This is a genomic window from Pseudomonas sp. SJZ080 (genome assembly GCF_007828295.1).
GTDB lineage: Bacteria > Pseudomonadota > Gammaproteobacteria > Pseudomonadales > Pseudomonadaceae > Aquipseudomonas > Aquipseudomonas migulae_A.
On the sequence record NZ_VIUK01000026.1, the window covers coordinates 1 to 89,977 of the forward strand.

84 protein-coding genes and 3 pseudogenes are annotated in these 89,977 nt (G+C 59.3%); 45 read left to right on the forward strand and 42 right to left on the reverse strand.

The genetic code is table 11. The features are described from left to right. Positions 1 to 98: 98 nt before the first annotated feature. Together FBY04_RS26280 and nhaA are read right to left on the reverse strand one after the other, a co-directional pair. Positions 99 to 1,025: pseudogene (locus FBY04_RS26280) on the reverse strand (S-type pyocin domain-containing protein); the annotation flags it as partial. A 121-nt stretch (positions 1,026 to 1,146) separates the two neighbouring features. After that, complete coding sequence (gene nhaA, locus FBY04_RS26285; protein WP_084321771.1) at positions 1,147 to 2,334, reverse strand: Na+/H+ antiporter NhaA; 1,188 nt, start codon at positions 2,332 to 2,334, stop codon at positions 1,147 to 1,149. Positions 2,335 to 2,572: 238 nt separating this feature from the next. On the opposite strand from nhaA, the gene FBY04_RS26290 reads away from it, so the two are divergent. Then, a complete protein-coding gene (locus FBY04_RS26290) occupies positions 2,573 to 3,667 on the forward strand; it encodes a PLP-dependent cysteine synthase family protein (protein WP_145318017.1) in 1,095 nt (364 codons plus the stop codon). Between the two features lie 123 nt (positions 3,668 to 3,790). Here the strand turns inward: FBY04_RS26290 and FBY04_RS26295 are convergent, their stop codons facing one another. The 3 genes from FBY04_RS26295 to FBY04_RS26305 all read right to left on the reverse strand — a co-directional run bounded on the left by FBY04_RS26295 (position 3,791) and on the right by FBY04_RS26305 (position 6,920). Next, a complete protein-coding gene (locus tag FBY04_RS26295; protein WP_084321769.1) occupies positions 3,791 to 5,404 on the reverse strand; it encodes an NAD(P)/FAD-dependent oxidoreductase in 1,614 nt (537 codons plus the stop codon). A 95-nt stretch (positions 5,405 to 5,499) separates the two neighbouring features. Then, a complete protein-coding gene (locus FBY04_RS26300; protein WP_145318020.1) occupies positions 5,500 to 6,153 on the reverse strand; it encodes a COG3650 family protein in 654 nt (217 codons plus the stop codon). A gap of 167 nt (positions 6,154 to 6,320) precedes the next feature. Then, positions 6,321 to 6,920: a short chain dehydrogenase gene (locus FBY04_RS26305; protein WP_145318023.1), complete on the reverse strand. Its 600-nt coding sequence runs from the start codon at positions 6,918 to 6,920 to the stop codon at positions 6,321 to 6,323. 105 nt (positions 6,921 to 7,025) lie between these two features. Between FBY04_RS26305 and FBY04_RS26310 the strand changes: the two genes are divergently transcribed. Further along, complete coding sequence (locus FBY04_RS26310; protein ID WP_084321766.1) at positions 7,026 to 7,934, forward strand: LysR family transcriptional regulator; 909 nt, start codon at positions 7,026 to 7,028, stop codon at positions 7,932 to 7,934. Between the two features lie 185 nt (positions 7,935 to 8,119). Here the strand turns inward: FBY04_RS26310 and FBY04_RS26315 are convergent, their stop codons facing one another. The 5 genes from FBY04_RS26315 to FBY04_RS26335 form a co-directional block, all read right to left on the reverse strand. Continuing rightward, positions 8,120 to 8,821 carry an ABC transporter ATP-binding protein gene (locus tag FBY04_RS26315; protein ID WP_008034381.1) on the reverse strand — a complete coding sequence of 234 codons (702 nt, stop codon included), beginning with the start codon at positions 8,819 to 8,821 and terminating at the stop codon, positions 8,120 to 8,122. After that, complete coding sequence (gene livG / locus FBY04_RS26320; protein ID WP_048393925.1) at positions 8,822 to 9,589, reverse strand: high-affinity branched-chain amino acid ABC transporter ATP-binding protein LivG; 768 nt, start codon at positions 9,587 to 9,589, stop codon at positions 8,822 to 8,824. Then, entirely contained in the window at positions 9,586 to 10,842 is a 1,257-nt protein-coding gene (locus FBY04_RS26325; RefSeq protein ID WP_008034379.1) for a high-affinity branched-chain amino acid ABC transporter permease LivM, read from the reverse strand. Before FBY04_RS26325 ends, livG begins: the two co-directional genes overlap by 4 nt. Further along, complete coding sequence (gene livH, locus FBY04_RS26330) at positions 10,839 to 11,762, reverse strand: high-affinity branched-chain amino acid ABC transporter permease LivH (protein WP_084321765.1); 924 nt, start codon at positions 11,760 to 11,762, stop codon at positions 10,839 to 10,841. Before livH ends, FBY04_RS26325 begins: the two co-directional genes overlap by 4 nt. A 232-nt stretch (positions 11,763 to 11,994) precedes the next feature. Further along, complete coding sequence (locus tag FBY04_RS26335; RefSeq protein WP_084321764.1) at positions 11,995 to 13,122, reverse strand: branched-chain amino acid ABC transporter substrate-binding protein; 1,128 nt, start codon at positions 13,120 to 13,122, stop codon at positions 11,995 to 11,997. A 339-nt stretch (positions 13,123 to 13,461) separates the two neighbouring features. On the opposite strand from FBY04_RS26335, the gene FBY04_RS26340 reads away from it, so the two are divergent. Then, the gene (locus FBY04_RS26340) at positions 13,462 to 13,767 is read left to right on the forward strand and encodes a DUF2288 domain-containing protein (RefSeq protein ID WP_084321763.1); all 306 of its coding nucleotides are present in this window, start codon (positions 13,462 to 13,464) and stop codon (positions 13,765 to 13,767) included. Positions 13,768 to 14,007: 240 nt separating this feature from the next. Here the strand turns inward: FBY04_RS26340 and FBY04_RS26345 are convergent, their stop codons facing one another. Beyond that, positions 14,008 to 16,209 (reverse strand): hypothetical protein, encoded by a 2,202-nt coding sequence (locus FBY04_RS26345; protein ID WP_084321762.1) that lies wholly within the window; start codon positions 16,207 to 16,209, stop codon positions 14,008 to 14,010. Between the two features lie 196 nt (positions 16,210 to 16,405). On the opposite strand from FBY04_RS26345, the gene FBY04_RS26350 reads away from it, so the two are divergent. After that, positions 16,406 to 17,302: an NAD(P)-dependent oxidoreductase gene (locus tag FBY04_RS26350; protein WP_145318026.1), complete on the forward strand. Its 897-nt coding sequence runs from the start codon at positions 16,406 to 16,408 to the stop codon at positions 17,300 to 17,302. Here FBY04_RS26350 and FBY04_RS26355 read toward each other — a convergent pair. Both FBY04_RS26355 and FBY04_RS26360 read right to left on the reverse strand, forming a co-directional pair. Further along, positions 17,193 to 19,475 (reverse strand): bifunctional diguanylate cyclase/phosphodiesterase, encoded by a 2,283-nt coding sequence (locus FBY04_RS26355; RefSeq protein ID WP_084321802.1) that lies wholly within the window; start codon positions 19,473 to 19,475, stop codon positions 17,193 to 17,195. The genes FBY04_RS26350 and FBY04_RS26355 overlap by 110 nt on opposite strands. A gap of 150 nt (positions 19,476 to 19,625) precedes the next feature. Next, complete coding sequence (locus FBY04_RS26360) at positions 19,626 to 19,991, reverse strand: YkgJ family cysteine cluster protein (RefSeq protein ID WP_084321760.1); 366 nt, start codon at positions 19,989 to 19,991, stop codon at positions 19,626 to 19,628. 299 nt (positions 19,992 to 20,290) lie between these two features. On the opposite strand from FBY04_RS26360, the gene FBY04_RS26370 reads away from it, so the two are divergent. Then, positions 20,291 to 21,640, forward strand: a complete 1,350-nt coding sequence (locus tag FBY04_RS26370) for an MFS transporter (RefSeq protein ID WP_084321759.1) — start codon at positions 20,291 to 20,293, stop codon at positions 21,638 to 21,640. A 195-nt stretch (positions 21,641 to 21,835) separates the two neighbouring features. Here the strand turns inward: FBY04_RS26370 and rapA are convergent, their stop codons facing one another. Continuing rightward, the gene (rapA, locus tag FBY04_RS26375; protein WP_145318029.1) at positions 21,836 to 24,682 is read right to left on the reverse strand and encodes an RNA polymerase-associated protein RapA; all 2,847 of its coding nucleotides are present in this window, start codon (positions 24,680 to 24,682) and stop codon (positions 21,836 to 21,838) included. A 252-nt stretch (positions 24,683 to 24,934) separates the two neighbouring features. On the opposite strand from rapA, the gene FBY04_RS26380 reads away from it, so the two are divergent. Beyond that, complete coding sequence (locus FBY04_RS26380) at positions 24,935 to 25,276, forward strand: aspartate-semialdehyde dehydrogenase (protein WP_145318032.1); 342 nt, start codon at positions 24,935 to 24,937, stop codon at positions 25,274 to 25,276. A gap of 41 nt (positions 25,277 to 25,317) precedes the next feature. On the opposite strand, the gene FBY04_RS26385 is transcribed toward FBY04_RS26380, so the two are convergent. The 3 genes from FBY04_RS26385 to FBY04_RS26395 all read right to left on the reverse strand — a co-directional run bounded on the left by FBY04_RS26385 (position 25,318) and on the right by FBY04_RS26395 (position 27,933). Continuing rightward, positions 25,318 to 26,505: an aminotransferase class V-fold PLP-dependent enzyme gene (locus tag FBY04_RS26385; RefSeq protein ID WP_145318035.1), complete on the reverse strand. Its 1,188-nt coding sequence runs from the start codon at positions 26,503 to 26,505 to the stop codon at positions 25,318 to 25,320. Continuing rightward, positions 26,502 to 26,972: a RidA family protein gene (locus FBY04_RS26390; protein ID WP_145318038.1), complete on the reverse strand. Its 471-nt coding sequence runs from the start codon at positions 26,970 to 26,972 to the stop codon at positions 26,502 to 26,504. The genes FBY04_RS26385 and FBY04_RS26390 overlap by 4 nt, the downstream gene beginning before the upstream one ends. 88 nt (positions 26,973 to 27,060) lie before the next feature. Next, positions 27,061 to 27,933: a LysR substrate-binding domain-containing protein gene (locus tag FBY04_RS26395; RefSeq protein ID WP_145318041.1), complete on the reverse strand. Its 873-nt coding sequence runs from the start codon at positions 27,931 to 27,933 to the stop codon at positions 27,061 to 27,063. Between the two features lie 184 nt (positions 27,934 to 28,117). Here FBY04_RS26395 and FBY04_RS32470 point away from each other — a divergent pair, with 184 nt between their 5' ends. Beyond that, positions 28,118 to 28,279, forward strand: coding sequence for a hypothetical protein (locus tag FBY04_RS32470; RefSeq protein WP_008016476.1), 162 nt, complete (start codon positions 28,118 to 28,120; stop codon positions 28,277 to 28,279). 142 nt (positions 28,280 to 28,421) lie between these two features. After that, complete coding sequence (gene ccoM, locus FBY04_RS33050; protein WP_007906619.1) at positions 28,422 to 28,538, forward strand: cytochrome c oxidase subunit CcoM; 117 nt, start codon at positions 28,422 to 28,424, stop codon at positions 28,536 to 28,538. Between the two features lie 228 nt (positions 28,539 to 28,766). On the opposite strand, the gene FBY04_RS26400 is transcribed toward ccoM, so the two are convergent. Both FBY04_RS26400 and FBY04_RS26405 read right to left on the reverse strand, forming a co-directional pair. Then, positions 28,767 to 30,242, reverse strand: coding sequence for an inorganic phosphate transporter (locus tag FBY04_RS26400; protein ID WP_084321753.1), 1,476 nt, complete (start codon positions 30,240 to 30,242; stop codon positions 28,767 to 28,769). A 377-nt stretch (positions 30,243 to 30,619) separates the two neighbouring features. Further along, positions 30,620 to 30,820 carry a hypothetical protein gene (locus tag FBY04_RS26405; RefSeq protein WP_084321752.1) on the reverse strand — a complete coding sequence of 67 codons (201 nt, stop codon included), beginning with the start codon at positions 30,818 to 30,820 and terminating at the stop codon, positions 30,620 to 30,622. 672 nt (positions 30,821 to 31,492) lie between these two features. Here FBY04_RS26405 and pcaR point away from each other — a divergent pair. From pcaR to pcaC, 11 genes are all read left to right on the forward strand, one after another. Beyond that, positions 31,493 to 32,335: a pca regulon transcriptional regulator PcaR gene (gene pcaR / locus FBY04_RS26410; RefSeq protein ID WP_084321751.1), complete on the forward strand. Its 843-nt coding sequence runs from the start codon at positions 31,493 to 31,495 to the stop codon at positions 32,333 to 32,335. Positions 32,336 to 32,462: 127 nt separating this feature from the next. After that, the gene (locus FBY04_RS26415; protein ID WP_084321750.1) at positions 32,463 to 33,809 is read left to right on the forward strand and encodes an MFS transporter; all 1,347 of its coding nucleotides are present in this window, start codon (positions 32,463 to 32,465) and stop codon (positions 33,807 to 33,809) included. Between the two features lie 263 nt (positions 33,810 to 34,072). After that, positions 34,073 to 34,930, forward strand: coding sequence for a CoA transferase subunit A (locus FBY04_RS26420; RefSeq protein ID WP_084321749.1), 858 nt, complete (start codon positions 34,073 to 34,075; stop codon positions 34,928 to 34,930). Then, a complete protein-coding gene (locus FBY04_RS26425; protein WP_084321748.1) occupies positions 34,930 to 35,709 on the forward strand; it encodes a CoA-transferase subunit beta in 780 nt (259 codons plus the stop codon). The genes FBY04_RS26420 and FBY04_RS26425 overlap by 1 nt, the downstream gene beginning before the upstream one ends. Then, on the forward strand, positions 35,706 to 36,911 hold the full coding sequence (pcaF, locus tag FBY04_RS26430) for a 3-oxoadipyl-CoA thiolase (RefSeq protein WP_174602678.1): 1,206 nt from the start codon (positions 35,706 to 35,708) through the stop codon (positions 36,909 to 36,911). The genes FBY04_RS26425 and pcaF overlap by 4 nt, the downstream gene beginning before the upstream one ends. A 36-nt stretch (positions 36,912 to 36,947) precedes the next feature. Then, entirely contained in the window at positions 36,948 to 37,652 is a 705-nt protein-coding gene (gene pcaH / locus FBY04_RS26435) for a protocatechuate 3,4-dioxygenase subunit beta (protein WP_084321746.1), read from the forward strand. A gap of 1 nt (position 37,653) precedes the next feature. Further along, a complete protein-coding gene (pcaG, locus tag FBY04_RS26440) occupies positions 37,654 to 38,220 on the forward strand; it encodes a protocatechuate 3,4-dioxygenase subunit alpha (RefSeq protein ID WP_145318044.1) in 567 nt (188 codons plus the stop codon). Positions 38,221 to 38,408: 188 nt separating this feature from the next. Then, a complete protein-coding gene (locus FBY04_RS26445; protein WP_084321744.1) occupies positions 38,409 to 39,713 on the forward strand; it encodes an MFS family transporter in 1,305 nt (434 codons plus the stop codon). Between the two features lie 45 nt (positions 39,714 to 39,758). After that, a complete protein-coding gene (locus FBY04_RS26450; RefSeq protein WP_145318047.1) occupies positions 39,759 to 41,123 on the forward strand; it encodes a 3-carboxy-cis,cis-muconate cycloisomerase in 1,365 nt (454 codons plus the stop codon). Positions 41,124 to 41,134: 11 nt separating this feature from the next. Next, positions 41,135 to 41,926: a 3-oxoadipate enol-lactonase gene (pcaD, locus tag FBY04_RS26455; protein ID WP_145318050.1), complete on the forward strand. Its 792-nt coding sequence runs from the start codon at positions 41,135 to 41,137 to the stop codon at positions 41,924 to 41,926. Between the two features lie 10 nt (positions 41,927 to 41,936). Next, positions 41,937 to 42,329, forward strand: a complete 393-nt coding sequence (pcaC, locus tag FBY04_RS26460; protein WP_084321741.1) for a 4-carboxymuconolactone decarboxylase — start codon at positions 41,937 to 41,939, stop codon at positions 42,327 to 42,329. A 117-nt stretch (positions 42,330 to 42,446) separates the two neighbouring features. On the opposite strand, the gene FBY04_RS26465 is transcribed toward pcaC, so the two are convergent. From FBY04_RS26465 to emhA, 4 genes are all read right to left on the reverse strand, one after another. Next, entirely contained in the window at positions 42,447 to 43,706 is a 1,260-nt protein-coding gene (locus FBY04_RS26465) for an OprD family porin (RefSeq protein WP_145318053.1), read from the reverse strand. A 433-nt stretch (positions 43,707 to 44,139) separates the two neighbouring features. Further along, complete coding sequence (gene emhC, locus FBY04_RS26470; protein ID WP_084321739.1) at positions 44,140 to 45,600, reverse strand: efflux RND transporter outer membrane subunit EmhC; 1,461 nt, start codon at positions 45,598 to 45,600, stop codon at positions 44,140 to 44,142. Beyond that, positions 45,600 to 48,761, reverse strand: a complete 3,162-nt coding sequence (emhB, locus tag FBY04_RS26475; RefSeq protein ID WP_084321738.1) for an efflux RND transporter permease subunit EmhB — start codon at positions 48,759 to 48,761, stop codon at positions 45,600 to 45,602. The genes emhC and emhB overlap by 1 nt, the downstream gene beginning before the upstream one ends. A 3-nt stretch (positions 48,762 to 48,764) precedes the next feature. After that, a complete protein-coding gene (gene emhA / locus FBY04_RS26480; protein ID WP_084321737.1) occupies positions 48,765 to 49,922 on the reverse strand; it encodes an efflux RND transporter periplasmic adaptor subunit EmhA in 1,158 nt (385 codons plus the stop codon). A 265-nt stretch (positions 49,923 to 50,187) separates the two neighbouring features. On the opposite strand from emhA, the gene emhR reads away from it, so the two are divergent. Further along, entirely contained in the window at positions 50,188 to 50,820 is a 633-nt protein-coding gene (gene emhR / locus FBY04_RS26485; protein ID WP_084321736.1) for an efflux system transcriptional repressor EmhR, read from the forward strand. A gap of 191 nt (positions 50,821 to 51,011) precedes the next feature. Here the strand turns inward: emhR and FBY04_RS26490 are convergent, their stop codons facing one another. Then, on the reverse strand, positions 51,012 to 51,659 hold the full coding sequence (locus FBY04_RS26490) for a hypothetical protein (RefSeq protein ID WP_145318056.1): 648 nt from the start codon (positions 51,657 to 51,659) through the stop codon (positions 51,012 to 51,014). 214 nt (positions 51,660 to 51,873) lie between these two features. Between FBY04_RS26490 and FBY04_RS32475 the strand changes: the two genes are divergently transcribed. Then, on the forward strand, positions 51,874 to 52,020 hold the full coding sequence (locus FBY04_RS32475) for a hypothetical protein (RefSeq protein WP_178118331.1): 147 nt from the start codon (positions 51,874 to 51,876) through the stop codon (positions 52,018 to 52,020). A gap of 283 nt (positions 52,021 to 52,303) precedes the next feature. On the opposite strand, the gene FBY04_RS26500 is transcribed toward FBY04_RS32475, so the two are convergent. The 3 genes from FBY04_RS26500 to FBY04_RS26510 are packed head-to-tail and all read right to left on the reverse strand — an operon-like array spanning position 52,304 to position 54,873. Beyond that, positions 52,304 to 53,353 (reverse strand): alkene reductase, encoded by a 1,050-nt coding sequence (locus FBY04_RS26500; RefSeq protein WP_084321733.1) that lies wholly within the window; start codon positions 53,351 to 53,353, stop codon positions 52,304 to 52,306. A 29-nt stretch (positions 53,354 to 53,382) separates the two neighbouring features. Further along, positions 53,383 to 54,549 (reverse strand): MFS transporter, encoded by a 1,167-nt coding sequence (locus FBY04_RS26505; protein WP_084321732.1) that lies wholly within the window; start codon positions 54,547 to 54,549, stop codon positions 53,383 to 53,385. Positions 54,550 to 54,552: 3 nt separating this feature from the next. Next, positions 54,553 to 54,873, reverse strand: a complete 321-nt coding sequence (locus FBY04_RS26510; protein WP_084321731.1) for a helix-turn-helix transcriptional regulator — start codon at positions 54,871 to 54,873, stop codon at positions 54,553 to 54,555. Positions 54,874 to 55,045: 172 nt separating this feature from the next. Between FBY04_RS26510 and FBY04_RS26515 the strand changes: the two genes are divergently transcribed. Beyond that, complete coding sequence (locus tag FBY04_RS26515; RefSeq protein WP_145318059.1) at positions 55,046 to 55,624, forward strand: ACP phosphodiesterase; 579 nt, start codon at positions 55,046 to 55,048, stop codon at positions 55,622 to 55,624. 106 nt (positions 55,625 to 55,730) lie between these two features. Here the strand turns inward: FBY04_RS26515 and FBY04_RS26520 are convergent, their stop codons facing one another. Continuing rightward, positions 55,731 to 56,522: a 1-acyl-sn-glycerol-3-phosphate acyltransferase gene (locus FBY04_RS26520; RefSeq protein WP_084321730.1), complete on the reverse strand. Its 792-nt coding sequence runs from the start codon at positions 56,520 to 56,522 to the stop codon at positions 55,731 to 55,733. Further along, positions 56,522 to 57,277, reverse strand: a complete 756-nt coding sequence (gene olsB, locus FBY04_RS26525) for an L-ornithine N(alpha)-acyltransferase (RefSeq protein WP_084321729.1) — start codon at positions 57,275 to 57,277, stop codon at positions 56,522 to 56,524. Before olsB ends, FBY04_RS26520 begins: the two co-directional genes overlap by 1 nt. Positions 57,278 to 57,432: 155 nt before the next feature. Between olsB and FBY04_RS26530 the strand changes: the two genes are divergently transcribed. The 5 genes from FBY04_RS26530 (at position 57,433) to FBY04_RS26550 (ending at position 61,886) form a co-directional block, all read left to right on the forward strand. After that, a complete protein-coding gene (locus tag FBY04_RS26530; RefSeq protein WP_145318062.1) occupies positions 57,433 to 58,320 on the forward strand; it encodes an acyl-CoA dehydrogenase family protein in 888 nt (295 codons plus the stop codon). A 157-nt stretch (positions 58,321 to 58,477) separates the two neighbouring features. Then, complete coding sequence (locus FBY04_RS26535; protein WP_145318065.1) at positions 58,478 to 59,572, forward strand: serine hydrolase; 1,095 nt, start codon at positions 58,478 to 58,480, stop codon at positions 59,570 to 59,572. After that, positions 59,569 to 59,898: an amidase gene (locus tag FBY04_RS26540; protein WP_145318068.1), complete on the forward strand. Its 330-nt coding sequence runs from the start codon at positions 59,569 to 59,571 to the stop codon at positions 59,896 to 59,898. The genes FBY04_RS26535 and FBY04_RS26540 overlap by 4 nt, the downstream gene beginning before the upstream one ends. 238 nt (positions 59,899 to 60,136) lie before the next feature. Beyond that, positions 60,137 to 60,727 carry a YceI family protein gene (locus FBY04_RS26545; RefSeq protein ID WP_084321725.1) on the forward strand — a complete coding sequence of 197 codons (591 nt, stop codon included), beginning with the start codon at positions 60,137 to 60,139 and terminating at the stop codon, positions 60,725 to 60,727. 1 nt (position 60,728) lies between these two features. After that, the gene (locus tag FBY04_RS26550; RefSeq protein WP_084321724.1) at positions 60,729 to 61,886 is read left to right on the forward strand and encodes a phosphatidylserine/phosphatidylglycerophosphate/cardiolipin synthase family protein; all 1,158 of its coding nucleotides are present in this window, start codon (positions 60,729 to 60,731) and stop codon (positions 61,884 to 61,886) included. A 417-nt stretch (positions 61,887 to 62,303) separates the two neighbouring features. Here FBY04_RS26550 and bglX read toward each other — a convergent pair whose 3' ends face one another. Then, complete coding sequence (bglX, locus tag FBY04_RS26555; protein WP_145318071.1) at positions 62,304 to 64,595, reverse strand: beta-glucosidase BglX; 2,292 nt, start codon at positions 64,593 to 64,595, stop codon at positions 62,304 to 62,306. A 236-nt stretch (positions 64,596 to 64,831) separates the two neighbouring features. On the opposite strand from bglX, the gene FBY04_RS26560 reads away from it, so the two are divergent. The 4 genes from FBY04_RS26560 (at position 64,832) to FBY04_RS26575 (ending at position 68,437) form a co-directional block, all read left to right on the forward strand. Beyond that, positions 64,832 to 65,440, forward strand: coding sequence for a LemA family protein (locus tag FBY04_RS26560; protein WP_084323751.1), 609 nt, complete (start codon positions 64,832 to 64,834; stop codon positions 65,438 to 65,440). 51 nt (positions 65,441 to 65,491) lie between these two features. Next, on the forward strand, positions 65,492 to 66,232 hold the full coding sequence (locus FBY04_RS26565) for a YgcG family protein (RefSeq protein ID WP_145318074.1): 741 nt from the start codon (positions 65,492 to 65,494) through the stop codon (positions 66,230 to 66,232). Between the two features lie 43 nt (positions 66,233 to 66,275). Next, entirely contained in the window at positions 66,276 to 66,893 is a 618-nt protein-coding gene (locus FBY04_RS26570) for a TPM domain-containing protein (RefSeq protein WP_084323753.1), read from the forward strand. Positions 66,894 to 67,222: 329 nt separating this feature from the next. Further along, the gene (locus FBY04_RS26575) at positions 67,223 to 68,437 is read left to right on the forward strand and encodes an SAM-dependent methyltransferase (protein WP_145318076.1); all 1,215 of its coding nucleotides are present in this window, start codon (positions 67,223 to 67,225) and stop codon (positions 68,435 to 68,437) included. A gap of 120 nt (positions 68,438 to 68,557) precedes the next feature. Here FBY04_RS26575 and FBY04_RS26580 read toward each other — a convergent pair whose 3' ends face one another. Continuing rightward, positions 68,558 to 69,448 carry a DMT family transporter gene (locus FBY04_RS26580; RefSeq protein ID WP_145318079.1) on the reverse strand — a complete coding sequence of 297 codons (891 nt, stop codon included), beginning with the start codon at positions 69,446 to 69,448 and terminating at the stop codon, positions 68,558 to 68,560. 325 nt (positions 69,449 to 69,773) lie between these two features. On the opposite strand from FBY04_RS26580, the gene FBY04_RS26585 reads away from it, so the two are divergent. From FBY04_RS26585 to FBY04_RS26595, 3 genes are all read left to right on the forward strand, one after another. Further along, complete coding sequence (locus FBY04_RS26585; protein ID WP_145318082.1) at positions 69,774 to 70,355, forward strand: DJ-1/PfpI family protein; 582 nt, start codon at positions 69,774 to 69,776, stop codon at positions 70,353 to 70,355. A gap of 14 nt (positions 70,356 to 70,369) precedes the next feature. Next, complete coding sequence (locus FBY04_RS26590; protein WP_084323757.1) at positions 70,370 to 70,675, forward strand: ribbon-helix-helix domain-containing protein; 306 nt, start codon at positions 70,370 to 70,372, stop codon at positions 70,673 to 70,675. 165 nt (positions 70,676 to 70,840) lie between these two features. Beyond that, positions 70,841 to 71,185 carry a YegP family protein gene (locus FBY04_RS26595; RefSeq protein ID WP_084323758.1) on the forward strand — a complete coding sequence of 115 codons (345 nt, stop codon included), beginning with the start codon at positions 70,841 to 70,843 and terminating at the stop codon, positions 71,183 to 71,185. A gap of 127 nt (positions 71,186 to 71,312) precedes the next feature. On the opposite strand, the gene FBY04_RS26600 is transcribed toward FBY04_RS26595, so the two are convergent. Both FBY04_RS26600 and FBY04_RS26605 read right to left on the reverse strand, forming a co-directional pair. Beyond that, the gene (locus tag FBY04_RS26600; protein ID WP_145318084.1) at positions 71,313 to 72,200 is read right to left on the reverse strand and encodes a dihydrodipicolinate synthase family protein; all 888 of its coding nucleotides are present in this window, start codon (positions 72,198 to 72,200) and stop codon (positions 71,313 to 71,315) included. Positions 72,201 to 72,229: 29 nt separating this feature from the next. Beyond that, positions 72,230 to 73,012, reverse strand: coding sequence for an aldolase (locus FBY04_RS26605; RefSeq protein WP_145318087.1), 783 nt, complete (start codon positions 73,010 to 73,012; stop codon positions 72,230 to 72,232). 109 nt (positions 73,013 to 73,121) lie between these two features. Between FBY04_RS26605 and FBY04_RS26610 the strand changes: the two genes are divergently transcribed. Then, the gene (locus FBY04_RS26610; protein ID WP_145318091.1) at positions 73,122 to 73,664 is read left to right on the forward strand and encodes a helix-turn-helix domain-containing protein; all 543 of its coding nucleotides are present in this window, start codon (positions 73,122 to 73,124) and stop codon (positions 73,662 to 73,664) included. 59 nt (positions 73,665 to 73,723) lie between these two features. Here the strand turns inward: FBY04_RS26610 and FBY04_RS26615 are convergent, their stop codons facing one another. After that, on the reverse strand, positions 73,724 to 74,743 hold the full coding sequence (locus FBY04_RS26615; RefSeq protein ID WP_145318094.1) for a DUF4917 family protein: 1,020 nt from the start codon (positions 74,741 to 74,743) through the stop codon (positions 73,724 to 73,726). Positions 74,744 to 74,901: 158 nt separating this feature from the next. Between FBY04_RS26615 and yiaY the strand changes: the two genes are divergently transcribed. Then, positions 74,902 to 76,050: an L-threonine dehydrogenase gene (gene yiaY, locus FBY04_RS26620; RefSeq protein ID WP_145318097.1), complete on the forward strand. Its 1,149-nt coding sequence runs from the start codon at positions 74,902 to 74,904 to the stop codon at positions 76,048 to 76,050. Here the strand turns inward: yiaY and FBY04_RS26625 are convergent. Beyond that, positions 76,047 to 77,213, reverse strand: a complete 1,167-nt coding sequence (locus FBY04_RS26625; RefSeq protein ID WP_145318100.1) for a multidrug effflux MFS transporter — start codon at positions 77,211 to 77,213, stop codon at positions 76,047 to 76,049. The genes yiaY and FBY04_RS26625 overlap by 4 nt on opposite strands. 449 nt (positions 77,214 to 77,662) lie before the next feature. Between FBY04_RS26625 and FBY04_RS26630 the strand changes: the two genes are divergently transcribed. From FBY04_RS26630 to FBY04_RS26655, 6 genes are all read left to right on the forward strand, one after another. Continuing rightward, positions 77,663 to 78,397: a hypothetical protein gene (locus tag FBY04_RS26630; RefSeq protein WP_145318103.1), complete on the forward strand. Its 735-nt coding sequence runs from the start codon at positions 77,663 to 77,665 to the stop codon at positions 78,395 to 78,397. Positions 78,398 to 78,402: 5 nt separating this feature from the next. Continuing rightward, positions 78,403 to 78,867: a fosfomycin resistance glutathione transferase gene (fos, locus tag FBY04_RS26635; protein ID WP_145318106.1), complete on the forward strand. Its 465-nt coding sequence runs from the start codon at positions 78,403 to 78,405 to the stop codon at positions 78,865 to 78,867. A gap of 17 nt (positions 78,868 to 78,884) precedes the next feature. Next, the gene (locus FBY04_RS26640; RefSeq protein ID WP_145318109.1) at positions 78,885 to 79,523 is read left to right on the forward strand and encodes a LysE family translocator; all 639 of its coding nucleotides are present in this window, start codon (positions 78,885 to 78,887) and stop codon (positions 79,521 to 79,523) included. An 87-nt stretch (positions 79,524 to 79,610) separates the two neighbouring features. Next, the gene (locus tag FBY04_RS26645) at positions 79,611 to 80,960 is read left to right on the forward strand and encodes a diguanylate cyclase domain-containing protein (RefSeq protein ID WP_084322626.1); all 1,350 of its coding nucleotides are present in this window, start codon (positions 79,611 to 79,613) and stop codon (positions 80,958 to 80,960) included. A 116-nt stretch (positions 80,961 to 81,076) separates the two neighbouring features. Then, the gene (locus tag FBY04_RS26650) at positions 81,077 to 81,235 is read left to right on the forward strand and encodes a KGG domain-containing protein (protein WP_084322627.1); all 159 of its coding nucleotides are present in this window, start codon (positions 81,077 to 81,079) and stop codon (positions 81,233 to 81,235) included. Between the two features lie 71 nt (positions 81,236 to 81,306). Further along, positions 81,307 to 81,810 (forward strand): DUF4142 domain-containing protein, encoded by a 504-nt coding sequence (locus FBY04_RS26655; RefSeq protein WP_145318112.1) that lies wholly within the window; start codon positions 81,307 to 81,309, stop codon positions 81,808 to 81,810. A gap of 80 nt (positions 81,811 to 81,890) precedes the next feature. Here the strand turns inward: FBY04_RS26655 and FBY04_RS26660 are convergent, their stop codons facing one another. Beyond that, entirely contained in the window at positions 81,891 to 82,301 is a 411-nt protein-coding gene (locus tag FBY04_RS26660; protein WP_084322629.1) for a low affinity iron permease family protein, read from the reverse strand. Positions 82,302 to 82,534: 233 nt separating this feature from the next. Between FBY04_RS26660 and FBY04_RS26665 the strand changes: the two genes are divergently transcribed. Continuing rightward, the gene (locus FBY04_RS26665; RefSeq protein ID WP_084322630.1) at positions 82,535 to 83,620 is read left to right on the forward strand and encodes a type I restriction endonuclease; all 1,086 of its coding nucleotides are present in this window, start codon (positions 82,535 to 82,537) and stop codon (positions 83,618 to 83,620) included. Between the two features lie 54 nt (positions 83,621 to 83,674). On the opposite strand, the gene FBY04_RS26670 is transcribed toward FBY04_RS26665, so the two are convergent. Together FBY04_RS26670 and FBY04_RS26675 are read right to left on the reverse strand one after the other, a co-directional pair. Beyond that, positions 83,675 to 84,214 carry an AidA/PixA family protein gene (locus FBY04_RS26670; protein ID WP_145318127.1) on the reverse strand — a complete coding sequence of 180 codons (540 nt, stop codon included), beginning with the start codon at positions 84,212 to 84,214 and terminating at the stop codon, positions 83,675 to 83,677. Between the two features lie 125 nt (positions 84,215 to 84,339). Then, positions 84,340 to 84,843, reverse strand: a complete 504-nt coding sequence (locus tag FBY04_RS26675) for an inclusion body family protein (protein WP_017336890.1) — start codon at positions 84,841 to 84,843, stop codon at positions 84,340 to 84,342. Positions 84,844 to 85,235: 392 nt separating this feature from the next. On the opposite strand from FBY04_RS26675, the gene tam reads away from it, so the two are divergent. Beyond that, positions 85,236 to 86,006: a trans-aconitate 2-methyltransferase gene (tam, locus tag FBY04_RS26680; protein ID WP_084322632.1), complete on the forward strand. Its 771-nt coding sequence runs from the start codon at positions 85,236 to 85,238 to the stop codon at positions 86,004 to 86,006. Between the two features lie 433 nt (positions 86,007 to 86,439). On the opposite strand, the gene FBY04_RS26690 is transcribed toward tam, so the two are convergent. Beyond that, complete coding sequence (locus FBY04_RS26690; protein WP_017336893.1) at positions 86,440 to 86,709, reverse strand: hypothetical protein; 270 nt, start codon at positions 86,707 to 86,709, stop codon at positions 86,440 to 86,442. A gap of 403 nt (positions 86,710 to 87,112) precedes the next feature. Here FBY04_RS26690 and FBY04_RS26695 point away from each other — a divergent pair, with 403 nt between their 5' ends. Then, on the forward strand, positions 87,113 to 87,850 hold the full coding sequence (locus tag FBY04_RS26695) for a zeta toxin family protein (protein WP_145318118.1): 738 nt from the start codon (positions 87,113 to 87,115) through the stop codon (positions 87,848 to 87,850). Positions 87,851 to 88,184: 334 nt separating this feature from the next. On the opposite strand, the pseudogene FBY04_RS26705 reads toward FBY04_RS26695, so the two are convergent. The 3 genes and pseudogenes from FBY04_RS26705 to FBY04_RS26715 all read right to left on the reverse strand — a co-directional run. After that, positions 88,185 to 88,397 (reverse strand): annotated as a pseudogene (locus FBY04_RS26705) (type II toxin-antitoxin system HigA family antitoxin); the annotation flags it as partial. A 230-nt stretch (positions 88,398 to 88,627) separates the two neighbouring features. Further along, positions 88,628 to 88,939, reverse strand: coding sequence for a hypothetical protein (locus tag FBY04_RS26710; protein ID WP_145318124.1), 312 nt, complete (start codon positions 88,937 to 88,939; stop codon positions 88,628 to 88,630). 551 nt (positions 88,940 to 89,490) lie between these two features. Next, positions 89,491 to 89,977: pseudogene (locus tag FBY04_RS26715) on the reverse strand (IS3 family transposase); the annotation flags it as partial.

Consider the following 89,977-nt stretch of genomic DNA (forward strand, 5'->3'; position numbering starts at 1 on the left):
ACTCTTATCGTTGCTATTAGTCATAAACATAACCGTTTGCCTATCCCTTATCGTAAGGGGGAAACGGTGTCCTGTCTTTCATGGGGCTCGTTCATTCCTGAAACACTCACCACAATATAAACCGGCAACACACCCGAGTCCGCCGGAAACACAAGAATGAAATCCTTGTAATCAGGCGGATACACCGGGTTAACGATAATGCTGTCAGCCGCCTTGGTCGGCGGGTAAACCCAGATGTGCGGCGCTTGTGGTGCGGCTTCCAAGGCGGGGATGCCGAGGGTGTTTGAACCGTCCTCGGCCGGTGTCCAGATCAGTTCGATGCCGTCTCCAAGATCAGCCACTTGCTGACTGCCGCGCAAAGTGAATTGCACGACATCGACCATCTCCCAGTCACGGTTTTTACCGGTGTAGAAACCATATCCCTTGAGACTGCCGTCAGCCTGTTGCTCGACCCGCAGGCGAACGCGAGTGCGGGCCTGTTTGAGGGATCGCAGTTGATCTTCGGTGTAGAGCGAGCTATCGCCAAGGCTCGACGGTATGATCAGGGCCAGCAAGCCTGCCAAGGTGGCAGTAGCGGTGCTGGCGGCGACGGCGGGCAGTGCGGCGAACGCTGAGCCGGCTAGCGCAAGGCTGCCGAAACCAGCCGGAATCGCAGTGCTACTGATTTTCTTGAGCGGCACGACACCGCTTTCATCGGCCTCGCGAGCGCCGAGCAGAACCAGCTCGCCGTAATCTTCCAGGCTGTCAGTCGGAACAACGCCGGAGGGATTCGTGTAATCGATGATTGCATCGGGCAGCTTGCAGGACTTGGCGAACACACATCCAGCGCGGACAACGTCGTCCTTTTTCGCAGCGACTTGCAGGCTGTCTTCGAAGATCTGCTGTCTGGCGAGCATGGCGTCGTAAGCGTTTTGCCTGGCATCGCGCTCGGCCAGTTCGGTGGCCGTCATGTAGCGGTGGGTGACGTGATGCCCGTCGCCTGATGGTGGGTTTTGAACCCGGGGAATGTCCTTTTTGCCAGCCACTGATTGTCCTTTCGCTCGTCCATCGGCAACCCCCGAAAGAGGGGCTGCGCGACGTTAACGAACGAGGCTAATTGTGGCTGTAGGACGAATCCTGGATGACGCTAAGAGTGTTCTCTATCGATCAGGATTGCAGCGCGGCGTTCTTGCGACTCGCCGCCGCCGTCACCGCATAACCGATCAACGCCGCCAATATCGAACCGGTCAGAATCCCCATCCGGTCCATCCCGGCGTACTCACTGGCGCCCGGCACAAACGCCAGGGAGCCGACAAACAGGCTCATGGTGAAGCCGATCCCGCAGAGTATCGCGACGCCCAGCACCTGGCCCCAATTGGCGCCTTGGGGCAGGGCGGCGATGCCGATTTTCACCGCCAGCCAGGTCAGGCCGAACACGCCGAGGGTCTTGCCCAGCAGCAGGCCGACGGCGATGCCCATTGGCACGTGGTGGGTGAAGCTTTCGACGGTCACGCCGCTCAGGGACAGGCCGGCGTTGGCGAAGGCGAACAGCGGCAGGATGCCGTAGGCCACCCACGGGTGCAGGGCATGTTCCAGGGTCAGCAGCGGCGAAGGCTCGGCGTTTTTCGTGCGCAGCGGGATGCAGAAAGCCAGGGTTACGCCGGCCAGCGTTGCATGGACACCACTCTTGAGCACGCACACCCAGAGGATCAGACCGATGATCATGTACGGTCCAAGCTTGACCACGCCAAGCCGGTTCATCGCGATCAGCGCCACGATGCAGGCCGCCGCGAGCGCCAGGGACAGGGTCGACAGGGTGCCGGAATAGAAGATTGCGATGACGATGATGGCGCCCAAGTCGTCGATGATCGCCAGGGTCATCAGGAACAGCTTCAGCGACACCGGCACACGCTTGCCCAGCAGGGCAAGGACACCGAGGGCGAAGGCGATGTCGGTGGCCATCGGTATGGCCCAGCCAGCCAGGGCTGCCGGGTTATCGCGGTTCAGGAACCAGTAGAGCAGCGCCGGCACGACCATGCCGCCAATCGCGGCCGCGCCCGGCAGTACGATCTGCGACGGTTTCGACAGCTGACCATCGAGGACTTCGCGCTTCACTTCCAGGCCGATCAGCAGGAAGAACAGCGCCATCAGCCCGTCGTTGATCCACAGCAGCAGCGGCTTGGCGATTTTAAGTGCGCCGATCTGGGCGACCACGGGGGTGTCCAGCAGACCGTTGTAGAGCCACGACAACGATGAGTTGTTAATGATCAGGGCCAGGGCTGCAGCGGCGATCAACAACAGACCGCTGGCAGCTTCCAACTGAAAGAAACGCGTGAAAGTGCTACGCAGAGGCAAGGTCGCTCTCCATCGAATTATCAAAAAGGTGGCACACCCTAACCCGTACCGTTGGTTGTTAAAACAAAAGTTATATTCTTTTTTGTTATATGCCGTTACAGCCGAAAGGTGGGCACGGACCTGAGCCTAGCAGTTGCCGGACGTATTGAAGCTCAGCTGTATCTGTGCGCGATGTCGGATTTTTCCTAAGCTTCAGGGCTGAGCCTTGCGACAAGGCCGACTCAACGAGAAAACCACCATGAGCGACAATCGACAGTGGGCCCGCGAAGCCATCCGCATCATCGAAGCCGACTTCCAGCGCAGCGCCGACACCCACCTCATCCCGCTACCCCTGCCGGGTTTGCTGGGCATCGAGTTGTATTTCAAAGATGAGTCGAGCCATCCCACCGGCAGCCTGAAACATCGTCTGGCGCGTTCGTTGTTCCTCTACGCATTGTGTAACGGCTGGCTCAAACCCGGCGCGCCGGTGATCGAAGCGTCCAGCGGTTCGACGGCGATTTCCGAGGCGTATTTCGCCCGTTTGCTCGGCCTGCCGTTTATTGCGGTGATGCCGGCCACCACCTCAAAAGAGAAGATTGCGCAGATCGCTTTCTATGGCGGCAAGAGCCATCTGGTGGACGATCCGACGCAGATCTACGCCGAGTCCGAGCGCCTGGCGCGCGAGCACGACGGGCACTTCATCGATCAGTTCACCTACGCCGAGCGCGCCACCGACTGGCGGGCGAACAACAACATTGCCGAATCGATCTTCCATCAGATGCGCTTCGAGCAGCACCCCGAGCCGAGCTGGCTGATTTCCAGCCCCGGCACCGGCGGTACCACCGCGACCCTCGGCCGTTATGTGCGTTATCGCCAGCATTGCACCCGGGTGCTGTGTGCCGATGCCGAGCGTTCGGTGTTTTTCGATTACTACCTGACCGGCGATGCCAGCCTGCGCCTGGATCACGGTTCGCGGATCGAAGGCATCGGTCGGCCACGGGTCGAGGCATCGTTCCTGCCGAAGGTGATCGATGCGATGGTCAAGGTGCCGGACGATCTGTCACTGGCGGCCATGCATTACCTGGCGCAACGCTTGGGGCGGCGTGTGGGCGGGTCGAGCGGGACCAACCTGATCGGGGCCTTGATGGCGGCGCATCAGATGGTGGCAACGGGGGAAACGGGGTCGATCGTGGCGATTCTGTGCGATGGCGGCGAGCGCTATGAGACCAGTTATTACGATCAGGCCTGGCTCAAGGCGCAGGGGTATCAGTTGAGTGGGTTGATGGATGTCGTGGCGGCGAGTGTCGAGCGTGGGGAGCCGTTGCCGGCGACCGTGCTGCGCGCCAACATCTGACGGCCAACACGAACCTTGTAGGAGCCGGCTTGCTGGCGATGAACGGAAACGCGGTTTGCCAGACAGATCGCGTTATCGTTCATCGCCAGCAAGCCGGCTCCTACAGGGTATGTAGGTTTCGGATCAGGCTTGCAGGCCGAGGATGTCGCGAGCAACGGCTTCGGCGATGCGAATCCCGTCCACACCCGCCGACAGAATCCCGCCCGCATAACCGGCGCCTTCACCCGCCGGGAACAAGCCTTTCACGTTCAAACTCTGCATCGATTCGTTACGGGTAATCCGCAGCGGCGAGGATGTACGCGTTTCGATCCCGGTCAACACCGCGTCATGCAGCGAGTAGCCACGAATCTGCTTCTCGAACGCCGGCAAGGCTTCGCGAATGGCTTCGATGGCGAATGCCGGCAAGGCCAGCGCCAGATCACCCAGCGCAACACCTGGCTTGTAGGACGGCTCAACGCTGCCCAGCTCAGTGGACGGTTTGCCTGCGATGAAATCGCCAACCAGTTGCGCCGGCGCTTCATAGTTGCTGCCGCCCAGCACAAAGGCGTGGGATTCCAGGCGTTCCTGCAACTCGATACCGGCCAGCGGGCCGCCCGGATAATCGATTTCCGGGGTGATGCCGACGACGATCCCGGAGTTGGCGTTGCGTTCGTTACGCGAGTACTGGCTCATGCCGTTGGTCACGACGCGATTCGGCTCGGACGTCGCCGCTACCACGGTGCCGCCCGGGCACATGCAGAAGCTGTAGACCGAGCGGCCGTTCTTGGCGTGGTGCACCAGTTTGTAGTCGGCGGCACCCAGTTTCGGGTGGCCGGCGTATTTGCCCAGGCGCGCGCGGTCGATCAGAGACTGCGGGTGTTCGATACGGAAACCCACCGAGAACGGCTTGGCTTCCATGAACACGCCACGACCGTGGAGCATGCGGAAGGTGTCCCGGGCGCTGTGGCCGAGGGCCAGAATCACGTGTTTCGAATGGATCTGCTCGCCGCCGTTGAGTTCGACGCCGACCAGTTGGCCGTCCTCGATCAATACGTCGGTGACGCGCTGCTGGAAGCGTACTTCGCCGCCCAGGGCGCGAATCTGTTCACGCATGTTTTCCACAACGCCGGTGAGCCGGAACGTACCGATGTGCGGTTTGCTGACGTAGAGGATTTCTTCCGGCGCACCGGCTTTGACGAATTCATGCAGGACTTTGCGACCGATGAATTTCGGGTCTTTGATCTGGCTGTAGAGCTTGCCGTCGGAGAACGTCCCCGCGCCGCCTTCACCAAATTGCACGTTGGACTCGGGGTTGAGCACGCTTTTACGCCACAGGCCCCAGGTGTCCTTGGTGCGCTGGCGCACTTCGGTGCCGCGTTCGAGGATGATCGGCTTGAAGCCCATCTGCGCCAGCAGCAGCCCGGCGAAAATCCCGCACGGGCCGAAACCGACCACGACCGGGCGTTGCTGCAGATCGGCCGGCGCCTGGCCGACCACTTTGTAGCTGACATCCGGCGCTACGTTGACGTTGCGGTCGTCGGCGAACTTGTGCAGCAGTGCGGCCTCGTCCTTCGCAGTGAGGTCGATGGTGTAGATGAAGCACAGTTCGGAGGACTTTTTGCGCGCATCGTAGCTGCGCTTGAACAAGGTGAAATCGAGCAGGTCATCACTGGCGATGCCCAGGCGCTGCACGATGGCAGGGCGCAGGTCTTCTTCGGGATGGTCGATCGGCAGCTTGAGTTCGGTGATTCGTAACATGACAGGATCCGGTTCGCGGGGCGCACAACTGCGCCAAGGCGTTTGAAGCCCGCGATTATAAGCCTCAAAGAACGAATCCCGTGAGGCTTAAACGATCAGTCGTCGCGCGATCCGCCGAAATACCCGCAGCCACGTTGAACCTGGCCATCGATGCGCAATTCGGCGCTCATGTGCTGAACACTGCCGGTGCTGCTGTCGACGCAACGCTGCGGTGCGACCCACAGTTCGATGTGCTGGTTGTTGGCTTCGGTGCTGAGGTCGAAGCGGCCATCACCCAGTTGTTCTTCAACATAAGGCACGGCCAATGGGGGTTGACCCGCACGGTCGATGACCATGCCTTTGCCGCTGACTTTCACGTTCCACTCCGGGCCGTGACCGGCGGCACGCAGGATCAGCAGTTTGAAATTCGGATCGCCGCAGGCGGTGCCCGAGCGTTCGACGCGGTACAGCTGTTCCAGGTCGAGGCGGCTGTCGACGATCCGCCCGCGCACGTCGGCGAATAGTTTGCCCTGGGCATCGGCGAGGGTCGCGGCCTCCTGCAGGACGCTGGTGCCGCCGGTGTCGTTGACCACGAAACTGCGCTGCTCATTGCACGGCTGGAACAACAGCTTGCCGTCGGCCGCCGTCAGCTGGCCCTGCATTCGGGTCTGGCCCACGTGGGAAGCACTTTCACGCGGGCCATCCAGCAACTGACAGGCGGCGAACAGTGGAAGCAGGGCAACAAGGACTAAGGAACGGGCAACACGCATCTTTGGCTCTCCAGACAAGTGCCGCCACGTTACTCAGCCTGACCGTTCATCACAACCCCGCGATCAACCTTGTAGGAGCCGGCTTGCTGGCGATCGCCTCACCGCGGTCTTCAGGTGCATCGCGGTGAGGCGATCGCGAGCAAGCCGGCTCCTACAAATAGTGTTGTTCAGCCGACGTGAAAGGTCTGACCTGTTTGCAGGCCTTCCACGCTTTTGGCGTAGGCCAATGCCACATCGGCGGCCGGAACCGGCTTGTAACCGCGGAAGTACGGCGCGTATTTGCCCATGGCTTCAACCAGGACATTCGGGCTCACCGAGTTCACCCGCAGGCCGCGTGGCAGTTCGATCGCCGCGGCACGCACGAAGCTGTCGATGGCTCCGTTGACCAGTGCTGCCGAGGCGCCGCTGCGGATCGGGTCGTGGCTGAGTACGCCAGTGGTGAAGGTGAACGATGCGCCATCGTTGGCAAATTCGCGGCCGATCAGCAGCAGATTGACCTGGCCCATCAGCTTGTCTTTCAAGCCCAGAGCGAAACTGTCTTCGGTCATTTCATTGAGCGGTGCGAAGGTCACGTTGCCCGCGGCGCAGACCAGCGCATCGAACTTGCCGGTCTGTTCGAACAGCTTGCGGATCGAGGCGCTGTCGCTGATATCCACATGGAAATCGCCGCTGTTGCGGCCGATGCGAATGATCTCGTGACGCTCGGACAATTCCTTGTCGATCGCCGAACCGATGGTGCCGCCTGCGCCTATCAAAAGAACTTTCATGCTGTTGAACCTCGTGTGTGTTGAAAGTGGCTTCAGTCTAGAGTGGTTTTTTCTGTAGATAAGCGCGCTAATAGGCAACCTTTGGTTTTCAAATGGAAACAGTCCATGAGCGAGATGGATGATCTGGCGGCGTTTGCGGTATTGATCGAAGCGGGCAGTTTCACTTTGGCTGCGCAGCAATTGGGTTGCAGCAAAGGGCAGTTGTCCAAGCGCATCAGCCTGCTCGAGACGCGGTTTTCCGTGGTGTTGTTGCAACGCACCACGCGCCGCTTGAGCCTGACGGCGGCGGGGGCGGCGCTGTTGCCGCAAGCCCAGGCGTTAGTTGTACAAGTGGAAAGGGCGCGTCAGGCATTGGCTCGGTTGAAGGACGACATGGCCGGGCCGGTGCGTATGACGGTTCCGGTCTCGTTGGGGGAAACTTTCTTCGATGGCTTGTTGCTGGAGTTTTCCCAGCAGTACCCTGAAGTGCAGATCGAACTCGACCTCGACAACAACTATCGTGATTTGTCTCGCGACGGTTTTGATCTGGCAGTGCGTTCCGAAGTGGGCAACGACGAGCGCCTGGTCGCACGACCCCTGTTGGCCTGGCATGAGCTGACCTGCGCCAGCCCGGCTTACCTTGAGCAGCACGGCGAGCCGCTGACGCCACAGGCACTCGCCGAACATCAGTGTTTACTCAACAGTCACTACAGCGGCCGTGAAGAATGGCTTTATCACCAGCAACACGAGTTATTGCGGGTGCGTGTGTCGGGACCGTTCGCCAGCAATTATTACAGCCTATTGAAAAAAGCCGCATTGGGTGGCGCGGGTATTGCGCGGTTGCCGTCCTACCTGCTGCAAACGGAATTGGCTGACGGGCGTTTGCGCTGGCTCCTGCGCGATTATCAGACACGTCGCATGCCGATGTACCTGGTGCATCCGTATCAAGGTGGGTTGCCCAAGCGCACGCAGGTGCTGGCGGATTATTTGATTGGCTGGTTCAAGCGCAGTGGGGAGGCGCTGGACCGGTTGTAAGCCATCACACAGTCCTTGTAGGAGCCGGCTTGCTGGCGATAGCGGTACAACATTCGAATACGATGTTGACTGATCCACCGCTATCGCCAGCAAGCCGGCTCCTACAGGGGATTTTCGTTGTCTGGGGGATTGGGGCAGGCACAAAAAAACGGCCCGAAGGCCGTTTTTTTGTTTACCGCGAGGGCTCAACCACCGAGGTACGCTTCGCGTACTTTCGGGTCGGTCAGCAGCGCTTCTCCAGTGCCTTGCATCACCACCCGGCCGTTTTCCAGCACATACGCACGGTCAGCGATTTTCAGCGCCTGGTTGGCGTTCTGCTCTACCAGAAACACCGTCACACCGTCCTTGCGCAGTTGCTCGATGATGTCGAAGATCTGCTGGATGATGATCGGTGCCAGGCCCAGCGATGGCTCGTCAAGCAGCAACAGCTTGGGCTTGCTCATCAGCGCACGGCCGATGGCGAGCATTTGCTGTTCGCCGCCGGACATGGTGCCGCCGCGCTGGTTGAAGCGTTCTTTCAAGCGTGGGAAAAGTCCCAACACCTTGTCCATCTGTTCCTGGTAATCGCCCTTTTCGGTGAAGAAACCACCCATGGAGAGGTTTTCTTCCACGGTCAGGCGAGCAAACACCCGACGACCTTCCGGCACGACAGCGATGCTCTTGCGCATGATCTGCGACGAGCTCTGACCGACGAGCTCTTCGCCCATGTAGCGGATGCTGCCGCTGTGGGCTTGCGGCGAACCGCAGAGGGTCATCAGCAGGGTTGACTTGCCGGCGCCGTTGGCACCAATCAGTGTCACGATCTCGCCCTGACGGACTTCGACGTTGACGCTGTGCAGCGCCTGGATCTTGCCGTAGAAGGTGGAAACGTTTTCGAATTGCAGCATTTACGCTTCCCCCAGGTAGGCTTTGATCACTTCAGGATTGTCGCGGATCTGTTCCGGCGTACCGTCGGCCAGAGGCGTGCCCTGGTTGATCACGACGATGTGGTCGGAAATGCTCATGACCAGTTTCATGTCGTGTTCGATCAGCAGCACGGTGACGTTGTGCTCTTCACGCAACATGCTGATCAGCGCCTTGAGGTCCTCGGTTTCCTTCGGATTCAGGCCGGCAGCCGGTTCGTCGAGCATGAGGATCCGCGGGCGGGTCATCATGCAACGAGCGATTTCCAGGCGACGTTGCTGACCGTAGGCCAGGGTGCCGGCCGGACGGTTGGCGAATGCCTTGAGGTTGACCTTGTCCAGCCAGTACTCGGCGAACTCCATGGCTTCGCGTTCGCTTTTGCGGAAGCCCGGGGTCTTGAACAGGCCCGCCAGGAAGTTGGTGTTCAGGTGACGGTGCTGGGCGATCAAGAGGTTCTCGACCGCGGTCATGTCCTTGAACAGGCGCACGTTCTGGAAGGTTCGCACCACGCCTTTGAGGGCGATCTTGTGGCCGGGCAGGCCTTCGATCGGCTCGCCGTCCAGCAGGATGCTGCCACCGCTCGGTTTGTAGAAACCGGTCAGGCAGTTGAACACGGTGGTTTTGCCGGCGCCGTTGGGGCCGATCAGTGCCACGACCTGTTTCTCTTTCACGCTCAAGGCTACGCCGTTGACCGCCAGCAAGCCGCCGAAGCGCATGCTCAGATTGTCTACTTTAAGAATCTCGCGGCTCATTTGCGCAGCTCCATGTGAGGACGTTGCATGGGCAGCAGACCTTGAGGACGCCAGATCATCATCAGCACCATCAAGGCGCCGAACATCAACATGCGGTATTCACTGAACTCACGCATCATTTCCGGCAACAGGATCATCACTGTGGCGGCGAGTACGACGCCCAGTTGCGAGCCCATGCCACCCAGCACCACGATGGCGAGGATGGTCGCCGACTCGATGAAGGTGAAGGACTCCGGTGTCACCAGGCCCTGACGCGCGGCGAAGAAGCTGCCGGCGAAACCGGCGAAGCACGCACCGAGGGTGAAGGCCGATAGCTTGATGATCGTCGGGTTCAGACCCAGTGCACGGCAGGCGATCTCATCTTCACGCAACGCTTCCCAGGCGCGGCCCAGGGGCATGCGCAGCAAGCGGTTGATGACGAACAGCGCAAACAGTGCGAGGAACAACGCGACCAGGTAAAGAAAGATCACCTTGTTGATCGAGTTGTATTCCAGGCCGAAGTACTCATGGAACGTCTGCAGGCCTTCAGCCGCTTTACGCTCGAAAGTCAGGCCGAAGAACGTGGGCTTCTCGATGTTGCTGATGCCGTTTGGGCCACCAGTGATGTCGGTCAGGTTACGCAGGAACAGACGGATGATTTCACCGAAGCCCAGGGTCACGATCGCCAGATAGTCGCCGCGCAAACGCAGGACCGGGAAACCGAGCAGGAAACCGAACGTGGCCGCCATCAGGCCGGCAATCGGCAGGCAGATCCAGAAGCTCAAGCCGTAGTAATGCGACAGCAGCGCGTAGCTGTAAGCGCCGACGGCATAGAAACCGACGTAACCGAGGTCGAGCAGACCGGCCAGGCCGACCACGATGTTCAGGCCCAGGCCGAGCATCACGTAGATCAGCACCAGCGTGGCGATATCCACCGCCCCGCGGGAGCCGAAGAACGGCCAGACCAGCGCACCGACGATCAGCGCGATGATGATCCAGCGCTGGGTGGTCGGCAGGGTCAGGAAATTACTGGCCTTGGCCGGCATCACCGGCAGGTTGGGCGAGGATTTCCAGGCCGAGCTGATCTGCTGGTCGAACAGCACCCGCAGGAACATCAGCACCGAGCACACGGCGATGGTGATCAGCGTGGCAGTGCTGGTGCCATGGACTTCGAGGTTGATGCCGACAATGGTCAGCTTCAGACCGAGTACCGGGTAGGCGACAGCCCACACCAGCAAGGCGCTGAACAACGCCTGTTTAAGATTCCTAGTCATACTTTCTCAACCTCCGGACGGCCCAACAGGCCGGTTGGCCGGAACAACAACACCAGAACCAATAGGCCGAACGCCACGACGTCCTTGTACTGGTCGCCGAAGATATCGGCACCAAAGGCTTCCGCCACCCCAAGCACGATCCCGCCGAGCATGGCGCCGGGGATGCTGCCGATTCCGCCCAGTACCGCTGCGGTGAAGGCCTTGAGGCCGACCAGGAAACCGGCGTTCGGGTTGATCACGCCGTATTGCATGCTCAGCAGCACGGCCGCGATGGCCGCCAGCGCGGCACCGATGACGAAGGTCAGGGCGATGATGTTGTTGGTGTTGATACCCAGCAGGTTGGCCATCTTGATGTCTTCGGCACAGGCGCGGCAGGCGCGACCCAGGCGAGAGCGGGAGATGAACAGCGTCAGGCCGAGCATGGCGACCAGGGTCACCACGAACACCACGATTTGCATGTAGGAAATCAGCACTTCGTGTGCGCCACCTGGCCCGATGGCGAAGTTGCCGGGGATCAGGTTGGGGATGGATTTGTCCTTGGAGTCTTGCGCCAGCAGAACCGTGTTCTGCAGGAAGATCGACATGCCGATGGCGGAAATCAGCGGGATCAGACGGTTGCTGCCGCGCAGGGGGCGGTAGGCGATCCGTTCGATGCTGTAACCGTAGGCACTGGTCACGACAATGGTCGCGAGGAAAGCGGCGGTCATCAACAGCGGAACACTGTCGAGTCCCAGCATGGCCAGCCCGGCGATGGCGATGAACGCCACGTAAGAGCCGATCATGTACACCTCGCCGTGGGCGAAGTTGATCATTCCAATGATGCCGTAAACCATCGTATAGCCGATGGCGATCAGGGCATACGTGCTGCCAATGGTCAGACCATTAACCAGCTGTTGGAAGAAGTGATAGATGTCAGGCATTACAGCGCTCCTAAAAACCTGATACGCATTTCACTGGTGGAGTCATTTTCCCGCTCGAGCCCCGTGGATCTGCATCCACTTCGAACGCGAGGTTTGCCAGCGAACCGCTGATGACGGTTTTGAGATTTTCAGGTGGGGAGACTGGCGGATCACGCCAGCGCGGCCCAATACGTTCGTAAAACAAAGCCCACGGCACGCCGTGGGCTTTATTGGCAGTCAGTCAGGCAACGCCTTACTGAGGCTTGGCTTCAGTTTTTGGTTTGCCGAAGTGCCACTCGTAAACCACAAATTTGAAGTCTTTCAGGTCGCCCTTGGCGTCGAAGCTCAGGTCGCCAGTCGGGGTCTTGAACGTGCCGGCGTGGATAGCTTCAGCCACTTTGGCAGAGTCTTCGCTCTTGGCAGCCTTGATGCCGTCAGCAATCACGGTCACAGCCGAGTAGGCCGGGAACACGAACGGACCGCTCGGGTCTTCTTTCTTCGCTTTGAACGCATCAGCCAGGGCGATGTTGGCAGGATCCTGATCGAAGGATTTCGGCAGGGTTACCAGCAGGCCTTCGGAAGCTTCCTTGGCGATCTGCGAAATGGAGTCGTTACCCACGCCTTCCGGACCCATGAACTTGGCTTTCAGGCCTTTTTCCTGGGATTGACGCAGGATCAGGCCCAGCTCCGGGTGGTAGCCGCCGTAGTAGACGAAGTCGACGTTGGCTTGCTTGAGCTTGGAGACCATCGAAGAGAAGTCTTTGTCGCCGGCGTTGATGCCTTCGAACACGGCAACCTTGACGCCTTTGCCTTCCAGGGTTTTCTTCACGGCGCTGGCGATGCCTTCACCGTATTGCTGTTTGTCGTGCAGAACAGCAACGATTTTCGGTTTCACGAAGTCGGCAATGTAGTTACCGGCGGCAGGGCCCTGGGCGCTGTCCAGACCGATAGTACGGAAGATCATTTTGTAACCGCGATTGGTGATGTCCGGGCTGGTGGCAGCCGGGGTGATCATGATCACGCCTTCGTCTTCGTAGATGTCCGAAGCCGGTTGAGTGGAGCTGGAGCACAGGTGACCGACCACGAACTTCACGCCGTCGTTGACGACTTTGTTCGCGACAGCCACCGCTTGTTTTGGATCACAGGCGTCATCGTATTCAACGGCTTCGAGTTTCTTGCCGTCTACGCCACCCTTGGCGTTGATCTGTTCGATGGCCATTTTGGCGCCACTGAACTGCATGTCGCCGTATTGGGCTACAGGACCGGTCTTAGGGCCGGCGATGCCGATCTTGATGGTGTCAGCTGCGAACGAATGGCTGGCAACCCCGGCCAGAACCATAGCGGCAAACAGTTTGGAAATCTGCTTAGTAGCCTTAGTCATAGTGCTCCACTCTTACTGTTGTAGTTTTTATAGTCCTGGCGCCGTAGCAGCAGAACCGGGTCAGATATCTTCGATATCCTCCGGAAAATGCCCCCGGCAACTGTACCGGTACAGTGTAGAGCGCCGATTGTTAGCCTGGGAAGCTGGCGCCAGGGGGCAAAATCAGGAGGTGTCGCTTTTTTGAAAGAAAAAGACAGAATTGCGGCGGGGGCTTCAGCTGAAATATCAGCAATCCTTGGCTTTCCTGCAGTTTTCAATCGGTAACTCAATTGCATCCGGGTTTTTCTGCCAGACCACCGACGTTATCATCCACGTCGATTTCTTTTCCGGACAGGACCCATGACTCAAGAACCTAGCACCCTCTATGCCAAGCTGCTTGGTGAAACCGCATCTATTACCTGGAAAGAGCTGGAGCCGTTCTTCGCCAAGGGTGCCCTATTGTGGGTCGATCCTGGTCTGGATTTGATCGCTGCGGCGGAAGCGGTGGCGACGGACGAAGGCGAGAAAGTGGCTGCCTGGCTGGCCGCCGACGAGGTCGCCAAGCTGTCTGAAACGCGGGCGCTGGATCTTTTCGAACGTGATCCGGAGTTGTGGGCAGTGGTGGTTTCGCCGTGGATTCTGATCCAGGAAAGGGCGACGAAGTGAATCTATGCACCTAATTAGTGCGAGAGTTCCATCGATAAAAGTGTGTAGCCGAGTAGCGTGATGGCATGTTGCCGTAGAGAAAGGCCACAGAAGGGTCTTGGCGAGGGTGACGTAAACGTAACGGGAACAGTTTATTGAGCAACCTGCGGGCTGCTTAATTGTTTCTGGATGTTGGAATTTGCGGTGGATGTGAGGCCGCATTCGCGGGCTTGCCCGCGAATGCGACGCTGCGGTGTCGGATCAGACCGAAAACGTCTTGCCAGTATGGTTATTGAGGGAAATAACCTTGGTCTTGCCAATCCGGTGACGGTAGATCTCGCGCAGGTACTTGATCGCCTTCTTCACGCAATCGCGCGACAGGCGAATGTCATTGATCGAGACGAACTTGTCCTTGTCGCTGATCAGCTCACGGTACTTTTTCTCGTACATCGGTTTGATCGCATACCAGTTGGTATCGAGAATCTTCGCCGGGTTTTCGAACTCGTTGAGCAAGTCGTCGATCAGGCCTTCGTCAAACTCTTCATTGATGATGAAGTCCAGGATCGAGTTATCCAGCGTGTCGTCGAAACGGTACGGGTTCTTCGCGAAGCAGCGCTTGATGAACGCGACGATCAGCGTCAGGAAGTCGTCCGACAGGCACGGGCTCTTGGCGATCAACGTGGTCAACGACAAGTTGGCCGACGCGCCGATCACCAGGGCATAACGCTTGAGCGTGGTGTTCGGGAACAGGCTGTTGAGGTGAGTCTTCAACCGGTTCAGGTCCATGTAGGACAGTTTGTAGTCCTTCGGCAACGACACGATCGAGACCACCGACGAGCAGTTCTTGAAGAAGTGCAGGTCGTGCAACGCGGCCGCGTCATAACCGGAATTCTTGTACTGCTCCAGCGACGCCCGATAGCGCTTGGATTCGATCGGCAACAAGCTGATGCCTTCGATGGCCTGTGTGACCTTGTTGAAGTGTGGCAGGTCGATGGAGCGGAAGAACAGGTCATCGATGTTCAGGCGCTGCGGTTCTTTCTCGAACACCTTGAACTTGTCGCTGCTCGGCGGCGGCGTTTCCGGCACCACCGATTCGGCGTAGGCAATCGCCACCGGACCGGCCAGACTCATGAACAGGTCGTTGGCGTCGAGGCGAATGGTTTCGCCGATGTCGATGCCGGCGCGACGGAAATAATTCTGGTCGTAGTCGGTCGTGACCGCCTGCGCCGTCAGAATGTTGAAGATCTGCTGCGAGATGTACTGGTTGGCGTGCTTTTCCATCGCGTTGACGTCGATGTTCTGGATGTTGCCGTCATCGCTTTCTTCGGCATAACGCATGATGTCGTTGGAGATCAGCATCATGGCGTTCCATGGGCGGATACGGCCCATGACGCTGGCTTCGCTGCTGTCTTCATTGGCGAAGTTGTAGGAGAAGTCCCACTCTTCCGACAGGTATTTGCACAGCAGGCGACCGGCGTTGATGTGCAGCGCCTCGGACATTTCACTGCGGTGATCGGAAATGTTCGGCAGTACGCAAATGCCGCTGGTGAAGATCGGCTCGAAGACGAAGGAGTGACCGCTCTTGCCGTCATGCTCGTCCATCGGCTTGGTGTCGAACGTCTTGTTCATGTACGAGTGCTGCTGGGCCAGGCCGAATTCCGAGGCCATGCCCGAACCGGTACCGCCGCCGGCGCTGAAGATCGAGAAATACAGGCGCGACTGGTTGGCCTTGATGCCGCAGCTATCGATCAGGTACGAGTGAATCATCTTCCAGTCCGGGCTGGAAAAACGCTGGGTGTCCTTGTTCAGGATGATCTTGGCCAGGTACTGACCGAGGATCGGCGCGTTACCGGCACCACCGGCGTGGACTTCCGACAAGTCCATGATTTTCATTTTGCTGTAGTCGCGCAGGAAGCCGCTTTTTTCGCCTTTGCGCGAGAAGCGGATGCGACCGGCGATGTCTTTGTCCAAGTCGCCGAGCATCACCAGCGGCTCGACCAGGAACACCGGTTTGGTGGCCTTGTTCGTCCCCAGGCGCAGGTTATTGCGAATCCACTGCGCCGGGCTGTAGCCCTTTTCGGCATAGCGTTTGTCCGGCGACAGGCGGTCTTCGTTGTTGAATTCATTGAGGTAGAACTTGCGGGCGTTGTACACCAGCTCCGCGACGTCCAGCGCAATGTTCGAGCCGCAGCGACCGAGGCCGATCAGGCACACCGACGGGAATTCCTGATCGCTGTGCTGTTCGTTGTCGCCTTCCAGGTGCGGCGGGCGCGGGAACACCAGGTCACGCAGGCCATCGAGGTTATCGAGGATGCGGTCCGTGTTGGTCTCGGTGAAATACAGGTATTGCTGAGTCGCCAGCGGGCGCGACGGCGTCAATGGCTTCGACGTTGCGGGGCTGTTCGCCGCGGGGCTCAGCGTCAGATCGGATATCGCAGTGGCGGGATTGTTTTTAGAAGTCATTGTGCGCCATGTACCTGGGCTGGTCGGTCGGGCGACTGCTGTCGTCGAGCCGTCACGGATGGGTTCTCGCGTCTTTTTTTGCGCGTCATTGGCCCAAGCGTCAGGGGGTTGGCCTGAGCATCACTCGGGGGAATCCTTTCCTTAGTCATGATGAATCGGCCAATATTTGGCGATCTTTAATCGAAAAGAAGGCCAAATGATGTCAACGCTACCTTCGTTGGGTTTTGCCGGGATCGGCCTGATGGGTTTGCCGATGTGCCGGCGCCTGCTGGCGGCGGGTTATCCACTGACGGTGTGGAACCGTAATCCGGACAAATGCGCGCCGCTGGTCGAGGCAGGCGCGCGACACGTCGCCACGCCTGCCGAGCTGTGCCAGCACGCCGATGTCCTGATGGTGTGTCTGGCGGACACGGCAGTGGTGCGCGAAGTGGTGTTTGGTCCGGGCGGGATTGCCGAAGGTGGGAAAAGCGGTCAGTTGCTGGTGGATTTTTCCAGCCTGGAACCCACCGCGACGCGGGAAATGTCCGCGCAGCTGGCCGGTCAGGCCGGCATGAGCTGGCTGGACGCTCCGGTGTCCGGCGGTGTTGTCGGCGCCGAGGCCGGCAGCCTGGCCATTATGGTGGGCGGCGAAGCGGCGGACCTTGAGCGTGTCAGGCCAGTTCTGCTCAGCCTCGGCCAGCGCGTCACCCATATGGGCGCGGTCGGGGCGGGGCAGGTGACCAAGGTCTGTAATCAGATGATTGTTGCCTGCAATGCCCTGGTCATCGCCGAAGTGGTGGCGCTGGCCGAGCGTTCCGGTGTGCAGGCCAGCCTGATCGCCGAGGCCCTGGCGGGCGGTTTTGCCGATTCGAAACCATTGCAGATCCTCGCCCCGCAAATGGCCGAAAGCCGCTTCGAACCCGTGAAGTGGCACGTGCGCACGCTGCTCAAGGACCTCGACACTGCGGTGAAATTTTCCCTTGAACAGGGTTCGGCCACACCCGTCAGCGGATTGGCCGCACAACTGATGCGCCTGCATGGGGCTCAGGGCTTTTTGCAAAAGGACCCGTCAACGTTAGTGCAGTTGTACCGCGAGCCAGACTCAGAGGGTTGAAGGCGCGCGTGTGTTTGCGCTGGTTGATCTCGTTCAGCACCGGACGCAACTCCGCCAATGGCACTGGACGACTGAGCAGGTAGCCCTGCACGAAATCGCAGCCGTTACTCTCGAGAAACGCGAATTGCTCAGGGGTTTCGACGCCTTCGGTGATCACCTTTAAATGCAGGGTGTGGGCGATGATGATGAGCGCCTGGACAATTTCCATGTCCTGGGTTGCCGTGGGGATGTCCTGGATGAACGATCGATCGAGCTTCAGCGTAGTGAGTGGCAGGCGCTTGAGGTAGGCCAGTGACGAGTAACCGGTGCCAAACTCGTCGATCGACAGCGACACGCCCAGGGCGCGAATCCGGCGCAGTAGCCCCAACGTCTTGTCGAGATTGCCCATCAACGCATTCTCGGTCATTTCCAGTTCCAGCCGTTGCGGCGACACCCCGGCGCCCCGTAATGCGTGATCGATTTCGTCGACCAGTTCCTCGCGTGCAAGATTCAGGGGTGAGCAGTTCAGCGCGATATGGAGATCTTCGCAGCCTTGGCGCGACAGCTCGCTCAGGTCCTCGCAGGCTTTGTGCAGCACCCAATTGTCCAGTTCGGCGATCAGGCCGTTGGCCTCGGCGATGGCGATGAACCGATCCGGTGCCAGCAACCCGTGGACCGGATGCTGCCAACGAATCAGCGCTTCCAGCTTGCTGACCTGGCCGGTCTTCAGGTCATAGATCGGTTGGTAATAGAGCATCAGCCCGCTGTCGTCGCGAAGGGCGTTGCGCAGCTCTTCTTCCAGTTGCAGCTCCAGAGTGGCATGGGTTTTCAGGTTGGCATTGAAGAAATGCAGACCGTTGCGGCCACTGCGCTTGGATTGATACAGCGCCAGGTCGGCGTTTTTCAGCAACTCTTCGCACGTCTTGCCGTCTTCCGGAAACAGACTGATGCCGATGCTGGTGGTCATGACCATGCAGCGCCCGGCCAGCTCGATGGGCTCCTTCATTTTCAGCATGATGCGCTGGGCCATGAGCCGTGCTTCTTCGCGATCGCGCAGATTGATGAGGACGCAGAATTCGTCGCCACCGAAGCGCGCCACCACATCTTCGTGGCTGCGCACCGAGCTCTTGATGTGGCTGGCCAGGACCTTGAGCAGTTCGTCGCCGGCGTGATGGCCGAGGCTGTCGTTGATCCGCTTGAAATGGTCGATGTCCAGAAACATCACCGCCAGCATGCCGCCTTCACTGGTTTTCTGGAGCAGCTTCTCAGCGAAGATCTGGTTGAAGCCGCGCCGGTTGATCAGGTTGGTCAGGGCATCATTGTTCGCCATGTGCTGCAGTGACATGCGCGCCTGGTCCAATTGACCGAGCAGTGTATTGACCCGTTGCAGGTCGTGTTCCTTGTGTTGCAGTTTCTTGTCCGCCAATGCCGCGCTGATGCTGCTGCCGATGATCAGCAGCGTCATCACCGCCACCGTCAGTCCCAGTTGCACGTGATTGTTGTCACCGGGCAGCGGCTGGAGGCTGTTGTCGGGCAGCACCAGGTCGAGTGCTGCCATGCCGGTGAAGTGCATGCTGACGATGCCGGCTCCGAGCACCAGGCTGGCGGTGTATTTGAGGTGTTGATGAAACGCACCACTGCCATCGCGCAGATGGCTGGAAATCAACAATGCGGCGAGGCTGGCGCCAATGGCGATCACGATCGAGAGGGTAAACAGAACGGGATGGTAATAGGCCGTCGCATTCGAACGCATGGCGGCCATGCCCACGTAGTGCATGGTCGCGATGCCCAGGCCGATCCACACCGCGGCCCGCAGGTATCGCCGGAAACTTACATGTGGATGGCTGAGGGTGTGCATCGCCAGCCATGAGGCCGTCAACGCGAACAACAGCGAGGTCAGGGTGACAGGCATTTGGTAATGAATTTCGATCGGCACCTGGAACGCCAGCATGCTGATGAAGTGCATGGCCCAGATACCACCCGCCAGACACGCGGCACCGACCCAGCGCCAGAGTCGTTGGTTCGCGGATTTTTCTGCATGGCGGACCCGTTCGGTCATGTCCAACGTGGCAAAGCCGGCCGCACAGGCCACCACATAGGCCAGCAACACCAAAAAAGGGTTATGCGCACAGTTGAGTACGACCTGACCGCTCTCTGGCAGTTGAGTCGTGAAATGCAAACCAAGCAACTCCATCGCTTGCCCCATCTCTGAGTCATTCTTGCTGGCGTCATGAACGCTGGCGAATGCTCTGGAGTATAGAGGCCATGTACAGAGTGCAAGGGGTGCTGGCACATTGATACTTAAGTTTTTGGCATTAGTCCTATAGCGTTTGGCACTAAAGCCTTATGCAATCTGCTCATAGGGCATTTCGTACGCGGGTAACAGGGCAGGCAACCCGAACGCTGCCCGTGCCGCATCGCAATCCACGTTCGCCTCGCCATTGGCCCAGGAGGCGTCGAACTCCCGGCAGGTACTGGAGCGCTGGTCGTAGATTGAGCATTGCACGGTGCTGCCCACTTCACCGACCAGCCCGATGCAGCGGGTGGGTTTGCAGTCTGTGCCGAGCATGGCCACGCGATTGGGGCTGATGGGCGCGACAAGCTCATCGGGCACCGTGCCCCCGGCCGAGGTGCATTCACCCCAGAAAAAAGACACGCGAAAATGGGAACAGCAGGCACCGCAATTCAGACACGGACTGGCTTCGGACATGGGCGATAATCAAAGGAGGGTGGGGGACGATGGGGCGGACAAGGCCGCTATTCTAGGCTTCGCCACGGGCTTTGGAAGGGGGTGCGAAAGGTATTTTTCTACGTGTCTCACGGCTATTGAACAACGCTTTTACCCTGTAAACACTGGGCTTTCGCGGTCTGCAGGGCCGGGCATTGTGCGCAGGCTCGCCATGGGCTGATATCAGCCTTACGAATAATTACAGACAGCTACGGCGAGCCTGACTAGATTGCAGGTTCCGGGGACGGTGAGGCCCCAATAACAATAAAAGAGACGGACTCATGCAGAACTCGACCCAAGCGGCGAATGCCTGGCGCATTCTGTTCCTGCTGTTCCTGGCCAACCTGTTCAATTTCTTCGACCGCACCATTCCGGCCATCATCATCGAGCCGATCCGCATGGAATGGCACCTCAGCGATTTTCAACTGGGGATCATCGGGACCGCATTCACCATCGTCTACGCGATTGCCGGCCTGCCTTTGGGGCGGATGGCCGATACGGGCTCACGCGCCAAACTGATGGGCTGTGGCCTGGCGGCGTGGAGTGCGCTGACCGCCGTTAACGGGCTGGTGGGCAGTTTCTGGAGTTTCCTGATCGTGCGCATGGGCATCGGTATTGGTGAGGCCAGTTATGCACCGGCCGCCAACTCGCTGATCGGCGACCTGTTCCCGGCCCACCGTCGCGCGCGGGCGATGGGCATTTTCATGCTGGGCCTGCCATTGGGTCTGTTGCTGGCGTTCTTCACCATCGGCTGGATGGTCAAGGCCTTCGACAGCTGGCGTGCACCGTTTTTCATCGCGGCAGTGCCGGGGCTGGTCCTGGCGATCTTCATGTTCTTCATCAAGGAGCCGAAACGCGGCGCGGCCGAAAGTGTGCAGGTCTCGCAGGAACGTGTGGACCGGCCGATCCATCGGGTGTTGGCGGTGCCGACGTTTCTGTGGCTGGTCATGGCGGGGCTGTGTTTCAACTTCGCCACTTATGCCTGCAACTCTTTTCTGGTGCCGATGTTGCAGCGTTATTTCCTGATGCCCTTGCATGAGGCTGCCGTGGCCACCGGTGTCATCGTCGGCGTGACAGGGCTGTTCGGCCTGACCCTGGGTGGTTGGGTCGCGGACAAGATTCACCAGCGCGTGGCCAATGGACGACTGCTGTTTGCCGCATTCAGCCTGATCATCTCGACGGTGTGCACCGCTTGGGCGTTGCATGCGGGACGGATCGAAATCGGAGTGTTCGTGGCAATGTTCAGCGTCGGCTGGTTGTTTGCCTACAACTTCTACACCTGCGTCTACACGGCAATTCAGGACGTGGTTGAACCGCGCCTGCGGGCCACGGCCATGGCGTTGTTCTTTGCCGGGTTGTATTTGCTCGGCGGTGGATTGGGGCCGGTGGTGGTGGGCGGTCTGTCCGATCACTTTGCGCACACGGCCATGCTGGCGGCCGGTGCCGAGCAAATGACCGAAGCGTTCAAGGCGGTCGGCCTGCATGACGCGATGTACCTGATCCCGGTGGCGCTGTTCTTTACGATGGTGTTTCTGTTTCTGGCATCGCGGTGTTTTGTGCGGGATGCGAAGCGGATGAAGGATGGTTTGGTGGCGGTGGTTGAACCGCAGATACCGGCGGTCACCGCGTAGAAAAATTGGAATAGAGAACCTGTAGGAGCCGGCTCGCTGGCGATGAGGTCCGGTTAATCACCGTCAAATTCAAGGGCCTCATCGCCAGCAAGCCGGCTCCTACTGGGATTGTTGTTGTGGCGGATGTGGTTTTTCGAGGCAAAAAAAAGGCCCGCATCGCAGCGGGCCTTTTTGTTTTTCCGGGGGAAGTGGGGATTAACCCGCCACCAACACCCGAATCGCTTCCAGTCGCAACGCAGCCTTGTCGAGCATGGCCAAGCCTTGCTCACGCTGTTTACGCAAGGCAATCAGTTCGCTGTCGCGTACGGTCGGGTTGACCGCTTGCAACGCAGTCAGGCGTGCCAGTTCTTCGTCGGTGTCGGCCGCCAGGCGACGCTGTGCCTCCGCCACACGCTCGGCGTGGCGCGGGAAGATCTTCTCTTCACCGGCGTTGATCCGTGGCGTCAGCTGATCGCGCTGGGCCTGGATGAACTTGTTGGCGCTGGCACGTGGCACGCTTTCCAGTTGATCGTTCAGGGTTTCGAACGACACCCGGGCCGACAGGTCGTTGCCATTGGCATCGAGCAGGCAGCGTAGCGCGGCCGGCGGCAGGTAACGGCCCAGTTGCAGCGAGCGCGGCGCAACCACTTCGCTGACATAGAGCAGTTCCAGCAACACGGTGCCAGGTTTCAGCGCCTTGTTCTTGATCAGCGCCACGGCGGTGTTGCCCATCGAACCGGACAAGACCAGGTCCATGCCGCCCTGCACCATCGGGTGTTCCCAGGTGATGAACTGCATGTCTTCGCGAGACAGCGCCTGGTTGCGGTCGTAGGTGATAGTCACGCCTTCGTCGTCGCCCAGCGGGAAGCTGGCGTCGAGCATTTTTTCACTCGGCTTGAGGATCAGCGCGTTTTCCGAATGGTCTTCGCTGTCGATACCGAAGGCGTCGAACAGGGTTTCCATATAGATCGGCAGGGCGAATTGATCGTCTTGTTCGAGGATGGCCTCGACCAGCGCATCACCTTCGCCGGCACCGCCGGAATTGAGCTCCAGCAAGCGGTCACGGCCGGTGTGCAGCTCGGCTTCCAGGCGCTCGCGCTCGGAGCGGGCTTCGTCGATCAGCGCTTGCCACTCGCTGTCATCGGCATTTTCCAGCAGCGGCAGCAGGCGCGGGCCGAACTGATGCTGCAAGGCGTTGCCGGTCGGGCAGGTGTTGAGGAACGCGTTAAGCGCTTCGTGATACCACTGGAACAACCGCTCTTGCGGGCTGGTTTCCAGGTACGGTACGTGCAGTTCGATGATGTGTTTCTGGCCGATCCGGTCCAGACGACCGATCCGCTGCTCCAGCAGGTCCGGGTGCGACGGCAGATCGAACAGCACCAGGTGGTGCGAGAACTGGAAGTTGCGACCTTCACTGCCGATTTCCGAGCAGATCAGCACTTGTGCGCCGAACTCTTCGTCGGCGAAGTACGCGGCGGCGCGGTCACGCTCGAGGATGTTCATGCCCTCATGGAACACCGTGGCCGGGATGCCGGAACGCACGCGCAGGGCGTCTTCCAGGTCCATGGCAGTTTCGGCGTGGGCGCAGATCACCAGCACTTTGGTGCGTTTGAGCATCTTCAGCGTATCGATCAGCCATTCGACGCGCGGGTCGAATTTCCACCAGCGCTCTTCTTCGTTGGCGTCCGGCTGGGCCTGGAAGCTGACTTCCGGGTACAACTCGGCGTGATCGCCCAGCGGCAGTTCGAGGTATTCGTCGGGGCACGGCAGCGGATACGGGTGCAGTTTGCGTTCCGGGAAACCCTGCACCGCGGCGCGGGTATTACGGAACAGCACGCGGCCGGTGCCGTGGCGGTCGAGCAGTTCGCGGACCAGACGGGCGCTGGCTTCGGTGTCGCCATCGTTGACGGCGGTCAGCAGCGCTTCACCTTCGTTGCCGAGGAAACCGTGAATGGTCTTGTGCGCTTCAGGCGACAGGCGCCCTTTGTCCAGCAACTCCTGAACGGCTTCGGCCACTGGGCGATAGTTTTCGCTCTCGGCGCGGAAGGCGTGCAGGTCATGGAAACGGTTCGGGTCGAGCAGGCGCAGACGTGCGAAGTGGCTGTCCTGGCCCAGTTGTTCCGGGGTCGCGGTCAGCAGCAATACGCCGGGAATGACTTCGGCGAGTTGTTCGACCAGCGAGTATTCCGGGCTGGCCTTGTCTTCGTGCCATACCAGGTGGTGGGCTTCGTCGACGACCATCAGGTCCCAACCGGCGGCGAACAGCGCATCCTGAGCCTTCTCGTCTTCCACCAGCCATTCCAGCGCAACCAGCGCGAGCTGGGTGTCTTCGAACGGGTTGGCGGCATCGCTTTCGATGAAGCGTTCTTCGTCGAACAGCGCGACTTGCAGATTGAAGCGACGGCGCATCTCTACCAGCCACTGGTGCTGCAGGTTTTCCGGCACCAGGATCAGCACGCGGTTGGCGCGGCCCGACAGCAGTTGGCGATGGATCACCAGACCGGCTTCGATGGTCTTGCCCAGACCCACTTCGTCCGCCAGCAGAACCCGCGGCGCAATCCGGTCGGCCACTTCACGGGCGATGTGCAACTGGTGCGCGATCGGTTGCGCACGCACGCCACCCAGGCCCCAGAGGGAGGATTGCAACTGACGGCTGGTGTGTTCAAGCGTGTGGTAGCGCAGGGAGAACCAGGCCAGCGGGTCGATCTGCCCGGCGAACAGACGGTCGCTGGCCAGACGGAACTGAATGAAGTTCGACAGTTGGGTTTCCGGCAGGGTGACCACTTCGTTCTGCGCGTTGAGGCCGTGGTAGACCAGCAGGCCGTCGACGTCGTCGACTTCCTGGACGGTCAGTTTCCAGCCTTCGAAGTGAGTGATCGAGTCGCCCGGCGAAAACCGCACGCGGGTGAGGGGCGCATTCCGTAGCGCGTACTGGCGAGTGTCGCCAGTGGCCGGATAGAGCACGGTCAACAAGCGGCCGTCCTGTGCCAGAACGGTGCCTAAACCCAGCTCGGCTTCGCTGTCACTGATCCAGCGTTGCCCCGGTTGATACTGCTGCGCCATGCTGCCTGACTCCCACCTTGAAAAAGCGGGCTATCTTAACGGAATCGGCCCTTCAGACCAAAAGGTTTACGGCGTAGGAGCTGCCGAAGGCTGCGATCTTTTGATCTTGGGGAACACTTGAGTTCTACGTTGTCCGATAAAGATCGCAGCCTGCGGCAGCTCCTACAAGTGCCAAGCGGGTCACAGTTTGCGACCGATGGCTCAAGTCGCCATCCCCGCAGCCGACAGCCTGCTGACAGGAGACAACTCATTATGCTGCCACCGATGCTCCCCTTGAGCGCCGTACCGATCACTTCCCAGCACGACCCGATCCGGCAGCGCCCGGACATTCCACCTGTCGTGCCGGTGCAGGAAAGCTCCAACGAAACCACGATCGACCTGCAGCAGCGCGACTCGGAAGAGGCTGCATTTCAGCTGCGCGAGGAGCAGCGCCGCAAGCAGGAGCAGCGAAGGCGTCGTCGTGAAGCCGATGAGGATTCTGACGAACACCTGGCGATTCCCGGTACCGAGCTCAATGCCGACAACACCGTGCCGGTCGCTCCGCTGATTGAAGACGAGCCGCGTCAGGGCTTGTGGGTCGACATTCAGGTGTAGGCGCTGCCGAAGGCTGCGATCTTTTCAGTCGTCACCCATACTCACTGACCGTCCGCCGCCAACGCCCTCAAACTCCTTAACAGCACCTCAACCTCCCTCTCGGTATTGAGATAACTCACCGCAATCCGCGCGATGCTTTCCAGCCCTCTTGCCTGCATGTCCAGCGGCGTATAGGCCACGCCATTGGCGCCGATGTTGATCCCTCGCTGTGCCAGATGCTGCTTCAAATCGAGACTGTCCCAACCCTTGAGCGTGAAGGCGATCAGGCCTGATTGCTGATCGGAGCGCCCCAGGTTGTGCAGCGTCAGCCCGCTGATGGTGCCGAGGCGTTCGGGCAGGTGTCGACACAACCCGTCGATTCGCTGACGAATGCGGGTCGCGCCCAACCGGTTGAATTCCTCCAGCGCATTGGCCAATCCCGCCAACAAGGCCACCGAGACTTCGCTGGTTTCAAAACGCCGCGCATCCTCGCGCACGGCAAAGCCTTCGCCGTCCCAAGGGGCGGACAGCACGTCCAGATGGCCGGGTAGGAGTCGTTCGAGGAACTCCGGTTTGACATACATCAGCGCCGTACCTCGCGGGCCTCGAAGGAACTTGCGCCCGGCGCCCTTAAGCACATCGCAGTTCAGCGCCCGCACGTCGCAGGGCAATTGCCCGAGTGCCTGGCCGGCGTCGATGAAATAAGGAATCCCGTGCTGTCTCGCCACGGCGCCAATGGCTTCCGCCGGGTTGATCAAGCCGCCGTTGGCCGGGAGCCAGGTCAGCGCGATCAGCTTCACCTTCGAGTCGATCATCTGCTTGAGGGCAGGGACGGATACCGCGCCTGTCTCGTCGCAGGGAATCACCTCAAGCCGCGCGCCCGCGCTGACGGCCCGGTACAGGCAGGCCAGATTGCCGCCCCATTCATGGCGACCGACCAGAATCCGCTCGCCGGCCCGCCACGGGCCCAACGCGTTGAACGCCATGCCCCAGGCCGCCGAGCCGCTGCTGGCGAACGCGATGCTTTCAGTGCTGGCGTTGAGCAATGTCGCGGCCGCGTGGCGGGCGCGGGCCTGGATGCTCTGGTCGGCGGCCTCCATCGGGCCGTCGGTGGCTTCGCGCTGCAACTGCTCGATCATCGCGTCGAGGGTGGCTTGGCTGGGCAACGAAGCGCCGGCATGGTTGAAGTGAATCACGCTGGTGCAACCCGGTGTGGCCGCGCGCAAACGCTCCACCTCAGCGAGATTCACGGCCGCAACTCGAATATTGCGTCGATTTCCACCGCCACGCCGCCGGGCAAGCTCGAAACACCCACGGCCGTGCGTACGTGCCGGCCTTTTTCGCCAAGGGCGTTGACCAACAGGTTGGATGCGCCATTGGCAACCACGCCTTGCCGCTGGAAGTCAGGAGCGCTGGCGATAAACACACCCAGGCGGATGATGCGCACCAGTTTCGACAGGTCATCGTTCAGCGCATCGCTGAGTTGAGCCAGCAGGCCCAGGGCTGCGAGTTCGGCGGCGTTGGCACCTTCTTCGTCGGAGATCGATTCGCCAAGTCGACCGATGAACGCCGGTTGGCCGTCCTGCAACGGGATCTGGCCGGAAATGAACAGCTGGTTCTGGCTGACCACATGATTAACGTAGTTGGCGATGGGCTGGCTCGGCGTCGGCAGGCTCAGGCCCAGTTGCTGGACTCGGTGGGCGAGTGAATCGGTCATGGTGAATCCTCCTGAATGAAGGCTTCAGCATGTTGGCGCGTGAGGTGTGCGACAAACGGATAGATTTAATTCGACGTATCCAAATAACTCATGCATGAGCCATTTCATTCAGCCATTCACCGAAACATTCCGCTGCGTCGCTTGAAGGCCGCTCGGGAGTGACCAGCCAATAACCGATTTCGCTAATGAACGGCGGGGTGTCGAAGGCTTCTACCAGCGCACCTTCCCTCAGTCGGCGTTCGATCAAATGAACTCGACCCATGGCAATGCCCTGGCCGGCCACGGCGGCTTCGACGACTATGTTGTAGTCGTGGAGCATTACGCTGGGGTAGTGGCTGAGGTCGATGCCGTTGCGCGCGCTCCAGTCGAGCCATTCGAACGGTTGATGGGATTTGGCCATGAGTAACGGGCCGATGCCGCTGCCCTGGGTTTTGAATGTCGGGCTACAAACCGGTGTCAGTGTTTCTGACATGAAGCGCTGAGCCCGGACTTTCGGCCAGCCGCCCTTGCCATAACGAATCGCCAGGTCGACTTCGCCACCGCCAACATCGGACAGTTCTACCGAAGGCAGCAGCTCGACATGGATGTGTGGATGGCGCGCGTTAAAGTCAGCCAGACGCGGCACCAGCCACAGCGTGGCGAAAGAGGCGAGGAGGCCGATGCGCAGGGTGGTTTCATGATGATCGTTGCCGCGCAGTTCGCGCGTTGCCAGCGCTATGGATTCCAGGGCCGGTTGAATCTGCCGGTAGTACGCTTCGCCGACTGGCGTCAGATCAATGGCCCGGGTGCGGCGGATAAACAGCCGCTGGTTCAGGAACTGCTCCAGTTTCTGCACTTGGTGGCTGATTGCGCTTTGGGTCACCGACAATTCATCGGCGGCCTTGATGAAGCTCAAATGGCGAGCCACGGCCTCGAAGGCGCGCAGGGACATCAAGGGTGGCAGATCCTGGTGCAATTCCACGGCGCGGGTCCTTTGGGTCCATCGCAAAAACGCGATTGTGCGGCGAAAAAACCGCGTCAGTACATATTTTGTTAAGCCGCTGTCACGCGGGTGACTGGTCAGCGCCGGCGCCAGACCGCATTATTGGCGCAATCCTGCCGAGCGATGCGGCAGCGGAATTCCTTCACGCGATGCACTGAGCGCCATGAGCCAAGACGACAAGCTGATCGACCTTAACGCTGAACGCGCCAAGCGCGTTCACGACCTCAACGACAAACGCCTGAATGAAGTGCGCCAGGCATTCGAACAAGCGATGCCTTTGGGTAAAGCGAAGAAGAAGCCGAAGAACAAACCGAAAAAGCGTTAAACCCCGCGCATCCGTTGATGCAGATCAGTTTTCCCCCTCCTTTGCGCCCTGTCTCGGGCGATATTGACCCCGGTCAATTTTCTCTCCTGCCTGATTGGTTAACTTAGCCCCATCGCAACAGGGCAAGTCCAGGAGGCCAGTCATGTTTTTCGACAACGTGGTGATCGCCGGAGTGCTGACAGTCGGCCTCATGGTTCTGTTTTTTGCAGGGTTTGGATTTTTTATCTGGAAGGATTCGCACAAGCGGAAAAAACCGTAGGTCTTTCTTGATGCAATGAGCACGCAAGGCATTTTGGGCAACTTCGGTTGCCCGCGATTTATAGGGCGGTGCCCATCTGTAGGAGCCGGCTTGCTGGCGATGGTGTATCAGCCGACACCCGCGTTGCTGACACGCCATCGCCAGCAAGCCGGCTCCTACGGGGTTTTGTGTGAGGCATGAAAAAGGCGCGAACCTCACGGAACGCGCCTTTTTCGTTGCAGCGATGTATCAGCTGCCCAGTGCCTTCGACGCCAGCCAGAACAGGCCGGCCGACAGGGCCACGGTCGCTGGCAGGGTCAGGACCCAGGCCAGCAGGATGGTTCTGACGGTACCGCCCTGCAGGCCGCTTTTGTTGGCGACCATGGTACCGGCCACACCCGAAGACAGGACGTGGGTGGTGGAAACCGGCAGGCTGAAGATGTTCGCCATGCCGATCAGGCTCGCGGTCGTGATCTGCGCCGACATGCCCTGGGAGTAAGTCATGCCTTGCTTGCCGATCTTCTCGCCGATGGTCAGTACCACGCGCTTCCAGCCCACCATGGTGCCCAGGCCCAGGGCCAGTGCTACCGCCAGAATCACCCAGAACGGGGCGTATTCGGTGGTGGTGGTCAGGTCTTTGCGCAGCTTGTCCAGGTCAGCCTTTTCACGGGCAGCGAGGCCGGGCAGCTTGCCGACTTTCTTTGCCGTGTCATCCAGGCAGAGCAGGTAGCGACGGACTTCGATACGGCTTTCCGCCGACAGCGAATGGTAGTCGGCGACACCTTTAAGGGTGTCGAGCAGGGCGGCGATGGTCGGTTCGGTCTGTTGCGGGTTGCAACGGAATTTCTCCGGCAGATCACCTTCCACGCTTTTGCCCAAGGCCAGGTATTCGCCCAGCGTATCGGCATTGCGCTTGTAGAACTGGTTCAGGTGCAGGGTCGCATCGCGAGTGCGTTCGATCTGGTAGGTGGTGCTGCCCAGGTCGAGTACGAACTGCGCCGGAACGATACCGATCAGCACCAGCATGATCAGGCCGATACCTTTCTGGCCATCGTTGGAACCGTGCACGAAGCTCACGGCCATGGCCGAAATCACCAATACCAGGCGGTTCCAGAACGGCGGATGCTTCTTGTCGTCGATCTTGCGGCGCTGTTCCGGCGTCTTGTGCATCTTCGACAGTGGACGCCACCATTTAAGGCCGATCAGGATCAACGCGGCGATCAGGAACCCGGCCATCGGCGAAAACACCAGCGAAGCCGCGATATCGATCGCCTTCTGCCAGTTGACGCCATCGGCCAATGGAATGTCGTTGATCAGGGCGTTGGCCAGGCCAACCCCGAGGATCGAACCGATCAGCGTGTGGGAGCTGGAGGCCGGGATACCGAAGTACCAGGTGCCCAGGTTCCAGGTGATGGCGGCGGCAAGCAACGAGAACACCATGGCCAGTCCGTGACCGGTGTTCACATTGATCAGCAGTTCTACCGGCAGCAGGTGGACGATGGCATACGCCACGCCAACACCGCCCAGCAGCACGCCGAGGAAGTTGAACACACCGGAAAAGAACACGGCCAGATGCGGCGGCATGGCTTTGGTGTAGATAACAGTGGCCACCGCGTTTGCAGTGTCATGAAAGCCGTTGATGAACTCGAAGGCGAGGACAAAGGCGAGGGCGAGCAAGAGGCTCACAAGCACCCAAGCATCCAGTCCGCTGAATAAATCGATCATGAAGGTTTTCTGACCCGGTCGTAAGGGGGCGCGATTATGCCAGAAAAGACTGTAAATCGATGCACTAGCTGCTCATCGGTAACATTCTTCAACGAATTAGTGGGTGGACACACCTCGAACTCCGGGTGTTTTCCGGGGTTTGCAAGTTGTTGAATTGCCTTGAAAAGCCCGCAGGCACAAGGGTTTCTCTCGAAACAGCGAGAGGCGCAAAGGCTTGTATGAAATATCTGGAAAGAGGGCAGGGCATGAGCCAATTACCTCATCAGATAGATGAGGTGGCCGCTGCCCGCTCGTAGCGGGCGCGAATGGCAACATCAATGCATCCCGCTTTTAACGGGGGCAGACGCAGGCCCTTGAAAGGAGTCAAGCCGAGGCGATCATGGCTCTTCGGCTTTGAGTTCCTTTTCCATCTTTTGCAGTTCCTGGGTAAAAGCCTGGTCCTGAACGGTGGCGCGTTTACGCCAGGGTTTGCGTTCCGGTTCGGGCTGAGCGGCGTAGGTGGTGACTTCCCCGCCGTAAACTTCCTTGTAACGTTGTTCCTGGCGCTCAAGTTCCGCGCGCAGTTCTTCTTTCGTCACAGTGCTACCTGTATGGGTTGAGATTAATTCTGGTAAATCGCGCTGCATCAAATGCATTGATCACGCTCGTCGAAAGGACAACGCCCGGAAGGGCATCGTTTTACGGCACGGCGATCAATACTTCCATGTTGCAGGCGGCCACGGCACCAGAGCAAAACAGCTGACGTAGCATCAGTTTCCTGTTTCAGCGAGCGCGCTGTCAGAGCATTTGAAATGAGTGTCAGGCGCTTGCTGCGGGCAACAGCGATGGAACATCGCGCTACCGGGTGACGGATCCGGCGAATAGAAAAACCGGGTCGTCACTGTATTGCATTATAGCGGTCGATTTGAAGAACACTATCGCCAAAGAGTTAAAAATGGATCTTCATGTGTGATCGTTTTATTACTTGCAAGTTTTTACCTTCACTTGGCCGCGCTGTCTTTCTGGCGTCATTAAGTCGAACAAGTTAGGACATTACTTGGGGCCTTTAACTCAGGGTTCAAGCACAGGGGTAAAACCATGTAATGGAGAAAGGGCGCACACGTGTCCGGCCAAGACTCTATAACGGCAACCGATTGCGATTATCGGTCGAGAGTTCGATAATCGCCCAGTCTCGGCTGCCTGTGGCTTGTGTGCCGAATTGGAGCCGCCTGTAATAGCCGTCGCCGATCCGTGTGGGAAAAGGACCTGATATGAACGAGCAAATGCGCAATTCCTTCGCTTCAGTAGCGCCGCCGATCGTCGCGTCGCCCGCCAAGCGAATCCAGGCCCTGACCGGCGATCCGGACTTCATGACCTCACTGGCCCGAGGCCTGGCCGTGGTGCAAGCGTTCCAGGAGCGCAAACGGCACCTGACCATCGCCCAGATCAGTCACCGCACGGAAATTCCCCGCGCCGCCGTGCGACGTTGCCTGCATACCCTGATCAAACTCGGTTACGCCACCACCGACGGTCGCACCTATTCACTGCTGCCCAAAGTGCTGACCCTCGGTCATGCCTACCTGTCCTCGACCCCGCTGGCGGTGTCTGCCCAACCTTATCTCGACCGCATGAGCGAACAACTCCACGAGGCCTGCAACATGGCCACGCTGGAAGGCGATGACATTTTGTACATCGCTCGTTCGGCGACGACTCAGCGGCTGATTTCCGTCGATCTGTCGGTAGGCGGACGCCTGCCGGCCTATTGCACCTCCATGGGCAGGATTCTTCTCGCGGCACTGGATGACACATCGCTGCGCGAATACCTCGACCACGCAGACCTGCAAGCCAAGACCAGCCGCACCTTGCACACTCCCCAAGCGCTGCTCGAATGCCTGCAGGAAGTGCGGCAACAAGGCTGGTGCATCGTCGATCAGGAACTGGAACAAGGCCTGCGGTCGATTGCCGTTCCTGTGTACGACGCTTCTGGGCAGGTAGTGGCGGCACTCAACGTCAGCACGCACGCCGCCCGGGTCAGCCGCAACGAGCTGGAGCAACGGTTCCTGCCGGGTCTGCTGGCGGCCAGCCGTAACCTCAGCGCGCAGCTGTTTGCCTAAGCTGTTCGATAATCGCCCAGACTCGCGCTTAACGAATTGACGCACTTTCCCCAGGATCACTAATGTCGCGGCAGCGCCAGCTCAGGCTGGCACCTGTCCGACTGTGTTCTTGCGTGGAATAAAAATAATGAACCAGCCTCAGTCTGCTGTAGGTAACTGCCTCGATGTGCAGTCCTTCATCAATGCTCAACCCATCTCGCGCTACCAGTGGCGAGTGGTGATCCTGTGTTTCCTGATTGTTTTCCTTGATGGCCTCGACACCGCGGCCATGGGCTTCATTGCGCCGGCGCTGTCCCAGGACTGGGGCATCGATCGCGCCAGCCTAGGCCCGGTGATGAGTGCGGCGCTGATCGGCATGGTCTTCGGCGCACTGGGCTCCGGCCCGTTGGCTGACCGCTTCGGGCGAAAAGTCGTACTGGTCGGCGCGGTGCTGCTGTTCGGCGCTTTCAGCCTGGCGTCCGCTTACAGCTCCAATGTCGATCAACTGCTGGTGCTGCGCTTTCTGACCGGCCTGGGTCTTGGCGCCGGGATGCCGAACGCCACGACATTGCTGTCGGAATACACCCCGGAGCGCAAGAAATCCCTGCTGGTGACCAGCATGTTCTGCGGCTTCAACCTCGGCATGGCCGGTGGCGGATTCATTTCGGCCAAGCTGATTCCGGCGTTCGGCTGGCACAGCCTGCTGTTGATCGGCGGAATTCTGCCGCTGATCCTTGCCGTCGTCTTGCTGTTCTGGCTGCCGGAGTCGGCGCGTTACCTGGTCGTGCGCAATCGCGGCACCGACAAAGTGCGCAAGGCGCTGGCGCCAATCGATCCCACTGTCGTCGCTCAAGCATCCAGCTTCAGCGTGCCGGAACAGAAAACCGTGAAGGCCCGTAACGTGTTTGCGGTGATCTTCTCCGGCACCTACAGCACCGGCACCCTGTTGTTATGGCTGACCTACTTCATGGGCCTGGTGATCGTTTACCTGCTGACCAGTTGGCTGCCGACGCTGATGCGTGACAGTGGCGCGAGCATGGAACAGGCAGCATTCATCGGCGCGCTGTTCCAGTTCGGCGGCGTATTGAGCGCAGTGGGCGTGGGCTGGGCGATGGACCGGTTCAATCCGCACAAGGTCATCGGCACTTTCTACTTGCTGGCCGGGGTGTTTGCCTACGCGGTAGGGCAGAGCCTGGGCAACATCACGCTGTTGGCGACGCTGGTGCTGGTGGCCGGGATGTGTGTCAACGGTGCGCAATCGGCGATGCCTTCGCTGGCGGCGCGGTTTTATCCGACCCAGGGGCGGGCGACCGGGGTGTCGTGGATGCTTGGCATTGGTCGGTTCGGCGCGATTCTCGGTGCGTGGATGGGGGCGACGTTGCTGGGGTTGGGCTGGAATTTTGAACAAGTGTTGACGGCGCTGGTGATACCGGCGGCGTTGGCGACGACGGCGGTGGTGATCAAGGGCATGGTCAGTCATGCGGATGCGACCTGATCCGGCTTGAAATGACGGCGTAGCACAAAAGATCGCAATCTCCGGCAGGCGTACGCGTTCTGGCGTAGGAGCTGCCGAAGGCTGCATCTTTTGTGCAGGCGACGACGATCGGTAGCGAGACAACAATCTGTTCGATAAACGAACACTTAGTCGATTATCGGATTGTTTGGTGTTTTGCACAGGCTTAACCTTCAGTCATTCCGGCGCGCGCATCGCGCCTTTTTCTACCACTGTCGGTTCATAACAAAACGGGAGCCTGCCCCATGGCTGAAATCCTTTCGCTGCACGACGCGGTGAAGCAATTCGTCAACGACGGCGATACCGTCGCGCTCGAAGGCTTCACTCACCTGATCCCTACGGCAGCGGGTCACGAAATCATTCGTCAGGGCAAGAAAGATCTGACGCTGGTACGGATGACGCCCGACTTGATCTACGACCAGTTGATTGGCGCCGGTTGTGCTCGCAAGCTGATTTTCTCCTGGGGCGGCAACCCGGGCGTCGGTTCGCTGCACCGTCTGCGTGACGCGGTCGAGAAGCAGTGGCCACACGCGCTGGAAATCGAAGAGCACAGCCACGCCGACCTGGCCAACGCCTACGTCGCTGGCGCCTCTGGCCTACCGTTCGCGGTGCTGCGTGCCTACGCCGGCTCCGACCTGCCGAAGGTCAACCCGCTGATCAAGAGCGTCACTTGCCCGTTTACCGGTGAAGTATTGGCGGCGGTGCCTTCGGTGCGTCCGGACATCACCGTGATTCACGCGCAGAAAGCCGACCGCAAAGGCAACGTGCTGCTGTGGGGCATTCTCGGCGTGCAGAAAGAAGCCGCACTGGCCGCCAAGCGTTGCATCGTCACCGTCGAAGAAATCGTCGACGACCTCAATGCACCGATGAACTCCTGTGTCCTGCCGACCTGGGCCTTGAGCGCGGTCTGCCACGTCCCTGGCGGTGCGCATCCGTCCTACGCTCACGGCTACAACGAGCGCGATAACCGTTTCTACCAGGCATGGGACCCGATTGCCCGCGACCGTGACACCTTCACCGCGTGGATCAACGAATACATCCATGGCAGCGCTGACTTCAGCGAGTTCCAGGCCAAGCTGGCCGCTGCATCGGAGGCGAAGTAATGACTTACACCACCAATGAAATGATGACCGTCGCCGCTGCCCGCCGTCTGAAGAACGGTTCCGTGTGCTTCGTCGGCATCGGCCTGCCGTCGAAAGCCGCCAACCTGGCGCGTCTGACTTCTTCGCCGGATGTAGTCCTTATCTACGAATCGGGTCCGATCGGTGCCAAGCCGAGCGTACTGCCACTGTCGATCGGTGACGGTGAACTGGCGGAAACCGCTGACACCGTCGTTCCGACCGGTGAGATTTTTCGCTACTGGCTGCAGGGCGGGCGCATCGACGTCGGTTTCCTCGGCGCCGCGCAGGTCGACCGCTTCGGCAACATCAACACCACGGTGGTCGGCGATTATCACCAGCCTAAAGTCCGTCTGCCGGGTGCCGGCGGTGCGCCGGAGATTGCCGGTTCGGCCAAAAGCGTTTTGATCATTCTTAAACAGTCGGCGCGTTCCTTCGTCGACAAACTCGACTTCATCACTTCGGTCGGCCACGGCGAGGGCGGTGATTCGCGCAAGCGTCTGGGGCTGCCGGGCGCCGGTCCGGTGGGCATCATCACCGACCTGTGCATCATGGAACCGGAAGCGGGCACCCATGAATTCGTGGTCACTGCGCTGCACCCTGGCGTGACCCGCGAGCAAGTGACCGCGGCGACAGGTTGGGCGATTCGTTTCGCCGAGACGGTTGAAAACACGGCCGAGCCGACCGAGGTCGAACTGAAAGCGCTCAGGGATCTGGAAGCCCGCACCGCCGCCGCCCATGGCCAAGCACCCGGAGAAGCGTGATGCGTGACGTTTATATCTGCGACGCGATTCGCACCCCCATCGGCCGTTTCGGCGGTGGCCTGTCAGCCGTTCGCGCCGACGACCTGGCCGCCGTGCCGATCAAGGCGTTGATGGAACGCAACCCGTCGGTGGACTGGAACGCGGTGGACGAGGTGTTCCTCGGCTGCGCCAACCAGGCCGGCGAAGACAACCGTAACGTAGCGCGCATGGCGCTGCTGCTGGCGGGCCTGCCGGAAACCATTCCGGGCGTGACCCTCAATCGCCTTTGCGCTTCGGGCATGGACGCGATCGGCACCGCGTTCCGCGCCATCGCCAGTGGCGAAATGGAGCTGGCGATTGCCGGTGGCGTCGAGTCGATGTCCCGCGCGCCGTTCGTGATGGGCAAGGCGGATGCGGCGTTCTCGCGCAACATGAAGCTGGAAGACACCACCATTGGCTGGCGTTTCATCAACCCGTTGATGAAAGCCCAATACGGTGTCGATGCCATGCCGCAGACCGCCGACAACGTCGCGGATGATTACGAAGTGTCCCGCGAAGATCAGGACGCTTTTGCACTGCGCAGTCAGCAGCGGGCAGCCGCCGCGCAAGCGGCAGGATTTTTCGCTGAAGAAATCGTCGAAGTGCGCATTGCCCACAAGAAGGGTGAAACCGTCGTAAGCCAGGACGAACATCCTCGCGCCGACACAACGCTGGAAACCCTGGCCAAACTGAAACCGGTCAATGGTCCCGACAAAACCGTGACTGCCGGCAATGCGTCGGGTGTGAACGACGGTGCCGCAGCGTTGATTCTGGCCTCGGCCGAAGCGGTCAAAAAACACGGTCTGACCGCTCGCGCCAAAGTGCTGGGCATGGCGAGCGCTGGTGTTGCACCGCGGGTAATGGGCATCGGCCCGGTCCCGGCGGTGCGCAAACTGACTGAACGCCTGGGCCTTGCCGTCAATGATTTCGACGTGATCGAACTTAACGAAGCCTTCGCCAGCCAGGGCTTGGCCGTACTGCGCGAACTGGGGCTGGCGGACGACGCAGCTCAGGTCAACCCGAACGGTGGCGCCATTGCCTTGGGTCATCCGTTGGGCATGAGCGGTGCGCGTCTGGTGTTGACAGCGTTGCATCAACTGGAAAAAAACGGTGGCAAGAAAGGTCTGGCGACCATGTGTGTCGGCGTCGGTCAGGGGTTGGCCTTGGCGATCGAACGCGTCTGACGCACAGCAGTGACAATAAGAACTGAGGAAAGCGAAATGACTGACAAGCCTGGTTACCGTCGCCCGCAGGAAGGCACCCAGCCGGAGTACCTGCACCCGACTTATCAATCCACCAACCTGCGATCGCCGTCCAAGCCGTTGGTGTTTCTGCCACATTCGTTGTCGGAAATTACCGGCCCGACGGTCGGTGCCGAGCGGGTCAGCGAGAAGGACAACGACCTGACCGCCCAGCACACGGGCGAGCCATTGGGCGAACGCATCATCATTCACGGGCGCGTGCTGGATGAAAACGGTCTGCCGGTGCCAGGGATTCTGGTGGAAATCTGGCAGGCCAACGCCGCTGGCCGCTACAACCATGCCCGCGACCTGCATGACGCACCGCTGGACCCGAACTTCACCGGCACCGGCCGTACCGTGACCGACGCCGATGGCTGGTACCAGTTCCAGACCATCAAGCCCGGCGCTTACCCGTGGGGCAACCACCACAACGCCTGGCGCCCGGCGCACATCCATTTCTCACTGTTCGGGCCGAGCATTCTGACGCGCCTCGTCACGCAGATGTATTTCCCCGGCGACCCGTTGCTGGCGTACGACCCGATCTACAACTGCGTGCCGGACACCCGCGCCAAAGAGCGCCTGATTGCCAGTTTCGACCTGGAAAAAACCATCCCTTCCTACGCCCTCGGTTATCGCTGGGACATCGTATTGCGCGGCCGCGATGCCACGCCGATGGAGAAATAAGATGACGCTGACTGCGACCACGTCCCACACCGTCGGGCCGTATTACCACATCGGCCTGACCTGGCTGAACCGCGAAAACCTGACCGTCGAACAAACCCTGGGCGAGCGCGTGGCGATCACCGGGCAAGTCGTCGACGGCAACGGCGATGTCGTCAATGACGCGATGCTGGAAGTCTGGCAGGCCAACGCCGCTGGCAAATACGATCACCCCGAAGACGATCAGGACAAACCCCTGGACCCGAACTTCGAAGGCTTTGGGCGGATTCCGGTGGATGCCGAAGGGCGCTTCCGGTTCAGCACGATCAAGCCGGGCACGGTGGAAGGCCTGAAGGGCACGACCCAGGCACCGCACCTGGTGGTGCTGGTGTTTGCTCGCGGGTTGGTGAAACACTTGCTGACGCGAATTTACTTTGATGGCGAGCCGGCCAACGTATCGGATCCGCTGCTGGAGTGCGTGCCGGCTGAGCGCCGCAATACCTTGCTGGCGAAGCAGGATGCGTCCGGTGTGTACCAGTGGAATGTGATTCTGCAAGGCACCGATGCGGAGACGGTGTTCTTCGACTACTGAAAACACCGCCCCCTGTAGGAGCCGGCTTGCTGGCGATTGCGGTGTGTCATTCAACATTGATGACACTGACATACCGCTATCGCCAGCAAGCCGGCTCCTACAGCGGGACGTGTCGCTTGTGTCATCTGTGGAACGGGACTGTTGCAAAGTGTGTCTAGACTGTCACCGTCCCCAAAGAGTGAAGAACAATGACAACCCCTACCGCTATTCCAGCGCATTACACCGGCGAGGAGCGCAGCAAGCGCATCTTCGCGATTGTCGGCGCCTCGTCCGGCAACCTCGTCGAATGGTTCGACTTCTACGTCTACGCCTTTTGCGCGATCTATTTCGCCCCTGCCTTTTTTCCGTCCGATAACCCGACTGTGCAGCTGGTCAATACCGCTGGCGTGTTCGCCGCCGGGTTCCTGATGCGGCCGATTGGCGGCTGGATTTTCGGCCGTGTCGCGGACAAGCACGGGCGCAAGAATTCGATGCTGATATCGATTCTGATGATGTGCTTCGGCTCGCTGCTGATCGCCTGCCTGCCGACCTACAAGGACATCGGCGTCTGGGCGCCGATCATGCTGCTGTTCGCGCGCTTGCTCCAGGGGTTGTCGGTGGGCGGCGAGTACGGCACCACCGCGACCTACATGAGCGAAGTTGCGCTCAAGGGCCAGCGCGGTTTTTTCGCCTCGTTCCAGTACGTGACGCTGATTGGCGGACAACTGCTCGCGGTGTCGCTGGTGGTGATCCTGCAGCAGTTCCTCACTGAAGATGACCTGCGTGCCTACGGCTGGCGGATTCCGTTCGTGGTCGGTGCGGCCGCGGCATTGATCTCGCTGTTTCTGCGTCGCTCGCTCAAGGAAACCACCAGCAAGGAAATGCGCGACAACAAGGACGCCGGCAGCATCCGCGCTTTGTTCCGCGACCATAAAGCTGCGTTCATCACCGTGCTTGGCTACACCGCCGGTGGCTCGCTGATTTTCTACACGTTCACCACGTACATGCAGAAATACCTGGTGAATACTGCCGGCATGCACGCCAAGACCGCCAGTTACATCATGACCGGCGCACTCTTTCTATATATGTGCATGCAGCCACTGTTCGGCATGCTCGCCGACAAGATCGGCCGACGTAATTCGATGCTGTGGTTCGGTGCTTTGGGTACGTTGTTCACCGTACCGATCCTGTTGAGCCTGAAAAGCGTCAGCAGTCCGTTCCTGGCCTTTGTGTTGATCACCGTGGCGCTGGCGATCGTCAGTTTCTACACCTCTATCAGCGGCCTGGTGAAAGCCGAAATGTTCCCGCCGGAAGTGCGCGCATTGGGCGTTGGCCTGGCGTATGCGGTGGCGAATGCGATCTTCGGCGGCTCGGCAGAATACGTGGCGCTGAGCCTCAAAGCCGTGGGCATGGAAAACTCCTTCTACTGGTACGTCACGGTGATGATGGCGGTGGCGTTTCTGTTCAGTCTGCGTCTGCCGAAACAGGCGAAATACTTGCACCACGACCTTTGATCCATCTGCGTGGGCCACACCGGCCCACGCCTTAAGGGACTGTTTATGAACCAGCAACCGGGCAATCAACTGTTCGATGCTTATTTCACTGCCCGCGATATGCGTGACGTGTTCTGCGATCAGGGCCGGGTTCAGGCCATGCTCGATTTCGAAGCAGCGCTGGCTCGGGCCGAGGCGTGTGTCGGACTGATTCCGCAAGCGGCGCTCGCGCCTATCGAAGCGGCCTGCCGCGCCGAACATTACGACTTTGCGGCCCTCGGCGAGGCGATTGCCACGGCCGGCAATTCGGCGATTCCGTTGGTGAAAGCGTTGGGCAAGCAGATCGCAAGCACCCATGCGCAAGCCGAGCGCTATGTGCATCTGGGCGCGACCAGCCAGGATGTGATGGACACTGGCCTGGTGCTGCAACTGCGCCGGGCACTGGAACTGATTGAAGGCGATCTGGCGCAACTGGGCGAAACCCTCGCGACGCAAGCCTTGCGTTTCGTCGCCACGCCGCTGGCCGGACGCACCTGGTTGCAACACGCGACGCCGGTCACCCTGGGCATGAAGATCGCCGGTTGGCTGGGCGCCGTCACCCGCAGCCGGCAACGCCTGCAAGAACTCAAACCGCGTCTGCTGGTGCTGCAATTCGGCGGCGCCTCCGGCACCCTCGCGGCCCTTGGCGAGCAGGCAATGCCGGTTGCGCAAGCGCTGGCCGGGGAACTGCAACTGACCTTGCCCGATCAGCCCTGGCACACCCAGCGTGATCGCCTGGTGGAATTCGCTTCGGTGCTGGGACTGATCGCCGGCAGCCTCGGCAAACTTGGCCGCGATATCAGCCTGTTGATGCAGACTGAGGCGGGCGAAGTGTTCGAACCTTCGGCGCCGGGCAAGGGCGGCTCTTCGACCATGCCGCACAAACGCAACCCGGTGGGCGCTGCGGTGTTGATCGGCGCGGCTACCCGCGTGCCCGGTTTGCTCTCGACCCTGTTCAGCGCGATGCCGCAGGAACACGAGCGCAGTCTGGGCCTGTGGCATGCCGAGTGGGAAACCCTGCCGGAAATTTGCTGCCTGGTGTCCGGCAGCCTCAAACAAGCGCTGCTGGTGGCGGACGGACTGGAAGTGGACGCCGAACGCATGGCCCGCAATCTCGACCTGACCCAAGGCCTGGTGCTGGCCGAGGCGGTGAGCATCGTCCTCGCCCAACGGGTCGGCCGCGACACCGCGCACCATCTGTTGGAACAATGCTGCAAGCGCGCCGTGGCCGAGCAACGGCATTTGCGCGCGGTCCTCGGCGACGAGCCGCAAGTGACCGCCGAACTCTCGCCTGCTGAACTCGATGATCTGCTGAACCCTGCCCACTATCTCGGTCAATCCCGTACGTGGGTCGAGCGAGCGGTGGCTGAACATTCTGCGTTGACTGCCTGAAGGAGATTGCTGTGGCTTTCGTACAACTCGCCGAGGGCGAACTGAATTACCAACTCGATGGGCCTGAAAACGCGCCGGTGCTGGTGCTGTCCAATTCGCTGGGCACTGACCTGCACATGTGGGACGCGCAGATTGCGGCGTTCACCGAACATTTCCGGGTGCTGCGTTTCGACACGCGCGGGCACGGCAAATCGCTGGTCACGCCGGGGCCGTACAGCATCGAGCAACTGGGCCGTGACGTGCTCGCGTTGCTGGACGCGCTGCACATCGATAAAGCGCATTTCTGCGGCCTGTCGATGGGGGGCTTGATCGGCCAGTGGCTGGGCATCCATGCCGGTGATCGATTGAACAAACTGGTGGTGTGCAACACCGCGGCGAAAATCGGCGATCCGTCGATCTGGAACCCACGCATCGAAACCGTGCTGCGTGACGGCGCGGCGGCCATGGTCGCGCTGCGCGATGCGTCGATTGCGCGCTGGTTCACCGCGGATTTTGCCGAAGCCAATCCTGCGGCGGCCAAGAAGATTACCGACATGCTCGTAGCCACTTCGCCAGAAGGTTATGCGGCCAATTGTGCGGCGGTACGCGATGCCGATTTCCGTGATCAGCTGTCCTCGATCAAGGTGCCGCTGCTGGTGATCGCCGGTACTGAAGACGCCGTGACCCCGCCGTCCGGTGGGCACTTCATCCAGGAAAAGGTGCAGGGCGCCGAGTACGCCGAGTTCTACGCCGCACACCTGTCCAACGTTCAGGCCGGTGCTGAGTTCAGTGACCGAGTGCTGGCGTTTCTGTCAGCTGATTGAGGGGATTGCTGTGGACGAGAAACAACGTTACGACGAGGGCCTGAACGTCCGCCGCGCCGTGCTCGGCGACGCACACGTCGACCGCAGCCTGAACGCGCTGACCGAGTTCAACTCGGAGTTTCAGGAAATGATCACCCGCCACGCCTGGGGCGACATCTGGACCCGTCCGGGTTTGCCGCGCCACACCCGCAGCCTGATCACCATTGCGATGCTGATCGGCATGAACCGGGAGGGCGAACTCAAACTTCACCTGCGTTCCGCGGCCAACAATGGCGTGACCCGTGGCGAGATCAAAGAAGTCATCATGCAGAGCGCAATCTACTGCGGCATCCCGGCGGCGAATGCGACGTTTCATTTGGCGGAATCGGTTTGGGATGAGTTGGGGGTTGAATCCCGGGAATAGACCAAACACCACAAACCTGTAGGAGCCGGCTTGCTGGCGATATGAACGACGCGGTTTGTCAGGCAGACCGCGCCGATCCTATCGCCAGCAAGCCGGCTCCTACAGGATTTTGCAGGTTTACAACAAACTGATCGGATAGCTGACGATCAACCGGTTCTCGTCGAACTCGTTGTTGCTGTAGTCGCGGCGCATGGTCGAGTTGCGCCATTTGACGTTCAGGTTCTTCAGCGCACCGCTCTGCACGGTGTAGCCCAGTTCACTTTCGCGTCCCCATTCCTTGCCGTCGGTGACGGTGCCGGTGTGCACGTTTTCGCCGCTGATGTAGCGGTTCATCAGGGTCAGGCCGGGAATACCGAGCGCGACAAAGTTGTAGTCGTGACGCACCTGCCAGGATTTTTCCCGGGCGTTGTCATAACTGGAGTTGTAGCTGTCGTTGGCCAGGGTGCCACCGCTGGTGCCGTTGACCCGCATCCAGGCGCTGTCGCCGGTGAGTTTTTGCAGGCCGACGTAGAAGGTGTTGCCGCCGTATCTGGCCGAAAGCAACCCAGACCAGGTCTTGTTGTCCAGATCACCGGCGCGGGCACTGCCGTCATCCTTGCCGTAGAAGAAACCGAGGTTGGCCCCCAGGGTCCAGTCGCCAATGGGTTGCGTGTGAATCAGGTTGACGTATTGCTGGCTGTAGATGTCCTTGAGTTCGGCGTTCCACAGGCCGATTTGTGTGCGCTTTTCGTTGAACAGGTATTCACCGCCCTGGAAGTAGAAGCGGTCGGAGGTGAACGCCGCTTTGCCGGTCATCGACAGGTCGTTCATGCTGCTGTCGTCACGGGGGCTGTTCTGGCGGAACTGGCCGCCGTAGAGCGTCAGACCATTGATTTCCTTCGAGGTGATCTGGCCGCCACGGAAGGTTTGTGGCAACGAGCGCCCATCATCCGAACGCAGGATCGGCAGCACCGGCATCCATTCGCCGACCTTCACTTCGGTCTGCGACAGCTTGGCCTTGAACGCCACGTTGGTGCGACCGAAGCTGTCTGCCGGGCGACCGTCGTGGTCCAGCGGCAGCAGTTGCGTGCCACCGGTGCCTTTGCCGCCGTCGAGTTTCACCGAGTACAGCCCCAGCACATCCATGCCGAACCCGACGGTGCCCTGGGTGAACCCGGACTTCGCGTCGAGGATGAAACTTTGTGTCCACTCTTCAGCCTTGCCCTGCGCCTTGGTCGGGTTGGTGAAGTTGCGGTTGATGTAGAAGTTGCGCAGGTTGAGGTTGACCTTGGCACCTTCGACAAAACCTGACTCTTCGGCCGTGGCGGGCAGGGCCATGCCAGTCAGTGCGATGGCGATCAGGCCGGGAAAGACGTACTGCGCAGTGGAAGGGGTCATGTGCTCGGGTCTCTCTGATTCTTGGGGATGAAACGGGTTGATGCCGCAACCGCCGGGTTGCAGACAAAAAATTCGAATTCAAATGAAACGGGGGCGAGATCAGCCGGACAGGGCAGGGCGCGGGGGCATGGTGTCGAACCTGTTGTTATTGGTTTTGTGTGGCGAATGGTGCGGGGAATGAACTGGATGGTTCAATTGGTAAAAGCGGGTTTTGGGCGGTTATCGAACGTAAGATGGGTCCGGTTTTGGGTTGCCTGTGCCGGCCGCATCGCGAGCAAGCCCGCTCCCACATTTGACCGCATTCCTGATGGAAGAACTCGGTCGTATGTGGGAGCGGGCTTGCTCGCGATGGCGCCAGTATTGCCAGCACACCTTTCCCCGCAGCCAATAAAAAGCCCACCAAACGGTGGGCTTCGTGTTTACAGCAGCTCGATCAGAACAACTTCAGCTTCGGCGCTTCTTCTTTCAGCGGCTCGACTTTCGCCGTCTGCTCATTCCAGCCACCGCCCAGTGCCTTGTACAGATTCACGGCGCTGGTCAGTTGCGCCAGACGGTCGGTGATCAGTGCCTGCTGGGCACTGAACAGCTGACGCTGGGCATCGAGGAAGGTCAGGTTGCTGTCGACGCCAATGCGATAACGACGCTCGGCCAGGCGGTAGTAGTCCTGGTTGGCGGTGACGAAATCACGTTGGGCCTGCAATTGCTCGGTGTAGGTCTGGCGGGCGGCCAGGCCGTCGGCGACTTCCTGGAAGGCCGTTTGAATGGACTTCTCGTAGTTCGCCACGCCGATGTCTTTCTGGATTTTCGAGTAATCCAGGCTGGCGCGCAGGCTGCCGGCGTTGAAGATCGGCAGGTTGATTTGCGGCTGGAACAACCAGGTGCCCGAACCACCCTTGAACAGGCCGGACAGGTCCGGGCTCAAGGTACCGGCGTTGGCGGTCAGGCTGATGCTCGGGAAGAACGCAGCGCGCGCCGCGCCAATGTTGGCGTTGGCCGCTTTCAGGTTGTATTCGGCCTGAAGGATGTCCGGACGACGTTGCAGCAGGTCCGACGGCAGGCCGGGCGGTACGTCGCTCAGCAGGTCATCAGACAGCGGCTTGGCTTCTCGCAGATTGGCCGGGATGCCGGTGCCGAGCAGCAGCACCAGGCTGTTTTCATCCTGGGCGACCTGACGGGTGTAGCGGGCCAGTTGCGCACGGGCGTTTTCCACCGAGGTACGCGACTGCGCCAGGTCCAGGGCGGAAGCCACACCCACTTCGTTGCTGCGCGAGGTGAGCTTGTAGCTCTCCTCGAACGCGCCAAGGGTGTCTTGAGTCAGCTTGCGCAGTTCTTTGTCAGCCTGCCAGGTCAGGTAGGCATTCGCCACGCTGGCCACCAGGCTGATTTGCGTGCTGCGACGGCCTTCTTCAGTGGCGAAGTATTTCTGCAGCGCTTCTTCGCTGAGGCTGCGAACCCGACCGAACAGGTCGAGTTCATAAGCACTGATGCCAACGGTAGCGGAATAGGAACTGGTGATCCCCGCTTGGCCCGTCTGCGAAGCATCCGCCGGAACCCGCTGGCGGCTGCCGGTGCCGTTGGCCGAAATGGCCGGGTACAGGTCCGCACGCTGGATGCGGTACTGCGCCGCGAACGCGTCGATGTTCAGCGCCGCGACACGCAGGTCACGGTTGTTTTCCAGGGCGACCTGGATCAGCTGTTGCAATGCCGGGTCATGGAAAAACTGCTTCCAGCCCTGTTCGGCGGCGGCCTGTGCAGGCGCCTGGGTCGGCGAATACGCCGGACCTTGCGGGTACTGCGCTGCCACCGGTGCTTCAGGCTGCTGATAATCGGGTATCAGCGAGCAGCCGCTCAGCACGAAGGCCGCGACTGCGATGGAGAGTAGCGACTTGCTCATTAGCCAGCCTCTTTAGAAGGTTCGATAGCGTCGTCCTGATCGGCGGTTTTACGCTGACCCATGGCCGACACGGTGACAAAGAACAGCGGGACCCAGAAGATCGCCAGTACGGTGGCGGTGATCATACCGCCAATTACCACGGTACCGATGGCGTGTTGGCTGCCCGAGCCGGCGCCGCTGGAAATGGCCAGCGGCACCACGCCGAGAATGAATGCCAGGGAGGTCATGATGATTGGCCGCAAACGCATGCGGCAAGCCTCAATGGCAGCCTCCTGCAAGCTCTTGCCCTGTTCATGCAGATCCTTGGCGAACTCGACGATCAGAATGGCGTTTTTCGCCGCCAACCCGATGGTGGTCAACAGACCCACGAGGAAGTACACATCGTTGGACAGACCCCGCAGGCTGGTGGCCATCAGCGCACCGATAATCCCCAGCGGCACCACGAGCACGACCGCAATCGGAATCGACCAGCTTTCATACAGCGCCGCCAGACACAGGAACACCATCAGAATCGACAGCGCGAACAGCGCAGGCGCCTGGGAGCCCGCCAGTCGTTCTTCATACGACAGACCGGTCCAGGAAATGCCGACACCGGCCGGCAGTTTCTGGGCAAGCGCCTCGACTTCGGCCATGGCTTCACCGGTGGAATAACCCGGAGCAGGGGAACCGAGGATTTCCATCGCTTCTACGCCGTTGTAACGGGCCAGTTTTGGCGAACCGTAAATCCACTCACCCTTGGCAAATGCGGTGAAAGGAACCATGGTCCCGGCGCTGTTGCGCACGTACCACTTCTTCAGGTCTTCGGGGCTCATGCGCGCGCCGGGCTCGCCTTGCACGTAAACCTTCTTCACCCGACCACGGTCGATGAAGTCGTTCACATAGCTACTGCCCAGAGCAATCGACAGGGTATTGTTGATGTCGGCGATGGTAATGCCCAAGGCACTGGCCTTCTCGTCGTCAATTTCCAACTGATACTGCGGCTCGTCGTTCAGACCGTTCGGACGCACTTGCGACAGCACTTTGCTTTGCGCTGCCATGCCGAGGAACTGGTTACGGGCAGCCATCAGCTTTTCGTGACCAATACCGGCGCGGTCTTGCAAGAACACGTCGAAACCGGTGGCGTTACCCAACTCCAATACCGCTGGCGGCGCGAAAGCGAACACCATGGCGTCACGGAAGGTGAAGAAGTGCTGTTGGGCACGGGCCGCGACTTTGAACACATTGTTGTCGGCGTTACGTTCATGCCATGGCCGCATCATGATGAACGCCATGCCCGAACTCTGGCCACGGCCGGCGAAGTTGAAGCCGGTCACGGTAAACACCGAGTTCACCGCATCGCCTTCACCGCCATCCTTGCTTGGGCGCAGCAGGTATTCACGCATTTCGTCCACGACGACCTGGGTGCGCTGGGCCGTCGAACCGGCCGGGGTCTGCACTTGGGCAAACAGTACGCCCTGGTCTTCCTCGGGGAGGAAGGAGGAGGGAATGCGCATGAACAACCAGATCATGCCGACGACGATGATCACGTAGGCCAGCAGGTACGGTGCCTTGTTGCGCAGAATATTGCCGACACCACGCTCGTAGCTTTTCACGCTACGGTCAAAGTTGCGGTTGAACCAGCCGAAGAAGCCGCGTTTCGGAACGCCGTGCTCACCCTTGGGAATGGCTTTGAGCATGGTGGCGCAGAGTGCCGGGGTGAAGATCAGTGCCACCAGTACCGACAGGGCCATGGCCGAGACGATCGTGATGGAAAACTGCTTGTAGATCACACCGGTCGAGCCGCCGAAGAATGCCATTGGCAACAGTACCGCCGAGAGCACCAGGGCAATACCGACCAACGCACCCTGGATCTGCCCCATGGATTTCTTGGTGGCCTCCTTAGGTGACAGGCCTTCTTCGCTCATGACCCGTTCGACGTTTTCCACCACGACGATGGCGTCGTCCACCAACAGGCCGATGGCCAACACCATGCCGAACATGGTCAGGGTGTTGATGCTGAAACCGAACGCCGCGAGGATGCCGAAAGTACCCAGCAATACCACCGGCACCGTCATGGTGGTGATGACAGTGGCGCGGAAGTTTTGCAGGAACAGGAACATCACCAGGAACACCAGCACGATCGCTTCGACCAGGGTTTCAACCACACCCTTGATCGACTCGGTCACCACGGGCGTGGTGTCGTACGGGAACACCACTTCCATCCCTTGCGGGAAGAATGGCTTGAGGCTGTCGATGGTCTTGCGCAGGGCCTTTGCGGTGTCGAGGGCGTTGGCGCCGTTGGCCAGTTTCACCGCCAGACCGGAAGCCGGGGCGCCGTTGAACTGGGCGTTGATGCTGTAGTTTTCACCACCCAGACCGACATCGGCGACATCTTTGAGGCGAACCTGGGAGCCGTCCTTGTTGACTTTGAGCAGGATTTTGCTGAATTGCTCGGCGGTCTGCAGGCGGGTCTTGCCGATGATCGTCGCGTTCAACTGAGTGCCGGGCATGGCCGGCAGGCCGCCGAGCTGGCCGGACGATACCTGGACGTTTTGCGCGGCGATGGCGGTTTTGACGTCTATCGGGGTCAGGTTGAAGTTATTCAGCTTGGCCGGGTCGAGCCAGATACGCATGGCGTACTGGGAACCGAACACCTGGAAGTCGCCCACGCCGGCTGTCCGCGAGATCGGATCCTGCATGTTGGAAACGATGTAGTTGGACAGGTCGTCCTTGGTCATGCTGCCGTCACGCGAGACCACGCCGATCACCAGCAGGAAGTTCTTCACCGCCTTGGTGACGCGGATACCTTGCTGCTGTACTTCTTGCGGCAGCAGCGGGGTGGCCAGGTTCAGTTTGTTCTGGACCTGAACCTGCGCGGTATCGGAGTTGGTGCCTTGCTCGAAGGTCGCCGTAATCGTCATGGTGCCGTCAGAGTTACTTTCCGAGGACACATAACGCAGGTTGTCGATACCGTTGAGCTGCTGTTCGATCACCTGTACCACGGTGTCTTGCACGGTTTGCGCCGAAGCGCCCGGATAGGCCACGGAAATGGCGATCGCCGGAGGCGCAATGCTCGGGTACTGGTTGATCGGCAACTTGAGGATCGATAGAGCCCCGACCAGCATGATCACCAGGGCAATTACCCAGGCGAAAATCGGACGGTCGATAAAAAATTTCGACATGGTTTACTCCCCTTTGCCGCTGGAAGCCTTGCTAGCTGCCTGTGCGGGGGCCGGGTTCTGTGCGCCAACGTTAGTCGCCTCAGTGGCCTTGACTTCAATGCCAGGTTTGACGAATTGCAGTCCTTCGGTGATCAGGCGATCGCCAGCCTTCAGGCCGTCTTCGATCAACCATTGGCTGCCGACAGTGCGGCTGGCCTTGAGCTGACGCAGCTCGACCTTGTTGTCCGCACCGACGACCAGCGCGGTCGGGGTGCCTTTGAGGTCGCGGGTCACGCCTTGTTGCGGTGCCAGGATCGCGGCGGCGTTGACGCCGGCCTGAAGCTGGGCGTGAACGAACATGCCGGGCAGCAGGGTGTGATCAGGGTTCGGGAATACCGCACGCAAGGTCACGGAGCCGGTCGTCTGGTCAACCGAGACTTCAGAGAACTCGAGCTTGCCGTCCAGCTTGTACTGGCTGCCGTCTTCTAGGGTCAGTTTGACCGCGGCCGAGTTGTCGCCGGCCTTTTGCAGGCGACCGCTTTCCAGTTCGCGGCGCAGTTCAAGCAGCTCTACGGAAGACTGGGTGACGTCGACGTAGATCGGGTCGAGTTGCTGGATCACCGCCATGGCATCGGCCTGGCCACTGGTGACCAGTGCACCTTCCGTCACGCTGGAACGGCCGATTCGGCCGGAGAGTGGCGCGTAGACTTTGGTGTAGCGAACATTGATCTGGGCGCTCTGCAGGGCGGCTTCCGATTGCAGGCGATTGGCCAGGGCGGTGTCGTATTCCTGACGGCTGACAGCCTGTTCGTTGACCAGTTGCTTGTAGCGATCGGAGATCGATTTGGTCTGCTGCAGATTGGCTTCGGCGCTTTTCAGCGTGGCTTCATAAACCGCCGGATCGATCTGATACAGCTGCTGGCCGGCTTTGACGTCGCCACCTTCCTTGAACAGACGCTTGAGAATGATGCCGTTGACCTGAGGGCGAACTTCGGCGATGCGGTAGGCGCTGGTGCGCCCCGGCAGTTCGGACGTCAGGGTGAAGGCTTGAGGTTGCAAGGTGACAACGCCGACCTGAGGCGGTGGAGGGGCCGGTGGCGCCTCTTCCTTTTTACATCCGCTGAGCAGCGATGCAAGGGCGACGGCAGTGACCAGAGCGGTAACAGCTGGCTTGAATTGCATGAAAATCCTCGGGTCAGGCGCGCAAATTGCGCACAAGAAATGTGTAAGGGTAAAAAATGTGCGCTGAGTGGATAAGTAGCTTGCTAAGGAATATACTTACGTTCATGGTTGTTTGTAAATACCTTGGCTGCGTACCCATACCGTTACAAAAGCCGTTTCAAAGGTTCGAATTGTAGGCCGGGGACGACGCCCGAGAGCGTTCGCCCCACTTTCATTCAGTGGATGTTCAGGCATCGCTGAAGCACCCCGATTGAGGTTGTATGCCATGGTCCGTCGTACCAAAGAGGAAGCTCAGGAAACCCGTAGCCAGATACTCGAAGCGGCAGAGAAAGCCTTTTACGAACGGGGCGTAGCGCGCACCACGCTGGCGGACATCGCGACCCTGGCTGGCGTGACACGCGGGGCCATTTACTGGCACTTCAGTAACAAGGCGGATCTGGTGCAGGCCATGCTTGATACGTTGCATGAGCCGCTGGACGAAATGGCCAAGGCGAGTGAAAGCGAAGATGAACTCGACCCACTGGGTTGCATGCGCAAGCTGCTGATTCATTTGTTTCATCAAGTTGCCCTGGACCCGAAAACCCGACGCATCAATGAGATTTTGTTTCATAAGTGCGAATTCACCGATGAAATGTGCGATCTGCGCCAGCAGCGCCGGGAAGTCAGCCTCGATTGCAATGTGCGAATCGCCCTGGCCCTTACCAATGCAGTGAATCGGGGGCAGTTGCCGGAAAACCTCGACACGCCCCGCGCGGCTATCAGCCTGCATGCTTACATCGATGGCATTTTGTATCAGTGGCTATTGGCGCCCGACAGTTTTCAACTGCATTTGGAAGCCGAGCGATGGGTCGATACAGGGTTGGAGATGCTGCGCCTGAGCCCCAGCCTGCGCAAATGAAACAAAATGCGTAATTGGATCCGTTTCTGTCAATAGATGCGGGCGAAGATCGACTCTTCGCCCGCGTTGTCATGATGGGGTGCTTTTATATACGCACGGGCTCCGGGATGACAGGTAGCGAGCTACGTATTTTGTAGGAAATTTGTGTCGCAGATGTGAAAAGGTGAGAGCGATCCCGAATCGTCGCGGCTTCAGCCCAGCGTGATTTCCACCTCGAAGCTGAAAGGTTCATCCTTTGCCATGCTGGTGATTTTGGTTGAGCAATTGATGTCGGATGAGCCGATGGAGGTGACGGTGTTTTTTACCGTTGCCCTGTGAGTTGGCGAAATGACGCCGAAACCTTTGCTCATTATCATGCCGAGATCAAAACGGACCCCGACGTTGTGAGCGATAAAGTCGACGAACTGATTGAACATGACTTTGTTTTTGGGCCAAGGATAACCGTAGGTGTAGGCGAAATCGCATTTGAATGCTGTCTTGGCATGAGAAGAAAGCTGGAATGACTGACGCTCTGATTTGGGCAAAGGCAGGCTCGTTTGTGCGATGTTAAAAGAGTGCGGCGTGTTGTTGAGGAGTTTTACGATCACACGAGTGTTTCTCGAACTTTCATCCTGATGTCGCCACGCTTCTATTCTCTGGTTCAGAGCGTGCTCTGACTCAACGCCTTCAAGAAAGTTGATGAGTTCTATCTTGGTGATCCCGATCAACTCATCCAGCGCTTGTTGATTCTCCTCACTGAATAGCAGTGGCGTCAGGTTGTAAAGGACACCAATGGATGTGTAATTGAAAAACGACAGCAGGTCTTCGTAGTGGGTGTTGGTTTCTTTGATGTTGTTCATATCGATTCCTTTCGATCAGGTCAGTGGGTTTACAGGCTGGGTGGACTGCGGCTCATCGGTTCAGGATGACGGCGAGCATGCAGTAGTTGTAGGGATAACAGTCACTCGTAGCTTCTAGAAAGGACTGGCTGAAAATCGGGACTTTCCCAATGGACTGCGCATGGTGTTCCCAGAAAAACTCAACTTTGGGTGAACGATGATTCAGGCGTTTTCGATGAGTGTATTGAAAAGCCGTATTGATATGCACGGCCTGACTGTAGTTGGTGTATATGGCCTGGGTGCTGAAAATGGTTTTTCTAATGCCGTACTCGATATTAATACTTGGGGTAACTGTGGATTGCCCTTTATCGTTATAAGTTGAGTGCTGAGTGGCATTATTTTTGAAGGGAATGCTGGTGGAGTATCATCCAGGCTGACATCATCCCTCCAGTATATTGAGTCTGTGAAGTTGCTGAGTATCAGTGTGAAAGTAAGTTTGTTTTCCGGTTGTGTTTGCATGTTGGATTACTTGAACGTTGTGTGGAGTGCTGAAAGTAACCTCGCTCCAAGTTGTGGTGCAATGAAGATGTTGTTTCATGAGTTGAGCGTTTGCCAAATAAAAAGCCCCGGGTATTTCTACCCGGGGCTTTTTTGTTCAGGTGCAGTTACATCACTGGATAGTCGATATAACCCACCGGGCCTTTAGCGTAAAACAATTCCGGGCGCGCTTCGTTCAAGGGTGCATCGGCCTTCAAGCGTGCCGGCAGGTCCGGGTTGGCAATGAACGGCACGCCGAAGGCGACCGCATCAGCCTTGCCGCTGGCCAGCCAGGCGTTGGCGCTGTCCTTGGTGAAGCGTTCGTTAACGATGTACGGGCCGCCGAAGGCTTCTTTGAGTTGCGGACCGAGGCTGTCGCCCGCTTCTTTCTCGCGGGAGCAGATGAAAGCGATGCCACGTTTGCCCAACTCGCGAGCGACGTAGGTGAAGGTCTCGGCCAGGTTGTCGTCGCCCATGTCATGGGAGTCGGCGCGCGGTGCCAGGTGCACACCGACGCGGCCGGCGCCCCAGACTTCGATCGCCGCATCAGTCACTTCCAGCAACAGGCGCGCACGGTTTTCCAGGGAGCCGCCGTAGTTGTCGGTGCGCTGGTTGGTGCTGCTTTGCAGGAACTGGTCGAGCAGGTAACCGTTGGCGCCGTGGATTTCCACGCCGTCAAAACCGGCTGCCTTGGCGTTTTCTGCGCCGGTGCGATAGGCGTCGACGATGTCGGCGATTTCAGCGGTTTCCAGAGCACGCGGCGTTGGATAGTCGGCCAGTGGGCGAACCAGGCTGACGTGACCTTTTGGCTGGATGGCGCTCGGTGCGACCGGTGCTTCACCGTTCAGGTACGACTCGTGGGACACCCGGCCAACGTGCCACAGCTGCAGGAAAATCTTGCCGCCCGCACCGTGAATCGCTTTGGTGACGTTGGCCCAGCCACGCACCTGATCGTTGGACCAGATACCCGGAGTATCCGGGTAGCCGACGCCCATCGGCGTGACCGAGGTGGCCTCGCTGAGAATCAGGCCCGCCGAGGCACGTTGTACGTAGTATTCGGCCATCAGGGCGTTCGGCACACGGCCTTCGTCGGCACGGCAGCGGGTCAGCGGTGCCATGATGATGCGGTTGGCGAGCTCGATGTCGCCCAGTTTGATCGGATCGAAAATAGTCGTCATGAAATGCACCCTCGTGAGGTATCAGTGAGTCAGTTGGTAGCAGGGGCCAGTTCGGGATTACCGTTCTGACGGAAAGTAATCAGGGTCACCAGCAGGGCGAGTACCGCCAGTGCGGCGGCCGCCAGTGGCACGCTGGTCAGGCCATAGCCGTGGGCGATGACGCTGCCGCCGACCCAGGCGCCGAGTGCGTTGCCGACGTTGAACGCGCCGATGTTCAGGGTCGACACCAGGTTCGGTGCAGCCTTGCCGTAGGTCACCACGTTCACTTGCAGGGCAGGCACGGCGGCGAAGCACGCGGTGGCCCAGAGGAACAGGGTGATTTCGGTCGGGATCAGTGCAACGCTGGTCCAGGTCAGAACGGTGGAGACCACCGCCATGCTGATGAACACGCCGATCAGCGTCGCCGCCAGGCCTTTGTCGGCCAGTTTGCCGCCGATGATGTTGCCGACGGTCAGGCCCAGGCCGATGAGCATCAGGGTCCAGGTCACGCCGCGTGGCGAGACGCCGGTCACTTCGCCCAACAGCGGCGCGACATAGGTGAACAGGGTGAAGACCGATGCCGCGAACAATGCCGTCATGCTCAACGACAGCCAGATGCCGGCGCCTTTGAGGGCACGCAGTTCGGCGCGCATGTCGAGTTTCTCTTCGTCGCGCTTGGCTGGCAGGAAGCGGATCAGGCCGATCAGGGCGATCACACCGATCACGGTCACGGCCCAGAAGGTCGAGCGCCAGCCGGCTTGTTGACCGAGCGCGGTGCCCAGCGGTACGCCGAGGACGTTGGCCAGGGTCAGCCCGGTGAACATCAGGGCCACGGCCGAAGCGCGTTTGTTCGCCGGAACCAGGCCTGCCGCGACCACCGAACCGATGCCGAAGAAGGCGCCGTGGCACAGTGCAGTCACCACCCGGGCAAACATCAGCACGTTGTAGTCACTGGCCACTGCACACAGCAGATTGCCGATGATGAAGATGCCCATCAACGCCACCAGTGCGGCCTTGCGCGGCAGCTTCGCGGTGGCCAGGGCCATGAACGGCGCACCGATGGCCACGCCGAGGGCATAACCGGTCACCAGCCAGCCTGCACCGGGGATCGACACGCCGAGGTCAGCCGCCACATCGGGCAACAAGCCCATGATGACGAACTCGGTGGTGCCGATGGCGAAGGCGCTCAAGGCCAGAATGAGGAGCGAGAGGGGCATTGTTCAGTTCCTTGTCGGAGCGCTGAGCTCCTTGACGATGGCGTCGAGGAACGCCTGGATCACGTCCTCGTTGCGTTTGAAGAAGTGCCATTGACCGGCTTTCTGGCTGCTGATGAGACCCGCACGTTGCAAGGTCGCCAAATGTGCGGACACGGTCGACTGCGACAGGCCGCAGCGTTGATCGATCTGCCCGGCGCAAATGCCGTACTCGTGGTTGTGGATCTGTTCCGGGAATTGGGTTTTTGGATCTTTCAGCCAGATGAGGATGTCTCGCCGTACTGGGTGTGCCAGGGCTTTTATTATTTCGTCGAGGTCGAGATTCATGGCTTGGTGCTCGTGATGAGTAAAACGCTATATCGCGATGAGGCGAACTTTAAATCGGTATTTCGCGATATACCAATATGATTTTGGTCTGACGACCGAATAAATCGGTATATCGGGTTATAACGATACGAGGTGTGTAAGGACCCGCATGGGCGGTGCTAAGCTGGCGCCCATGAACTATCTCGCACATCTTCACCTCGGTGGCCAGCGCCCCGGCCAATTGCTCGGCAGTCTGTATGGCGATTTCGTCAAGGGACGGCTGCAAGGGCAGTTCGACCCGGAGATCGAAACGGCCATCCAGCTGCATCGCAGCATCGACGTGTTTACCGACCGCCATCCGTTGGTGGATGTGTCGCTGTCGCGGTTTTCCCTGACTCGCCGGCGTTACGCCGGGATCGTGCTGGATGTGTTTTTCGACCATTGCCTGGCGCGTGACTGGATGTTGTACGCGGATCTGCCGTTGGAACAGTTCACCTCGGATGTGTACCGGGTGCTGTCCGCCGAGCGGCAGTTACCGGAGCGGCTGGCAAGGATTGCGCCGCACATGGTGGCGAATGACTGGCTGGGTTCTTACCGGGAGTTCGACGTGCTGGAGCAGGTTTTGCGGGGGATTTCGCGACGGCTGACCAAGCCTGAAGAGTTGGCGGCGGCGATGCAGGAGTTGCGGGTGTTGTATGAACCGTTGAGTGAGGACTTTCGGTTGTTCTATCCGCAGCTCCAAGACTTCGCCCAAAACTACCCGACAACATAATTCCTTGTAGGAGCCGGCTTGCTGGCGATTGCGGCATAACATTCAACAGAGATGTTGACTGATACACCGCAATCGCCAGCAAGCCGGCTCCTACAGGGGTATGTGTTCAGGCAGCAATAGCCGGGCGCATCGGAACCTGCTGTTTCTCCGGAATCGCCCCAAACAACGCCTTCTGCACCGCCTGCTGTGCTTCAAACGCCAGTGCCGCACGCTCGCGACCTTCGCAAGCAATCGGCTTGAGCAGATGAATCTCCACCTCACCCCGATCATTGGCAAACAAGCGCATCAGGTGCGAGAGCAAGTCATCATCGCCAATGAACGGCGCCAGCGAATCCACTTCACCCTCACGCAGATAACGAATCGCCACCGGTTGCAGTTTCACTTGCGAATCAATTGCCGCTGACAGCAAGCGACCATGAAAGGTACGCAGGGAACGGCCATCGGTGGTGGTGCCCTCTGGAAACATCAGCAACGCATGCTCCTGTTCCAGATGACGGGTCATCTGTTTGCGGATCAACTGGCTGTCGCCCGAACCCCGACGGATGAACAGGCTGCCAGCCTTGGCTGCCAACCAGCCCGCCACCGGCCAGGTGCGCACTTCGGCTTTTGACAGAAACGACAGCGGCGTCAGCATGCCCAGCAGCGGGATGTCGGTCCAGGACACATGGTTGCTGACCCAGAGCATCGATTCTTTTGGCAATTCACCGTGTACGGTCACGCGAAAGGGCAGGGCATTGGCCAGCCGCGCCATGAAGAAACGCGACCAGCGCTGACGGCGGACCATCGAATGGGCGATGCCCAAACGCTCGAACAGCCCGAAGACGCTGGCCATGCTCAAGCCCAGCGCAACCACTACCAATACTCGCGCAATTCGCGCGTACACCCGCAAGCGGCTCATTACACAGCCGCCTTGAAGTGCTTGGCGTAACGCGGGCAGAGTTCGTCGCGCTTGAGCAGGATGAACACGTCGGCCACCTGGAAATCTTCGTCCCAGCACGGCTCGCCGCAGATCTTCGCTCCGAGGCGCATGTAGGCCTTGAGCAGCGGCGGCATTTCGGCGATGACGTTGGACGGAATATCTAAAACAGGCAGTGGTTTTTTCGGCTCGGCGCGCAGGTGCTCGGTGCACAGATAACGTTCGCGCAGACGTTGCATGATCGCGTGGGCCTGAATGCCGCCGTCCTGCATCGGGATGCTCGCGCAGCCCATCAAATAGCTGTAGCCGCCCTGGTTCAGGACTTCGGCCAGTTCACCCCAGAGCACGGCGATGGTGCCGCCGTTGCGGTAGGCCGGGTCGACGCAGGTGCGACCGATTTCAAGGATCGGGCCTTTGAGGTGGACCAGGCCGTGGAGACTGAATTCTTCTTCGCTGTAAAACCTGCCCAGGCTGCTGGCGGCTGTGTGGTCGAGCAAGCGGGTGGTCGCCACCAGACGCCCGGTGTTCAAGTCGCGTACGCCGATGTGAGCACAGTGAACATCATAATCATCCATGTCCAGACCCAGCTCCGCGCCCTTCAGCTTGGCGTTGAATTCGCCGCTGAACACGTTGAAGCGCAAGGCCTGGGCTTCCTGCAAAGCCTCGGCGCCCACCAGGCGTTCGGCTTGCAGGCGGCGTTCATTGCCGGTGTCGCTGATGCGGGCGATCTGAGTCATGGCGAATCTCCGTGCGGGCTGCTCACCCGTCTTTGGGTTACAGCGGATCGACTTTCTTTATCCAGCCTTGTTGTGCAAAGTCAGGCTATGTAGCCCCGGTGTCATCGCCATTAAGCTTTGGTGATGCTTATATGACAGCCCACGAGGAGCCTCTTATGACTTGGCAAAACCTGTTGAAACGTCGCGATCGCTTGCCCGCCAACCCGGACCTGGCAGAGGGTTTCGCGACCTTGTTGCAGCAAGTGGGCACGGTCACGCCGTTTGAATTGGCGGTGGTGGGTGGACGCCTGATGGCGACACCGGGGCTGGCCTTTCTGGTGGGCTATCAGGCGGCGTTGCGCATGCTCTGGCCGAGTGCGCCGCCGAGCCTTGGCGCGTTGTGCGCGACCGAACAGCGCAGCCTGCGGGTGGCGGACATGCAGACACGTCTGACCGACCTGCGCCTGAGCGGGCGCAAGGATTTCGTCACCGCCGGCGATGCCGCGGACTGGCTGTTGATCGCCGCCCGCAGTGAGGTACCCGGCGACGATCCGCGCCTGAGCCTGGCCGTGGTCTATCCCGGCGAACCGGGTGTACGGGTGGAAAAACTTCCGGCGATCCCGCTCATGCCGGACATCAGCCACGGTCGGCTGTTTCTCGACAATGCCTTGTGTGAGTTGCTGGCGGGGGATGGCTGGGACGCGTACGTCAAACCGTTCAGGACGCTGGAAGATGTCTATGTGCTGAGCGCCATGACGGCGTGGCTGTATGGGGTCGGTCAGGACAGTGACTGGCCGCAGGGCTTGTCATTGCGTTTGCTGGCGCTGTTGGCCGGGTGCGCGGAAGTCAGCCGGCAGGCGCCGAACAATTTGGCCGGGCATGTGCTGCTGGGCGGGTTGTTTGCACAGTTTGACGGGTTGAAGGTCGAGGTGAATCAGGCATTGGCCGATGGCCCGCCGGAATGGGCGGCGATGTGGCAGCGGGATCAGTCGGTGATGGATCTGGCGGCGGGGGCCAGGGCGAAGCGGTTGGCCAAGGCACTTGCCGGATCTTCGCTGAGTTGACTGGCCTCATCGCGGGCAAGCCCGCTCCCACCTTTTGAAATGAATTCCCCTGTGGGAGCGGGCTTGCCCGCGATGGCGGCTTCAATAGAAACACAACTTCCAAAACTGTCATCAACCTCGACTAGGCTCAGCAGGTTCAACTCTCCGGGCCCCCACCATGTTCAAAGGCTTTTCCCTGCTGTTCATGCTGCTGCTCAGCCTCACTGCCCACGCCGAAAACTGGCCCGCCGAGCAATGGTCCACCGGCCCGACCCTCAGCGGCCCGGCCATTCAAGCTTTGGAAACCTACGCCTTCCCACCCCGCGACGAGAGCACCCGAAAAGGTATCCGCACCGATGCCTTGCTGGTGATCCGCGACGGTCAGTTGATTTACGAACGCTACGCCGGCCCGACCACTGCCGACACGCCGCACCTGACCTGGTCAATCAGCAAAAGCCTCATGGCCGCGGTCCTTGGCGTGGCCTATGGCGAAGGACTGTTCAAGCTTCAGGACCCGGTGCTGAAATTCTACCCACCGCTCCAAACACACCCCGCGATCACTATGGCCGATCTGCTGCATTGGGCTTCCGGCCTGGACTGGCAGGAAGACTACGAATACGCCCCGTTGAACTCCTCGGTGGTGGCGATGCTTTACACCCGAGGTCATCACGACATGGCCGCATTCACCAGCGATCACGCCGAATATGCGCAGCCCGGTCAGGCCTTTCGGTATTCCAGCGGCGACAGCAATCTGCTGGCCGCCGCGCTGAAAAACATCGTCGGCCCGGCACGGTATCCCGATTTTCCATGGACAGCGCTGTTCGAGCCTTTGGGCATTCGCCACGCGGTTTGGGAAACCGACGCCACGGGCACCTTCGTCGCCTCGTCATATGCCTATCTCACCGCGCGGGATCTGGCGCGAGTCGGCCTGTTGATGGCCCGCGACGGTCGTTGGGGCGACCGTCAATTGCTGCCCAAGGATTGGGTCGCCTTCAACCGCCAACCTTTCGACCGCTATCGGGCAAATCAGGACGAGGCGGTACCGGGCGGTCATTGGTGGCTCAACCGCGCGGCGGATAGCGCCGCACAACCCTGGCCCGATGCACCCGCCGACACCTTCGCCGCACTCGGGCATTGGGGCCAGGCGATGTACGTGATTCCCAGTGAACATCTGGTGATCGTGCGCTACGGTGATGACCGCGACGGCAGCTATCGACACAACGAACTGCTCAAACGCGCGCGCATGGCCTTCACCGGGAAGGTGCAGCCATGAATCGCCGCTCTTTTGTCCGCCGCCGACCGTTCAGCACGCTGTGGTTGATCCTGTTGATCGCCTTGCTCGGCTGGATCTGGCAAGAGCGCGTGGCGCTGTGGGCGTTTCCGGACATCATCAGCGCCTACACCGCCAAGGAATATTGCTCGTGCCGGTATGTGATGAACAATGACGCCGGGTATTGCCGTGGTTATGTGAAGCAGTGGCTGCCTTTCAGCGCCTTTACCGATGATCCCGTCAGCAAACAGGTGATGGTCAGCGGCATGGGCCGCAGCAACAGCGCCATGTGGATCGGTGAACGCCAAGGTTGCCGCCTGACTCCCTGAACGGGCGGTGGTCCCGATACTGCCATCGCCCGCAAGCCGGCTCCTGCAGGTTTGGCGTGAAGCTTCAATCTTGATCACACCGAAAATCCGTAGGAGCCGGCTTGCAGGCGATGGCGATCTCGGCAGCGCCATCGCCGGCAAGCCGTGCTCCTACAGGGGCAGTGTTTGATCTTCAAGGTTTGCAATGCGCTCGCGGGCGGTTAAGGTTCGTGCACGTTTATTTTCAGCACGAGTCTTTATGTTCAAGCGGTTCCTTATCAAAACCCTGGCCTTTGTGCTGCTGGCCGGCGCCACATTATCGGCTCAGGCCAATTGGTACCTGGACGGCGAGTCTTCGCGGCTGTCGTTCGTCAGCACCAAAAACGCCAACATTTCCGAAGTGCAGCGCTTTCTGGTGCTGCACGGCAAGGTCAGTCCCAAAGGCCTGGCCGAGGTGGAAGTCGAGCTGGATTCGGTGAACAGCGGCATCCCCTTGCGTGACGAACGCATGCGCAAGGAATTGTTCGAGATCCAGACCTTCCCTGAAGCCCTGATCACCGCGCAGATTGATTTGCGTCCGATCAACGACCTCGCGTCCGGCGCGCAACTCGAATTGCGCCTGCCGGTGACCGTCAACCTCCATGGCAAACAACACGACTACAACGCCGAGCTGTTGGCGACCCGTCTCGATGACCGGCGCTTTCAGGTGGTGACGCTCGAACCGCTGGTGATCAATGCCGCGGATTTCGACCTGGCGCCAGGGCTGGACAGTTTGCGCAAGCTCGCCGGTTTGTCGGCGATCAGTCTGTCGGTGCCGGTGGGTGCGGTACTGATTTTCACGGCGCGCTGACATGGCCGGCGCGATTTTTCCCTGGCGTGAAGGCAACAGCTTCGAGCTGCTGATCGACGGTCCGCAGTTTTTCCCGCGCATGTTGGTCGCGATTGCCCGTGCCGAAGAGCAGGTCGAACTGGAACTGTATCTGGTGGAGGCGGGCGCCTGCGCCGAAGCCATGGTTCAGGCATTGGTCCAGGCCGCCGAGCGCGGCGTGCGGGTGCGCTGCCTGTTCGATGATTACGGCAGCCTCGCGTTTACCCTGACCTTGCGTCAGCGGCTGATGGCGGCGGGCGTGGAGCTGCGTTTCTACAATCGCCTGAGCTGGCGACGCTGGGTCGGCAATTTCTATCGCGATCATCGAAAGCTGTTGCTAGTCGACCAGAGCATGGCGGTGGTCGGTGGCACCGGTGTCACCGATGAGTTCTGGACGCCGGGTCAAGACACCAGCGAATGGCACGAAGTGATGGTGGAGATCACCGGCCCCCTGGTCATCGACTGGCAGTTGCTGTTCGACCGCCAGTGGATCGCCAACCGTCATCGGCGGGCCTGGAAACCGGCCTCGCATTTCGGCCTGCCGCGATTGCCGCGTGTGCCACCGATGGGCGAGGGCATGGGCCGCGTGGCGTATGCCGACGCCCGTCAGCACCGCGACATCCTGCAATCGCTGGTTCGTGCACTGAACAGCGGACAAAAGCGAATCTGGTTGGCCACGCCGTACTTTCTGCCGACCTGGAAAGTTCGCCGCTCATTGCGACGGGCTGCTGGCCGAGGCGTCGATGTGCGACTGTTGTTGACCGGGCCGCGCACCGATCACCCGTCGGTGCGCTACGCGGGGCACCGCTACTACCCGCGATTGCTCAAGACCGGGGTGAAGATCTTCGAATACCAACCGTGTTTCCTGCACCTGAAAATGGTCCTGGTCGATGACTGGGTGAGCATTGGTTCGTGCAACTTCGATCACTGGAATTTGCGTTTCAATCTGGAAGCCAACCTCGAAGCACTGGACCCCGGGTTGACGCGGGCGGTGGTGGCGAGTTTCGAGCAGGACTTTGCGTTGAGCCAGGAGGTGAGCCTGGAGGCATGGCAACGCCGGCCGCTGTGGCGACGGGTCAAGCAAAGGGTTTGGGGATGGGTGGATCGGCTGGTGGTGAATCTGCTGGATCGACGCGGATAGTCATCGCCGGCAAGCCAACTCCCACAGTGAATCGAAGTTGGGTCGTGATTTTTTCATCGACACATCCCTTGTAGGAGCCGGCTTGCTGGCGATGGCATCACCGCGGTGTATCCGACAGACCGAGGGGATGCCTTCGCCAGCAAGCCGGCTCCTACAGGGGGCGCGCGGTGTTACAGCAGTTCAAAACTCTGCTGCGTCACATCCTGGGAATCCAGGCCGATCTGCACGTTGAACTTGCCTGGCTCCGCTGCGTACTTGAGCCAGTTCCCACAGTGAATCGAAGTTGGATCGTGATTTTTTTATCGACACATCCCTTGTAGGAGCCGGCTTGCTGGCGATGGCATCACCGCGGTGTATCTGACAGACCGGGGAGATGCCTTCGCCAGCAAGCCGGCTCCTACAGGGGGGGGCGCGGTGTTACAGCAGTTCAAAACTCTGCTGCGTCACATCCTGGGAATCCAGGCCGATCTGCACGTTGAACTTGCCTGGCTCCGCCGCGTACTTGAGCTGGGCATTGAAGAACTTCAGGTCATCTTCGGTGATGGTGAAGTGCACGACTTTCTGTTCGCCGGCCTTGAGCATGATTTTCTGGAAGTTCTTCAATTCCTTCAGCGGCCGGATCATCGAGCCGGTCACGTCTTGGATGTACAACTGCACCACGGTTTCGCCGTCACGCTTGCCGGTGTTTTTCACCGTGACGCTGGCGTCGAGCTTGCCGGTCTTGTTCAGCGTGGTCGAGGACAACGCCATGTCGGTCAGGCTGAAATCGGTGTAGCTCAGACCGAAGCCGAACGGGAACAGGGGGCCGGTGGTGTCATCGAAGTACTGCGAGGTGTAGTTGCCCGGTTTGCCAGGCGTGAACGGCCGGCCAATGCTCAGGTGGTTGTAGTAGGTCGGAATCTGGCCCACCGAACGCGGGAAGGTGATCGGCAGTTTGCCCGACGGGTTGTAGTCGCCGAACAGCACGTCGGCGATGGCGTTGCCGCCTTCGGTGCCGCTGAACCAGGTTTCCAGAATCGCGTCGGCCTGGTCTTTCTCTTCGAGAATCGACAGCGGACGGCCGTTCATCAACACCAGCACCAGCGGTTTGCCGGTAGCTTTCAGCGCCTTGATCAGGTCGCGCTGGTTGGAAGGGATGTTCAGGTCAGTGCGGCTCGACGATTCGTGGGACATGCCACGGGACTCGCCCACCGCGGCCACCACCACATCGGCATCCTTGGCGGCCTTCACCGCTTCGTCGATCAGCACTTGCGCCGAACGCGGATCGTCCACCACTTCCGGGGCGTCGAAGTTAAGGAAATTCAGGTAATCCAGCACCTTCTTGTCGCTGGTGATGTTGGCGCCACGGGCGTAGATCAGCGTCGATTGCGCGCCGAGTGCGCTGGTCATGCCGTCGAACAGCGTCACCGATTGCGCAGGTCTGCCGGCGGCGGCCCAACTGCCCATCATGTCGATCGGTGCCTTGGCCAATGGGCCGACCAGCATGATCTTCGCGGTTTTCTTCAGCGGCAGGGTTTCGCCCTGGTTCTTCAGCAACACCAGGCTGCGGCGCGCAACGTCGCGGGCTTCGGCGCGGTGCAGGCGGCTCTCGGCGTAAGTGTCGGCCGGATCATCTTCAGCCTTGCCGATGCGCAGGTACGGGTCCTTGAACAGGCCCATGTCGTACTTGGCGCCGAGCACTTCGCGCACGGCATTGTCGATGTCGCTTTGCTCGATTTCGCCGGCCTTCAGCAGACCCGGCAGTTCTTTGCCGTACAGGGTGTCGTTCATGCTCATGTCGATGCCGGCCTTGATCGCCAGCTTCGCGGCTTCGCGACCATCAGCGGCAACGCCGTGCTTGATCAGCTCGAAAATCGCCCCGTGGTCGCTGACCGCCAGGCCCTTGAAGCCCCATTCCTTGCGCAGCAGGTCATTCATCAGCCAGGTGTTGGCCGTGGCCGGTACGCCGTTGATCGAGTTCAACGCAACCATGACGCCGCCAGCACCGGCGTCAATCGCGGCGCGGTACGGCGGCAGGTAGTCCTGGTACATCTTGACCGGGCTCATGTCGACGACGTTGTAGTCGCGACCGCCCTCGACCGCGCCGTACAAGGCAAAGTGCTTGACGCTGGCCATGATGCTGTCGGCCGCGTTCGCGCCAGTCCCCTGGAAAGCCTTGACCATCACGCCGGCGATGCGCGACACCAGATAGGTGTCTTCGCCGAAACCTTCGGAGGTGCGGCCCCAACGCGGGTCGCGGGAGATGTCGACCATCGGCGCGAAGGTGATGTCCAGGCTGTCTGCTGCGGCTTCCTTGGCGGCGATGCGCCCGGACAGGCCAATGGCGTCCATGTCCCAGCTCGACGCCAGCGCAATCGGGATCGGGAAAATGGTGCGGTGGCCGTGGATCACGTCATAGGCGAAGAACATCGGGATCTTCAACCGGCTGCGCATCGCCGCGTCCTGCATCGGACGGTTTTCCGGGCGAGTGATCGAGTTGAACGTACCGCCGATGTTACCGGCGGCGATTTCCTTGCGGATCAGCTCCCGGGGCATTTCCGGGCCGATGCTGATCAGGCGCAACTGGCCGATCTTTTCATCGAGGGTCATCTGCTTCATCAGGTTGCTGATGAAAGCGTCCTTGTTCTCCAGAGGTGCGGGCGTCGTGGCGGCCAATACGGTATGACTGGCCAGGCTGACGAACAGGCCCAGCAAACACAGCTTCTTCATGAATGGTTTTCTCTAAAGCCTAAACGGCAGTGAATACGCGCCGGTCAGCCAAAATTTAGGGAGCGACTATTGTTGTTCAGGTAAATGCAGCACACTTCTGCGTGTTTTTTGCGCTGGGGCATCTTTTAGCCCATTGGCTCGATGCAATCCAGTGGCGGCGGCAGATTATGCCCCAAGAGGCGGTCCAGAAGGTCGCTGGTTGTTTTTCAACGGAATTGAAGGGAGCGTCAAACCAGATGAATGTACGACACCACACTCGGTCAAGCCTGCACGTCGCAGCCTTGATGTTGCTGACCACGTTGCTGGCCGGTTGCGGCATCAACAATATTCCGACCCTTGACGAACAGGCCAAGGCAGCCTGGGGCCAGGTGCAGAACCAGTACCAGCGCCGCGCCGACCTGATCCCCAATCTGGTGGAAACCGTCAAAGGCTATGCCAAACACGAAGAAGAAACCCTGACCGCGGTGATCGAAGCGCGGGCCAAGGCCACTTCGATCCAGGTGGATGCCAACACCCTCGACGATCCCGAGAAGCTCAAACAGTTCCAGCAAGCGCAGGATCAACTGACCGGTGCCTTGAGTCGTTTGATGGTGGTCTCTGAGCGCTATCCGGACCTCAAGGCCAACCAGAATTTCCTGGCGTTGCAATCGCAGCTGGAAGGCACCGAGAATCGCATCGCGGTGGCGCGTCGTGATTTCATCCTCGCGGTGCAGAAGTACAACACCGAAATCCGTACTTTCCCGGGGCGCTTGTGGCACACCGTGATGTACAGCGATCTGCCGATCCGTGAAACCTTCGAAGCTACCAGCCCCGGCGCCGAAAAAGCGCCTGAAGTGAAGTTCTGATCACCCTGTAGGAACAAACGTGTTGATGCTGGTACACGGATGAGGTTGCCAATGCGCGTGTTGAAAGTGGGCCTGGTGCTGTTGCTCTGGGTGTTTGCCCTGACAGCCCGGGCCGAGCTGAAATTTCCGGAGCTGACCGGGCGGGTGGTGGATAACGCCCAAATGATCGAACCCTCGGTGCGCGAGCAGTTGACGCAACAGCTCAACGCCCATGAAAAAGCCACCGGTGAACAATTGGTGGTGGTGACGTTGCCGGACCTGCAGGGCACCGACATTGCAGACTTCGGCTATCAGCTCGGTCGCCACTGGGGCATCGGGCAGAAGGACAAGAACAACGGCGCGCTGTTGATCGTCGCTCGCGATGAGCGCAGGTTGCGGATCGAAGTCGGTTATGGCCTGGAAGATCGCCTGACCGATGCGCAGAGTTCGGTGATCATCAACCAGGTGATCACTCCGGCATTCAAGACCGGCAACTTCAGCAAGGGCATCAGCGACGGGGTCGCGGCGATGCTGGTGGTGTTGGGCGGCAGTCCGCTGGATGAACCGTCGACGGTGTACGACTCCGGCGGCAATCAGGAGAGTGACTTCGTTTCGCGGCATCCCGGGGTGTTTGTGTTCCTGGTGTTGCTGTTCATCCTGACGATATTTGTGTTGCAGATGTTCGGGATTCTGCCGGCGGGCCGAGGTGGCTCGGGTGGTTCCAGTGGCGGTTTTGGCGGCGGCGGTGGAGGTGGTGGCTTCAGCGGCGGCGGGGGCAGTTTCGGGGGCGGCGGTTCTTCGGGCGGCTGGTGAACACCCTTCAGATAATAACAATGGCGAGCGGGCACTTTTAAACATGGCACTACTGACTGAACACGAACAACGCAAAGTCGCCGAGGCAATCGCCCGGGTCGAACGCGACACCGACGCCGAACTGGTGACCGTGCTCGCAGCCCGCGCCGACGACTATGCGTACATCCCGCTGCTGTGGGCCAGTTTGCTGGCGCTGGTGGTGCCGGGTGTCGTGCACTACCTGACTGGCTGGCTGACCATGCACAGCTTGTTGCTGGTGCAATGGGGCACCTTCATCGTGTTGTGCCTGGTGTTCCGCATTCCCAAAGTCACCACGCACCTGATCCCGCGCTCGGTGCGTCACTGGCGCGCCTCGAACCTGGCGCGTCGGCAGTTTCTGGAGCAGAACCTGCACCACACCGTGGGCAGCACCGGCATGCTGATTTTCGTCTGCGAGGCCGAGCGTTATGTGGAAATTCTGGTGGACGAAGGGATTTCCAAGCGGCTGGACAACAAGAACTGGGACGCGATTGTTGCGGCGTTCACCCAGCAGGTGAAACAGGGGCAGACGTTGCAGGGGTTTGTGACGTGTGTTGAAGCGTGCGGCGAGTTGCTCAAGGTGCACGTGCCGGTAACGCACGTGAGGAATGAGTTGCCGAATCGGTTGGTGGTGCTGGGCTGATTCAACCTTCTGGGTTGATACACCTTCTGTGGGTGAGAGGGCTTTTGTGGCGAGGGGACTTGTCCCCGTTCGGCTGCGAAGCGGTCGCATATCCAGTTTGCACGGTGTAACTGAAAGAATGCAGGGGGCCGCTTCGCGACCCAACGGGGACAAGTCCCCTCGTCGCAGAGAGCTCGGCTTGTCTGAGGGTTCGCACCTATCGGTAAACACAGGGCGCTCGGCTTGCCTGAGGATTTGCACCGTTCGGTAAATAACTGCGTGTCCCGAACGGCCATCCCCCCTAAAATACCCGCCATTCCCGATTCGCTCCGCCCGAGGCCGTTTTTTTCATGTCCGTCACCGCCACTCCCGCCAGCCTCGCGCCGGATCACCACGCCCAGTTCATCGACCTGATGCAAGCCAGCCTCGACGCCAACGCCTTCATCAAGCTGGTGCTGGCCAAGTACGTTGGCACCGAAGCGGATCTGCAGCGGCTGATCATCAAGCAACTGACTGTCAAGGATCAGCCTTGCCTGTCCTTCGTCTACCGCTACAAGACCCGCGACATCACCAAGAACCTGCCGCTGGCCGAGGGCGTGGCGACCATCGCCGCGTTGTTGCCGGCCTCGTTCAAGAATGCGCATTTGTTGTCGCTGACCGATGAAGCCCAGCTCGAATACAGCAAAAAGGGCAAGTCTTCGCTGTTCAAGAGCAAACCTCAGCAATTGCGTGAGGTACCGTCCGCGGAGCACAACCGTGAGAAGAATCGCTTCCTCGACCTGAGTCGTCCGTTCCTCGCCGACCTTGGTGTGACGAACAGCAAGCACGAGCTGATCCCGGCGATGTCGCGCAAGTGGAAGCAGATCAACAAGTTCATCGAAGTTTTCAGCCATGCGCTGACCACTTCGCCGCTGGCGCTGGACAAACCGGTGCGGGTCGCGGATTTCGGTTCGGGCAAGGGCTACCTGACGTTCGCGATCCACGATTACCTGCGCAATACCTTGAACGCCGAAGGCGAAGTGACCGGCGTCGAGCTGCGTGAAGACATGGTCACCCTGTGCAACGCCGCTGCCGCGAAGCTGGAACATCCGGGCCTGGTGTTCAAGTGCGGTGACGTGCGCAGCGTGGCGCCGAGCGAGCTGGACGTGATGATCGCGCTGCACGCCTGCGACATTGCCACGGACTATGCGATCCACACCGGCATTCGTTCCGGCGCCTCGATCATCATGTGCTCGCCGTGCTGCCACAAGCAGATCCGCCTGCAAATCCAGAGCCCGGCGCTGCTCAAGCCGATGCTGCAATACGGTCTGCATCTGGGGCAGCAAGCGGAAATGGTCACCGACAGTTTGCGTGCGTTGTTCCTTGAAGCCTGCGGTTATGAAACCAAGGTGTTCGAGTTCATCTCACTGGACCACACCAACAAGAACAAGATGATCCTGGCGGTCAAACGTGCCGAGCCGGTGGACCCGGCTCAGTTGTTGGTGAAGATTCAGGAGCTGAAGGATTTCTATCAGATTACCGAGCACTGCCTCGAAACCCTGCTCCGAGCCGACAATTACCTGTAGGAGGCGGCTTGCTGGCGATGGCATCACCGCGGTCGGTCAGATGCACCGCAGTGACGCCATCGCCAGCAAGCCGGCTCCTACAGAGTGATGCAGTGGCAATGGGGTCGGGATTGACCAAGGTCATGCCGTTGCAATGCGGGCCGGTTTGACCGCGGTTTTGCGGCCCAGCATCACCGTCACAATCACCCCGGCAGCAAACAGCCAGGTGATCGGCTCGATATGTTCACCAAAGAACAACGCCGAGAACGCGATGGTGAAGAAGATCTGCAACAGCTGGATCTGACTGACCCGGGCGATGCCGCCCATCGCCAAGCCGGCGTACCAGGCAAAGAATCCAATGAACTGCGAGAACAGCGAGACGTAACCAAACGCCCACCAGGTCTTGGCCGAAATCTCGCCCTGATGTTGCAGTGCCAGGTACACCACGGGCCCGATCAACAGCGGCGTCGACAGCACCAGCGCCCAGCAGATCACCTGCCAGCCGCCCATCTCCTTGGCCAGGCGACCGCCCTCGGCATAACCCAGGCCGCCCACGGCAATCGCGCCGAGCATCAGCAAATCACCGGCCTGAATGCTGCCGGCGCCGCTGATCAGCGCGTAACCCAGCACCAGCGCACTGCCCAGCGCGGCACAGGCCCAGAAGGCTTTCGACGGTCGTTCGTGGGACAACCATGCGGCGTACAACGCCACGCAAAGCGGTTGCAGGCCGTTGACCAAAGCGCCGTGGGACGCGGGCAAGGTCTGCATCGCCCAAGCAGATAAAACCGGGAAGCCGAGGATCACCCCGGCGATCACCAGCGTCAGGCCTTTGATCTGTTTCCAGGTCGGCCATTTTTCCCGGCGCCACAGCAACAATATCGCCGCCGGAATCGCCGCGAACAGCGCACGGCCCAAGCCGTTGAGCAGCGGATGGAGTTCCTGCACGACAATTCGTGTGAAGGGCAGGGTGAGGCTGAAGATGACGACGCCGAGCAGGCCGAGGGCCATGCCGGTGTTTTCGCGGGTGGACATGATGGGGGACCGGAATCGAGGATGATGGGAAAGTGTCTTCATCTAGCCATAAAGCAGGCAGGCTGCGGTGCTACAGCTAAGCGCAGAGTTATCCGTACAGTTGCGAGTAATGCTCGCAACGTAGGAGTTGCCGAAGGCTGCGATCTTTTCATCCGCCGCGCCACAAATCCGATGTGCTCCATTCCAGGATCAAAAGATCGTCCGAACGCGGCCCGAGCCTTCGGCAGCTCCTACAGTTAATCGGTGTAGTAGTCCGGTATTACCTGTCACGCAGATTAAGGACTACCTTGAATACTCTTACGTATTTCCCAGAGGAGTCCTCCCCATGGCTGCCAAGAAAATCCTGATGCTGGTCGGCGATTACGTCGAAGACTATGAAGTGATGGTGCCGTTCCAGGCACTGCTGATGGTCGGTCACACGGTGCATGCCGTCTGCCCGGACAAATCCGCTGGCCAGACCGTGCGCACGGCGATCCATGACTTCGAAGGCGACCAGACCTACAGTGAAAAACCCGGCCACCTGTTTGCCCTGAACTTCGATTTCACCAAGGTTGCCGAAGCCGACTACGACGCGCTGTTGATCCCCGGTGGTCGGGCGCCGGAGTACCTGCGCCTGAACGAAAAAGTCCTGGACCTGGTGCGCGCCTTCGACAAGGCCGGCAAGCCGATCGCCGCCGTGTGTCACGGTGCGCAATTGCTGGCAGCGGCAGGCGTTCTTGAAGGCCGCGAGTGCAGCGCTTATCCGGCCTGCGCGCCGGAAGTGCGCCTGGCGGGCGGCACGTTCATCGATATCCCGGTGACGCAAGGTCACGTTCAAGGCAATCTGGCCACTGCTCCGGCCTGGCCGGCCCACCCGAGCTGGCTCGCCGGTTTCCTCGGCTTGCTGGGCACCAAAATCACGCTGTAACGAGGGACGATTCCATGTGCGAGCTCTACGTCAAAGCCGACCCGATTCTCTACGAATCGCGCTCCCGCTCGCTGCGCATCTGCGGGGTGGTCACCACTCTGCGCCTGGAGAATCAGTTCTGGGACATCCTCAGCGAAATCGCCGGGGTCGACGGCATGACCACCAACCAGTTGATCGCCAAGCTGTATGAAGAGGTGATGGATTACCGTGGGGAAGTGGTGAATTTTGCTTCGTTTTTGCGGGTGAGTTGTACGCGGTATTTGAGTCAGCGGCGGGTGCAGGCGCCGGAGTTGTCGGTGGTACGGGCGGCTGCGAAGTAGCACAAGCCGTGTTGCCATCTTCGCGAGCAAGCCCACGCTCACATTTGATCGCATTCCAAATGTGGGAGCGGGCTTTCTCGCGAAGGTGTCCGTACAGGCGACAAAAATACAGGGCTGGTCTTTACTCTGAAGCGCGAAACCTCTCAATCGCCAAGGAGAAAGAGCATGTCTGGATGGTATGAGTTAAGCAAAACCAGCAACGGCCAGTTTCGCTTCGTGCTGAAAGCGGCGAATGCCGAAACCATTCTGACCAGCGAGCACTACACCACCCGCAGCGCTGCCGAAGGCGGCATAGCCTCGGTGCAGAAGAACAGCCCGCTGGATGAACGCTACGAGAAAAAGACCACCAAGGACGGTCAGCCGTACTTCAACCTCAAGGCCGGCAACCACGAGATTATCGGCAACAGCGAAACCTATTCCTCTGATGCCGCGCGGGACAAAGGCATCGCGAGTGTGAAGGCCAACGGTCCGACGACGGTGATCAAGGACAAGACGTTGCCGGTGCTCTAAAAAACAACACCATCCCCCCTGTAGGAGCCGGCTTGATCTGGCGATGATGTGTCAGCAACCTATGCGTCGACTGACACACCATCGCCAGCAAGCCGGCTCCTACAAGGGTTTCGCGCAGGTTTCCGGATCAGCGCAATGCTTTCAGCAAGGTTTGTAGCTGATCGACGCCAGCCTCACCCAACGGAAACACGGGCAACCGCGGGTCGCCCACTTCCAGCCCGGTCGCGCGCAAGCCCGCCTTGATGGTCGCTGGCAAGCCGCCCTTCAAAATGAAATCCAGCAGCGGCAACTGGCGATAGAACAGGTCACGCGCCTTGCTCAAATCGTTGGCCAACACCGCTTCATACAGATCCAGATTGAGCTGCGGGATCAGGTTCGGCGCCGCCGTGCACCAGCCCTTTGCACCCGCCGCGAAGGCTTCCAGTGCCAGCGGATTGCAGCCGTTATAGAACGGCACCTGACCTTCACCGAGCCGTTGCAGTTGGTGCATGCGCTGGATGTCGCCGGTGCTCTCCTTGACCATGGTCACGTTGTCCACGGTATTGACGATGCGCAGGATCAGGTCGACCGACATGTCGGTGCCACTGGTGGCCGGGTTGTTGTAGAGCATGATCGGTACGCCAATGCTGTCGCCGATGGCGCGGTAGTGGGCGAGGATTTCCGCTTCGCTGAGTTTCCAGTAGGAGGTCGGCAGCACCATCACCACATCGGCGCCATGGGCTTCGGCGAAGCGTGCGCGGCGCACGGCTTTGGCGGTGGTCAGGTCGGACACGCTGACTACGGTCGGCACGCGTTTGGCCACGTGCCTGATGCTGAATTCGGCGACCTGATCCCACTCTGCGTCGCTCAGGTAAGCGCCTTCGCCGGTGCTGCCAAGCGGCGCGATCGAGTGGACGCCGCCGTCGATCAGGCGGTCGATGGAACGCCCGAGCGCGTCGAGATCAACGCCTTCGCCATTGGCGGTGAACGGGGTGATGGTGTAGCCGATGATGCCGTGAATCGTTGGGGTCGACATGGCGACGCTCCTCTTCAAAGTGTGTGGGTTCAGTTCAGGCAATCGGCGTGTTGACGCAGGTTCTGCCGAGCGTAGTAGTTGAAAGCGGCGCCATGGCGCTTGGGTTTCGAGATCCAGTCATGGGCTTCGCGGCCCAACTCCGGGATGATCGGCTTGATGGCCCCGGCACTCATCGCCAGCAATTGCAGCTTGGCGGCTCGCTCGATCAATTGCGCGATGACACAGGCTTCCTCGATGGTCGCGCCCGTCGACAACTGGCCGTGGTGTGAAAGCAGGATCGCCCGTTTGTCGCCGAGTGCACCGGCAATCAGTTCGCCTTCTTCGTTACCGACCGGCACACCCGGCCAGCCTTCGAGAAACGCACAATCGTCGTAGAGCGGGCAGAGGTCCATGTGGGAAATCTGCAGCGGCACTTCCAGCATCGACAGCGCCGCGACGTGGGTCGGGTGCGTGTGAATGATGCAGTTCACGTCCGGGCGGGCGCGGTAGACCCAACTGTGGAAACGATTGGCCGGGTTGGGCATGCCGTGGCCTTCAAGCACTTCCAGGTCTTCGTTGACCAGCAGCAGGTTGCTCGCGGTTATCTCGTCGAAACCCAGGCCCAGTTGTTGAGTGTAGTAAGTGCCAGGCTGCGGGCCGCGGGCGGTGATTTGCCCGGCCAGACCGGAGTCGTGACCATTCTCGAACAGAATCCGGCAGGTCAGTGCCAGCTTTTGCCGGTCGGTCCACGTATTATCCGCCAGGGTACTTTGCATCTGGGTCAACGCTTGCTTGACCAGTTGCTCTTTGGGTAGTGCTAAGGTCTTGGCCATATCGGTGTCCTTGGGTGGCTTCATGCAAATGACACTAAAGAGGCTATATGACACTTTGTGTCATTGGCAAGGACAAATCGTCGCCTCCTTGATGGATTAATCGTTCTACATGTCTATCCGTTTGAAATTACTGAGAAAAAAACTTGGCGTGACGCTTGAGGCCCTGGCCGAAAAATCCGGCATGACCAAGAGCTATCTGTCGAAAGTCGAGCGCGGGTTGAACACGCCGTCGATTGCCGCTGCGCTGAAACTGGCCAGGGCGCTGAACGTGAAGGTCGAGGAGTTGTTCTCCGAAGACAACGTCAGCCTCGACAGCTTCAGCCTGGTGCGCAGCCACGAGCGTCAATCCCTGGCGGCCAACGATGAAAGCTCCGGCTATGCGGTGCTGGCGCATCAGGTCAGTGAGCGCAGTTTGTTGCCGTTCATCATCTACCCGCCGTTTGAATTCGCGGACAAAACCTTCAAGGAACACCTGGGGGAGGAGTTTCTGTTCGTCCATGAAGGACAGGTGGAAGTGGATTTCATGAACGAGCGCGTGCTGCTCGATCGCGGTGATGCGCTGCACTTCAATGCACAGAAACCGCATCGGATCCGGTCGGTGGGCGAGGTCAAGGCGCAGTTGCTGGTCGTGGTGCATAGCAGCGAGGAATGAGATCGCTGGGATTTTGTGGCGAGGGGGCAAGCCCCCTCGCCACAGGTCATGCGTTTGCTTTAGTCCTCGACGGGAACGGTCAGCTTCGGACTCCCCAACGCATGTGTCTTCGAATCAAAAAACCGCAATTCTGATCCGGTCCCTTCAAACACCTTCGCGTAATGCCGCTTCTGATGCTGGATAAACGCCTTGCTGCGCGGATAAATCGACACCGCCACCACCTTCGGTTTTGCCTGACGCAATGCATGAACGATGTGGCTGTCCTGTTCGCCCAGCGCGTGGCCAAAGACACACAACCCCTCGCCATGCCCCAATAACTGGTCATAGCAAAACGACAAGTAATCTGAACTGCGAATAGTCTTGAGCTTGTCCGCGCTCGGCCCTTCGTTCACAAACAACGGCACGTCATCCAGCGTCTTGATCGTGTTGTTGATCGCAAAACTGCCCAGCAACGTGCCCTCGGTCGACATCAGTTTGCGCGCCGTGCCGTCCTGATTGCGCACCAGGTGCAAACCGCCGTGCAGGTACAGCAAGCGGGTTTTGTCGGTCGCCGTGGCGCTCAAGTCAAAACCCGGTTCGGCGCCGTGGAACAGGTCGGTAATGGCGTCCGGCTGGTGCTGGATCGCCCAATAATTGAGTAAGTCGTAGTTGGTGGTGAACACCGTCCGGTAACGCCCCAGTTCCTGACTGATCGTCGCCAGCGTCGAGGGCACCACCAGTCGCCAAGGGATGTGCGCCGCGTGCACGGTGTTGATCAGCGCTTCCTTGATCGCGTAGTAGCGATTGCGCGGCGCAGCGGAGCTGACGGCCAGGGCCTTGTTCACGCGGCTGGTGGTTTTCAGCGCGCCCAGCACCTGCTCGAAACTGCGTGTCTGCATTGCGTCGAACACACTCAGCTCTGACTGGCTCAGCGGCTTTTCTTCGACAGTGCGGGCGTTTTCGAACAGCGAGTCGTAGCCGAAATCGTCCCACACCGCACGGCTGGCGCCGTTGCCCACCAGCAGGCCGCTGATCGAGGCGGTGGTGCGCAAGGCGTTCCAGTCTTCAAGCTGGGCATCGACATCCTGGAAATCGGTCATTGCGGTCGTTGTCTCAAAAAGCAAAAGGTCGGATGGGCGGCGACTTTATCACGACCCGGACTTGAGCCAGATCAACATCCGGTGCGATCGATGGGTTGATCCTGCGGGTGTCCGCTGGATCGGCACTATCGGTTCGGCCCCCGCCAGGAGATTCACCCATGAGCAGCACATTTTTCATCCCCCCGGTAAACATCATGGGCATCGGTTGCCTCGACGAAGCGATGGACGCGATTGGCAAGTACCGTTTTCGCAAGGCGCTGATCGTCACCGACATGGGGCTGGCCAAGGCCGGCGTGGCGTCAATGATTGCCGAGAAACTGGCGATGCAGGACATCGACTCGGTGATCTTCGACGGTGCCAAGCCTAATCCGAGTATCGCCAACGTCGAGAGGGGCCTGGGCCTGCTCAAGGAAAGCCGCTGTGATTTCGTCGTGTCGCTGGGTGGTGGCTCGCCCCACGACTGCGCCAAGGGCATCGCGTTGTGTGCAACCAACGGCGGGCAGATCCGCGATTACGAAGGCGTCGATCAATCCGAAAAGCCGCAATTGCCGCTGATCGCCATCAACACCACCGCCGGCACGGCCAGCGAGATGACGCGTTTCTGCATCATCACCGACGAATCGCGCCACGTGAAAATGGCCATCGTCGACCGCAACGTCACGCCGCTGTTGTCGGTCAACGACCCGGCGCTGATGGTCGCCATGCCCAAAAGCCTGACGGCAGCCACCGGCATGGACGCGCTGACCCACGCCATCGAAGCCTACGTGTCCACCGCCGCCAACCCGATCACCGATGCCTGCGCGCTCAAGGCCATGACCTTGATCAGTCAGAACCTGCGCCTGGCCGTGCACGACGGCAGCGACATGGCGGCCCGGGAGAACATGGCGTACGCGCAATTCCTCGCGGGCATGGCGTTCAACAATGCGTCCCTGGGCTATGTCCACGCCATGGCTCACCAGTTGGGCGGTTTCTATGACCTGCCCCATGGCGTGTGCAACGCCGTGCTGCTGCCGCATGTGCAAAGCTTCAACGCGGTGGTCTGCGCCGCTCGACTGACGGATGTAGCCCATGCGATGGGTGCCGACATCCGCGGTTTCAGCCCGGAAGAGGGTGCCCAGGCGGCCATCGCGGCGATTCGTAGCCTGGCCAGAGACGTTGAGATTCCCGCCGGACTGCGTGAACTCGGTGTCCGGCTCAACGACATCCCGACCCTCGCCACCAACGCCCTGAAAGACGCGTGCGGCGTGACCAATCCTCGGGCAGCGGATCAACGGCAGATCGAGGAGATTTTCCGCAGCGCGTTCTAGGCGGTTTCACGGCCAGGCGCGAACCTCACGCAGAGCATCGCGCCCAAGGCCAGTAATGTGCATAACAGTGATAGCGGCCATGCCTGTTGGCTGGCGATCAGACTGGCGATACCACCAATGACAGCCGCCATCAGTTGATGAATGAACCCGCTCAGCGCCATCGCATAAGCACCGCCGACCGGCGAACCGTCGTTGGCCAGCGACAGGCTGATCGGGTAATTCAACGACTGGCCGAACACCGCAACGCAGTAGGGCAACCAGAACAACAGGGCAATCGAAGTGCCGGCGATGCTGCCCAGCAACATCACCGCGCTGCCGGCCAGCACCAGCCCCACACCCGCCGTCATCAACCGACGCTGACCGGTGCGCAGCACCAGACCATTGACCCCCAATGCCCCCAGGAAATAGGCCGCGCTGATTGGCCAACCCAATAATCCGTACTCCACAGCCGACCAGTTGAACGGCCCTTGCAGAATCAACGGCGCCGCGGTGTTGAACGCGATGATCACCCCATAACCCAGCCCGCCAGTGAGTGCCGGAAGCAGGAAGGCTCGATCACGCAGAATGCGCCAGTAGCTGGGCCACGCCGCCGACTGAACATGGTCTTCCTCCCTCACCGGGAACGTGACCCGGGCTACGACCATCGCCAGTAACAGACTGACACTGCCCAGCACGTAGAAAATCGCCGGCCAGCCCAAAGTGACCTGGATAATCGACCCTAGATACTGGCCAATCCCCAGCGCCACCACGAAAGAAATTGAAATCCAGGACAGTGCCTTGGCCAGCAAGTCCCCCCGAAAACTGTCGCGGATCAACACCCGTGCCATGACCGAAATCCCGCTGGCGCCAATGCCCTGAACCAGTCTGAAAAACAGAAAGGATTCCAGCGTCTGGCCCAAGGGCAGCGCAAGGTTGCCCAGCCCATAAATACCAAGCGCCGCAAGCAGCACTGGTTTTCGACCGATGCGCTGACCCAGGCTGCCCCAGAACAACATCGGCAGCGCCATGCCGATCAGGTACACCGCCAACCCCCAGGAAACCTGCGAAGCGTCGGCGGACAGATGCCGAGACATTTCCGGCAGCGCCGGCAGGTAAATGCTCATGCCCAGCTGCGCGAGAAAAACGGTGCTGCAGGTGACGAGGAGGGTGGTGCTGCTCTTCATGGAAAGCCTTGGGGTGTTTTTCAGTCAGGTGTTTTGATTGCGGCAAGACTATACCGAGGCAACCGGTCGAGGACGAATCGTCCAAGGGTTTGTGTTGCCAGACCTGAATGGCGATATCCTCCCGACACGGCCAAACCGAAAACATCGAGCTCACGGCGCTGTATGTCATCGCGGTCTGCGCGCTGGTCGCGATTGCGCTGTTGTTGTGAGGGTTGCCGCAGAAACCGCGCACGCTCGACAAGTTCTGGAAACCTGCGACATCAGAAAAACCGTTTTCGCGAGCAAGTCCGCTCCCACAGGGACAGCGCCAGACAAGACTTATGTGTCCGCGCCGATCCAATGTGGGAGCGGGCTTGCTAGCGAAGACTGGCTGGCAGTCGCTACCGTACTATCAGTTGTCGTGCGGGCCTGAAATCGTCTGTTTTTTTGAAACACACAAGGAGCAAGGAATGACATTGAAGTCTGTACGAATGGGATATGCGGCACTGTGCAGTTTGATGATGGCGGGACAGGCCTTCGCTGCTTGCGAGAAACCGTTTCTGGCCGGCGATTTCGGCTATTCGGTGTGCAAGGAGTGGCCGGCCTATCCGGGGCTGACGATTACGGCATTGTCGCAGTTCGAATCGGGGTACTCGGCGAGCGATTATGGGCCTCAGGGTAAATACGATCTCAATCTTGCCATTGTCTCGGCGGGTGATTCGAAACCGCTGGCGACGTATCACAAGGCAGCGGCTTTCGAGTCGGATGCCATTGCCTTTGAAGACCTGCAACTCGACACCGCACGTTACAAGCTCACGCCGGACCTGAGAGCGTTTGGTGTACGCGTCACGTTCAAGGGTTCGTCACGGGTCAATCCCGTGAGTGAAAAGTTGCTCTCTCTCTATGTGAAAGAGGGCGGCCAGTTGCGTCCGGTCCTCGACAAGCTCATCACCTATGAGTACGGCGGTGAATGGGATGGCAATTGCGCCGGAGAGCTTTATCGACACACCCGCACCCTCGAAATCGGCAACACCCGTTCACATGGCTACGCGGACCTGATCGTCAAAACAGTGTCCAGCCGCGAAATCGGGAAGGGCGAGGGGGAGGCTTGTGAATCAAAGACCATTACCGAAAAATCGGTGCTGACGACGCTTCGATACGACGGTAAAAGCTACGTCCTGCCACACGGTTTCAAAGGTCTATAAATATCATGCTAACCGGCCTCAACCACCTGACCCTCGCCGTCACCGACCTGACCCGCAGCGTTGAGTTCTATCATGACCTCCTGCAACTTCAGCTCGACGCTACCTGGGACACCGGCGCCTATCTTTCGCTGCCCGGCCTGTGGCTGTGCCTTTCCCTCGATCCCCTGCGCAACGCCGGGCCTGCCGCCGATTACACCCATTACGCCTTCAGCATCAGCACACCCGACTTCCTGCCATTCGTCGAACGCCTTCGAGCCGCCAACGTCCGGGAATGGCGCGACAACCGCAGCGAAGGCGCGTCGTTCTACTTCCTCGACCCGGACGGCCACAAACTCGAAGCCCACGTCGGCGATCTGGCGTCGCGGCTGGCGGCCTGTCGGCAGCGTCCCTATGCGGGAATGAAGTTCTTCGACGATCAGTCAGTCGATTTCCGGGGACCTGATATAGACTTGCGCCCATTCACCAAATAGTTCAAAGGATTTCCCCGATGACCCCATCGCTGCTAATGGCCGTTCTCGCCTCGGGCTTCATTTACGGGATCACTCCGGGGCCGGGCGTATTGGCAGTGTTCGGCATTGGTGCCGCGCGTGGGCGGCGGGCAGGGGCAGGTTTTTTGTGCGGGCATTTGCTCGGGGACGTGGTCTGGTGCAGCACCGCGCTGATCGCGATCGTCGGGGCGCGGGAGATCGGCAGTACGGCGTTTGACGTGTTGGGCGTGCTCAGCGGGCTGTATCTGTTCTGGCTCGGTTTGCGCGCGGTGCGGGTCAGACGCAGCAGTGCCGAAGCGCCGCAGGGCCCGGCGCGACAACCGTTCTGGCACGGCATTCTGTTCGGTCTGACCAATCCCAAGGCGTATCCGGTGGCGGTGGCGACCTTTACGGCGCTGCTGTCCAGTCGTGCGGAGTTGTTGCATTGGTCGATGCTGCCCTGGCTGATCGTTCTGAGCTTCGTCGGCGGTCTGATCGCCTACGCTATCCTCATTGGCATCGTCGGTGCACGGCAGGTGCGCAGCCTGTATCAACGGCATGAATTGGCGATCACCCGGCTGTGCGGGGTGATGTTTATCGGTTTCGCCATCAACGCCCTGGCGCATGCTTTGCCGGGGCTGATGCCGAACAAGGCTTGAAACTGATCGCAGGGACGCGTCAGCGGCATCATCACCGGTCAGGGACGGTTTTTTATTGCTGCATTGTTCGGACATGCTCTCTGCACCATGGCAACCAGAAATTCCGCGCCGTTGGCGAGTTACATCGATCTACTGCTGGACGCCGTTTGCGCGGTTGATAAACAAGGTCGCTTTGTTTTTGTCAGCGCGGCCTGCGAGCGCATTTTCGGATACACGCCCGATGAGCTGGTCGGCCAGCCGATGATCGATCTGGTGCATCCCGCCGATCGCCAGCGCACCCTCGACGCTGCGCGGGAGATCATGGGCGGCGACCCCAAACTCAACTTCGAAAACCGCTACCTGCGCAAGGATGGCGGCGTGGTGCACATCCTGTGGTCCGCGCGCTGGTCGGAAGTCGATCAATTGCGCATCGCCGTGGCCCGCGACATCACCGAGCGCAAGCAGGCCGAGTCCCGGCAGGCGGCGCTGTATGCAATCTCTGAAGCGGCTCACGCGGCGGAAGACTTGCTGGCGTTGTTCAAACGCATCCACCTGATCATCGGTGAATGGCTGCCGGCGCTGAACTTCTCCGTCGCGCTGTATGACGAGCACTGCGCGCAGCTCAATTTCCCTTACCACGTCGATGACAACGAACAGCAACCCGAGCAGCCCGGTACCGTCACCGGACGGCTGTGTGCCGAGGTGATCCGCAGCGGCCAGCCGATCCTGCTGACCCCGGATCAGGACAACGCTCCGGAAGGCTTCGAGTTGCTGGTTGCCGGCCAGCATTCGCCCTGCTGGCTGGGCGTGCCGTTGAACTCGCAGAACGGCACCATCGGCGCGCTGATCGTTAAAAGCGTGGCGGGCAGCGAGCGCTATACCGAGCAAGACAAGGAACTGTTGCAGTTCGTGTGCGCCCAGGTCGCGACCGCCATCGAGCGCAAGCAATTGCATGCCCGGCTGCAGCGCATGGCCCAGTACGATCAACTGACCCAACTGCCCAATCGCGAGTTGCTCCGTGACCGGCTGAAAGCCTCCCTGACACTGGCCAAGTCGGAATGCGGGCGCATGGCGCTGCTGTACGTCGATCTCGACCGCTTCAAGGAAGTCAACGACACCCACGGCCATGCGGTCGGCGACATGCTGCTGCAAGCGGTCGCCAATCGCCTGAAAGGCTGCGTGCGGGAAACCGACACCGTGGCGCGTATCGGTGGTGATGAGTTTGTGGTGTTGTTGCACAGCATCCAGGCTGCGGAAGACGCTGACGGTGTCGCCGGCAAAATCCGACACATCCTGGCGCAGCCACTGCGGCTGGATGGCCACAACCTGAACATCCAGCCGAGCATCGGCGTTGCGCATTACCCCGAGCACGGCACAGAGGAAAAGCAATTGTTCCGCCATGCCGACGAGGCCATGTACAGCGCCAAACGTCAGAATCACCTGCAGCACAGGGCTTGAAAACCAGTCGCCGTTCGTCGCATCGATCCCAGTTTTTCTAAACCTTTGCAGTGATCGAAATTCAGATTCTATGCGGGCTCCTGCTCGCCGCGATCAATACCAAGAGGTAGAGAATCATGCCTAACTCAAGAAACTCGAACTCGGGAAATCTCGCCAACGATCGAACGAAGGCGTCTGAAGCCGGTCGCAAAGGTGGGAAAACTACCACCACGACTGTTGATAAAGAGCCTGCGAAACCCGATATGGGCCGCAAAAGTGGCCAGAAATCCAAGTAGTGGTGACAGTAGTTTTGATTGAGAGGCGGGAGCGAAAGCTCCCGTTTGAATTTATAGAGGAGGGCGCGACCATGAACCGGATGGCCACCCGAATACGCAGCGCAAGTTTTGCCACGCTACTGGGCCTGTGTGCCAGCAGTGCCTTTGCCCAGTCCCCCGCCGAATTCATCAACGATGCGTCGGCCAAAGGCATGGCGGACATCGAAGCCAGCCGCCTGGCGCACCAGAAATCCGAATCCAAAGAGGTCAAGGACTACACCATCATCGTCATCAACGACCGCACCACCGCCAACCAGCACCTGGCGAAAATCGCCAAGCAACTCGATCTGCCGGTGGCGCCACGGGAAGAAGTGGTCGACAAGGCCAAAACCTTGATGCCGCCAGTGCAGGACGGCGCGACCTTCGATCAGGCCTACGCCGCCAGCCAGGTGAAGACCACGCAGGAAGCCATCGAGCAACTGCAGCGGACCGCGCAGACCACCGATGTGCCTGAGATCAAGGCCTTCGCCGAAGAAACCCTGCCCAAACTGCAGAACCATCTGCAAATGGCCAAGGCGCTGCAGGCCAGTCGCTGACGCACATTTTGAGCATTCTGTAGGAGCCGGCTTGCTGGCGATCCAAACACCGCGGTGTGTCAGACACGCCGCTAGCGCATTCAGCAGTCGTTCAAATCCTGTTTGTGCTTGCCCTTGGTCGCCAGCCCCGCCAGACCATGCACCTCATTTTCGCCCATGGCGCGATAGTGTTTACGCAGCGCCTCCAGCTGTTTCAGATCCAGCGCCTCGAGCCCGAGCATCGCGTTCTGCGCCTCCTTGTTCACCCGCAGCAACTCATCGATCTTCAAATGCAGAATGTCGGTGTCGCGGTTCTGCGTGTTCTGGATCAGGAACACCATCAGGAACGTGATGATTGTGGTCGAGGTGTTGATGATCAGTTGCCAGGTGTCGTTGTAATCAAAAATCGGCCCGCTCAAACCCCACAGGCCGATAAGAATCAACGCCCCCATGAACGTCTTGGGACTGCCGGCCCACAACGCAAGTTTCTGCGAGATTTTTGCGAATTTCATTGCCGTGTTCCTTATAGGGATGCGCCTGAGTTTCAGACAGCGCGGGCGTGATGAAAATTCTGATTACCTATTCGAGTTCCATTAAAAAGCGAAGGGCTCCAGATCCGAGGGCGGAGAGAGTCATTCGCAATTCTTGGGCGGAATCTTTCTTTGTGCTGGTTTGTGTCTAGTATCAAAGGCAATCAATTTGCCAGCATGCAAACACACGGATCGAAACCAGGAAGGGGTCACGCATGGAATTTTTCGAAAAGTTAGCAAGTTTAGCCGCCAAAGTCCGTTTGCAGAGCGCTGCAATTCAAACGGAAGAGGCGACGAAGAACGCTTTTGTCATGCCCTTTATCAGCACGGTGCTTGGCTACGATGTCTTCGATCCGACCGAGGTTACTCCCGAATTCGTCTGCGACATTGGAACGAAGAAGGGAGAAAAAATTGACTATGCAATCATGAAGGCAGGTGAGGTTCAGATCCTGATCGAGTGCAAGAAAATAGGCGAACCACTACACATCAATCATGCCTCGCAGCTGTTCCGTTACTTCCACGTCACCAGCGCTCGTATTTCCATCCTCACCAACGGTCAGATCTACAAATTCTTCACTGATCTGGATGCGCCCAACAAGATGGATGAGAAACCTTTTCTTGAGCTCGATCTCCTGGATATCGACGAGTATTCCGTCCCAGAGCTGGTAAAGCTCACTAAGTCTGCGTTCGATGTGGATTCGATCATCAGCGCCGCGGGTGAGTTGAAATACGTCAGCCAAATCAAAAAGATCATTGCTTCGCAAGTCAGCAAACCCGATGACGATTTTGTGAAGGTATTCGCTTCCCGGGTGTATGACGGTGTCATAACGCAGAAAGTACGTGAGCAGTTTCATGAGTTGACGAGAAAAGCAGTCGTGCAGTTTCTCAATGATCAGATCAATGACCGGCTCAAGTCGGCGATGAGCGGAGCCATCCAGCCAGCGCTGGCCTCGTTGCCGGTTTCCTCAGGCGGAGCTGAACAGGCAGATGTACGAGATGAGTCAGAGGACAAGGTTCTGACGACGTTGGAAGAACTGGAGGGTTATCACATAGTCCGTGCCGTGGTTCGTTCAGTCGTGGATGCCAAGCGAATTGTTCAGCGCGATACCCAGAGTTACTTCGGCATCCTGCTGGACGACAACAACCGAAAACCGATCTGTCGTCTGCACTTCAATCGCTCACAGAAGTACATCGGCATATTTGACGAAGAGAAGAATGAAACCCGGCATGCAATCAACTCTGTTGATGACATCTACGAGTACTCGGATCATTTGAAGAAGACGGTCGGGTATTACGACTAGCCAGTTAATTGCAAAAAAACCGACTGTTGAGGTCGGTTTTTTTTTGAGTTTTTTTCAGTCCGGAAGCCTCACTTCAACCGCCCAACTGAAATACCCCAACGCCTCACAGTTTTTATCAATCAGCATGAATTTCAGCTCGCACGCTTCAACCCCGGTGGCGAGTCGTGTGCATTTCCAATAATGATCATCGGCCTGGTGACTACCCGGTTCAGTCGGGTTTTCAGGATCGGGTGCCGGCACTGTCAGGCCGTCCTGAACCACCAGTTCAGGCGCAGAAAGTACGCCGGCATCGCCAACGGACATGTCGTAAAAAACCACGCTGTGCTCGGCGAGCAAGCTGACGGTTCTGCCTCGGATATGGAATGTTGCATCGTTGCCGGCGATAAAAGTCATTTGGCTGTCATTTGTCGTACTTTTTGGCGTTGGTGATCCATTGATGGCGAAGACGAATCCATCAGAAATGGACGTCGGTTTGTCCGCCTCCAAACTAGGCTCCGGATAACGTAAAAGCAGTGATTCTGCATCAACGATCAGCAACACATTGTTGGCAGTCGCGACGCTGGATGAGGGCGATTTGATCGGTTCGGAAGTCATCATGGATTCCTTTCATGATGGTGGCACGTGACGGCAGCCGCTTCGGTTCATGCAGGCATCCTGTTCCTGTAGAAGCGGCAACGTAGTCGGCAAAAGCCCCTCGTTACCAAGGGGCCGGACGCTCGTCAGTTACGGATGGTAATGAACGGGTCCCACGAGCAGCAGCCGACGATCTTGCAATCGCGATCCACGATCAGGAAGTGGAAGTGATACGTCACGCTGCCGCAGGACAGGGTTTCCGAAGACCAGTAATGGTTATCGACTTTCTGGCAGCTTGGTACCGATGGATTGCTGGTGTTGGGGACCGCAACGCAAGCGGTAGCCTTGCGCGGCGTGGGCGTGGAGATCAAGTCGTTACCGACATTGCCGATGAACTTGTAGAAAATCACGGCGGTCTCGAAGCTCTGCGACAGGCTGGTTTCACGCCAGCGAATCAGGTCGCCTACCTGTGCTTTCAAGTTGAGTTCGCCCCCGGCCTGGCCGCTCACCACGTTGTTCTGATTGGTCACCATGTACACATGGTTGACGTCGATCAGTGTTGGCGAAGCCGGGTTTTTGCTGATGTTCGGGTAGTTTTTCAAGATGGTTTCGGTGTCGATGGAAACCAGCACATCCGTGACTCGAGACATAGTAAAGCTCCTTGTTCATAGTGAATGCCTGGCATCTTTCCAGGCTCAACAACGCTTGCTTGCCTTGCGGTCGTTGCGCAAACACTACGGACGGAACCCACCTGTCACGGGCATGAGCTGGCCTTGCTCCTTGAGTACAAACTGACGGGTTCGGGTTCCTTCCGACGGGCCGCGATTGGACTATAGAAGTGAAACTCAGGCTGTCAAAATTGCTTTGCTGGTAGCTCGACGAACGGTCGATCTGATGATGACTTTCGATGATTTGGCGATAAGAAACAGCCCTCATATCCTTTGAACATCCATAAGTCGGATAGGGCTGGCGCACGGGTCGATGTATCGTAGCGAACCGGTTGTCGGCCCAGGCCCGGACAACGATTCGACAGGAGAACGCAATGAGTTGGTCCGCCCAGCAATACGTCGCTTTTGAAGATGAACGCACCCGCCCGGCACGCGACCTGCTCGCGGCGATTCCGCCTGTGGACGCACGTTCGGCCATCGACATCGGCTGCGGCCCCGGCAACTCGACCGAATTGCTCGTGGAGCGCTTCACCAACGCCGCGGTGCGCGGTGTCGACAGTTCAACCGACATGATCGAAACCGCCCGCAAGCGGTTGCCGCAAGTGCAGTTCGACACCGTTGATATTGGCACCTGGAACGACAACGGCCCGTTCGACGTGATCTTCGCCAACGCGGTGTTGCAGTGGTTGCCCGATCACGCGACGTTGCTGCCTTCACTCGCCGCCCGACTGACCCAGGGCGGCAGCCTGGCCATTCAGATGCCCGACAACCTTAACGAACCGTCCCATCGCCTGATGCGCGAAGTCGCTGCCGATGGCCCGTGGGCCAGCAAGCTGGCGGACGCCGCCGGGCAACGCACGGAAATGGCCAGTGCCAGCGATTACTATTCGATGCTGCGACCACACTGCACGCGCGTGGATGTGTGGCGCACCACCTACCATCATCCGCTGGCGGGCGGTGCGTCGGGCGTGGTCGAGTGGTTCAAGGGCAGCGGTTTACGGCCGTTTCTCGAACCGCTGGATGACGCGGAAAAGACGCAGTACCTCAAGCAATATCACGCCGCGATCGAGCAGGCGTATCCGACGCTGAGCGATGGTTCGGTGCTGCTGCCGTTCCCGCGATTGTTCATTGTCGCGACCCGTTGATGCCGAAAAGGGACGGATAACGCTGAACGTTATCTGTCCCTTCGTTTGGCACTCAAGTAGTCGAAAAGAAACGACGCAAAGCCGAACAACCCAATCATTGAAATGATCATGATCCCCAACTCTGAATTGTCCATGCTGATCTCTGCGTGAAAGGTGAGAGGGCAGGGTAGGGGGTTTTTGGTTGGGGTTGATGCTGCGCTACTGCTTCTTTACTGGGTTGCGGGGATCTATACGAAAAATATACGTGGGGCGCCGAAAAAACCTGTGGTGAGGGAGCTTGCTCCCGTCGGACTGCGCAGCAGTCCTTGTTTTGGGGCCGCTTCGCGACCCAGCGGGAGCAAGCTCCCTCGCCACAGTAACTGGTAAAGAAGTTCACGACACAGCAGTTGATTTACGAATCAAAAGGGGCGCCAAAAAGACGCCCTTTTTGATGTCAGGACGGTTCTGCATCCATCCGTCGCGCAATGACATCCAGCACATCGCAGCCATCGCGCAAGGGGATGCTGCAGAGCATTGCGAAGTCGCTGAGAATCACCGAATCCGAATTGATTTCGCCGCGCATCGCGAGGTTTTCCAGGACCTGCGTCACCGCTCCGATTCTGTAACGGGCGGAGCTGAGAAGGGAATGCAGCGGTTGGGTGGTGTTGACGTAGAACGTGGGGAGGTCGTCGGCGTTGCTGGTTAAAGCCATGTAGTCATTCATGAGTGGTTACCTTGAAGTGAAGTGAAGTCACCTGCCACTCGTTGTCGCCAAACAATGGGTGGCAGCTGTACGCGGGTTGGCGAACCGGACAAGGCACAAACCGGCAGACCCGAAGGTCTCCCACGCACAGCCACCAAAAAAAGGTAGCCAAACGCTTAGAAACGCTCCGAGCGGGCCCGGAGGTTTCTATGCCTGTACCATCGAGTCGCCAAACCCAATACGCCATTTGGGCGCGTTCGGACTATAGGACTCATGACAAAGGCACAGCAATGGACAAGTCTACGGACAATTCCCAGAGTCGTGTAGGACCTTGCCTTTTCGAAAATCGGCCTCGTTTCTCACCCCTGCAAACCAATGCGTATGTTGTAATCTTGAGCCGAATAAAACATGGGCTGAGTCAAGTATGACGCCAGAAAATATGGCCATCGAACGGGCTGCCTTTGAGTTCGCCAGAGCGAACCGGGCGTCGTTGGCCCGACATGTCGCGGACACTACTTTGTACTTCAGCGAGGAGACACCATTTACGGTGTTCATGGCGGGATCGCCTGGAGCTGGAAAGACAGAAGTATCCAAAGCTATGGCAGAGGACTTGGACGAGAGGAACTTGAACCCTCACGGGAAGCGTGTGCTTCGTATTGATCCCGACGATTTCCGAAACCTGATCCCCGGCTATACCGGAGGAAACTCGTATCTGTTTCAGCGTGCGGTCACCAAAATTCTAGAAAAGGTTCTGGATCGGGCTTTTGAAAAACGACTCTCGTTCATTCTGGACGGGACAATGGCCAACTTTGATGTCGCAAGGCGGAATATCGATCGAGTCTTGGGAAACCGTAGAAATGCCCAGATTATGTACGTTTACCAAGGACCAGAACTTGCCTGGCAATTCGTTCAGGCTAGGGAGCTTACGGAGGGGAGGAATATACCGTTGCATGAGTTCGCTCGACAGTTTATCGCTGCGCGGAGGAACGTCATTGAGCTCAAGCGCTTATATGGTGACCAAATCCATGTCGATTTGCTTATCAAGGACTTTGACGGCGGCAGGCAATGGGTAGAGCTTGATGCCAGTAGCGATACGATTGACGCTCTGATCCCCCAGACCTATGATCAGGTTCAGCTCGTCGAGCTGTTAACAGAGGTATGAAATCAATGAGTACAGCTAAGGTTGAGAAAACCAGTGCTTTGACTGAGTTTTTCTCCAACACGCCTGCCGAAACCCGGCGAGAGATTTTGATGGGCGTAATTAGCAAAGCTAACGCTTCACAACGTGACGTTGTGCAGAAAGCAAAGGCTATCAAAGCTAGACAGGACTCAGCCCCGTCAGCCTGAACTCTCGCTGCAACCGTCATTCAAGGCCCAGCAATATGCTGGGCTTTTTCGCGAGAGGGGACGTATCTATTTAAGGATTGTCCCGCCCCTGCTAAGACGTTGTCGCAGCCGTTCCTGCTAATGAAGGATCACCGGTCTCAACTTTCAACGAGGCCTTGCTGATCCATGTGAAATTTGATGGCCTCAATTGGATCAGACAATGGCATTGGGTAATGCTCGTTTTCGTATTTTTCGATAAGCAACGCCAGAATTTCCAGCTCATCGCCATCGCCATCAGGCGAATCAACGTCCGAACCCCAAAGCTGCTCCACGCGCGCAAATGCTGCCAGGTCTTCTTTGCTGGGAATTGGTTTGATGTTCATTACACGGTCTCTGCGTTGATTTGATCATTCAGGCATCGGTGTCGGCAAATCCATTAACCGGACGATGAAAACGTTAACAAAATACCGACTTCATGGAAAAACGTTAATTTCCGGGCTGAAACACAAATTCCAGGCACAAAAAACCGGCCATCAAGACCGGTTATGTGAAGCACCTCGTCGAGCCACAGGAAACGATCCCTGCGTTCTGATTTACTTTTGTGTAAGGATGCTCAAGAGGCCGGTTGCTTCACGCCTCCCGGGTGGCTTTCACGTTGTTTTTTCTGGTACTCCTCCGCCTTGTGCGAAGAATCTGAGTCTTTTTCCAGCGTTTTCGAATCGGCTCCGGAATTTGCACCCGAAGACTCCTCACCCTTTTTGCTGGCCTTGTCCCTGTTTGATTCAGCTCCTTGCCCTTGGTTAAGACCAGGAAGTGCTGCAGGAGGAACAGCAGTTCCTGTCGTCGTTTTTTCGGCGGCAAGCGCGTAGAGCGGGCAGGAAGACAGTAGGCCCGCAAGCGTCAGAGCAGCGATTTTGGTATTCATGCTTAAGCCTTCTGTGCAAGGGAATGTACTTATTGGAAGGCAGGGTCGAGGGAGTGTGCTGGAAAGCTGACGAGCGGCAGGCGCCGGGCAGGGATCCGGAATTGCGAAAAAGAGGAAAGCGTCACATTTGGCATCCCAGACACAAAAAAACCGGCCATCAAGGCCGGTTTTTTCTGTACCTGCATCTCCCGTCAAAACTCAACGTGAGACCAAAATTCGATTGGAGCGGGTGAAGGGAATCGACCCGTTAATGGACAACGAAGTGTAAATGTTGTGTAGGTGTGTAGGTGCGTGAGCGGCTCACCCCCCTGGAGTCGTTGGCTGTAAAGTTGTGATTCCTCAAATCCGTCTTGACTCACATTGTGACTTTTGAAACGGAGACCTTCCGTCGCCCCCCATGATCCTCCAAGCCTGATACAGGAGCTTTTGGCTTGGCAGACTCCTCGCATATCCCAAGGCATATCAACTATCCGCACGTGGCCCGAACCACTTGCAGAAACCTTCTTCATCCGCCTCATTCATCCGCTCTAGGATCAGTAGCATTGTAGTGGTCAACTAATCCCGGACACGACGTTAAGTTTTTCCTCGGCCCGCGCTGGAGCCAACCCATCGTTGAATTGATGAGGCCGAATCCAGTTGTAGCGATGCATCAAAAAATGGCTGATATCGCGCTGTGCTTCCTGCGCAGTTCGATAGCCCACGGTCGGTATCCATTCTGTTTTCAAGCTGCGAAATACGCGCTCCATCGGTGCGTTATCCCAGCAGTTTCCTCGTCGACTCATGCTCTGGCGCATGCGGTATCGCCACAACCGCTGGCGAAAGAGTCGGCTTGCATATTGCGATCCCTGGTCCGAGTGGAATAGCAGATCCGAAGGCCTGCCACGCTGCTCGTAAGCCATATCCAGCGCTTTGATCACCAGCTCAGCGTCTGGCTTTTCCGACAGCCCAGCCCACGATCCGACGCGTACAAAGATCCAGGACGACAGCCAGGTAATGCCATTTTCCTTGCGCCCAAATGTAGGTGATATCGCCGCACCA

Excerpts from the sequence above, each read along its gene's own strand:
- FBY04_RS26510 (WP_084321731.1), bottom strand. The coding sequence starts at position 54,873 with ATGAATCTCGACCTCGACGAAATAATAAAAGCCCTGGCACACCCAGTA.
- FBY04_RS26500 (WP_084321733.1), bottom strand. The coding sequence starts at position 53,353 with ATGACGACTATTTTCGATCCGATCAAACTGGGCGACATCGAGCTCGCC.
- FBY04_RS26565 (WP_145318074.1), top strand. The coding sequence starts at position 65,492 with ATGCGCGTGTTGAAAGTGGGCCTGGTGCTGTTGCTCTGGGTGTTTGCC.
- FBY04_RS26295 (WP_084321769.1), bottom strand. The coding sequence starts at position 5,404 with ATGTTACGAATCACCGAACTCAAGCTGCCGATCGACCATCCCGAAGAA.
- FBY04_RS26450 (WP_145318047.1), top strand. The coding sequence starts at position 39,759 with ATGAACCAGCAACCGGGCAATCAACTGTTCGATGCTTATTTCACTGCC.
- FBY04_RS26645 (WP_084322626.1), top strand. The coding sequence starts at position 79,611 with ATGGCAACCAGAAATTCCGCGCCGTTGGCGAGTTACATCGATCTACTG.
- emhB (WP_084321738.1), bottom strand. The coding sequence starts at position 48,761 with ATGTCGAAATTTTTTATCGACCGTCCGATTTTCGCCTGGGTAATTGCC.
- FBY04_RS26300 (WP_145318020.1), bottom strand. The coding sequence starts at position 6,153 with ATGCGTGTTGCCCGTTCCTTAGTCCTTGTTGCCCTGCTTCCACTGTTC.
- livH (WP_084321765.1), bottom strand. The coding sequence starts at position 11,762 with ATGCCTGACATCTATCACTTCTTCCAACAGCTGGTTAATGGTCTGACC.
- FBY04_RS26650 (WP_084322627.1), top strand. The coding sequence starts at position 81,077 with ATGCCTAACTCAAGAAACTCGAACTCGGGAAATCTCGCCAACGATCGA.
- pcaR (WP_084321751.1), top strand. The coding sequence starts at position 31,493 with ATGAACGAGCAAATGCGCAATTCCTTCGCTTCAGTAGCGCCGCCGATC.
- FBY04_RS26675 (WP_017336890.1), bottom strand. The coding sequence starts at position 84,843 with ATGTCTCGAGTCACGGATGTGCTGGTTTCCATCGACACCGAAACCATC.
- FBY04_RS26710 (WP_145318124.1), bottom strand. The coding sequence starts at position 88,939 with ATGAATACCAAAATCGCTGCTCTGACGCTTGCGGGCCTACTGTCTTCC.
- FBY04_RS26535 (WP_145318065.1), top strand. The coding sequence starts at position 58,478 with ATGTTCAAAGGCTTTTCCCTGCTGTTCATGCTGCTGCTCAGCCTCACT.
- FBY04_RS26290 (WP_145318017.1), top strand. The coding sequence starts at position 2,573 with ATGAGCGACAATCGACAGTGGGCCCGCGAAGCCATCCGCATCATCGAA.
- FBY04_RS26305 (WP_145318023.1), bottom strand. The coding sequence starts at position 6,920 with ATGAAAGTTCTTTTGATAGGCGCAGGCGGCACCATCGGTTCGGCGATC.
- FBY04_RS26610 (WP_145318091.1), top strand. The coding sequence starts at position 73,122 with ATGTCTATCCGTTTGAAATTACTGAGAAAAAAACTTGGCGTGACGCTT.
- bglX (WP_145318071.1), bottom strand. The coding sequence starts at position 64,595 with ATGAAGAAGCTGTGTTTGCTGGGCCTGTTCGTCAGCCTGGCCAGTCAT.
- FBY04_RS26355 (WP_084321802.1), bottom strand. The coding sequence starts at position 19,475 with ATGGAGTTGCTTGGTTTGCATTTCACGACTCAACTGCCAGAGAGCGGT.
- FBY04_RS26625 (WP_145318100.1), bottom strand. The coding sequence starts at position 77,213 with ATGAAGAGCAGCACCACCCTCCTCGTCACCTGCAGCACCGTTTTTCTC.
- fos (WP_145318106.1), top strand. The coding sequence starts at position 78,403 with ATGCTAACCGGCCTCAACCACCTGACCCTCGCCGTCACCGACCTGACC.
- FBY04_RS26490 (WP_145318056.1), bottom strand. The coding sequence starts at position 51,659 with ATGAACAACATCAAAGAAACCAACACCCACTACGAAGACCTGCTGTCG.
- FBY04_RS26615 (WP_145318094.1), bottom strand. The coding sequence starts at position 74,743 with ATGACCGATTTCCAGGATGTCGATGCCCAGCTTGAAGACTGGAACGCC.
- FBY04_RS26390 (WP_145318038.1), bottom strand. The coding sequence starts at position 26,972 with ATGACCGATTCACTCGCCCACCGAGTCCAGCAACTGGGCCTGAGCCTG.
- pcaH (WP_084321746.1), top strand. The coding sequence starts at position 36,948 with ATGACTGACAAGCCTGGTTACCGTCGCCCGCAGGAAGGCACCCAGCCG.
- emhR (WP_084321736.1), top strand. The coding sequence starts at position 50,188 with ATGGTCCGTCGTACCAAAGAGGAAGCTCAGGAAACCCGTAGCCAGATA.
- yiaY (WP_145318097.1), top strand. The coding sequence starts at position 74,902 with ATGAGCAGCACATTTTTCATCCCCCCGGTAAACATCATGGGCATCGGT.
- FBY04_RS26345 (WP_084321762.1), bottom strand. The coding sequence starts at position 16,209 with ATGACTTCTAAAAACAATCCCGCCACTGCGATATCCGATCTGACGCTG.
- FBY04_RS26340 (WP_084321763.1), top strand. The coding sequence starts at position 13,462 with ATGACTCAAGAACCTAGCACCCTCTATGCCAAGCTGCTTGGTGAAACC.
- FBY04_RS26400 (WP_084321753.1), bottom strand. The coding sequence starts at position 30,242 with ATGATCGATTTATTCAGCGGACTGGATGCTTGGGTGCTTGTGAGCCTC.
- FBY04_RS26655 (WP_145318112.1), top strand. The coding sequence starts at position 81,307 with ATGAACCGGATGGCCACCCGAATACGCAGCGCAAGTTTTGCCACGCTA.
- pcaG (WP_145318044.1), top strand. The coding sequence starts at position 37,654 with ATGACGCTGACTGCGACCACGTCCCACACCGTCGGGCCGTATTACCAC.
- FBY04_RS26570 (WP_084323753.1), top strand. The coding sequence starts at position 66,276 with ATGGCACTACTGACTGAACACGAACAACGCAAAGTCGCCGAGGCAATC.
- FBY04_RS26335 (WP_084321764.1), bottom strand. The coding sequence starts at position 13,122 with ATGACTAAGGCTACTAAGCAGATTTCCAAACTGTTTGCCGCTATGGTT.
- FBY04_RS26540 (WP_145318068.1), top strand. The coding sequence starts at position 59,569 with ATGAATCGCCGCTCTTTTGTCCGCCGCCGACCGTTCAGCACGCTGTGG.
- FBY04_RS26695 (WP_145318118.1), top strand. The coding sequence starts at position 87,113 with ATGACGCCAGAAAATATGGCCATCGAACGGGCTGCCTTTGAGTTCGCC.
- FBY04_RS26640 (WP_145318109.1), top strand. The coding sequence starts at position 78,885 with ATGACCCCATCGCTGCTAATGGCCGTTCTCGCCTCGGGCTTCATTTAC.
- FBY04_RS26560 (WP_084323751.1), top strand. The coding sequence starts at position 64,832 with ATGAATGTACGACACCACACTCGGTCAAGCCTGCACGTCGCAGCCTTG.
- FBY04_RS26530 (WP_145318062.1), top strand. The coding sequence starts at position 57,433 with ATGACTTGGCAAAACCTGTTGAAACGTCGCGATCGCTTGCCCGCCAAC.
- livG (WP_048393925.1), bottom strand. The coding sequence starts at position 9,589 with ATGAGCCGCGAGATTCTTAAAGTAGACAATCTGAGCATGCGCTTCGGC.
- FBY04_RS26505 (WP_084321732.1), bottom strand. The coding sequence starts at position 54,549 with ATGCCCCTCTCGCTCCTCATTCTGGCCTTGAGCGCCTTCGCCATCGGC.
- FBY04_RS26445 (WP_084321744.1), top strand. The coding sequence starts at position 38,409 with ATGACAACCCCTACCGCTATTCCAGCGCATTACACCGGCGAGGAGCGC.
- FBY04_RS26595 (WP_084323758.1), top strand. The coding sequence starts at position 70,841 with ATGTCTGGATGGTATGAGTTAAGCAAAACCAGCAACGGCCAGTTTCGC.
- rapA (WP_145318029.1), bottom strand. The coding sequence starts at position 24,682 with ATGGCGCAGCAGTATCAACCGGGGCAACGCTGGATCAGTGACAGCGAA.
- FBY04_RS26310 (WP_084321766.1), top strand. The coding sequence starts at position 7,026 with ATGAGCGAGATGGATGATCTGGCGGCGTTTGCGGTATTGATCGAAGCG.
- FBY04_RS26425 (WP_084321748.1), top strand. The coding sequence starts at position 34,930 with ATGACTTACACCACCAATGAAATGATGACCGTCGCCGCTGCCCGCCGT.
- FBY04_RS26575 (WP_145318076.1), top strand. The coding sequence starts at position 67,223 with ATGTCCGTCACCGCCACTCCCGCCAGCCTCGCGCCGGATCACCACGCC.
- FBY04_RS26665 (WP_084322630.1), top strand. The coding sequence starts at position 82,535 with ATGGAATTTTTCGAAAAGTTAGCAAGTTTAGCCGCCAAAGTCCGTTTG.
- olsB (WP_084321729.1), bottom strand. The coding sequence starts at position 57,277 with ATGACTCAGATCGCCCGCATCAGCGACACCGGCAATGAACGCCGCCTG.
- FBY04_RS26670 (WP_145318127.1), bottom strand. The coding sequence starts at position 84,214 with ATGACTTCCGAACCGATCAAATCGCCCTCATCCAGCGTCGCGACTGCC.
- FBY04_RS26380 (WP_145318032.1), top strand. The coding sequence starts at position 24,935 with ATGCTGCCACCGATGCTCCCCTTGAGCGCCGTACCGATCACTTCCCAG.
- FBY04_RS26605 (WP_145318087.1), bottom strand. The coding sequence starts at position 73,012 with ATGGCCAAGACCTTAGCACTACCCAAAGAGCAACTGGTCAAGCAAGCG.
- FBY04_RS26465 (WP_145318053.1), bottom strand. The coding sequence starts at position 43,706 with ATGACCCCTTCCACTGCGCAGTACGTCTTTCCCGGCCTGATCGCCATC.
- FBY04_RS26515 (WP_145318059.1), top strand. The coding sequence starts at position 55,046 with ATGAACTATCTCGCACATCTTCACCTCGGTGGCCAGCGCCCCGGCCAA.
- FBY04_RS26545 (WP_084321725.1), top strand. The coding sequence starts at position 60,137 with ATGTTCAAGCGGTTCCTTATCAAAACCCTGGCCTTTGTGCTGCTGGCC.
- FBY04_RS26420 (WP_084321749.1), top strand. The coding sequence starts at position 34,073 with ATGGCTGAAATCCTTTCGCTGCACGACGCGGTGAAGCAATTCGTCAAC.
- FBY04_RS26600 (WP_145318084.1), bottom strand. The coding sequence starts at position 72,200 with ATGTCGACCCCAACGATTCACGGCATCATCGGCTACACCATCACCCCG.
- FBY04_RS32470 (WP_008016476.1), top strand. The coding sequence starts at position 28,118 with ATGAGCCAAGACGACAAGCTGATCGACCTTAACGCTGAACGCGCCAAG.
- FBY04_RS26415 (WP_084321750.1), top strand. The coding sequence starts at position 32,463 with ATGAACCAGCCTCAGTCTGCTGTAGGTAACTGCCTCGATGTGCAGTCC.
- FBY04_RS26325 (WP_008034379.1), bottom strand. The coding sequence starts at position 10,842 with ATGACTAGGAATCTTAAACAGGCGTTGTTCAGCGCCTTGCTGGTGTGG.
- FBY04_RS26550 (WP_084321724.1), top strand. The coding sequence starts at position 60,729 with ATGGCCGGCGCGATTTTTCCCTGGCGTGAAGGCAACAGCTTCGAGCTG.
- FBY04_RS26690 (WP_017336893.1), bottom strand. The coding sequence starts at position 86,709 with ATGAATGACTACATGGCTTTAACCAGCAACGCCGACGACCTCCCCACG.
- FBY04_RS26585 (WP_145318082.1), top strand. The coding sequence starts at position 69,774 with ATGGCTGCCAAGAAAATCCTGATGCTGGTCGGCGATTACGTCGAAGAC.
- emhA (WP_084321737.1), bottom strand. The coding sequence starts at position 49,922 with ATGCAATTCAAGCCAGCTGTTACCGCTCTGGTCACTGCCGTCGCCCTT.
- FBY04_RS26370 (WP_084321759.1), top strand. The coding sequence starts at position 20,291 with ATGCAGAACTCGACCCAAGCGGCGAATGCCTGGCGCATTCTGTTCCTG.
- FBY04_RS26315 (WP_008034381.1), bottom strand. The coding sequence starts at position 8,821 with ATGCTGCAATTCGAAAACGTTTCCACCTTCTACGGCAAGATCCAGGCG.
- FBY04_RS26580 (WP_145318079.1), bottom strand. The coding sequence starts at position 69,448 with ATGTCCACCCGCGAAAACACCGGCATGGCCCTCGGCCTGCTCGGCGTC.
- FBY04_RS26590 (WP_084323757.1), top strand. The coding sequence starts at position 70,370 with ATGTGCGAGCTCTACGTCAAAGCCGACCCGATTCTCTACGAATCGCGC.
- tam (WP_084322632.1), top strand. The coding sequence starts at position 85,236 with ATGAGTTGGTCCGCCCAGCAATACGTCGCTTTTGAAGATGAACGCACC.
- FBY04_RS26630 (WP_145318103.1), top strand. The coding sequence starts at position 77,663 with ATGACATTGAAGTCTGTACGAATGGGATATGCGGCACTGTGCAGTTTG.
- FBY04_RS26360 (WP_084321760.1), bottom strand. The coding sequence starts at position 19,991 with ATGTCCGAAGCCAGTCCGTGTCTGAATTGCGGTGCCTGCTGTTCCCAT.
- FBY04_RS32475 (WP_178118331.1), top strand. The coding sequence starts at position 51,874 with ATGAGTGTATTGAAAAGCCGTATTGATATGCACGGCCTGACTGTAGTT.
- FBY04_RS26520 (WP_084321730.1), bottom strand. The coding sequence starts at position 56,522 with ATGAGCCGCTTGCGGGTGTACGCGCGAATTGCGCGAGTATTGGTAGTG.
- emhC (WP_084321739.1), bottom strand. The coding sequence starts at position 45,600 with ATGAGCAAGTCGCTACTCTCCATCGCAGTCGCGGCCTTCGTGCTGAGC.
- ccoM (WP_007906619.1), top strand. The coding sequence starts at position 28,422 with ATGTTTTTCGACAACGTGGTGATCGCCGGAGTGCTGACAGTCGGCCTC.
- FBY04_RS26660 (WP_084322629.1), bottom strand. The coding sequence starts at position 82,301 with ATGAAATTCGCAAAAATCTCGCAGAAACTTGCGTTGTGGGCCGGCAGT.
- FBY04_RS26350 (WP_145318026.1), top strand. The coding sequence starts at position 16,406 with ATGATGTCAACGCTACCTTCGTTGGGTTTTGCCGGGATCGGCCTGATG.